Below are 84,864 nucleotides of genomic sequence, written 5' to 3'. Positions count from 1 at the left end.
ATTTCTTTGCGAGAATATGTTTCTTGAACTATTTAGGCGCCAATGGACTCTCATTCCTTTTCACTTAATTATTGCAAATTTAAACATAACGATCACTCATCGTAAATTAACTTGACAAACATAGGAGAACGCAAGGTTTTTTTGTATAAGATTTTTAAAACGCAAGGTTCGCAAAGCTTTGCGGATAAAAACTTTGCGAACTTTGCGTAAACCTTTGTGTTCTTTGCGGTAAAAAAAAACTTGAAACAAAAGAAAACCTGAAACTTGAAACCTTTTAATTACTTTTGCAAAATGAATAAAAAACACCATTCTAACAATATACTTTCAAATTTAGGGATTGAGAGCCTAAACGAAATGCAGGAAACAGCTCAGGACACAATCCTGAACGATAATAATGTTTTATTGCTTTCCCCAACCGGATCTGGAAAAACATTAGCCTTTTTGCTTCCTGTTTTAGAATTATTACAGCCTGAAATTTTATCGGTTCAGTGTTTAATTTTAGTTCCGTCGCGTGAACTTGGGCTGCAGATTGAACAGGTTTGGAAAAAAATGGGAACGCAGTACAAAGTGAATATTTGCTACGGCGGACATTCAATCGATACTGAAATCAAGAATTTAAGCAATCCTCCGGCAGTTTTAATTGGAACGCCGGGAAGAATCGCCGATCATATTGACAGGGATACTTTTAGAACAGATAAAATTCAAACGCTGATTTTAGATGAGTTTGATAAATCGCTTCAACTGGGGTTTCATGAACAAATGTCTTTTATTATTGGAAGACTGCCCAAAGTAAACAAAAGAGTTTTAGTGTCTGCAACGTCTGATATTGAGATTCCAAAATATACGCGAGTTGTAAATCCAAGGGTTTTAGATTTCATTGTGGAAGAGGAGGAAAAATCAAATCTTTCTATGAAAATGATTGTTTCGCCTTCTAAAGATAAATTAGAAAGTTTATTCAATTTAATTTGTTCTTTAAAATCACAGTCGACTATTATTTTTTGTAACCATCGCGATGCTGCAGAACGTATCAGCGATACTTTAAACGAAAAAGGAATTTACGCCACGTATTATCATGGGGGAATGGATCAGGACGAACGTGAGCGCGCTTTAATTCAGTTTAGAAACGGAAGTATAAGTTACCTCATCACGACAGATCTTGCTGCTCGTGGATTGGATATTCCTGAAATGAAACACGTAATTCATTATCATTTACCATTAAAAGAAGATGAATTTACACATCGTAACGGACGTACAGCGCGTATGCAGGCAACCGGAACGGCGTATATTATTGTTCACGAAAGTGAGAAACAACTAGATTATATTGATTATGGCATGTCAGTTTTGGATGTGAAAAATGTAATTTCTCTGCCAAAACCACCAGAATTTCAAACAATTTATATAAGCGGCGGAAAAAAGACAAAGCTGAATAAGTTTGATATAGTAGGTTTCTTTTCTCAAAAAGGAAAACTGGAAAAAGATGATTTAGGGCTTATTGAAGTAAAAGATTTTGTTTCGTTTGCGGCGGTAAGATTTGGAAAGGTAAAAGAGCTTCTGAAAAACATTAAAGACGAAAAAATGAAGGGTAAGAAGTTTAAAATTGAAGTTGCCCGAAATGTTATAAAGAAAGAAGAAGAAAAAAATAAGAAATTTTAGCCTTTTTAGGATTATATAACTGTATTTGCTTTGTTTTATGTTGTTGTATATCAGTTTTTTATCATTAATCGAACAAGATTAACAATTTTGTGTTAAAAAAATAATGAATTGATAGGTGTTTTTTCAATATTTCTGTGTTTTTTTGTTGCAGTAAAATTGTAAACCCCAAATCCACTATGAAAAAGATTATTACCATTGCCATTTTGTTCTTTAGTTTTGTATCATTTGCACAAATCAAAGTTCTTGAGACAGTTCCTGTTGAGAAATTAGGAAAAGTAAATAACAATTACATTCAGAAAATTGGAGACGAATACACAGTTTATTACACAAGTATTCAAAACGAAGATGATGCTTCAAGTTTGAGAAAATTTACTTTTAAAAATGTTGATAACGATTATACAAATCTTTACAACATTATTATGGGAGGTTTTACCGCTTCTCCTTTGTATGATATTAAATTAGAATTACCAAACAACTACATTTGGCTGCACTATACAGGAAATGTTGTACCAGATAAAGCTACAGTTCAGTTTATGGTATCCAGCAAAGACAGAGATGCTGCAACAAACAGTGTATCTGAGCCATTTGTAAAAGATCAAATCAGCAAATTATTTCAAAAATAGTTTGTTGTCAAAAACAATATATTGAAAAAGGCCGTTCAGTTTTTGAACGGCTTTTTTTTGTTTCAGGTTTTTCTTTGTTTCAGGTTTCAGGTTGCTTAACGTTGTCTTGATTTTAACGCAAAGTTCGCTAAGTTTTTTAATTCAAAGCTTTTGTAAAAGTGCAAAGTCCGCAAAGCTTTGTGAATAAAACTTAGCGAACTTTGAGTTAACTTTTGCTTGCTTTACGGTTAGATAAGGGAGTAAAAAAACTTAGAATCTCAGTATCTTAGAACCTTATCACCTTTTAAATTTTCTTTACATATTGCGTAATAATAACAATCTGCTGTCCATCGACTTTTCCTTCGATGTATTCAGCATTTTCGTGGTCTAGACGAATGTTTCTTACGGCGGTTCCTTGTTTGGCAACCATACTTGATCCTTTAACTTTAAGATCTTTAATTAATACAACAGAATCTCCGTGCTGTAAAACAACACCATTACTATCGCGGTGAACCAGTTTATTTTCGTCATCTTCGCCTTCGCCGGTTGCTTGTGCCCACGCCAGCGTATCTTCATCTAAGTACATCATATCAAGTAATTCCTGAGGCCAGCCGGCAGAACGTAAACGGCTTAACATTCTCCAGGCAACAACCTGAACCGGAACGTTTTCATTCCACATGCTGTCGTTAAGACATCTCCAGTGATTTAAATCGACGTTATCTGGATTTTCAATTTGGTCAATACAGGTATTACATGCTAATATTGCTTCGTCAATACCGCCTTTTTGAGTTGGTAATACTTGATATACTTTCAGGTTTTCTTCGGCGCCGCAAAGTTCACATTTAGACCCGCTTCGTTTGCTTAATTCTCTTTCGATACTCATTACTTATTTGTTTATTTTTTTGGCGAAATTACTTATAATCTGCTTCGCTTGCAAGTTTATGGTTTTTTGATAATTCTAAAAAGGTAAATCATCATCTTTTGGAACAGAAACTATAGGAGCTTCATAATTTAGATTGAAATGTTCTCTTATAGTATTAACTAAATTGTTTTTATCGGTTTCTTCAAAAGAGTTATAAAGTGTAAAAAGTTCAAAAAGTGTTTTATAGCTTATTTGAAAATTATGTTTATTATATTTGAAAGGTAAGCCTTTAAAAACATCGACTACACTGATATCTTTTGACCATTTAAAACTTTGTGTCAAAGGCTTTAAATATTCAAGCCATTCTTTGACCATTTCTGAAGAAAATTTTTTGCTAAAAGTTATTCTTTTATTAATTAAAGGAAAGCCTTCATCAAAGTCATAATATGTGTAATGTGTTACATCAGATAGTAAAGTCTGAATTTCATCCTGCAGTTTTATTAAGTTTTCTATGTTTGTTTCTCTTGTCAAACTTGATAAATCAAAAGTTATCTGATTGTCTTTTTCATTGGTTTTACTTTCAAAAAGTTTTGAAATGTTTTTTTCAATTCTATCAATTTTGGTTTCTAATGGCTGTATTATAGTTTGAACTTTATCTTTTTTCGTTAAGGATTCATACATAAAGTTAGCCCATTGTTTTCTTAATGTATCTTTTATATCAGAGAAAGATTCAAATGTATTTATAGCATTTCCTTCTTTGATTTCGTGAATAATATCTAAAAAGTAAAAAACGAATTTATATGAGTCGTAAGGAAAGTGATATTGCTCATCAAAATCTCTTTTTACTTGATTTCTTACATTATCTGTTTCATCATTTGGTATATTGTTTTTTTGGAAATGTTTTAAGATAACTTTATCTAAGGCTCTTTTATAGTTTTTATAATCGTATTCGACATATTTGTTTATAAATATATGTTTATATATTTTGACATCAAGTGCTCTTCTAAATTCTCTAAGAGTTACACTCTCAGGAATATTATCATCTTGTTTATCTTGATGATAAAAACTTCCGTAATTATTTCCTACAACTAAAATAAATAATTGACACTTATTTATTTCTTCGATACAAGAATCTTGGACATGAGATTCATAATTATAAAATATATCATCAAATTCACTCATAACGGCATCATAACCAAAATCTCTTATGAAATTTCGTAATTGAAATCGTATTTCTTGTAAATCATAACAGGTAGAACTAACAAAAAGTCTTGGTGTGGCCATAATAAATTTTTACATTTTGTTTTTAATTAAAAATTATTTTATAACTAGAGAAAGTTTTTTATTCTTTCTATTTCTTTACCCTAACCGCATCCGGAACCAGCATTTCATATTCACCGCCGTTTCGCAATACATCACGAACAATACTAGAACTAATATAAGACGTTTTTGCTGCAGTTAATAAAAATACCGTTTCGATTTTAGAAAGACGTCTGTTCGTGTGTGCAATTGCTTTTTCGAATTCGAAATCGGCTGGGTTGCGCAAGCCTCTTAAAATGAAGTTTGCCTTTTGTTTTTTTGCTAAATCTATTGTCAGCCCTTCATAAGTTATAACCGAAATTTTTGGTTCATCTTTAAAGGTTTCTTCAATAAAACGTTTTCTTTCTTCTAGTGAAAACATGTACTTTTTTTCGGCATTGACACCAATGGCAATTACGATTTCATCAAATAAAGAAACTCCTCTTTTGATAATATCTTCGTGTCCAAGTGTAATAGGGTCAAATGATCCCGGAAATATGGCTTTTCGCATTTTTTTTGTTTGAGGTTCAAAGGTTCAGAGTGACAAAGGTTCAAAGGTTTTTCTTTTTGGACAGGACTTCGACTTCGCTCAGTCTGACAGTTGTATAAATTAAGGTTCTGAAATCTTAGAATCTCAGAACCTTAATATTTTAGCAACTATGCCAAGGCTAGTTCGATTGCATTTGTAAATAATTCTTCCAGAGAAATTCCGGCTGCTTTTGCTTGCTGCGGAATCAAACTTTCGGTTGTTAAACCCGGAATAGTGTTCATTTCCAGCATATACGGTTCGTTATCTACAATGATGAATTCGCTTCTAGAGAATCCTTTCATTTTTAAAACTTCGTAAGCACGTTTTGCAGTTTCTCCTACTTTTTTTGTCAGCTCATCAGAGATTCTGGCTGGCGTGATTTCTTGTGATTTTCCTTCGTATTTGGCTTCGTAATCAAAGAAATCATTGTCAGATACAATTTCGGTAATTGGTAAAACTATAACTTCTCCTTTGTAATTAATTACGCCCACAGAAACTTCGGTTCCGTCCAAGAAACTTTCAATGATAATTTCGTTGTCTTCTTTATAAGCAACTTCAATTGCGATTGGAAGTTCGGCTTCGGTTTTTACTTTTGAGATTCCGAAACTAGAACCGGCTTTGTTTGGTTTTACGAAACATGGTAAACCTACTTTTTTAACGATTTCCTGAGTATTTATTTCGTCGCCTTTGTTTAAGTAATAGGAAATTGCTGTTTTGATTCCGTATGGTTTTAAAACAGATAATAAATCTCTTTTATTGAAAGTCAATGCCGATTGGTAGTAATCGCAAGAAGATTGCGGTAATCCAATTAATTCAAAATATGCCTGCATTAGTCCATCTTCGCCCGGAGTTCCGTGAATGGCATTGAAAACACAGTCAAATATAATTTTTTCCCCATTTACCGTTACAGAAAAATCGTTTCTGTCAATTGGGAATTCGGTATCATTTGCGTCTACATAAACCCATTTTTCTTTAAAAATATGAATTCGGAATCCGTTGTATTTTGTTTTGTCAAGATATTGGTACACAACGTTTCCGCTGATAAGCGAAATTTTGTATTCGCTTGAATATCCGCCCATGATGATGGCAATGTTTTTCATTTATATGTTTTGTTTTATATTTTGTTTCAGGTTTTCTTTGTTTCAGGTTTCAGGTTTTCTGCCACGAATTTTACGAATTTTCACGAATTATTTTTTGAAATCTGTTTAGATCTGCAAAATCTGTGTGCCATTAATATCCAGTGTTCGCTAGGCTTACATGCTTAAGGGAAGACTTTCTTGTTTTAAACAAAATTATCATTTTTTTTGAAATGAAATACTTTATCTTTGCGACAACTAAAAATAAATTTATGAGTTTACGTAAGTATTTAACTAGCCGGGTATTTTTTTTACAAGTGTTAAGTGCGGCTGCTATTATTGCAGTTTTGGGTTATTTGTTTATGCATTGGCTGACTTTTACAACTGATCACGGACACGAAATTGCGGTTCCTAATTTAGCCAGACTGACTGAAGAACAAGTTGAAGAAAAACTAGACGAGCTGGATTTAGATTATGTGCTTTTGGATAGCGTTGATTACCGAAGTGAATATCCGAAATATAGTGTTGTTGAGCAGGATCCGCTGCCGGGAACTAAAGTGAAAGTAGGAAGAAAAATATATATTAAAATTAATTCATCGGGATTTTCGTCTGTTAAAATTCCGGATTTAATTGAAAAAACATATCGTGAAGCGGTGCCAACTTTAAAAGCTTTAGGACTTGAACCGGGAACAATTACTTATATTCCAAATCTTGGAAAAGATATGGTTTTGGAAATGCGTTATAAAGGCAGAAATTTAAAAGTAGGAGACCGTGTTTTGAAAGCATCTAAAATTGATTTGGTTTTAGGTGACGGAAAAGCGAGTTATGTAGATGACAGTCAGGCTGCAGATAGTTTAGCAGTGCCTGCAGAAACCCCAAAAGATGAACAATAATATTGAAGAAAATTTAGATCTGGAAGACGAATTATTCGAGCATTACAGATTTGAAGTCCCAAAGGGTCAGGCGTTTTTGCGTATTGACAAATATTTGCTGAATTTGATTCAGAATGCTACGCGTAACAAAATCCAAAACGCAGCAAGTGACGGAAATATTTTTGTAAATGATGTTCAGGTAAAATCAAACTATAAAGTAAAACCTTTTGATGTGATTACAGTTATGTTATCGCATCCTCCATATGAAAACCATATACTGCCGGAAGATCTTCCGATTAATATTGTGTATGAAGATGATGCATTTTTATTAATCAATAAAGAGCCGGGAATGGTGGTGCATCCGGGTCACGGAAATTATACCGGAACTCTTGTAAATGCTCTGGCACATCATTTTGATAACCTGCCAATGAACAGCAGCGAGCGTCCCGGCCTTGTTCATAGAATTGATAAAGATACGTCTGGACTTTTGGTTGTTGCCAAAACGGAAGCAGCAATGACGCATTTGGCGAAACAATTTGAAGCTAAAACTACAGAACGTGAATATATTGCCCTTGTGTGGGGAAATGTTGTAAATGATGAAGGAACTATTGAAGGAAACCTTGCCAGACATTTAAAAGACCGCATGCAGATGGCTGTTTTTGCTGATCCTGAAATAGGTAAACCGGCAATTACACATTATAAAGTTTTAGAACGTTTTGGTTACGTTACTTTGATTTCATGTAAATTGGAAACCGGAAGAACGCACCAGATTCGTGCGCACATGAAACATATCGGGCATCCGTTATTTAATGACGAACGTTACGGCGGACATTTGATCTTGAAAGGAACAACGTTTACAAAATACAAACAGTTTATAGAGAATTGTTTTAAAGCTTTGCCGCGTCAGGCGCTGCATGCTAAAACGCTTGGATTCGTTCACCCAAATACGGGAGAAATGATGCGTTTTGATACAGAGTTACCACAGGATTTTCAGGATTGTATTGAAAAATGGCGTACTTACGTGAAGTCACATAATACTGAAGACGAAGAGAATTAATTAGATAATTTGTCAATTAGATAATTTCTTAAACACAAATTTCACTAATTTACACAGATTAATTTTCGTGTAAATTAGTGGAATTCGTGTTTTAATTTAATTCCGAATGATACTTTATTTTACCAATCGATCCCGTTGGATTTGGTAAAAGTTCGAAAACAGAAGTAGGAGCGAGGCCTTGTTCTATTCTATGTGAAACGTATAGAATCGTAACGTTTGTTTCTTGTTTTATCGTGTTGATAAGCTGAATTACCAAATCTACATTTTCGTCGTCCAGACCTTCTACGGGTTCGTCTAAAATTAATAATGGCGGATGTTTTAAAACGGCACGCACAATTAATGCAACTCTTTGCTGACCGATAGAAAGATCAATAAAACGTTTTTTTCTTAAGTGTGTCATTTCAATAACTTCAAGCCACTGTGAAACAATTTGTTTTTGATGCGTTGTGGGCTCGATATAAAGTCCGATTGAATCAAAAAAACCGGAAAGGATCATTTCTTCTAAAGTGTGGCCTTTTTGAAATAAATCGGTCATTGAAGTTGCAAAAATTCCGATTTGTTTTTTGATGTCCCAAACGCTTTCTCCGCTTCCTTTTTTTCTTCCAAATAAATATAAATCCTGACCAAACCCTTTTGGATTATCCCCCGTAATTAAGGATAAAATAGTACTTTTTCCGGAACCGTTTGGCCCAATTAACTGCCAGAATTCACCCTGTTTAATTGTCCATGAAATGTTGTCAAGAATTTTTCTTTCATCATAACTAACCGAAACATTTTCCAGTTTTATTAATACACTTTCGTGGAAGGAATGCAGCTCAATTGCTTTTGGGATTGATGCCGTATTTAAGGTTTTAAAATGATTTTCGGTTTTTAAAATTGGGTGTAATTCAAATGTATTGTCGTTAATCTGCGCTTTATTTGGAACAAATTCCAGAACGTCCACAACACGATTTAAGAGCTGAACAATAGCAATTTCATTAGTCAGATCGTTTAAAGAATCTGCCAGAGTTACTCTCGAAGCCTGATCTAAATGGTCAAACGGATTGTCAAAAATGATAAAATCCGGTTTTTGATTAATGCAGTATTTTAAAAATTCTTTTTTACGCTCACCGGATGAAAATGTACGTAATTGCCTGTGTGATTCAGGAGATGCTTCTACGCTGTCGTATTGGTATTCTTTTTCAATGAATTTTTCGATAGCAATATCAGAAAATAAAATACCTTTTTGATTATTAAAAACGGCTAATTCTCCTTTTGCTTCTCCATTAAGTAAACTGTCTATGAATGCTTTTTTATTTACCTGATTAGATAAAAGTATATCCCAATGCTGCATTTTTTATTTTCTATTTTTAAACTGTTGTCTGCATTTTTAACACATAGTAACATAGTTTTTTTGAAACTTAAATAAAGGCGTTTCACTTGCATTAATAAACATAGTATGCTATGTGTTAGAAGCGTGCTTCTTTTTATACTCTTTTAAACACAATAAAAATCTATGTTTCTATGTGTTTAAAAAAGAGATTATTTTGTTTCTTTAGCTGCCATTTCGCGGTCATTTCTTGACCATTCACTCCAGGAACCTACATAAAGTTTTGGAATTTCAATTCCGGCATAATCCAACGCTAATAAAGTATGGCAGGCCGTAACGCCGGAACCGCAATGTACAATTACATTTTCTGACGTTTTATTATTTAAAATTTCAGCATATTTTTCAGCTAAAACTTCAGGAGATTTGAAAAGGCCGTTTTCGTCCAGATTTTCACTAAACGGAAAATTTACAGCACCCGGAATATGTCCGGCAATTAAATCTAAAGGTTCTGTAAGACCATCAAAACGATTTTTATCCCTTACGTCAATTACAATATTTTCGCTGTTATTTCGGGCTTTTTCGACCTCTTCAATATCAGCAGTTTTTAAATTCCATTCAGTAATCGGATAATTTCCTGTTTTTTCAAAATTTTCTATTTCTGAATTTACAGGAAAACCCGCTTTGACTGCTTCTTGCAAACCTCCGTTTAAAACCTGAACTTTTTCATGTTTCACAGCTTTTAGCATCCACCAAAATCTTGCAGCAGCATTTGAACCGTTTTTATCATCATAAATTACAACATGAGATGAAGGTGAAATTCCGAGTTTTGAAAGCACTTCCGAAAACTTTGAAAAAGAGGGAAGAGGATGCCTTCCGCCATTTTTTGGATTGCAGTCGACTGTTGCTAAATCTTTGTTCAAATCGACATAACGAGCCCCTTTTAAATGTTCTGCTTTAAAATTTTCCTCGGCATTAATTCCTGCTCTGGCGTCGATTAAAATAATTTCCGAAGAGTTATTCAGCTTTAATAACTCTTCAGCGTTTGTGATGGGAGAAAGTTTACTAGACATTTTTAATGAATTTATTTTTTAGAAGTCCCCAGCCAAAGCATGCATCAAGAATGAATTTGCTTTGTATTTTATTTTCAAATGTATACGAAAGTGTTTTGTTAATCCCTCCTTCGTAATCAATATTATTGTGTCCCATATTGACATACTGTATTTTGTATTTTTTGTTTGTCCAAACTAAAGGACAATAACCTTTATGCACAAAACTTATATGCGCCTGATCGTTTTTTGCTGTGTAAAAAGCAATTACTTTAAACTTTGTTTTTTCTTTTTTATGCTGAGAAAAACCTGAAAAACTAATAAAAAAAGCAGCAGTAAAATATCTTTTTTGGTTAGTGAATAAATTGGATTAAATTTTGCTAAATTAATCAGGGATTTTTTCAATTAAAATTTCATTTTCTGCGCTGTCAAAATAAGTACAGGTCATTTCGATAATGTCAACTCTCCATTTTGCAATTCCGCATTGACCGGCATGGCGGCAAAAAGTAAGATAGTCTGTTTCTCCATGCTGGTGTTTTACTAAAAACTCTATAAAAAGTTCTTTGTTAACCGTTACAGCTACTAAAATAGGATTGTATTTTTCATCAGAAGTTACAGTGTAATTGTTTACACCGTAATATTCAACGTGTCCGTCATTCACAAATGTATCATAACCTTTTACACCCAGAATAATTAAGTCTTGTATATAATTTGGAAAATCGGCACCGCTTTTAACTTTAGCATGTGCTTCTTTGATTTGATCGATTGTAAACATATTATTTAGTTTTAAGTTAAGGTTTGCCACGAATTACACTGATTTTTATTTACGTAATGCTGAAAAATTCATTCCTGAAAATTCGTGGCAAACAAAAAAAATATTGTTTCAAAAATACGATTAATGGTTTTATAGATTGATCGAAAGATTAAATTTACCGCAATACATTTTGAAAAACTAAAGTTATACTCATAAAATTATCAGAAAAAAGAAGCTGCGTCTGTTTTAAACTACTTTTTAAGCGTTACAACTCTTTGCGGATAAGGAATGTCAATTTCAGCTTCGTCAAAACGTTTCTTGATACTTTGTAATAAATCGCAATACATTACAAAACCGTCTGTAGAGTTTTTTGCCCATGCCCATGCTTTTAATGTTACGCTGGAATCTGCGAGAGCCACAACTCTTGCCACGACCAAAGGTGTTTTTTGTTTTTTATTTTCGGCGGTTCTTGTATCAATAAAAAGCGGATGTTTTGCGATTTCATCCTGCATTATTTCTAATGCTTTTTCGACATTAGATTCATAACCAATTCCTATTTCAACTATTTTACAGCATTTGGTATCGTGCATATTGGTATTAACAATAATCTGATTGCTGATTACGGAGTTGGGAATTATGATTCTGTTGTTTTCGGCATCTTTTAAAACAACTTGCCTCAAATTGATATCCTCAACTGTGCCAACAAAATTATTGATCGTGATTTTGTCATTGATTCTGAAAGGTTTAAAAATCACCAGAAATATTCCGCTGACAATATTGCTCAAAGCCTGCTGTGAAGCTAAACCTGCGACTATCGAAATGACACCTGCGCCGGCTAAAAAGGAATGTCCTATTATTTTAAATTCGGGAATTTGAATTAAGGCAAAAGCAATCCCCAGAATATAAATTACGGTTATAATTAAATGTTTTAGAAACTTAAATCCGGTTGCATCGTATTCTTTATCACTCAATTTTCGATATAAAAAATAGCGGAGTATTTTGTCTGTTACAGCACCCAATATTATTGTGGTAATTAATATTATGGCGACAAAAAATCCAATTCTAAAGTCTTTTATGTAATCGATCATAGCTTTGAGATTTTTTAAATTAATGTGATATAACAGATTCTATCGGCCAATTTTTATTTACTTTTTTCAGATTTATATCCTGATTTTGTATTACGATTATTTTGGCAATAGAGTCTGTTATGTTTTTTGTTTTACAGTCCAACAAAATCATCACTTTTTGGGAAAATGCTTAATGCCTGAATTGCAATTTCGGGTGTTGGAGAAGCCAGTTTTCTAAGTTTAGTGTCCATCCAGGCTCCGTCGACCGTAATGGTTGCGCAAAGTGTATCATCTTCACGTCTAAATTCGTGAATGATGGACCAGCGCGAAGCATCGGCTTTCATTTTTGATGTTTTGGTATGAATAAATATTTTGTCTGAAAGTTTTAATTCTTTTCTAAAAACACATTCTTCCCTAAATAAAACGGGACCAAAACCCTGCGTTTGCATTACTCTTAAAGTCAAGCCGAGTTCTTCGAGAATTTCTATACGATGCTGCGCACCAAAATCGTAATAAGCACTATGACGAACGTGAAAATTTGGGTCAAGATCTGACCAGCGAAAAGAGATTTCCTTAATAAATGAAGCCATTTTTGTATTTGTATTTTAATAATATTTTAAAGCTGTTCTAATATTGTTTTTTGAACATACATTTTTAAAAAATCTAAATTACAAATAAAAAGTGAATGGGACTGACAAAGTAAAATTGAGATTAAACTATATTTTGAGCATATCGATGTTTTGTTTGATGATGTTTTTATCAGAAACGGAACTGGCAAGCTGCAAAGCTTTTTCAAAATGTTCAAGCGCTTTTTTATTGTCAATATCTGTATATAAGTTTCCTAATAAAGAATAATAAAAATGATTTTCGCTTAGGTTTAGTTTTTCAGCTTCGGTAATGGCGGTTTGTTTTCCGTTTGTTTTGGCTAAAGCAAATGTGCGGTTGAGTGCTGCAATGGGCGAATATTCGAGAATTAATAATTGGTTGTAAAGCTGTAATATATTTTCCCATTTCTCTTTAGAATCTTCTTTTTGAGTATGCCAATAGGCGATTCCGGCTTCGAGATGGTATTTCGTAAGTGTGTTTCCGGTTGAAGCTTTACCCAGAAAATAAGTGCCTTTTTCGATAAGTTCCTGGTTCCAGAGTGTTTCATCCTGGTTTTGATATAATATCGTTTCTCCATCACTGTTTGTTCTTGCATCAAATCTTGAAGAATGAAAACACATTAATGAAAGCAATGCATTTACGGGCGGCAGGTTTGTTGCGGGATTTTCGATTAATAAGAAAGTCAATCGCATGGCTTCGGCACAAACGTCTTTTCGTAAAATAGTGTTTTGAGAAGTTGAATAATAACCTTCTGAAAACAGTAAATAAAGCGTTGTTAAGACATTTTCGAGCCTGTTATTTATTTCTGAACTGCTGGGCTGTTCAATTTTTACATTGGCTTCTTTCAGTTTTTCTTTAGCGCGGTTAATTCTTTTGTAAATGACTTCTTTATTGGTTAAAAATCCGTCTGCAATTTCCTGAATTCCAAATCCGCATAATAGATTTAGTGCCAATGCAATTTGCGCTTCGGCAGAATTTACAGGATTACAAACTGTAAAAATCATGGCAAGCTGGCTGTCGAAAATGTTTTTATTGGATAAGTCAATTTCAATTTCTTCAGCTTTACTGGCATTGTGTTTTACTTCGACAGCGATTTTTTGTTCGAAGAGTGTATCTCGTTTTAAGTAATTTTTTGTTTTGTTTTTTGCAACGGTATATAGCCATGCAGTTGGATTTTCCGGAATTCCTTTTACGCTCCATAATTCGGTTGCAGCGAGAAATGTATCGCTGGTAATATCTTCGGCGATTTCGATATTTTCAATCCCAAATAAATAACAGAGTACCGAAACTATTTTTCGGTACTCTGTTCTAAATAAATTGGGTAAAAGCTGACTTTCTTCCATTTTATAAAATTCCTTTTTAAAAGAATAAGAAGTTATTTTTTAAGATTATTATATTCCGGTAACGGCCATTCTAATTTCAACATTTCCGCCCAATTCTAAAATCGGACATCCATTTGCAATACTCACGGCTTCGTCATAATCTGCAGCTTTTATCATAATCAAACCGCCAATTGCTTCTTTAATTTCGGCATACGGGCCATTGATTACGCTTTTGTTAGATTTTACAATTTTGCCTTCGCCATCCCAGCGCTGTAATGGTTTTGCCAGTTTATCCTGAGCGGCAATTCCGCCCAGCCAATCCTGCCAGAGTTTAAGTGAATCCTGTAATTCCTGCGGAGAAGGCTGTGTTTCTTTAGTAACATAATCTCTTCGAAATATTAATACAAACTCGTTCATGTTATTGTTTTTTTAATGTCATCAATTCTATGTGATAATTATTTTTATTAACCAAATTGCCCCACTTTGTAAGTTCCCGGTTCGTTAGGGAAAGCAAGGTTAATTCTGTTGTACATATTAATTGTTGTAACAGCTAAAGTTAAATCAATTAATTCCTGCTCTGAAAATTCGCTTACGGCTTCTTTGTAAACTGAATCAGGAACATCACATTTAGTTACGGCTTCGGCCCAGGCAAAGGCAGCTCTTTCGCGATTTGTGTAATAAGGAGCTTCACGCCATGCACTTAGCCCGTATAAACGCTGTTCAGTTTCACCTTTATGACGTGCATCTTTATAATGCATATCCAGGCAATAAGCGCAGCTGTTTATTTGTGAAACTCTAAAGTAAACTAATTCTAAAAGAGCTAATTCTACAGCTGATTTTTTTAAATAGCCGCCAATTCCGTAAAGTGTTTTTAAAGCGTCTTGTCCTTTTGCGTGAATGTTAATTCTTGTTTCCATTTTGTATAAAGTTTTAATGTTATACTCTAATAACAATCGAACTTTCGGAATTGGACAAAATATTTTATTTTTTTTGAAATAATTTTTGAAATAATTATAAAATCCTAGTGTTTGTTGGGCTTTACAGATATGTTTTTTTAAATAAAAATTATAAATGAGATTCTTCTGCAACAGAAATTGTTATGTCATCTTCATTTAAAGACTTTAAAAAATCATTTGCATCAAAAATTTCCCCGATAACAGTAACACCAGTTTTTGCTATTTTGCCAGATAATATTCTGTTTACTGTTTCTACAACTAAAGGAGAAGTCACGGCATAAATATCTTGTCCTTGTGCTGTAATTGTTCTTTTGAGATTATCTTTTAAAGCGACAACTTCTAAAGAGAAATGCTGCGAGGATCTGTTCTTTTCGTCAGTAGGTTCCGGTTCCGGGGTATCTTTATTTCGAAGATCGTTTAAAGAGTTTAGACTTAGATAAGTATTGATTGTGTTTACATTTAAATGGCGTGAAATGGTAATAATTTCAGAAAGAGGCAGGCTTACAACTTCTTTAATTCCAATTGGGTTTTTAAAATTCCATTCTATTGGAGAACTTGGTTCCAGCTCTTGTAAGCGATTGTTTTTTAATGTTAATCTGGTATAATGATTTCTGTCGCCAGTTAATCTGGTTCCTTTTGTGGGATGCCATGAATCAAGACCAATATAAATGTTTATTTCGTCAATTTTGTCCCAATCGTGAGTTATTGCCGTGCTTAATAAATCGCCTAATCCGCCATAGAATGCAACGGCAGGAATTATTAAAATTTTGCCTTTGGCTTTTTCAGAAAAATTTTCAAATACATCTAAAACTGCTTTTTGTTCGGCACTCAAATCAATATAATGAATGCCTAATCTTAGAGCTGATTGAATTATAGGTTCTGCAGTATCTAAAAATGGACCGGCACAGTTTATAATTATATCTGCTCCGGAAAAAGCATTATCTAATGTTTTTTCGTCATTAATATTGGCAGTTTTTATTGTTGATTCAGGGTATTTTTGTTTTAAAGACAGTAATTTTTCTTCATCTCTTCCGGAAAGAACCAATGTATAACCTTGCTGGTAAAGTTCGGCTGTGATGAATTTTCCAGTGTGTCCGTAAGCGCCGTAAATTGCAATACTTTTTTTCATTAGCAGTTTTATGTTAAAGTTAATGAAGCTAATGTAAGTAAAATAGTATTGTATTTTTAAGCGGTATTTTATTTTTGTTTTAAATTTTAATTTACGTTATGTTCTTTTTCACTATTAGTATTTAATTTTTTAACGATCCACGGAAGCGTAAGTCCCTGCCCAATAAGAGTAAAAAGTACAACGGCTACAGAAATAAAAATGACAGTATTTCTTTCAGGAAACGGGCTGCCGTCTTCAAGGAATTTTGGAAGTCCAATCGCAATCGCAAGAGATACAATACCACGCATTCCTGACCAGCCTAAAATAATACTATTGTTAAAATCTAAAAGGGCATCTTCACTGACTTTTCTTTTTCCTCCTCGATTTTTTTTAAAGGCTTTTTGAAGATTTATTTTTTGAAGAAATATTCTAACCATTCTAATTAGTAAAGCCACAATTGTAATGATAAAAGCATAACCGATATAAGGCAAAATCATGTGGTTATCAATATCTTTTAAGATATATCTAAAATTAAGACCAATTAAAATAAAAATTAATCCGTTTAATAGAAAGATGATAATATCCCAAAGGCTTCGGGAGCTGTTTTTTAAGTTTTCGGGGAATATTTTTTTACTGAAACGGGCAATTGCCAGTCCAGAAACTACTACTGCAATTACTCCTGAAACATGAAATTGTTCTGCCACTAAGTAGGCTACAAAAGGCATCAAAAGCATAAAACTAATGGTGACATTGGTATTTTTATGTACTTTACTCAATATAAAGGCTAAAATTTTTGCAATAACTATCCCTACAAGAAAACCGCCTCCCAATAAAAAAATAAATTGCAGTGCTGCTTTCCAGATAATGAAGGCAGATCCCATTACGGCAGCAACGGCAAAACGATAGGCAACAAGTGCCGAAGCATCGTTTATTAGACTTTCGCCTTCAAGAATCGTAATGGTTTTATGAGATATTCCGAGACCTTTGGTAATGCTTACAGCAGCAACGGCATCGGTTGCAGAAAGTATGGCGCCAAGTACAAATGCCAGCGGCCAGGTTATATTCGGGATCATATAATGAGCCACTACGGCAATCCAAAAGGTAGTAAGAAAAACCAGGGTTATTGCCAGCGTGCTGATTGTGTTTAGATTGGTTTTGAAATCCTTTGGAGAAATATTAAACGAAGCATCATATAATAAGGGCGGCAGAAAAATTAAAAAGATAATTTCGGGATTAATCTGGATTTCGGTCATGGTTGGTATAAAACCAATCGCAATTCCAACAATTACAAGCAGAATAGGGTAGGGAAGTTTTGCTTTATCAGCAAAGGCAGATAATCCTATAACAATGGCAAGTATAAATATAATGATGCTGTAATTTTCCATTTTTTGGATTTAGAATAACGCTAATGTACTTAATTCAATATTTAATTGAAAATTATTCTGATTTTGGAAATATAAAAACATCTTTTAGGAAACAGATGCCGCTGCTATTGGGAATAAGTTCCTAAAAATGACATGTAAAATAGTGTTATGCCATGTATGTCAGTCTTGAAAAATGTCATGTTGTCAGATGATTATTGTCGTGCCAATATTAAAACTGACAATTTACTTTGGTTTTTTATCTTGGCACAAAGATTGACTTATGCCACGTGAGTTATGAAAATTAAATCAAAATTAAATATATAAAAAATGGGTAAAATAATCGGAATTGACTTAGGTACGACGAACTCTTGTGTTTCTGTAATGGAAGGTAACGAAGCAGTTGTTATCCCTAATGCAGAAGGAAAAAGAACAACTCCATCTATCATCGCTTTTGTTGAAGGTGGCGAAATTAAAGTGGGTGATCCTGCAAAAAGACAAGCAGTAACGAATCCTACAAAAACGATTGCTTCTATTAAACGTTTTATGGGACATACTTTTGCTGAGACTACAGGCGAAGCAAAAAGAGTTTCTTATTCAGTTGTAAAAGGTGACAACAATACACCGCGTGTGGATATTGATGGTCGTTTATATACTGCTCAGGAATTGTCAGCAATGACACTTCAAAAAATGAAAAAAACTGCTGAAGACTATTTAGGTCAAACTGTAACTGAAGCAGTTATTACTGTTCCTGCTTACTTTAACGATGCACAACGTCAGGCTACTAAAGAAGCTGGTGAAATTGCTGGTCTTAAAGTTATGCGTATCATCAATGAGCCAACTGCTGCTGCACTTGCTTACGGATTAGATAAAAAAGGAACTGATCAAAAAATTGCTGTTTACGATTTAGGTGGAGGTACTTTTGATATCTCTGTTCTTGAATTAGGAGACGGTGTATTTGAAGTATTATCTACAAATGGTGATACTCACTTAGGTGGTGATGATTTTGACCACGAAATTATTGACTGGTTAGCTAATGAATTTTTAGCTGAAGAAGGTATTGACTTACGTCTTGACCCAATGTCATTGCAGCGTTTGAAAGAAGCTGCAGAGAAAGCAAAAATTGAATTGTCTTCTTCTTCAGAAACTGAAATCAACTTACCATATGTAACGGCTACTGCTTCAGGACCAAAACACTTAGTAAAAAAATTATCTAGAGCTAAATTTGAGCAATTAACTGATTCATTAGTTAAACGTTCTATGGAGCCAGTTGCTAAAGCATTAAAAGATGCAGGTTTATCTACATCTGATATCGACGAAGTAATCCTTGTAGGAGGTTCTACCCGTATGCCAAGAATCGCTGACGAAGTTGAAAAATTCTTCGGTAAAAAAGCTTCTAAAGGTGTTAACCCTGATGAGGTTGTTGCTATTGGAGCTGCTATTCAAGGTGGAGTTTTATCTGGAGATGTAAAAGATGTATTGTTACTTGACGTAACGCCTCTTTCTTTAGGTATCGAAACTATGGGTGGTGTATTGACTAAATTAATCGAGTCTAACACAACTATTCCAACTAAAAAATCTCAAGTATTCTCTACTGCTGCTGATTCTCAACCATCTGTTGAAATCCACGTATTACAAGGAGAAAGAGCTATGGCAGTTGATAACAAAACTATTGGTCGTTTCCACTTAGATGGTATCCCGCCAGCACCAAGAGGAGTTCCTCAAATCGAAGTAACTTTCGATATCGATGCTAATGGTATCATCAAAGTTTCTGCAACTGATAAAGGAACTGGAAAATCTCACGATATCCGTATCGAAGCTTCTTCTGGATTAACAGCTGAAGAAATCGAAAAAATGAAAAAAGATGCTGAAGCTAACGCTGATGCAGACAGAATTGCAAGAGAAAGAGCTGAGAAATTGAACGAAGCTGATAGTACTATTTTCCAAACTGAAAGTCAATTGAAAGAATTGGGAGATAAACTTACAGATGAGCACAAAACAGCTATCGAATATGCTTTAACTGAATTGAGAATGGCTCACCAATCTCAAGATCTTGATGCAATCCAAAAAGGATTAGACAATGTAAATGCAGCTTGGAAAACAGCTACAGAAGCAATGTACGCTCAAGGTGGTGACCAAGGTCAGCAAGCTGCTCCACAACAAGAGCAGTCTGGAGACAATGTTGAAGATGTTGAATTCGAAGAAGTAAAATAATTTACTACGTAAAGACGCACTGCGGTGCGTCTCTACAATTGAATATGAAAACCGGGTCAGAAATGACTCGGTTTTTTTTATGTCTGTTATTTAATGTAGAGACGCACTGCAGTGCGTCTATTTACAAGGTTTTTTACAAAATGATAATTGTCATTTCCCATTCAGATTCTTTTTCGTAATATTACTATTGTAAATTTTTTTGAATGAGAAAGATCAAATACAAAAAGGGACGTAAATTACAACATACTAGTTTAGAGTACACAGGCTCTCATAAAGATCATAAATCAGAAATGCAGCTTTTTGTATATGACGATGCTGATATTGTTGAATATGAAAAGTTTACTGTTCTGGCATTAAATTCTTGTTTTAATTACAACAAAAATAATTGGCTCAACATTCACGGATTAAACGATATTAATCTTATTAAAACTATTGGTGCACATTTTAAATTGGATGATTTTCTGCTGGCGGATATATTAAATACGACTAAAAGGACCAAATTAGAAGAGCAGCAGGATATTTTATTTTTTAGTATAAAATCACTTTTGCCTTCGGGATATTCAGATAATATTAGTGTTGAACAGCTTAGTTTTATTTTGAAAGATGGGGTTTTGATTTCATTTCAGGAAAAGAGAAGTGATTTTTTTACACATATCCGTGAACGTCTGCGTACACATACAGGGATTATACGAAATAAAAAAGTAGATTATCTGCTCTATTTATTGTTAGATTCTGTAATCGAAAATTTCTACATTACGATCGAAGATGAAGAGGAAAAGATAGAAGAGCTGATTAATTTAACCAAAAAAGGAGCTGATCCTGTTATTCTGGAAAAAATTGAAAACCACAGAGATAACTTTAATTTTTTAAAACGTTCTATAATACCGCTTCGGGATTCTTTGTACTATTTTAAAACGATTAAAGATGACGAAACAAATAGTTTAATTCAAAAAGATACATTTAACTTTTTCATTCGACTGCATCAAAAAAGTTTAGAACTTTTAGAGCAAATCGAATCTGATATGAGTTCATTAGAAAGTGCTTCAAACTTTTATTTTTCAGAGCAAAGCCGAAAAATGAATGAGATTATGAAAACGCTGACCATTATTTCGGCCATATTTATTCCGCTTACTTTTATAGTTGGGGTTTATGGAATGAATTTTGAAAATATGCCCGAGCTTAAATTTAAATATGGTTATCACAGCGTTATGATGGCAATGTTTTTCTTAGTTGTTGCTCTAATTGTCTATTTCAAAAAAAGACGTTGGTTTTAGCAGTATTAAAATATAATTCAAATACAGATGTTTAGTTTCAAAATATAAATTATGAGTAAAGCGGTATATATAGCCACAAGTGATCAAAACAGCGGGAAGTCGATAATTACACTCGGCTTAATGAGCATTTTGATTGGTAAAACGGCTAAAGTGGGTTATTTCAGGCCTATAATCGAAGATTTTATAGATGGAGAGGTTGATAATCATATCGAAACAGTTTTGTCTTATTTTAACCTTGATATTCATTTTGAAGATGCATATGCCATTACAAAAAGCAAACTTATTAAAAAGAAAAACAAAGGAAAAATAGGAGAGGTTCTGGATTTAATTATCGAGAAATATAAAAAACTTGAAGAACGTTTTGATTTTGTTTTAGTTGAAGGAACGAGTTTTACGGGTGAAGGGACCTCTATCGAATTAGATTTGAATGTTTTAATTGCAAAAAACCTCGGAATTCCAACCATAATTATTGGTTCAGGGATTGGAAAAACGCTGGAAGAGCTGGTTGATAGTTTGTATTTAGTTTATGATTCTTTCAAAGTAAAAGAGGTTGAAGTTTTATCTGTTTTTGCCAATAAAGTACAACCCGAAAATATTGAATTAGTTACAAAAAGCCTTCAAAAAAGTCTTCCTTCAAATGTTTTAGTAAATACAATTCCGCTAGTTTCAAGTTTGAACAATCCAACAATGCAGGAAATTGTAAACGAACTTGATGCAAAAGTTTTGTTTGGAGAAAATTATCTTAATAATGAGATTGGGCATTTTAGCGTGGGAGCCATGCAATTGCATAACTATTTGGTTCACTTACACAATAACGCACTTGTAATTACACCCGGAGATCGATCTGATATTATTCTGGGCGCATTACAGGCAAATGAATCAATAAATTATCCAACCATTTCAGGAATAATTCTAACGGGAAATATAGTTCCGGAGGAAAGTATTTTAAAGCTGATTGAAGGACTTTCTGCCATTGTTCCAATTATTGCAGTTGACGGTGGAACTTATCACATTACAAACAGAATTGGGTCTATTAAATCTAAAATCTACGCTAACAATACGCACAAGATTGAAACTTCAATAACTACATTTGAGAAATACGTTGATAACGACGCTTTATCTGAAAGATTAATCACTTTTGAAGCAGAAGGCATGACGCCAAAAATGTTTCAATACAACATGGTTAAAAGAGCCAGACAGCACCGTAAACATATCGTTCTGCCTGAAGGAAATGATGATAGAATTATTATTGCAGCTTCAAGGCTTTTAGCGATGGATGTAGTCGATATTTCAATTATCGGAGACAAAAAACAAATTGAAAGTAAAGTGTTAGAACTTGGAATTGCATTTGATTTTTCGAAGATAAATATCATTAATCCAAAAGAATCTGAACTTTATGAAGATTATGCCAATACGTATTACGAACTTAGAAAAGCTAAAAATGTAAGCATTACAATGGCAAGGGATTTAATGGAAGACGTTTCGTATTTTGGAACTATGATGGTGTACAAAGGTCATGCTGACGGAATGGTTTCGGGTGCGGCGCATACAACGCAGCATACTATTTTACCAGCACTTCAATTCATTAAAACTAAACCAAATTCATCGGTTGTTTCATCTGTATTTTTTATGTGTTTAGAAGACAGGGTTTCTGTTTTTGGTGATTGTGCCATTAATCCAAACCCAACGGCAGAGCAATTGGCAGAAATTGCAATTTCATCTGCAGAATCAAGTTCTGCCTTCGGAATTGAGCCAAAAATTGCCATGCTTTCTTACTCTTCCGGTGCTTCTGGAAAAGGAGATGAGGTTGATAAAGTAAGAACGGCAACCGAAATCGTAAAACAAAAACGTCCTGACTTAAAAATTGAAGGACCAATTCAATACGATGCTGCTGTTGACCGCGAAGTTGGAAAAAGCAAAATGCCGGATTCTGAAGTAGCAGGGCAGGCGAGCGTACTTATTTTCCCTGATTTAAATACCGGAAATAATACCTATAAAGCAGTTCAAAGAGAAACAGGGGCTTTAGCAATTGGTCCAATGTTACAAGGTTTAAACAAACCTGTAAACGATTTAAGCCGAGGCTGTACAGTCGATGATATTATCAATACGGTTGTAATTACGGCAATACAGGCACAGGGATTATAAATCAATTAAAAATTAAAAAATAGAACGCGGATTAGACTGATTCGCTACCGCGAAAACGCAGATTTACACGGATTTTATTTTTGATAGAATAAAAACCCGTTTTAATCCGTGTCTTTACGAAGTAAATCCGCGTCATCCGCGTGCCAATCTCGGCAAAAAAAATGTCTTCGAGATTAAAATAAACTTAGTGACTTAGCGCCTTTGTGGCAAAAACATAAAAAATGAAAATACTAATTATAAACTCAGGAAGTTCATCCATAAAATACCAATTGATGGTTATGCCGGAAAATGAAGTAATTTGTACGGGTATGATCGATAGAATTGGTTTAGAAACATCAAATATTACTTTTAAAACAGCTTCAAATTCCTATGAAGAAATACTGCCTGTTCATACCCATAAAATTGGTTTGCAAAAGGTTGCCGATATGCTTTTAGATGCTGAAAAAGGAGTTATAAAAACAACTTCAGAAATTACTGCAGTTGGTCATAGAGTAGTGCATGGCGGAAGTTATTTCTCAAATACAACTATAATTACTGAAGAAGTTAAAGAGAAAATAAAAGAACTTTCAGAACTGGCTCCACTTCATAATCCTGCTCATTTAGTAGGGATAAATGTTGCCGAAGAAATTTTTTCGGGAGCAAAACAAGTAGCAGTTTTTGATACTGCTTTCCACCAGACAATTCCGGTAGAGGCTTATAAGTATGCTATTCCAAATTTCCTTTTAACAGAACATAAAGTTCGTGTATATGGTTTTCATGGAACAAGTCATAAATATGTTTCAGAAAAAGCCATTGGTTATTTAGAAAAAGTTTCGAGAATAATTACAATCCATTTAGGAAACGGCTGCAGTATGACCGCTGTAAAAGATGGAAAAAGTATCGATACAACAATGGGGTTTTCTCCGGCAAATGGTTTGGTTATGGGAACTCGTGCCGGTGATATCGATCAATCGGTTATTTTTTATATGGTTAAAAATTTAGGCTATACACCAGATGAAGTAAATTCTATTTTGCTGAAACAAAGTGGAATGCTTGGTTTAACAGGTTATAGTGATCTTCGCGATATCGAAGCAAAAGCCGAAGAAGGAAATAAAGATTGTCAATTAGCCTTATTAATAAATGCCTACAGAATTAGAAAAACTATAGGTTCATATACAGCAGCTTTAAACGGATTAGATGCTATCATTTTTACCGCAGGGATTGGTGAAAATTCTTCGTACATGCGTAAATTAATTTGTACTGATATGGATTATTTTGGAATTGAAATTGATCAGGAAAAAAATCAAATTCGGTCAAAAGAAATAAGAGAAATTAGTACAGTAGATTCAAAAACTAAAGTTCTGGTTGTGCCAACTGATGAAGAATATGAAATTGCAAATCAGGTTTTTCAGTTGCTAAATAATTAAGATTTAAGATGGAGAATAAACTATTTGAGCTTGAAAAACAACTGGAAGATTATTCTGAATATTCTCAATTAGACATAAAAATCCGTTTGTTGTTTCCTGAAAATTTTAGAGAAATTTATACATATAAAATTTTTGGAGATAATCTACTTTCTATCCCAGCAAATTTAATTATCGATGGTGACGATGATGAATTTGAAAAGCCATTTAGTTTTTTAAACTCATCAGAAGAATTAGATGTTTTTGAAAAAGAGTTTAGATCTGAAATTTCAGATCATTTTCTTCAAGTAGGTCATTTATACAATTTTACGGAAATTGTACTATTAAATAAGATAAAAAATACAGTGCATGTTTTTCATGTTTCTGATATTGCAGATAAAGACTGGTTGAATTATAAATTAGAAAATGGGATTTGTAATTTTGATGAGTTTGTAAATAGTATTCGACCACAGACAGTTTCTTGTTTAATTAATCCAAAAGATTATTCTGAATGGGATATGTTTGAAATTAGAAATGAAACTGAATTAAAAACTGAAACTGAATTGATGGAATTTAAAGATAGAAAAACTCTCAATGAAGAATATTTAGAACAAGTGAAAAAATCTTTAGAAAAAGGATTTATTATTAATTACTCCCCTAAATCGGTGTTATTCAGGTTGAAAAAATAATTTTATCGAAAATACAAAAAAAAAGCTTCTCAATCCAGAAGCTTTTTTTTGCATTTAAAAAATGAATATTTGTCAGTATCTTTGAATATAAAACCGAATATCTTGAAATCGATACTTTTAAAATCAATTTTCTTGTTTTTCGCTGCTTTTCAAATTCAAGCACAAGAACTACTTCCTTTCGTAGAAAATTATAATAAATCAGACTATCAGGGCGATAACCAAATCTGGAATGTGGCTCAGGGTATAGATAAAGCTATGTATTTTGCCAATAACCATTATTTATTGCGTTATGACGGCGTTATCTGGGAAAAATATTCTCTGCCAAATAAAACTATCATTCGTTCTATTTTAATTGAGGGAGATCGAATTTATTCCGGTTCTTATAAAGAATTTGGATATTGGTATAGAGAAAATGGTAAAATGCGCTACGTTTCAATTACCAAAAATCTTCGCTTATTTGATGAAAAAGACAATGAAGAAATCTGGAAAATTTTCAGGTTTAATGGCTCATTATATTTTCAGTCTTTCAATGACGTTTTTATTTACGATGGAAAACGCATTCAAAAAATTAAATTTCCTTTTTTAATATCCTACTGTTTTGTAGTTGATAATAATTTGTATGTCGCTTCGGTTGATAAAGGCCTTTTTAAAATGAAAGGTTCCAAAATTGCAACCCCAAAAAACTGGGATGTTTTAAAAAACACTGTTGTTCATGCGATCGAAACATACAAGGGCAGGACTTATATTTTTACACAAAAAAAAGGGATTTTTATTGCTGAAAATAATGGTTTAAAACCTTGGAATAATCCATTAAATGAAACATTAAAATCAAATGGAATTAATGTAGCCAAGTTTATTAAAAACAACAAATTAGTTGTCGGAACCGGAAATAAAGGGGTTTTTATATATGATTTTAATACCAATACTTTTAAAAATATCGACCGGAATAATGTTTTAATGAACAATTCGGTTTTAAGTATTGGTTTTGATAAAGAAGAAGATTTATGGCTGGGCCTGGATAACGGACTTGCTCATGTTGAGGTCAATTCTCCTATTTCATTCTTTTATGATAATTCCGGAATTCTGGGATCAGTATATTCGGTTGCTACTATTGATAAAGGTTATCTAATTGCTTCAAATCACGGAATTTTTGAATTTGATTCGGGTAATTTTAAAATGCTTCCCAATACACAAGGACAGGGCTGGAATATTACTAAAATTGGCAATAAATATGTTATAGGTCATAACGACGGAACTTTTTGCTATGAAAATGGAGCTTTAGAAAAAATAAATAATGTGAGCGGAGGATGGAATTTATCAAAAAGTACTATTAACGATACCTACTTTCAGTCTACATACAGCGGAGTTTTAGTTTATGATAATGCATCAAAACTAACACAGAATCTGAGGATAAATGATCTTTCGAAACCCATTAAATATGTAGCCCAAAACAAAAAAAATGAAATTTGGGCAGCTGACAATTATCGCGGATTATATCGGGTTTTTCTCGATGATAATTTTAAAACTGTAAAAGTTGAAAATATCACCCAGCAAAGCAAAATCAAAAATGATTTTGGTGTCAAGATTTTTGAATTTAGAAATGAAATCCTTTTTCTGATTAATAATGTTTGGTACACATTTAATTCTATTTCAAATAAATTAGAAGAAAATGAATTATTCAACACCAATTTCAAAAACATCTCTGACGTTGTAGCAATCGATAAGGATCATTTTATGGTTCTTCAGGATGGAATTCTATACCATATATATTCGCACGATAATAAGTTTGTCTGGAACATCATTCAGGAGAAATATTATAAAGGAAAGCTGATTAACGAAAACCTGAGAATTTTTAGAAGCCAGAATCATTATTTACTGAATCTTGATGATGGATTTATTTCGCTTCAGTTAGGATATGAAAACAAACAAAACAAAGGCGTTAAAGTTGAAGCTTACAATGATAATGAACTGCTTGATAACGACGGAAAAATAAAACACAATACAGAACTTCGAATAAATGTTATTTCCGGAATTTATGGTGCAAGCAAACCAAATTTGTTTTATCAAATTAATAAAGGCAAAAATTATATCCCAATTTCAAATGGAGCAATAGTTTTAAATAATTTAAGCAGCGGTTCGCATTCAATTGCAATTTTTAAACATGACGGAGCCAATTACGATAAAGTTTCCAGTTTTGATTTTAGAGTGGCACAGCCGTGGTATTTCTCCTTTTGGATGATATTACTTTACCTGTTAATAATAGCAGCGGTTTTATTTTTCTATTATAAATGGAATAAACTTCGTTACACTCAAAAATTAAAATTACAGGCCGAAGAATTAAAGCACCAGCGTGAAATTCTTGAAATGGAATTAAAAAAGGAAAACGAATTAAATATTCAGGAATATGAAAAACATATTTTAGAACTGGAACTGCTGACAAAATCTTCTGAGGTTGCCGGAAAATCTTTATCAATTGCTAAGCAAAGCGAAATGATTGACAATATCCAAAGCATTTTAGATTCTGAAAAAGATTTTAACAAACTTAAAAGCGAGATAAAAAAAGCAATCAAGATAAATGAAGTAAATAAGCACGAATGGGAAATATTCGAGACAAACTTGAATCAAATTCATAATGAGTTTATCATAAATCTGTCTAAAAAATATCCGCACTTAACCCCAAAAGATATAAAACTGTGTGTTTATCTTAAAATGAACCTTTCTTCTAAGGAAATTGCACCTATGATGAACATCTCTTTTAGAGGTGTAGAACTGCACAGATATCGTCTAAGAAAGAAATTAAATCTGACTCAGGACGAAAACCTGTCAAAGTTTTTATTAACTCTGTAAGATTTGAGTTTGTTTTTTATAGAATTTATATTTTTTCACATCAAAATTTACATAATTCCAATACATCATTACTACATCATAAGGTTATGTTAATGAAATTAATTTAACATTTATGATACTGATAATCATTAGGATACGCTTGTGTTTTAACACAATGATGTGGCTATGCTGTAGTGGTTTTTGATGTACTACAACGTTGTAATTGCTTAATTTGGCTCTACTAACTTAAACGATTACAAACTGTATGAAAAATTTTATTTTTAGCTTTTTAGCGCTCTTATTACTGCCAGCGTATATGTCTGGGCAGGTACAAGCAATTAAAGGAAAAGTAGTTGACAGCAGCGGAATGGGAATTCCCGGAGCGGTAATTGCTTCATCTGATGCCAGAGCAACTGCTGATGCAGATTTCGACGGAAACTTTACCATCAATGCAAAACCCGGAGACATTTTAAAAGTCTCTATGTTAGGTTTTGACTCAGTTTCTGTACCGGCAGCTGCCACACCAATGACAATCACTTTAAAAGAAGCAGCTGATACTGCCTTAAAAGAAGTTGTTGTAATTGGGTACGGTACCAGAAAAAAGATTGACAATACTACAGCAATTTCTTCACTAAAAGGAGAAGATGTAGCAAAAACAAAAGTTCTAAATGCATCTCAGGCTATTCAGGGTAAAGCGGCAGGTGTACAAGTAACTTCTTCTGATGTACCAGGAAGTACTCCTTCTGTAGTAATTAGAGGTTTAGGTACAGCTTTAGGAGGAAGAACACCTTTGTATATTGTAGATGGTATGGCAACAGAAAATATCAACAATATCAATACAAATGATATTACTTCATATGACATTTTAAAAGATGCTTCTGCCTTAGCTATTTATGGTACAAGAGCTGCAAATGGAGTAATCATTATTACTACTAAAAAAGGTAAAGGAGATAAAGTCTCTGTTGAAATTGAAAGCTTTGGTGGTGTAAGAACTCCGCTTAAAAAAGTAAAAATGGCGGGTAGTAATAAATATGCATACTATACCAATTCGGCTTTACAATCTACTACATATTCTCAGGACCAGCCTGTTAATACAGATTGGTTTGACGAGATTACAAGAACAGGAAGTTATACTCAAAATAACATATCTGTTTCTGGAGCTACAGAAAACATTAAATACTTTTTCAGTTTAGGAAATTATGAAGAAAAAGGGATATTAAACGGTTTAGATTATGGCCGTACTACTTTTAGAAATAATAATGAATATAAAATTTCTAAGAAACTAACTTTAACTCAAAATTTTAGTTTAACATCAACTAAATCAGCTCCACAGCCATTATCAGCTTTTACAAATGCTTACAAACAATCACCTGTAGTTCCTGTATATTTTGCAGATGGCAAATATGGAGTGGCTCGTGTTGGAGATGATGGTTTTGCAAGTGAAACTGGAAACTCAATTAATAATGTTGGAAATCCGGTTGCTCAACTTGATTTCTTTGATGAACAACAACGAAGTATTACTTTACAAGGAGGTTTAAAATTAGATTATGAAATTTTTAAATCTTTAAAATTTACTTCACAATTTAATGGTGAATATTATACTTGGAAACAATATAATTATGATGATACAGAAAACATTTGGTTAGCTGCAAATCCTAATAAAACGTCAACGGATTATAGAACAGAGTTTCCAACTGCTAATATCAATTTATTAACAAAAGGAAGAGAACAATACTATAACTGGAGTTTATCTAACTACTTAACATATAATAAAGTATTTAACGAAATCCACGATGTCGAAGTGACTGCTGGTATTGAAACCTATGTTAAAGGATCAAGAGAAAAATTGACCATTAAAAGAAAGAATGTAAATGCTGATGCTAATTATTGGTCTTTAAAAGATGTTGAATATGCGACAAATGTAACAAGTTATAAAGATGAGGTTTTTAACGAAACTAAATTAGCATCTTACTTAGGTCGTTTCCAGTACAAATTGATGGATAGATATTTATTGACAGGAACAGTTAGACGTGATGGATCTTCAAATTTTGCTAAAGATTATCGTTGGGGAACATTCCCGGCTTTTGGAGCAGGATGGATCATTACCAAAGAAAATTTCATGGCTGATGTTAAAGGACTTAACTTATTAAAATTAAGAGGAAGCTGGGGTAAATTAGGAAATCAAAATGTACCGCTTAACAGTCAGGGTTATACTTCAGGTCTGAATGCCTATTTAGGAGGTTCTATTTTAAATGAAGGAACTACAATTAACTCACAAATTGACCCAAGTTTGTCTTGGGAAGTTACTGAGGAATCTTCTGCAGGTTTAGATTTTGAGTTTTTAGACAGCAGATTAAAAGGAACTTTTGACGTGTATGATAAAAATACAGACAACGTAATTTTGAATACAAAGCCTTATATGACATCAGGAATTACTTCTGCATCACCGGCACACGTTGGAGAAGTGTCTAACAAAGGTTTTGAAATCTCTTTACGCTGGGATGATAAAATAGGCGAAAATTTCAGCTACTATGTTGGGGGTAACTTCTCTAACAATAAAAATGAGCTTACTGGTTTAAAAAATGTTATTTTATCTCCGGTTATTGGAGGTGGATTAGGAAATGGTCAGGATACCAAATTACTTGATAACACTACTATAGGTCAGCCATTAGGAAGTTTTTATATCTATGAGTACGCTGGTTTTGATTCTGCAACAGGAAAAATGTTATACTACAATGCTGCAGGAGATAAAGTAACTCAGGATGCTTTGAGTGCTACAGCCGACAAAAAATATGTTGGTTCAAGTTTACCAAAATCTAATTACGGAGTTTCTTTAGGATTCAATTACAAAAACTTTGATTTTTCTGTTGATGGTTATGGTACCGCTGGTGCAAAAGTATACAACGGGAAAAAAGCACAGCGTTTTTACGGAGAAAACATCGAAAACTCAATTGCTACTGATTTCTGGACAGCAAATAATGTAACAGCTTCAAATCCTGCACCTTTTAATCAGGTGCCGGTGGCTTCTACTTATTACTTAGAATCAGGGGACTTTTTTAGAATCAACAATATTACACTAGGATACAAATTACCATTGCAGGAAGGTAGTTTCATAAGTGCATGCAGAATTTATTTAAATGCGATTAATCCATTTATTACACAAAAATTCTCAGGGTTCACTCCAGAATTAAACGGAGATGGAAATCCTTATGGAACTCAAGGTGTTGAGCTTGATGCTTACCCAACTTTAAGATCATTTGTACTTGGTGCTAATTTAAAATTTTAATATTATGAAAAAGATATATATAGCAGCGTTTGTATTATCAGCATTCTTTTTTACAGCATGTGCAGACGATTATTTAGATGTAGATCAAACAGAATCTATTTCTACAAGCGATGTAGAGTTATTTAATAACGATGCAGGAGCAGCTCAGTTCGTGACAGCAATTTATAATAAGTTTCTAAATTGGGATATGACTTCATTCGGCTGGATCGGGTTATCAAGTATTACATCTGATGATGCTGATAAAGGATCTTCTGCCGGAGATACAGGAACAGATAAAGATGTATTGGATGCTTTGACTTATAATGCTTCTAATCCTTCTGCAGAAAGTACTTTTATAGCCAATTATGATGGAATAAACAGATGTAATCAGGCCTTAAATATACTTCCAAAATTAGATAAAGTAGATGCTGCCTTAAGAAACAGATTAGCAGGTGAGGCTAAGTTTTTAAGAGCTTTTATGTATTTTACTTTGGTAAAATGTTATGGTGGAGTACCAATTGTAGATCATTTACCGGTTCCGGGTTCAGACTCAGACAGAATAATGCAGTTAACTCGTAAAACACCTGCAGAAGTATATGCTTTTATCGAAGCAGATTTAAATGATGCAATTGCTGCATTACCTGAAAAAGGAGCTTATGGAGCTAATGAAAAATCAAGAGCTTCAAAGGGTGCTGCTTATGCATTATTAGCAAAAGTAAGTTTATATCAAAAGAAATGGCAGCAAGTAATTGATAATGCTAACAAAGTTACAGGTTACTCAATTGTTAGCGATTATGCGTCAATGTACAGAGCATCAGGAAAATTTGATTCAGAATCTATCTTCGAAATTTATGCACAAGGAGCTGTTCCTGCTAAAGGAATCGAAGGGTATTCTAACACGCAAGGTGCTCGTGGTACTGGCGGCTGGGGCTGGGGGTTTAATACACCATCTCAAAGTTTAGTAAACGCATACGAGGCTGGTGACGTTAGAAAAGCTGCAACTATCATTTTTAGAGGACAAACTTTATATGATGGAAGACTTATTCCAACAACAGTTGAAAATGAAAGATACAACTACAAAGCTTACTCATCATTATACACTAGTGCTTGGGAAACAGATGTTGACATTAAATACCTAAGATATGCCGAAGTTTTATTAATGAAAGCAGAAGCATTAAATGAACTAGGACAAACTTCAGACGCTATTCCATTATTAAACCAAATTAGAAACAGAGCAGGTTTAGGAAATACTCCGGCAGTTTCTCAAGCAGATGTTAGAATTGCAATTTGGAAAGAAAGAAGAGTAGAAATGGCTTTTGAGCACGACAGATTTTTTGATTTAGTACGTACAGGTCAGGCTAAAGCTGCTTTTGCAGTAGATGGAAAAACTTTTACTGAGGGTAAAAACGAATTATTTCCTATCCCGGCGTCATTCATCAAACAGGCAAATGGTTTATCAGCTCAAAATCCTGGTTATTAATTCTTAAAGACATTAAAAATGAAAAAAAATAAATCTATTTTCATGCTTTCTTTTGTTTTGGTTTCAGCATTGTTTGCTGGCTGCGAAGATAGTATTGATAAAGTAAACAGTCCAATTCCGTATGAGTCAATTGGAGGATATGAAAATTCAGATGATATTGCAGCTGCTCACTTAGTATCTAAATTTAGTTTTGATGGTAATATTGCAGATTCAAAAAATAGTATAACAGACGGATCAGCAACAAATGTAACCTATGAAACCGGTATAAAAGGAGAAGCTTATAAAGGATCTCCTAGTTCTTTTATTTCATATAATACAGTTGCAAATTCAGTAGTAAACGTAAAAAGCATAACAGTTTCAATGTGGATTAAAACAGATCCACATACTGGCGGTGCACAATCATTATTTATGCTTCCTAAAAAAACAGATTTTTGGGGAAATATTTTTACACTTATTGAAGGAACAGGACCAGCAACAACAATGCTGCTTAAAAACCATATTCAAAAAGATGTTACACCAAGTATTCCCTGGGCAGGGCAATTTATTGAGCATGGCGGAGCAAATGTTTTAATAAATATGTTTGGAACATGGAAACATTTAGTATGGACATACAATGGTACAAGTTCTACTTATAGCATTTACATTGATGGACAAAAGCTGAATATCCCTGCATCTATTGCAAAAAGATATGCGAGCGATCCTACAACGGGAGGGGCTCCTTATGGAGAATTAGCAAATTCTGAAGTTTCTAAATTTATCATTGGAGGTTATCAGCAGCATTTAGGTGCTCCTTGGGGCAATGCAGATGGGTGGATGCTTCATTATACAGGCTTAATGGACGAATTCAGAATTTATGATGCAGCTCTTACTGACAATGAAGTCGTAGCTCTTTATAAATTAGAAAAAGACAAAAGATAAGCATTTTTTACACACCTGGAGGTTTATCCTCCAGGTGTATTTTAATTAGTTAATACATTATTTATCGACATGAAAATTTCAATATACATAGTCTCTCTTTTTAGTTTTTTTAACTCATGTTCATCGTCTGGACCAGACGGAACCTCTGGCGGAACCCCATTACCAACAACTCCAACCACACCAACAAAGCCTTTAACAGATGCTGAAGCTATGGATCAGGTGCAGAAAGATGCAATAAAATATTTTTGGGAATATGCAGATTCTAATTCAAAACTTGCAAGAGAAAGATATCTTACTGATGATCCTAATTTTGAAGCAAATATTATAACAACAGGAGGCTCAGCTTTTGGTTTAATGAGCATAATTGTAGGTGTAGAAAGAGGTTTTTTACCTAGGGCAGAAGCTGTTTCTAGACTTACAACAGCATTAACTTTTCTGGAAAAAGCAGAACGTTTTCACGGAGCATGGCCGCACTGGATGGATAATAAATCAGGAAAAGTAATTCCGTTTGGTACAAAAGATAATGGAGGAGATTTAGTAGAAACTTCTTTTGTCTGCCAGGCATTAATTACTATCAGAGAATATTTTAAAAACGGAAGCACAGCTGAAAAAGAATTAGCCACAAAAGCTGATGAACTTTGGAAAGGCGTAGAATGGGATTGGTACACACAAGGACAAGATGCACTATACTGGCATTGGTCTCCAAATTATGGTTGGGAAATGAACTTTAAACTAGAAGGATATAACGAATGTTTAATTACGTATGTAATGGCAGCTTCTTCGCCAACACATCCAATTTCTGCAGAAGCTTATCATAAAGCTTGGGCAAGAAATGGGGCTATAGCAGATGGCAGATCTCAATACGGTATTCCGGTAGTTTTAAACTACAATGGGGCTTCTGGAAATGTTGGACCAATGTTCTGGTCGCATTATTCTTATTTAGGTTTAGATCCAAATAACTTAAAAGATAAATATGCAGATTACTGGCAATTGACTCAAAACCATGCTAAAATTATGGTTCAGTACAGTATCGCCAACCCAAAAGGCTTTAAAGATTATTCAGATAAATGCTGGGGATTAACAGCAAGCTATACCAGAAACCCTGATGGTACAACGGGTTATACAGCACACCAGCCTAATAATGACAATGGTGTAATTTCGCCAACTGCTGCATTATCATCGTTTCCTTATACGCCGGTAGAATCTATGAAGTTTCTGCATTATTTATATGATGAAAACAAAGCAAAATATGTTGGAATAGCAGGGCCTTATGATGCTTTTTCGCCGCAATACAATTGGGTAACACCTCGATATTTAGCGATCGATCAGGGAACAATAGCGCCAATGATAGAAAACTACAGAACTGGTTTATTATGGAAGTTATTTATGAATGCATCTGATACTAAACAAGGTTTAAAAAAGCTTGGCTTTACATCAGGAAAATACGGTTTTTAAGATATAATCTATTATGAAATATAAACTGGGTTTAGTATTGCTTTTTATTTCCGTATTGGGTTTTGCTCAAAGTGAAACAACAGGAAAGTTAAAAACAGTTGTAGTAACCAATTATGAATTAGGTTATGTACTACACAAACCAGCAAATACGAAAGATAAAAAGCCGCTAATAGTTTTTATTTCAGGAGATGGAGAAAAAGGGACAGATATTGAAAAAATAAAAGTTCACGGCCCTTTAAAATATTTAAAAACAAATACATTAGACGCTTATGTTTTGGCGCCGCAATGCAAAGAACAGGAGAATTGGGATACAGAATCAATTTACGAACTGATTTTAAAAATTCAGAAAGAGAACAAAATTGATTCAGAAAGAATATATGTTACTGGTTTAAGCTCAGGAGGCTGGGCATCATGGAATTTGGCTTTTGCACATCCGGATCTATTTGCCGCAAACGTACCTGTCGCTGGCTTTGTAGATTTAATTCAGTTAGAGAAAACTTGTGAAATAGCCAATATTCCAACCAGAATTTTCCACGGATTATTAGATGATGTGGTAAAAGTAGATTATGCCATAAGCGTTTATAAAGAGCTAAAAAAGTGTAATGCAAAAGATGTTCAGTTAACTATTTTTGATGATGCAGGGCATGACAGCTGGACAAGAGTTTATGACAATCCCGAAATTTATGACTGGATGTTGAAACAGAAAAAATTGAATATGAACAAATAAATATTATAGAATGAAATCGCTATGATTCCAAATTACAAATAGAATGAAGAAAAGCGATTCCATTTCCATTAAAAAACAAATATTAAATACACATGAAAAACAAATTAGTCTTACTTTTTTTAGGATGTGCTGTTTTGGGTTACGCTCAAAAAAAGAGCACAAAAAGTACAGTGAAAATTAAACCTAAGTCAGAGTTTGTAGCAGAGTTAATGTCAAAAATGACATTAGAGGAAAAATTAGGACAGTTAAATTTACCAACATCTGGTGATATTACAACAGGGCAGGCAAACAGCTCAAATGTTGCAAAAAATATCGCAGAAGGAAAAGTGGGCGGTTTGTTCAATATAAAATCAGTGCAAAAAATTAAAGAAGTACAAAAAATAGCTGTAGAACAAAGCCGTTTAAAAATTCCATTGCTTTTTGGTATGGATGTTATTCACGGTTACGAAACAACATTCCCAATTCCGTTAGGATTATCTTGTACTTGGGATATGGCTTTAATTGAAAGAAGCGCACAGATTGCTGCAAAAGAGGCAAGCGCAGACGGAATCAACTGGACATTTTCACCAATGGTAGATATTTCCCGTGATCCGCGCTGGGGAAGAGTTTCTGAGGGTTCAGGAGAAGATCCGTATTTAGGAAGCCAGATTGCAAAAGCGATGGTAAACGGATACCAACAGCACGATCTTTCAAAAAACAACTCCATTTTAGCGTGTGTAAAACACTTTGCATTGTACGGAGCGCCAGAAGGTGGTCGTGATTACAATACAGTTGATATGAGCCATATCAGAATGTTTAATGATTATTTCCCGCCTTACAAAGCAGCTGTTGACGCTGGAGTAGGTTCAGTTATGGCTTCTTTCAATGAAATTGACGGAATTCCTGCAACTGGAAACAAATGGTTAATGACAGATGTTTTAAGAAAACAATGGGGTTTTAAAGGTTTCGTAGTGACAGATTTTACAGGAATTCCTGAAATGATCGAACATGGAATGGGGAACCTTCAAGACGTTTCTGCCTTAGCATTAAATGCTGGTGTAGAAATGGATATGGTTGGAGAAGGTTTCTTAGGAACATTGAAAAAATCATTAGACGAAAAAAGAGTTTCTATCGAGACAATAGATAATGCCGTTAGACTTATTTTAGAAGCAAAATATGATTTAGGATTATTCCAGGATCCATATAAATATTGCGACGAAAAAAGAGCTAAAACTGAAATATTCACAGCAGACAGCAGAAAAGAAGCACGTCAAATCGCTGCACAATCATTGGTTTTATTAAAAAACCAAAATCAATTATTACCTCTTAAAAAATCAGGAACAATTGGTTTAATCGGGCCTTTGGCAGATGCTAAAGAAAACATGCCGGGAACATGGAGTGTAGCTACAAGAATGGAAAATGCTGTTTCATTATTGGCAGGAATTAAGGAAGTTGCAGGACCATCAACAAAAGTTTTATATGCTAAAGGAAGTAATTTAGATTACGACGAAGAATTTGAAACTAAAGCTACAATGTTTGGAAAAACATTACACCGTGACGGTCGTTCAAAAGAAGAATTATTAGCAGAAGCTTTAAAAGTTGCACAGCAATCAGATGTAATTATTGCTGCACTTGGAGAATCTGCTGAAATGAGCGGGGAATCAAGCAGCCGTACGAATTTAGAAATTCCACAAGCACAAAAAGACTTATTAAACGCATTATTAAAAACTGGAAAACCAGTAGTTGTAGTATTATTTGACGGACGTCCGTTAGTGATTACTGACGAAGAAAAAACAGTTCCAGCCATTTTAAATGCTTGGTTTGCGGGTACAGAAGCAGGTTACGCAATTGCTGACGTTTTATTTGGAGATGTAAACCCTTCTGGAAAATTAACAACAACTTTTCCAAGAAGTGTAGGGCAGTTACCAATTTACTACGCGCACAAAAATACTGGAAGACCGCTTTCTAATACAGAAGGAAAATTCGAAAAATTCAGATCAAACTATATTGACGAAAGAAACGAGCCATTATTCCCATTTGGTTTTGGTTTAAGCTACACGACTTTTGATTACTCAAACCTTAAAATTTCTTCTGATAAAATGAACTTCAGCGGAAAACTAAAAGTAACGGTTGACGTAGCAAATACAGGAAATTTTGACGGAAAAGAAACAGTTCAATTATACATTAGAGATTTAGTTGGTTCCGTAACAAGACCAGTTAGAGAATTGAAAGGTTTCCAAAAAATAGCACTTAAAAAAGGTGAAAAACAAACAGTAAGTTTTGATATTACTGTTGAGGATTTAAAATTTTATAATTCTGATTTGCAATTCGCAGCAGAACCTGGACAGTTTGATATTTTCGTTGGAGGAAATTCAACTGCCGACAAGAAAGTTAGTTTTGAGTTAACTAAATAGTTGGTTTATTGATTAGTAAGGGCCCTTCGTTTGGTTGACGGAGGGCTTTTTTATAAAAGAACATTTTTTATAAATCATAATTTTTAAAATAATGAAAACTATTAAAGCACTCAAAATACCACTTTTTTTAGCAGTAACAATTGTTTTTCAATCGTGCTGCGTAAAAGAGAATGCAATAGTGGCACACCGTGGTGCATGGAAAAAAAATAATCTTCCCGAAAATTCTATCGCATCTTTAAGACATGCCATTGACTTAAAATTGCCCGGTTCAGAATTTGACGTTTGGAGAACCGCAGATGATTCGCTCGTAATCAACCACGATGCGCATTATAACAAATTGCTTATCGAACAAACCAATTATGCTGACTTAATAAAGTTTAAACTTTCTAATGGAGAAAAACTTCCAACATTACACGAATATATTTCAGAAGGAAAAAAGAACAACAAACACACTCTTTTAGTCTGCGAAATAAAACCTTCGGAAATTAATAAAGAAAGAGGAAAACAAACTGCCATAAAAGCAGTTGAAACCATCAAAAAACTAAAAGCAGATAAAAATACCTGTTACATAAGTTTTGACTATGAAATTCTAAAACAAATTAGACAAGTTGACCAGAAAACGGTTTTGCAGTATTTAGAAGGAAATAAATCTCCGAAAGAAGTAAAAATAGATAATATTAACGGTGTTGATTATCATTATTCAGTCTTTAAAAAACATCCTGAATGGATTAAAGAAGCAAAAGACAATAATATAATTCTAAATGCCTGGACAGTTAACGAAGCGGCTGATATGGATTGGATTATAGAAAATAAATTCAATTACATTACCACAAACGAACCTGAACTTTTAAGCGAAAGATTAAAAGAAAAAAAATAGATTTTCATCATCATTTTACTAAGAGATTGAATTCTATAAACTTAAAAAGAATACAAATGAAAAAGATATTCCTATTGCTTTTGGCTGCCTGTACAACAAGTATTTGGCCGCAAAAAGCTAATATTCCCGGGAAAACAGATTGGTTTGACCCAAATAAACCTGCAACAACTTATTGTAATCCAATTAATATTGGATACAATTTTACTACTCACAATCATAATGGAATTCCTGAATCGCGCCGTTCCAGTGCCGATCCGGTAATTATTACCTATAAAGGCGAATACTATTTATTTGCTACGAATCAGGCAGGTTTCTTCTGGAGTAAAGATATGTCAGACTGGAATTTTGTTTATGGAAGTTTTCAAAGAAAACCTGGTGACGACGATCAATGCGCCCCTGCGGCGTGGGTTGTAAACGATACTTTATTTTATGTGGGTTCAACATGGAATAGAGATCATCCAATTTGGAAAACTGCCGATCCAAAATCAGGAAGATGGACACGTCACGTAGACAAAGCCATGCTGCCAACTTGGGATCCTGCGATTTTTCAGGATGATGACAAGAAAGTATATATGTATTACGGTTCAAGCGGAAAGCTGCCGCTTGTAGGAACAGAGGTTGATTATAATACATGGCTTCCAAAAGGAAATCAGGCCGATTATGCACAATTATACAAAGCAACAGAAGTAGAAGATATTCAGCGTCCGTATGGGCAGATCAAAGAAGTTGCTGTTTTAGACCCTGCAGCGCACGGCTGGGAACGTTTTGGCCCAAACAATGATATGGAACCAGCACCTTGGGGAAATTTCATTGAAGGAGCGTGGATGACCAAACACAACGGAAAATATTATATGCAATATGGCGCACCTGCAACTGAATTTAAAGGTTATGCAAACGGAGTTCATGTTGGAGATAATCCGTTAGGGCCATTTACCTATCAAAAACACAATCCAATGTCATATAAACCAGGCGGATTTGTGATTGGAGCTGGACACGGAAATACTTTTGCAGATAACTACGGAAATTATTGGAACACAGGAACATGTAAGATTTCTATAAAAGACCGTTTTGAGCGTCGTATCGATATGTTTCCGGCAGGTTTTGATAAAGATGATGTTATGTATTCGATAACTTCTTATGGAGATTTTCCAATTGTTCTTCCAACGGGTAATCGTGATCAGACAAAAGGAGCTTCATCTGGATGGATGTTACTTTCGTATAAAAAGCCTGTAACTGTTTCTTCTTCTGAGGAATGTTTAGAAGTTGAAACACACAGAATGGATAACGGCGGAAAAAAAGTTTACGAGAAATTTTGTTATGGCCCTGAAAATTTAACCGATGAAAATATCCAAACCTATTGGTCTGCTAAAACAGGAAATCCGGACGAATGGCTTCAAATGGATTTAGGCCGTCAAATGGAAATTAAGGCCTTGCAGATCAATTATGCAGACCATAAAGCAACGCAGTATAACAAGGCGATGGATATTTATTATCAGTATAAAATTTTTATGTCTGATGATGCACAAAACTGGACTTTGGTGGTTGACAAATCTAAAAATGATAAAGATGCACCACATGATTATGTTGAATTAACAAAATCGTTTAAAGCACGTTACATAAAAATGGTTAACATTCACAATGCATCTGGATTGTTTGCTATTTCAGATTTCAGAGTTTTTGGAAATGGATTATCAGAGAAACCAAAAGCGGTTACGTCGTTTAAAGTGGACAGAAATAAACTGGATTCAAGAAACGCTATGATTTCATGGAAAAAACAAAATGATGCCGTTGGATATAATATTTATTATGGAATTGCTCCGGATAAATTATACAACAGTATTATGGTTTATGGAGATAACACGTACGATTTTAGAGGTTTAGACAAAGGAACAAAGTATTATTTTACTATAGAAGCCTTTAATGAAAACGGTATTGGCATAAAAAATAAGATTATCGAAGTAAAGTAACATTATTTTAAAGAAAACAAGAAAAACTCTAATTATGAACAAAAAAGGTTTATAATTAGAGTTTTTTTTGAGAAAAGGCTGCGAAAAATACCTGACAGTTCTATAGAATTTTGTTTCTTTGTAAGAGAAGCCAAAAAAGCAACATAACCCCAAAATGTTATTAAAATTATGAAAAAAACGATTCTTTTAACTGCTTTAGTTTTAAATGGATTGACCGCATCTTTTGCTCAGTCAAATGATGAAAAAAACATTAAATTATTTTATAAAAAAGCTTTAACCGAAGCTAAATGTTATTCTTGGTTAGAATATCTTTCAAATGATATCGGAAGCCGTTTATCTGGATCAAAAGGTGCTGCAGAAGCTGTTGAGTATACAAAAAGACAATTAGAAGGTCTGGGGCTTGACAAAGTTTATCTTCAGGAAGTTATGGTTCCTCACTGGGTTCGAGGCGAAAAAGAAACTGCTTTTATTTTAGATGGAAAAGTAAAAACTGCGGTGCCAATCTGCGCACTTGGAGGTTCAGTTGCAACTCCAAAAACAGGAATTACTGCTGAGGTAATCGAAGTACAAAGCATTGACGAATTGAAAGGTCTTGGAGATAAAGTAAAAGGTAAAATTGTATTTTTTAACAGACCAATGAATCCTGAAAATATCGCAGCATTTGAATCTTATTCAGGTGCAGGAGATCAAAGAAGAAGTGGTGCAAAAGAAGCTGCAAAACTTGGGGCAGTGGGTGCAATTGTGCGTTCATTAAATTTTCGTTTAGACGATTTTCCTCATACAGGAGCTCAAAGCTACGATGATTTACCTAAAAATCAATATATTCCGGCAGCGGCAATCAGCACAAATGGAGCTGAATTATTGAGTAAATTATTAAAAGCAAATCCGGCTTTAAAATTCTATTTCAAACAATCTTGTGAAACATTGCCGGATGCATTATCCTATAATGTTATTGGAGAATTAACAGGAACTGTAACTCCGGAGAACATTATTGTTGTTGGCGGGCATTTAGATTCTTGGGATTTAGCCGATGGTTCTCATGACGATGGAGCAGGAGTAGTACAAAGTATGGAAGTTGTCCGTATTTTGAAAAACCTAAACTATAAACCAAAAAATACTATTCGCGTTGTTTTGTTTATGAATGAAGAAAATGGAGGAAAAGGCGGTGCTAAATATGAGGAAGTTTCAAAACAAAAGAACGAGAACCATATTTTTGCTTTAGAAAGTGATTCAGGCGGATTTACTCCAAGAGGTTTTTCTATCGAAGCTGACGATGCTAATTTTAAAAAGATTCAAGGATTTAAAGATTTCTTCGAGCCATATTTTATTAATAGTTTTATCAAAGGACATGCAGGTTCAGATATTGAGCATTTAACTTCAAAAACAATTGTAAAAGCAGGTTTAATGCCAGATTCACAGCGTTATTTTGATTATCACCACGCAGCAAACGATAAATTTGATGCCATTAACAAAAGAGAATTAGAGCTTGGGGCAGCAACGATGACTTCGTTAATCTATTTAATAGACCAAACGGGAATTGTTCTTCCATCAGCAAATTAAGACTTTTTAATCAGCATATTTGAAAGCTGCGAGTATAAACTCGCAGCTTTTTTTATTTGATAAAATTCTAAGTTTAATTTTTCATTACTAAATAATAAAAAAATGTAATTGGAATATTAGAAAACAGAATTAAAATTTTAACCGCAATATCTCTCCTTTGCTCAGGAAGATGAATAAATCTTTCTGTTAAATAAAAAAGCATTATCGTATTTAATACTATTGCAGAAAGTACAAATGGCCACGCAATGATTAAGATATTTGAACTTTCATTTGACACAATATAAAGTATAAACAGCAGTGTAATGATTATAAAGGTTCCAATTGCTAATTCAGTAGATTGTTTTTCTTCAAAAGATTTATGGTTGATGGTTTTCATAAGGTTTAAATTTTAAATGTTTGCTGAATAGATACTATGGGCATTAAAAGCATTTTTGAAAAATCCAGATAATAGAATGAATGCGCTCGTTTTCCCCTGATAAATTGTCGAACGAAGTATTTTATCTGTTTTGGATAAAATAATGTTCCTGATAAAATTACCATGAACAAATACAAACTTCTTTTTCCATTGCCAAGAAGATAATACTGCATCCCGATTTCTTCATAAACAGAAATTCCGGTATTAGTTAAAACATGAATAATATCATGATCTTCCAGTTTTTCCTGAATATCAAAATGATGTTTATAGAGAAAATTTCCTAAACCATATCCCAAACTATCTTTCGGGAAATTCATTAATTCGGCTTTATTAATTTCCCATGGCTCATTCTTCTTAAAATATTTTTGATAAGGCTTTTTTGTGTATTCATATAATCTTTCAATTAAATAATCTCTCATATTTTGGGTAGTTAAAAGTTCTTTGAATTTCAAAGTGAATAGTGAAATAAAAAAGCTAATTGGTTTTAGCATTAGCTTTTATTGAATTTTAATAATTATCAATTATAGCTGTAAGCAAATTTGAATTGGCTAGGTCAGAAGGGGCAGTTACTTTTTCTTCTAACGGAATTTCATTACCATATCTTTCCTTTAATATTTTTTGAACCCTTGGATCTTCTAGATTAAAACTCTTCAATTCTCTTAGTTTTGAAAGTTCGATTCCGGCGGCGTTTTTATAAATCTTCCAAACTAATTCAGAACAATAAATCTTTGTATCAGTCCATTCAAAATAGGCATCATATTCTTTTCCATCAAACTGCTGGCTGTAATCTTTCATTTTTTGAAGAACGGGCGGGGTTAAAACTTTATCAGCATTTTTTAATCGTTTTACCACATATTTATTGTCTTTTCCGTGCTGAATCCATTCATCAAGCGGTGTAAGTTTCACAGGCTGAACTGCCTCAAAAACAAACCAATTTCCGTTTATATTATAAATGATACCGCAATGAGAAAATTTAGAATTGGTTGCAATTCTCACCGCTTCACATTGAGGAGATTGTGAAGTTTGGAATATAATATCTCCATCCTGAATTTTATCTAAAACTATATTCGTTTCAGATTTTGCTTTAGAAAATGGATTATTTGGAAAAACTTTCATCGCCACAAATAATGCACAGCCAAAACTCAGCAGAAATGTAATGATTAGAAAAATATATTTTTGTTTTTTCATAGCTTATCAAAAAGTATTTAAAGTACTTTGAGTTGCAAAGTAAATAATAAAAAAAATAGTTACCAAATAAATGATAACTATTTTTAGAATATATTTTTGAAGAAGTATTAGATTCTAAAAATACCGCCAACAGCAATAATTCTTTGAAAGAAATAAAAGTGTTGTGATGCTTTATCCTCATTACTTACAGTAGTTTTGATATCGTGCATATCAATATAACCGCCCTTTAGCTCACCCTGAAGATAGAAGTGTTTAAAGAAAGTAAAGTTAATACCTGCTTTTGCTGATAAACCATAACCTGAAACATGAAAATCATCGTGACGTTCTTTTCCTAAAAGAGTTGTATTTGTTTTAGGATATAAAATTCCTCCGCCAATACCTTCAGTTAAATTAATTTGAACTTTATCAATATTTGGTAAACCAAACCATTTTGAAATGTCATCATGTCTGGCAACTTCAGTATTGATGTAGTTTAAACCATCTGTATGCTCGTACATTAAAAATGCAGGACCATTTGGATTAGTAACACCCATGTCATAACCACCTTCTATAGCACCATTTAAAGACATATCTACAGGTCTATTGATGTAATCTCCATTGTAGAGAGCAGCAGCAGGATCATTCGCAGGTAAATTAATATAACCATTAACTTTGGCCGTTTGATTCTGAGTCATTACATATTTCATGTGGTCAACACCAATGGCAACGCTGTAATGATCGCTGATAAAATAACCAAATTTCAGGTTAGTCTGCGGAATTGTCATATTAGCAGGGTTGATATAATCAACATGCCATCCTTTAGGTTTGTCGTGAGCAGCCATGTTTTCTACTCTAAACTTGTAATCTTTTCCGGTAAATGTCACATCAGATTTTGAGTAACTTTCTCTATTACCACCCCAAGAAACAAAGAACTTTCCTTTATTGTGTGCTGTGTATTTGTCTTGTATTGCAATTTCTTCCTGAGCAAATGTGTTGACAGCAAAACACATTAAAAAGAAAGGCAAAAATAAAAATTTTGTTTTCAAAGAAATATTAGATAAAAAATTAAAAGGCGTTTACAGTTTTTCTAATAGCAACCAACTTATTCATTAAACCTTCAAAATAGTCTAAATGAAGCATGTTAGCGCCATCGCTTTTTGCGTTTGCAGGATCAAAGTGTGTTTCGATAAAAATTCCGTCAACACCCACTGCAATACCAGCTTTAGCTACAGTTTCGATCATATCAGGTCTTCCTCCTGTTACTCCGGCAGTTTGGTTTGGCTGCTGTAAAGAATGCGTAACATCTAATACCGTTGTTGCATATTGCTGCATAGTAGGAATTCCTCTAAAATCAACAATCATGTCCTGATAACCAAACATAGTACCGCGATCTGTAACCATAACATTTTCATTATTACAGTCTAATACTTTTTGTACAGCATGCTTCATACTTTCCGGACTCATAAATTGCCCTTTTTTCAGGTTTACTGTTTTGCCGGTATTAGCTGCTGCAACAACTAAATCAGTCTGACGGACTAAAAATGCAGGAATTTGTAGAACATCAACATATTGTGCTGCCATATCGGCATCTTCGTTAGTATGAATGTCTGTAACTGTTGGAATGTGAAAAGTTTCTGAAACTTTTCTTAAAATTTTTAAAGCTTTTTCATCTCCAATTCCAGAAAAACTATCAATTCTGGAACGATTTGCTTTTTTAAAAGACCCTTTAAAAACATAAGGAATCTGAAGTTTGTCGGTAATACCAACTAATTTTTCAGCAATTCTAAGAGCCATTTCCTCTCCTTCAATAGCGCAAGGCCCCGCCAATAAAAAGAAATTCCCGCTGTCAGTATGCTTAATTTGTGGAATATGCTGTAAGTTCATAAAATTATTTTTTTTGCAATGCAAAGGTAGTTATGATTTATGAATAGCAGATGAAGATTTAAGATTATTTTAAGACCAATAATTGTTAATAATGTAATATTTTTCTTTAATTGTGTTTTTTCTTGCTTTTTAGAATGATTTTGTACCGAAACTTCTGGATTCTTTTATAAAAGTCAAAAAAATGGCTTTCTCAAAAAAGAATTTTTGCTTCGAAAACAAGTATAATAAAACATTACAATTTAGTTTTACGATCTAGTAATCTTTTTACAAAATATTGAATAATAATAACGATCAGAAGAACTAAAGAAGAAAATATAATAGATGAAGCGAGACCGATAAGCGGCATTCCGCATCTTGTAGAAGTAGGATTTTGTTCAAAATACTTTGAAAAATTATATGAGCCGATATAAAATGAAACAATTGAGAGAACAATTTGAAGAACTATATTTGTAATTAATACAGCTTTAAACCTTAAGAAAATAGGTTTTAAAATTGCAATTGTGCCAAATATTAATTGAAATAATAAAGGTAAAACGATTAAAATTAAAGGAGTTGTCCCAAACATTTCGGCTTATATTTTTGTCAATTATAATTTACTCTTTCTTCAAAGACAATCCCATCGGAACCATTAAAATTCCTTTTTCATAAATATTCAAATACAGTGTTACAGACTTTTTTTGTCCTTCCCAGGTTAGTTCATATACATTTAAAAATCCGGCGCCCATGTTGCTTCTTTTAGTTGGAAAAGGGCAGCAGGTTTCTAAACGTTTATAAGTGATTTTTTCACCATTAGGGCCGGCTAAAGCATTCAAAAAACGAACCTCATTTGTCGCTTCATCCTGCGTATTTCTAAAAAATATATTTACAGGATAATCAGGATCATAGCCGTATTTTTTGTCTTTGCTAAATTGTGTAATAACAAACGTATTATTCTTATTTAAAATTAAATCAGGAGCATTATCGTCTACATTTTTCAAAGTAGATTTTGTACTGATACAAGAAGTTACTGAAATTAATAGAATAATAAAAAGACTTATTTTTTTCATGGTTGAGGTTTATTTTGGTCACACAAATGTAAAAGGTTTTTGTCACAGATTATAAATTCAAAAAGAAAATAGAATAAAAACTCCGTGATAATTTGTTTAATCTGTGTTATCTGCGTGCTATTATACTTCCTTTTTTAAATTCAGTTTTAATATACCTTTTACAATCAGATATTGTGCCACAAGATAAGTAAGCATAATAATGAACGAACTTTTTTGAATTGGCATATGAAACTTGTTGATTGCCAATATGCTATCAGAAACTACAAAAAACAGCGCCCCCAAAAAAACATATTGATTCGCAGGTTTTTTCCAAATTAAAAGTCCGTTGTAAGCAAACAAAAGCATAACAGAAATTACGCTGGCATAAATGATAACCGGAATTTTTAAATCGCCTAAAGCAGGTAGTAAAACCGATAACATTCCGATTAAATAACAAGCAATAATGAGGCTTCCGAAAATAAAAATTATAGCATCCTTTTTTACTTTCTCTTTAATCTGTCTATTAAAAAGGATACAATACATAATGTGAGCGATTAGAAAAGAAACCAGCCCCAGAATAAAATAGATTTCGGCAATGTCTGCAAAAAGCAAAATTACGTCGCCAATCCAGGAAAATACCAACGCTGTTATAAGGATATTTTGCGTTGGGAATTTTTTAGAAAAATAAACTCCTACAATTAACAAAGGAATTAGAGCAGGTTTTAAATAACAGTCTAAACTTTCATACCCAAGATATAAAAGCAGTAAATAAGTAAAGCTGAAAGCAATATAAATTTTAAAAAATACGGTGTTTTTCATTATGTGGTTTGAGATTTTATGGTTTGGTTTTGGTTAGTTCTAAAATTGATGGTTACAAAGTAAATCGTTATCAAAAATGATAAACTTAAATACCCTAAAATTATATAATTACTTAAAGAGAAAACTGAATTTAAACCAAACCAATCGCCGTAAAATGCTATAATACCAATAGCAATTGATAACCGAAAACCTTCCCAAAAAACAGCAAATCGGCTTTTGTCCATTAATTCAGAATTACTGTAAATAGTAACGAGAATAAAAAAGCCGTAAACAAAGATATCTGGAAGGCCAATTTTGGCAATATTATCAAAAAGAAAACTCACAAACAAAAGCGTAATTAGAATTTGTGTAACCGACCAATAAATTAGTTTTTGCGAATTCTGTGTTCCGTATTTATCAAAATTAAAAACATCTTCAATTTTGTTTACCGGATATTTTTCTTCGAAATTTTCAGGTCTCCATCCGGTTGGTTTAAACCAGATTGTAAGTTTATCTTTCCAGTTTTCAGCACGCCAGGCATCTTTTATTAATAACGTCAAATGTTGAAAATTTATTTTTACAGGGTTCCAGGTATTGGCAGGTCTTGTGATTCCGTAAACAGGAGGAACATCATCTAATTCTTCCTGAAAAGTACCAAAAAGTTTGTCCCAGAAAATAAATATCTGCGAATGGTTTTTATCTAAATATTCAGGGTTTATAGCATGATGAACACGATGATGCGAAGGCGTTACTATAATGTGCTCTGCAAATCCCATTTTTTTAATGTGTTTGGTATGATACCAAAATTGTAAAAACAAATGGAGTGGAAGTGTAATAGCAATTACAGAAGCCGGAACGCCTAATAAAGCTGCAGGAATTAGGAGAAAAGTAAACAAATTAACAAGACTCGCAATGGGCTGACGAAGCGCACAGGCAAGATTAAACTCTTCACTGCTGTGGTGAATGGCATGTTTGTTCCAAAGGAAATTAATTTGATGCGCCAGTCGATGGCTCCAGTAGCCGTAAAAATCGATGACAAAAAAGGCAATAATATAGGAGAGAACGTTAGCTTCCTGATGGAAAATAGCAATTTTTGAAACCATCCATTCATAGGAAAGAAAAGTGACGCTTAGTCCCAAAACATCTTTTACAGAATTGGTAATTCCAGAGCTGATGCTGGAAACACTGTCAATTAATGGAGCAGTATCGTTTTTTTTGTAAATGCCATATAGTTTTTCAATTACAATTAAGACTAAAAAAATCGGCATTGCGATAATTAATATTTTTCCATATTCTTCCATAAAAAAACATTCTATTTTATCCCAAATATAGAATAAAATAGAATGTTTTTTAAATTATTGGTAAATTAAACAATTTCGGCGCTAAGTCCAGCTTCCAAAAGTTGTGTACATTGAGGTTTTAATTTATCCATTGGTCCTGTTTTTACAGTGCATTTTCCGTTGTAATGTACAATTAAGGAACATTGTTCTGCTTGTTCAGATGTGTGATTACACACTCGCATTAAGGTATCAATTACGTGGTCAAAAGTGTTCACATCGTCGTTATACACAATGATTTCGTTATTGAATCCGGTCGCCTCTTTTTCGCGAACTCTTTCTCTTACTTTTTCTTTAGTACTCATTTCTTTTTAGTTTTTTGTACTGCTGTAATTACTATTAACTAATTTACGTATTTTAATGAAACCCAGTTGTTTCTTTGAATTTTTTTAACATATGTTAGCCCTTTTTCAGTGCAGGAAGCATCAATAAAAGGAATGTCTTCTTCATAAAAACCGCTAAATAATATAATTCCATTTTTGTTTAAACAATCTACATAACTCTGCATATCGTTTAATAAAATATTTCTATTGATGTTAGCAATAATCAAATCGTAACTTTTCCCGGCTAATAAAGCAGCATCGCCTTCGTAAACGCTGATATGTCTGCAATTATTGCGTTCGGCATTTTCGATAGAATTTAAATAACACCAATTGTCAATATCAATGGCATCGATTGGTTCTGCACCTTTCATTTCTGCCAAAATAGCCAAAATAGCAGTTCCGCAGCCCATGTCTAAAGTTTTAAGGCCTTTAATATCCATTTCTAATAAATGCTGAATCATCATGTGGGTTGTTTCGTGGTGCCCGGTTCCAAAACTCATTTTTGGTTCGATTACGATATCAAATTCAGCATCTGTTTTTGGGTGAAAAGGAGCGCGGACATGGCATTTTCCGTCAACATCAATAGGTTCGAAATTCTTTTCCCACTCTTCGTTCCAGTTTACCTGATCGATTTCTTCAATTGTATATTCAATTTTAAACTCTTCTGATTGTAAAATGTAAATATCATCCAGAATATTCTCATCCCATAAATCTTTTTTCACGAAAGCCGAAATTCCGTTTTCTGTTTCTGTAAAACTTTCAAACGCTTTTTCGCCTAATTCAGCAACTAAAATTTCTGAACCAAGTTCCTTTGGCTCTATCGTAAAATGATATCCTAAATATATATTTGACATAAATAATTTTTTTGCAAAGGTAAGAATCCAAAGCAGAAGTTGTTCAAAAATCTAAGTGAACATTCTTAATTTAAGAATTATTTAAAATATAAAAAAAGCGACACTTTTTGAGTATCGCTTATATTTTGTTTTTGCCACAGATTAAAAAGATTAAAAAGATTAAAAGGATTAAAAGGATTTTTTTTGCTACGAATTCACGAATTTTTTGAATTTGAATTCGTGAATTTGTTGCGAAAAAACACAGAAAATAAAATTTGTGTAAATCATTTTAATCTGTGGCTAAAAAATAAATTTAGATAGCCGTTACAATTGCTAAGAAATCATCTGCTTTTAAAGCAGCACCTCCAATTAAACCACCATCAACGTCTGGTTTAGAGAAGATTTCCTTAGCATTTTCTGGTTTTACAGAACCACCGTATAAAATAGAAACTTCATCAGCGATTTCAGCCCCAAAAGCTTTACGGATAGTTTGTCTGATAAATTCGTGCATTTCCTGTGCTTGTTCTGGCGAAGCAGTTTCTCCAGTTCCAATTGCCCAAACAGGCTCATAAGCTAAAACAACTTTTGTCCAGGATTCTTTTGCAATGTGGAATAACCCATCACGTAATTGATTTTCAACAATATTGAAATGATTCCCTGACTGACGATCTTTTAATTCTTCTCCAAAACAGAAAATTACAGTTAAATCATGTTTTAAAGCAGTATCAACTTTATTTGCGATTAATGCATCAGTTTCGTGAAAAATAGCTCTACGCTCAGAGTGCCCCAGAATTACGGTATTAACACCAATACTTGTTAACATATCTGCAGAAATTTCTCCTGTAAAAGCGCCGCCTTCAGCCTGGTGAACGTTTTGAGCAGCAACACCTATAGTTGTGTTTTTTACTTTTGCCACAGCAGCTTGCAAGTTTACAAATGTTGGAGCAACGATTACTTGCGCAGTAGTTTGTGCTGGTATTTTAGTAATTAATTCGCTTAACAATTCTTCAGTCTGTGCTGCGTTTTTATGCATTTTCCAGTTTCCTGCAACAATCTTTTTTCTCATTTTGGTAGTTTTTGTTATTTTTTTAATTTTTTGTTTTTAATGAAGTAAAGTCAAAAATTGAAATTGATTTTTGACATTTATATTGATTTTAGACTTGCTAAAGTTTCATTGATTTTGTCGAAATCAGTTTCGATAGCACGGTATAAAACAATTTTTCCAGTTTTGTCTACGATAATATATCTCGGAATCCAGTCTAAGTCAATAGCTTTTCCAAAAACACCTTTCATTCCATCGTTCATCATAAAATGATCGCCTTTTAATTCGTGTTTTTCGATTCCAATTTTCCATTTTTCAGCAGTTTTATCTGCAGAAAGGAATAGATATGAAACATTAGGATTATTAGCCTGCAGCTCTTTAACTTTTGGCATAGCTTTTACACAGTCGCCGCACCATGAAGCCCAAACTTCAATGACTAAAGTTTTTCCTTTATATTTTTTTAAAATGTTTTTGAAAGAAGCCTGGCCTCCATCAAGGGTTAATAATTTTTCAGACAAAGCTTCTTTCGAAAAACTTGTTTTCTGAGCCTGTGTGCATGAGAAAGTTATAAATGAAATAATGATTAGCGCTAATTGTTTCATACAATAAATGATTTTTAACAAAGTTAAACAAACAATTGGAAAGCCAAATACAGATTAACAAAATTTGAAGAGTCGTTTATTTTGTAACAAAAAGTTAATTTTCGGTTAGAAAAAGCTGAATGAAATCGTAATAGTTGAGGTTAAAATCCTGGATTTTTTTGACCGGTATTTTTTTAAATACAAAAAATGAATGATTTTTTTATTTTGAGACTAATTTTAAAGGCAAAAAAACGTCAGGTTTCAATAAAAAAAGCTGCAATACAAATTGCAGCTTTTTTGAATGATATGATTTTTTAAATGCCATAAGCGACATCAGATAGTTTTAAATCATCAACATCATTATAGTGTACTTTTTGAACAATAGTTCCGTTGTGTAATACTACAATACTTGGATTTGCTCTTTCAATAGTTTTTAAAGCTGTTGCATCGCAGAAATAAAAATCGACATCTAAATTATATTGTTTTTTTGCTTTTGCAATTTCCTCCGCTCCAGAAGCCGTCATTGCAATTACTTTATAACCTTTTGCTTTAGCTTCTGCAGTAACTTTGGCTAGTTTTTTCATCCCGGCCGGTTCAGATTTAGTTAAATCGTAAGTTACAAAAATCAATAATTTTGGTTCTTTTAGTAATTCTGCTTTGTAATCAGAATCGTCCTTAGTCATTGTAAAATCGTGAATTGGCGGTACATATCCTTCTGTAATCACTTTATCTTTTCTGTCAACAAATGTTGCACCTTCAGGAATATTCATTAAATCTTTCTCTGTAAATTCTTTATCAACGCCATTTACTTTATAAATAAACACCATTTCGACTACTGATTTTGGAGCACCTTCAGGAATTTCCATTCCTTTTTCGATGTTAGTTCCAACTTTGTAAGGACGGAAATCTTTTATCGGATTATGGTTTAAAACCCAAACAGCTATAAAAGCACATAAAACTACGCTTACATAAACTGCAAAATTGGTTTTTGGAGTTGAAAATAATGGTTTTATTAATCTTTGATTGATGAACAAAACCAAAATAAAAAATAATAAAACAACATCTTTTGTAAATGACTGCCAAGGTGTTAAATGCAGCGCATCGCCAAAGCAGCCGCAATCTTTTACCACATCAAAATAAGCAGAGTAGAAGGTAAGGAATGTAAAGAAAACGATTAATAGCAATAAAGCCCAGATTGTTGTTCTTGTTTTGTATCCAACCAATAACATAACTCCTAGTACTACTTCAAAAATCACTAAGAAAATGGCTAATCCTAATGTTAATGGCTCTAAAAATGGCATATTGAAAACCGGCTCACTAAAATATTCAGTTAATTTATAAGAGAAACCAACGGGGTCATTTAGTTTTATTAATCCGGAAATGATAAATAATACACCGACAAATAATCGGGAGAATTGAGTAATGATGTTTTTCATGGAGTAAATATTAAAGTTGAAATTCCGAATTTTTAAATCCCAAATTCCAAAATCTTGTTGGAAAATTGGAATTTGGTCCCGAAACTTCGGGATTATTTTTTTGGAATTTTATTTGTTTATCGGATTGAGAATTAAAGCAAAAACGGAATAATTAATCATATCCTGATAATTAGCATCGATACCTTCAGAGACTAAAGTCAGCCCTTTATTGTCCTCAATTTGTTTTACGCGAAGTAACTTTTGTAAAATTAAATCTGTTAAAGAACTTACACGCATGTCACGCCAGGCTTCGCCGTAATCGTGATTTTTGGCTTCCATTAATTCTTTGGTTAATTTTACTTTAGCATCGTATAATTCGGTTGCTTTTTCAACATCAAGATCCGGCTGATCAACAACACCCAATTCTAACTGAATCAAAGCCATGATAGAATAATTGATGATTCCGATAAATTCTCCTTTTTCATCTTCATCAACTTTACGGATATCATTTTCTTGTAAACTTCTGATTCGTTGTGCTTTTATGAAAATTTGATCGGTCAATGATGGAAGTCTCAAAATTCTCCATGCACTGCCGTAATCTTTCATTTTATTGATAAATAAGGTTCGGCAAACCGTAATTACATTATCAAATTCAAGGGAAGTATTCTTCATTTATTGCTGTATATTTGCTAAAATTTCTCCAAAAATAAGGATTAAATTAAAGAGTTTCAAGTTTAAGGTTTTCTTTGTTTCAAGTTTTTTCTAAACAAAGTGTTAATGCCGATAACTTGAAACTAAGAAATAATAAAAGTTTCAAGTTTCAGGTTTCAAGTTCTCGAACTGACGTAATCTGCATCAACTTGAAACTTGAAACCAATAAAACTTGAAACAAAATGTTGATTAACTGTAAAGGTGAGCTTATAGATTTATCGATTCCTAAAATAATGGGAATTTTGAATATCACGCCCAATTCTTTCTTTGATGGAGGAAAATATAAAAACGAAGATGAAATCATTTCTCAGGTTGATAAAATGCTTTCTGAAGGGGCGGCATTTATTGATATTGGCGCCTATTCAAGTAAACCCAGTGCCGAATTTGTTTCGGAACAAGAAGAAATTGACCGAATTATTCCTGTCATAGAATTGATTTTAAAGCATTTTCCGAAAGCTTTATTATCAATCGATACTTTTAGGGCCGAAGTTGCAAAAGCGAGCATAGAAATCGGTGCAGCGATTATAAATGATATTGCAGCGGGTGAATTAGACGATAAAATGTTTGAAGTTATTGCAAAATACAACGTTCCGTACATTATGATGCACATGCGCGGTAATCCGCAGACAATGCAGAGTTTGACGCAATATGATGATATTGTAAAAGAAATACTGTTCTATTTTTCTGAAAAAGTAAAAAAAGCCAGAAGTTTAGGAATTAACGATTTGATTCTTGATCCCGGTTTCGGTTTCGCAAAAACAACAGATCAGAATTATGAAGTCATGCAAAAAATGGAACTTTTTAATTTATTAGAATTACCTGTTTTAGCAGGTGTTTCAAGAAAATCGATGATTTATAAAGCACTTAATATTACGGCGCAGGAAGCTTTAAACGGAACAACTTTTTTGAATACAATTGCGTTGACAAAAGGAGTGAAAATCCTTCGTGTTCACGATGTAAAAGAAGCGGCGGAATGTGTGGCTTTGTTTAATAAATTAAGTTTATGATATAAATAATCGCTTGGTTTGTCATTCCGAGGAACGAGGAATCGTACTCGAAACTCGACAAAGATTGACGACTTTCTTTGAGGAAGTACTAGTGCGATTCCTCGTTCCTCGGAATGACATACTTTGTACTAAAATAAAAATGAATATGAAATACGTTGCTCTAATTATTGCTTTTCTTCTTTTCTCCTGCGGAAAAAAACAAGATGTTTTACTTCCAAAATCAAACATAACAATTGTAAAAGACGTACAAGATCTTTCGCCAATTTATATCTTTTTTGAAACCGAAGGAAAAGATACAATCGCAGATGTAAACCGTAAAAGTGCGATAATTTCAACCAACTGGATTTTCAATATTGACAAACGTCTGCCTTTAAAATTGGTAATTCCGGAAGTAATGAAATTACAGGAAAAAAAGCGAGCTGACAGCGCCCATAAAAACGAAAATGCAGAAAATTATTATTCTTATGCAGATTCTATCGGGAAAAATCTAGCCTTTGTGCCTTTTACGAAAGTGTATTATAAAACGGAAAAGCCAAGTAGAGAAAATTTGGTAGTTTATTTTAGAAAAGGAAAAAAACAGGTTTTCATGGCAAATAAGGAAATAAAAATTTCAGAAATATTACAACATTTTTACAGTATAAAATTTGAAAGAGTGCCAGATTTGGTATTTTTCTTCGATAAAAACATGAGTTATGAAGAATATATTCAGTATAAAATTCTACTGCAAAAACATGTAACTTATAATCTTGATAAACTTCCGGTAGAATTCATTAACTAAAACTTGAAACCTGAAATAAAGAAAACCTGAAACAAAAAAACAAAAAACTCTATTGATGATGATAAGGTTCGTTCCTTAAAATTGTAAACCCACGATATAATTGTTCGATAAAAAATAAGCGAACCATTTGGTGTGAAAATGTCATCAGCGAAAGCGAAACTTTTCCCTGCGCTTTACTGTAAACCGTTTCAGAGAATCCGTATGGGCCTCCAATTACGAAAACCAAAGTTTTGATTCCCGAATTCATTTTCTTTTGCAGTTCTTCAGAAAAACTAACACTGGAGAAGTTTTTTCCGTTTTCATCCAATAAAATCAACTGATCGGCTGGTGAAAGTTTAGACAGAATCAATTCGCCTTCTTTTTCTTTTTGCTGACTTTCAGATAAGTTTTTTACGTTTTTGATATCGGGAATAATCTCCAAATCAAATTTGATGTAAAACGACAAACGTTTGGTATAATCGTCAATCAAGGTTTGAAGTGATTTATTATCAGTTTTGCCAATGGCGATGAGTTTGATATTCATTGTTCTTTTATTTTGCCACGAATTGCTCGAATTAGCATGAATTTATTTTTTTTGCCACAGATTGTTTAAAGGAAAATAAAAAATCCTTTTTAATCCTTTTAATCTGTGGCTAAGATTATTTTTTATTCTCAAAAACCGTTTCGAAATGTTCTACAATAGGAAACGGCTCATAATAATGATGTAAAATCTTTTTCCATTCTAGATATGCTTCAGAAGTTCTAAAACCTACAGTATGATCTTCAAGTGTATTCCAATCAACCAATAAAAGATATTTGTTTTCAACTTCAAGACATTTCTCTAAGCGATGTCCTAAATAACCATCAATTGATGAGATGTATTGGCTTGCTTTTGCAAAATCAGCTTCAAATTGAGGTGCTAATTCAGGTTTTACAAAAAGATATGCGGCTTCTAGAATCATATTTATAAATATTTTTTTTACGCAGATTTTGCAGATTTAAACAGATTTTATTTTTTAATATTTTGACATAAAAAAAATCTGCGTTCATCAGCTTAAATCTGTTTAAAATCTGCGTGCAATTTTTACACAAATTAACAGTTTTAGTTTTTAGAAAACTTCGCTTCAAAAATTTTAAATCTATTATCAAGATCTTTTATTAATTGTTTTTTAACCGATTCATCCTGAATAAAACTGTAATTGATGCTGTTGTAAACGTATTTCTTTATTACTTCGTAATTAACATCAGGATATCTTTTTGCTAATAAAACATATTGTTCGGTCATATTACTTCTTAAAATTCCTGCATCGTCTGTACTGATTACAATTGGAACATTAAATTCTTTGTAAAGCGTAAACGGATGTCTGTTTTCTTTTACTTTTAAAATGAACTCATTACTTGCTAAATTGATCTCAATAGGAATATTATTTTTAGACATATATTTTAATAAATCATACGAATTTGCTTCGTAAGCGATATCAACTCCGTGACCAATCCTATTTGCACCGGCAACATATATGGCGTCGTTAATATGCCATGTTAGATCTTCTGGCTGCACCAAACCTAAAGTCAATTCACCAGCGTGAAGAGTATATTTTACATCTGGAAATTTAGAGTGGCAGTATTTAAACATTACCATATGTAACCAGTAATCTTTCATTGAATTTTCTCCATGTTCAGGAGAAACTATGTTTACGCCGGCAGTTAATTTGCTTTCGTTTGAAGAAATGAAAGCGATAATCAGATTTTTAAATAAATCAACCGGTTCCATAAAACGCAGCACAAAATTTTGGTAACGCATGGCAAAACGCTCATCGTCAATTTTTAAATCTTTATGCAGTTTTGCTATGAAATTGTTATTGAAATCTTCGGCATATTTTTTAGCATCTTTTTTCTCAATCGATTTGTACAATTCGTCTAAAAGTTTTAATACTGCTTTTTCATCTTTTTGACTGGCTGCCTGACGAAGTTTTGTATTAAAATCAGTTAAATCAGAAATATTCATATCGCAGGGAATTGTTGATAGTTGTGTTTCTATATAACTTACATTTTCACTAATGGCGCGTTTTTTTAATTCAAGCATTCCTTCTGCAAAATGACCTGCAATAGTGGGTTCAAATTTCATAAAAGAATCAAAAAATAAATCATCAGAAGGAACAGAGCCATTATAATCTTTAGCCGACCAGGTTTGCATTACCTGTTGTTCGTATTGAGCTAATTTTCCGTTGTTTTTAAGAGAAGAAAAAGTCTGCCAGTTTCCTTTTTCAGGTTTGGTTTTAGAAACTTCCATGGTTTCTAAATTCAAATAAAAGTCTTCTGCAATGGCTCTTTCTAAAAGTGGTTCTGCATAAACCGATCCTGAAAAATGGTGGTGTAAATCGCCTCCTTTTGGCATTTGTTGAAAAAAAGCTGTTAAGAGAGCTTCATTATTTCTGATTTTTTCTAAATAACTTTCAGCTGTTTGAGAAAAGCCGATTTGCGCTATAAAAATACAGAAAAGCGTAATTATCCTTGTCATACTCTAAGTTTAAATTACATGCAAATGTAAGAGTTTTGGAGGAGATTAAAAAATTGATTTTCGTTGTGTTGGTTTTTTACCGCAAAGCTCGCTAAGGTTTTTCGCAAAGAACGCTAAGTCTTTTTTAGATTACCTAAGTTCATAAAATGCGAAAGACGCACTGCAGTGCGTCTCTACGAAAAAACCTTTGAGCCTTTGTTCCTTTGCCACTTTGAACCTTAAGAAAACAATACATCATGAATTGCCTCAACCCTGTCAAAAACGCTTTTTGCAAAAGGGCAAAGCGGAATAATTTTCAGGTTATTAGCTCTCGCATATTCTACGGCAGCCATAACTAATTTTTTGCCAACACCTTTTCCGTTAAATTCTTCGTTAACTTCTGTGTGGTCGATTATAAATTTGCTGTCACCAGCCCAGGTGTAAGTCATTTTTCCGGCTTGTTTTCCATCTTCTACGGCTTCAAAATATCCTCTTCTTGTATCGTTAATTTGTTGAATTTCCATGATAAATTATATTAATGTGGTTTTAATTTCTATTGAATGTGTAAGTGTTTTATGTATTGGGCAGCTATTGGCAATAGTTTCTAATCGTTGCCTTTGTGTATCGTCAACTTCGCCAATTACTTCAATTTTTCTTGTGAATAATGATACATTTCGATCAGAATTTCTTTCGAAATCAATTTTGACATTAATTTCTGAAACGTTCCATTGTTTACGATTAATGTACATTCGTAAAGTAATTACTGTGCAGGAAGCCAATGATGCCGCCAAAAGTTCTGTTGGATTCAGGCCTAAATTCTTTCCTCCAATTTCCTGAGGTTCATCAGAAATTAAAATGTTTCCGCTGGCTGATGCTATTTCTGTTCGATACAAACGCGTATCTATTTTTGCTGATATAGTATTCATATTTATTTGATTCTCGGTTCAGGTAATGGAACAAATTCTGTTTCGCCTGGAACTTTTGGGAAAGTTTGGTTTGTCCAGTCAGTTTTTGCTTTTTCGATGAGGTTTTTGTCTGAAGAAACAAAATTCCAAAAGATAAAATGTTCTTCAGGAAACGGAGTTCCTCCAAAGATATAAACCCTAGAGTTTTCGGAAATTTCAAACTCGCAGAGTGTACTGTCGGTTGTAATTAAAATTTGTTTCGGCTCATAAACGTGTTCACCGCTTTTAATTGTTCCTTCTAAAATATACAAACCGCTTTCGCCGAATAAATCCTTGCCAATGTTTATTTTTTTAGCATCGGTACTTTTGATTTCAATAAAATAAAGCGGACTGTAAACAGGAACCGGGGATTTTTTGCCAAAAGCTTCACCGGCAATTAATTTATATGAAACTCCGTCTTCTTCCCAAGCTGGAATACCATCAGCTTCAACATGTGTAAAATTCGGATCCATTTGCTCTAATTCTTTAGGAAGCGCTACCCAAATCTGCAATCCGTGAAGCATTTTGTCTGAATGTCTTAAATATTCTGGTGTTCTTTCAGAATGCACGATTCCTTTTCCGGCAGTCATCCAGTTTACAGCACCTGGTTTTATTTCTAATTCTGTTCCTAAACTATCACGGTGCATGATGCTTCCTTCAAACAAAAAGGTCAAAGTCGAAAGTCCGATATGCGGATGCGGCGGAACATCCATATTTTGATGTTGATTTAAATGTGCAGGTCCCATATGATCAATAAACACAAATGGTCCGACAGCTCTTTTTTCACGGAAAGGCAATAAACGACCCACCATAAAATTACCAATATTGGCAGCACGTTCTTCGATGATTAAACTGATATTTGACATGGTATTTTTATTTGATTTGAAAACAAAATTAGAACAACTGGGCGTGTTTGTAACTTAATTTAGATTAAGAAAACTTGTTTTTGAATTATAAAAGTAAGGAAAACCTACGATGTTGTTTTTGTAGTGTAGATTAAATTTAACACATAGAAACATAGATTTAAAATTGTAAAAGGAAGATTATCTAAAAAAAAATCTAGATTTTCACACATAGCTATGTTTGTTAATGCAAGTGAAATGCCTTTTTACAGCACTGAAAACTATGTTTCTATGTGTTTAGAAATTAATCAATCAATTCAAATTCTAAAATTTCACTCTCAGTTCCATTTATAATAATCGACAACTGATGCGCTCCCGTATGAAAAACTCTCGTTGTAATCAATTTAAAAGATTGGTTTCTTTCGATTTTGGTTAATTGATTGGGCTGATAGGTTTTCTCACTGATTTTAAAGACTTTTTTCGCCAAATGCCCTTTTGCTTTTTTATAATGAACAGCATATTCTAAACGAATCGTTTTTGGTTCATTATTTTTATTATTTAAATGAAATTGGAATTGCAGATAATCTCCAATTTTTACAATGGGAGTTATTATTTCAAAAGAAGAAAGCTCAATATTGGAGCTTTCTAAGCCATAATGACTTAAAATTTCAGGATGACCTTGTTTTAATAAAGTTCGGCAGCCGTGTTTTATAATTCCGTCAGTTTCTTTACTGTGTCCTTTCCATTTTGAAGCAATTTCAAGTACAATCTGCGGATTATCTTTTGCAATATCATTTAAGTTATTGGCAACGCTTCTGCGGACATATTCTGATGGATCGTTTTTTAGATTGTCTAAAATTGGAAGAATAGGGGAAGGATCTTTTTTCAAAAACGGAATTGCCATTGCCCACGGTAATCTTGGGCGTGAACCTTCGCTGGCTAATCTTCGAACGTGATGACTTTTATGCAAAGACCATTTTGTCATCTCGTCGATCATTTGCTCTTTATATTTTAAAATAAAAGGACGAACTGCAAATTCGCAGCTTATAAACTGAGTTATAGAAACAAAGGCTTTCACCGAAGTTTTAAAATCGGCTAAACCGTACATTTCGATATAATCGGCAAAGAAAATGAATGCCAGATTACCATCGGTAAAATTATTTTTCTTTAAGTTTTCGATGATTTTATCAATTATAGAAACGGCTTCGGGGAAATTTTGCGGCATAAATTGGTGAAACACAACTGTGGTATGTTTCATTCTTTCTTTCCATTCTTTTTGAGCAAAATCACCTTCGTAAATTACCTCAATAAATTTTTGTTTGTTGAATGGCGGATATACTTCGGCGACAGCCTGACTAAATTTTTCGTAAAAAGAAACCGAGTAAATATCTTTAATTAATCCCATAAATTTTGCTTGATTGAACCTCAAAGATATTTAATGTTCTTTGATTTTTGACAAACAAATTATTTAAGAACAGGGATTTTTATTTAAGATATATCATAAAGGGCAATGCGTTTTTTTAAACGTTTTATAAAATAAATTGAGTTATAGGTAAGTAATAAAATAAAAGCCGAAAAATCAAAACTATGAATATTGATTTTTCGGCTTTTAAATAATTTAGTTTGGTAAACAAGAAAGATCTTTAGCAATTTTTAAGTAAAATTTATTCAACCAGTTTGTTGTAGATTGTTTATTATCTGGTGTAATAATACTAATATGGTCTTGCCCCTGAATAACGGGATGTACATCCCAAACGCCTTTTGGGGCTAATTTTCTATGAATTGTATCTGTTAAAATATAATCATGTCCAATTGGATATTGGCCAGAAGGCACACTTACTAATCCATCGCAAGGTCTCCACTTATTATACCCCAAAGGTAAGTCTAAGGTAGTTTTACCTATGCCAGCTCCATCTGGTTTTAATAGTGGATTCATATTATCCGAAGGTGTCCAGGTTCCATCTGATTGCTCTGTCATATCATTAAATGAATAAGAAGCATAGTATACATTACGAGAACTTTTTGCCCAATAATTTTGCATTTGCGATGCTTTTACGCTTAAATCATAAACGCAATTATCCTGTGACTGCCAAAAACGGGCTGCAGAACCTTCATCTGCCGCTGTTTTGCCAAAAACACGTTCCATGTATGCTTTAGGACTTTCGTTTTCCTGTCTTTGAAGCCCCCATTGTCCCAAATCAAAATTATAAATGGCATTTTCTTCGAGCACAATTCCGCCCATTGCACCCATACCAATCAGCATTTTCTTTATGTTATCACGAAAATCTACAAAATCTGCAGGCAGGGCGCCATCGTGAACACCAGAAACAGTTGTATGACTGGCTGCCCAGTTATTTTTTCCACCTTTAAATAAATCAGAAGTTGGTGCTTCATGAGGGCCGGGAATATAGGCTTTCTCCTGTTCATCACCGTTTTCGAGTAACTCAATTAATAATCTTGGGGTAGGGCCTCCCATACTATGTCCTATAAAATGAACTTTGTTGGCAGCACTCCATTTAGGGTAAAATCCCGGGTAGGATTCTCCGTATCGATTGTGTCCGTGGCGCATAGCATGCACAGCTCCATAATCGACCACACCACCCACTATATTATAATACAATTCAACGGCTCGGTCCCAATTACTGGATAATGGCCCCATTGAAGCGGTATAGGTTGTATAACCCTGTGTGTTTAAATAAGTTTGAATATCACCTTTACCACCCCAATAATAAAAACCATTCATTTCATCTCTTCCCCAGCCGCACATTCCATGTACGAGTACTATAGGATAATTATTTTGACGATGAGCTGGATAGGCGGGTAAATTTGCCGTGGGTTGTTCTCCCGGAATATAAGGCTGAGGAGCAGGATTATCTTCCTTATCGCAAGAAAAGAAAAGTGCAGCAAAAATCAATAAGAGCGTAAATTTGTTCATCTTTATAAAATTTAATTAATAGAATAGGTTTAAATTTTTTGAAACTATTTTGAAATTTTATTCCTGTAAATAGTTCATACTGTTTAAACTGGTTTTGATATTTTTAATAGCTATTCTGATAAAGGTATTTTTAAAATGAACTAACAAGCATCCTTTAAAAGTTTTTAAAATAACATTATAAGTTTTTTTTGCAGGTTTGTAATGGAATCACTTTGTTATCAACATTTAAATAAAAAATTAAGTTTTTTTCAAATGCTCTAAATTTTCAAATCCATAAAATAAGTCCTAATTTAGCATATTATTAAAATTAGAAAAATGATAAGCGAAGCTCAATTTCAAGCAGAATTGCAACTTTTGATAAGCAATGCCATTAGAGAGGATGTTGGTTCAGGCGATTATAGTTCACTTGCCTGTATTCCTGATACTGCTCATGGCCAGGCAAAATTACTGGTAAAAGATCAGGGAATAATTGCCGGTGTTGAAGCAGCCAAAATGATATTTGAACATGTAGATCCAAAACTAAAAGTAAAAACGTTTATTGAAGACGGAACACATGTAGAATACGGCGAAGTTGTTTTTGAGGTTTCAGGAAGCTCACAGTCTATTTTAAAGGCCGAAAGAGTGGTTTTGAATACAATGCAGCGTATGTCTGCCATTGCTACAAAAACAAGTCATTTAATGAAACTTTTAGAAGGAACTAATGCTAAAATATTAGATACACGTAAGACTACGCCAAATTTTAGAGTTGCTGAAAAATGGGCTGTAAAAATAGGCGGAGGTGAAAATCACCGTTTTGCCCTTTATGATATGATTATGCTAAAAGACAATCACATTGATTTTGCCGGCGGAATAACACGTGCGATATCTAAAACTAAAGAGTATTTAAAAGAGCATAATCTGGATTTGAAAATTATTGTGGAGGCCCGTAATCTTGATGAAATTAGAGAAATTTTGCTAAGCGACGGCGTTTACAGAATACTGATTGATAACTTTAATTATGCAGATACAAAAACAGCAGTAAATTTGATTGGTACAAAATGCCAGACTGAATCTTCGGGGAATATAAGTGAAAAAACAGTTCGTGAATATGCTTTATGTGGTGTAAATTATATTTCATCAGGTGCTTTAACGCATTCTGTTTACAATATGGATTTGAGCTTAAAAGCTTTTTAATAAAGTTATGAATTTTGAGTTATAAGTTATAAGTTATAAGTTATAAGTTATGAGTTATGAGTTATGAGTTTGGTTTTGAAAACAATTGATTATAAATAAATCTAAATTCTAAAATCTAAAATCAAAAAAAATATGTCAAAAGAAATAGAAGATCGGATTGAAAAACTGCCTGTAATACGCAATGCAGCCCGATTTTTTAAGAGAATAAAACTACCTTGGTTAGAAGGTTTTTCACTGTATGATTTGCTTGAAATGTACACTTTAGGAATTCTTGAAGGAGCATTTTCGTATCATGCCAGTGCAGTTTCTTTTAGTTTTTTTATGGCTTTATTTCCTTTTGCCTTATTTATTTTAAATTTAATTCCGTTTATCCCTATAGATAATTTTCAGAATGATTTTCTTCAATTTGTGCAGCAAGGCGTTCCTCCAAATACCTATGATGCAATTAGTAAAATCATCAGTGACATCTTAAATAATAGTCATTCAGGTTTATTATCATCAGGTTTTTTGCTTTCTATTTTTTTGATGGCCAATGGTGTTAACGGAATTTTAAGTGGTTTCGAATCATCTAAACACGTATTTGATAAACGTGGTTTTTTCAGGCAATACTTGGTTGCCTTGGCAATTTCACTTCTAATGACTATTATATTGTTTGTGACTGTGGCGACAATTGTTGTTTTTGAGGTTTTTATTCAAAAAACAATCATTCAGGATGTATTGAGTGACCGTATTCCTCTTATCATTTTAGGACGATATTTATTTGTTGTTCTGATGATTTTGATAACATCTTCAATATTATTACGTTATGGTACAAAACAGTACAATAAAGTGCCTTTTATAAGTATTGGATCTGTTTTTACAACGGTACTAATTGTTATATCTTCGTTCTTTTTTGGGATTTGGGTTATAAAATTCTCAAAATACAATGAACTTTACGGTTCAATTGGAACATTATTAATTCTAATGTTTTATATTTGGATAAACTGTATGATTCTGCTTTTAGGGTTCGAATTGAATGCTTCTATCAGAAAATTAAAACAAAAAAAAAATAAATAATATGAAAAATTGGATGTTAATGATTGGTGTGTTTTTCTTTGCATTGAGTATTCAGGCTCAAAATGTTATAGGAAAATGGAAGACAATTGATGATGAAACAGGAGAAGCTAAATCTGTAGTTGAGATTTATGAAAAATCAGGAAAAATTTACGGAAAGATTGTAGAAATACTTCGCGAAAATCATAAAAAAGATGTTTGTATAAAGTGTGAAGGTGCCGAAAAAAACAAACCAATTTTAGGAATGATGATTATTAACGGTCTTAAAAAAGACGGTTCAGAATATAACGGAGGAACAATTTTAGACCCAACCAGCGGTAAAAAATACAAATGTTATATTTCATTAGAATCTGGAGATAAATTAAAACTTCGCGGTTATGTTGGAATTTCTATTATGGGAAGAACGCAGTACTGGACGCGAGTAAAAAACTAATTCAAAATTAAATGCGAAAATTAGCTTCAATAGTTTTATTCTTAGTCATAACCTTAAATAGTTTTGGACAAAAGAAGAATTCGCCATTACCAATAAGTCATCTTACAGGTGACTTTTATGTTTATAAAACATTTCATGATTATAATGGAACGTTGATTTCTGCCAATGCCATGTATCTTGTTACAGATAAAGGCGTTGTATTGTTTGATGCTCCTTGGGACGAAACTCAGTTTCAGCCTTTATTAGATAGTATAAAAGCAAAACATAATAAAGAAGTGATAATGCTTTTTGCAACACATTCTCATGATGATCGTGCAGGAGGATTTGATTTTTACAGAAAAAAAGGAATCAAAACATATTCGATTAAGTTAACAGATGATATTCTTAAAAAAGAGAACAAACCGAGAGCTGAATTTATAATTCCAAATGATAAGTTTTTTACAGTTGGACAGCATACTTTTGAGGTTTACTATCCGGGAAAAGGCCATGCGCCTGACAATATTGTAGTTTGGTTTAATAAAGAAAAAGTACTTTACGGAGCTTGTTTTATAAAAAGTGCCGATGCTCAGGATCTTGGTTATTTAGGAGATTCTGACGTAAAAGAATGGAAAAAATCGATTGGTAGAGTGAAGGTACAATTTAAGAATCCAAAATATATTATTCCAGGTCATGAAGACTGGACTAATACAGAATCTTTAAATCATACTTTGAAATTGGTTGATGAGTATTTAGCTCAAAAATCTTCAGGAAAAAAGTAACAGATAACTATTAAATTCTGATTGTAGTTAAAAAATAGTTTAATTTTGTTTGAATTAATAAGAGGAGATATGACTGTAACGGATAAAAATATATTGGAAACTTACTCAAATTTATTTGAAGGACTTAGTTTTTCAAATAAAATTGAACTTATAGAACGATTAACAAAGTCTATTAAAAGTAATAAGTCAAAAGAAAATAGTTTTTATAAATCTTTTGGAGCTTTTGCATCTGAAAAATCTGCAGAAGAAATTGTTTCTGATATAAAAGCTAATAGAAACTTTAAAAATAAGGAAATTAAGTTTTAATGGGATATTTACTAGATACAAGTATTTGTGTTTTCTTTCTTAGAGGAAAACTTAATCTTGATAAAACGGTGAAACAAGTAGGTTTAGAAAACTGTTATATTTCTGAAATAACAGTTGCTGAACTTCGTTTTGGCGCCGAAAACAGTGATGATCCTGTAAAATCTAATAAAGCTGTTAATATTTTTCTAAAAGGATTAACTATACTTCCAATTTTTGGGTCAATAAAGAGATATGCCATTGAGAAAGTTAGACTTAGAAAAATAGGAAAACCTATTAATGACGAGTTTGATCTTTTAATTGGAGTAACTGCAATCGAGAATCAATTGATTTTGGTTACTGATAATACTAAAGATTTTAAGCTTTTAGACGGAATTCAAATGGAGAACTGGTTTGAAAGAAGCTAAATATTTTTGTTCAAATACATTCTTCAATCTTTATTAAAATATCTGCATGTTTTTTATCGAAGTTATTTTACCGCTTTCCTTAGCAAAAACCTTTACATATCGTATTTCTGAGGCCGAATTCCATTTTATAAAAAAAGGAATGCGTGTGGCGGTGCCTTTTGGTAAAAGTAAAATATATACAGCCCTTGTATTAGATATACATGAAAATGCGCCGACATTATATGAGGCTAAAGAAATTCATCAAATTTTAGATGAAAAACCCATTGCAACCGAAACGCAGATTAAACACTGGCTTTGGGTTGCTAATTATTATATGTGCGGTATTGGTGATGTGTACCGCGGCGCATTCCCAACCGGATTATTATTAGAAAGTGAAACTATTGTTTCGCATAAACCAGAAGTTGTTGTAAACGATTCTGAACTTTCTGATGATGAATTTTTGGTATACGAAGCGCTGCAGCATCAGAATTCGCTTAAAGTTCAGGAAATTGCTTCGATTTTAAATAGAAAAAATATCCTGCCCATTCTTCAAAAATTAATAGCAAGAGATATTATTATTTTAGAAGAGGAAATAAAAGAAAATTACAAACCGAAACTGGTTCGGTATGTAAAATTACATTCACAGTACGAAACAGATCAGGGTTTGAGTGAGTTGTTGAATATTCTGAAAAGTGATAAACAAAAAGAAATTGTTTTGGCTTATTTTCAAATAAGTGCTTCAGAAAAAAAGCCAATAACAGTTAATAAACTGGTTGAAGTTTCAGGCTCAAGTTCAGCAGTTGTGAAAACTTTGATTAAAAATGAAATCTTAGAAGAATATTATTTACAGCAAGATCGTATTTTATTTAACGGAGAAAAAACAGATAAGGAATTACAATTAAGCGAAGCACAGCAAAATGCTTTTATCGCTATAAAAGAAAGTTTTTCTGAAAAAGAAGTCTGCTTGCTTCACGGCGTAACATCAAGCGGAAAAACAGAAATCTATATCAAATTAATTGAAGAATATCTGCAAACGGGAAGACAGGTTTTGTACCTGCTTCCGGAAATTGCACTTACAACACAGTTAGTTTCTCGTTTACGATTGCATTTTGGAGATAAAGTGGCTGTTTTTCATTCTAAATATAGTAATAATGAAAGAGTTGAGGTTTGGAAACAAACACTCGAAAATTCAGAAAAAGCTCAAATTGTAATAGGAGCGAGGTCGGCATTGTTTTTACCTTTCAATGATCTTGGTTTATTGATTGTGGATGAAGAACATGAACAGACTTTTAAACAGGCAGATCCAGCGCCGAGATATCACGCCAGAGATGCGGCAATTGTGCTGGCTAATTTTCATAATGCCAAAGTGCTTTTAGGCTCGGCAACGCCAAGTATTGAAACCTATTTTAATACGCAGAGCGAAAAATACGGCTTGGTTACGCTTACAGAACGTTATAACAATGTTCGAATGCCGGAAGTTGTTTTGGTTGATTTAAAAGACAAGCATTTCAGAAAGAGAATGACGGGGCATTTTAGCGATCTTTTAATTGAAGAAATTGCCGAGGCTTTGTCTCTGGGAGAGCAGGTAATTTTGTTTCAAAACAGACGAGGATATTCTCCTATAATAGAGTGTATCACCTGCGGACACGTACCACATTGTCAGCAGTGCGATGTGAGTTTGACTTTTCATAAATTTAAAAACCAATTACGCTGCCATTACTGCGGTTATGCAATTGCTAAACCAACGCATTGTCACAGCTGTTCCAGCATTGATTTAACGACTAAAGGTTTTGGAACAGAACAAATAGAGCAGGAGTTACTATCACTTTTTCCGAAGGCTAAAACAGCAAGAATGGATCAGGATACAACCCGTGGTAAATTCGGTTTTGAAAAGATTATCGATACCTTTAAAAATCGGGAAATCGATATTTTGGTTGGAACTCAAATGCTGGCCAAAGGTTTAGATTTTGATAATGTAAGCCTGGTTGGAATTATGAACGCTGATAATATGCTGCATCATCCTGATTTCAGGGCTTTTGAGCGCAGTTTTCAAATGATGACACAAGTTGCAGGAAGAGCCGGAAGATCAGAGAAACAGGGTAAAGTTGTTATTCAAACTTATAATCCGAGTCACAATACAATTCAACAGGTTACAAACCATAATTATATAGGTATGTATAAGGAACAATTGTATGACAGGCAGATTTATAAATATCCGCCGTATTTCAGGATTATTAAACTAACGATAAAACATCGCGATTTTGATAAATTGAAAGAAGGTTCAATGTGGCTGTATCAGGTTTTAAGCCAAAACCTGAATATGCCTGTTTTAGGTCCGGAAGAACCGGCTATAAGCAGAATTCGAAATGAATATATAAGAACTATATTAATTAAGATTCCACAAAACCTGCATTTAGGAAATACAAAAAAAACTATTCAGAAAATGTTGAATAGTTTTGAAGCTGTTGCTCAGTACAGAGCTATAAAAGTTGTTGTCAATGTCGACTTCTATTAATTAATTCAAGTTGCTAGTTTAATAATTCAATAAATAAATCGACTCTAAAAAAAATTAATCCCTGCGGGATATTTTTTCTGGCAGATTTTATTATTCTGCTGCCAATATTTAACTCCTAACGGAGTAACAAAAAAAATATCTCTGGATTACATATCGGTAGAAAAGATATTTCCAAGAATTTCAAATGTCCCTACGGGCAATGTCATTAAGTTAAGCTTTTAGAAAATAAAATTATTGCAAATCAAATCCGTGTTTATCAGCGTTTTTACGAAGTAAATCTGTTTTATCTGCGTCACAATTAGACGCTGATTTTACTGATTCGCTAAAGCGAAAACGCTGATAAAAACTGATTTTTCTAATTACTTTCTTAATTAAACTGTTAAGTAATTTTATAGATTTCCTCTTAACTTAATGACATTGCCCGTAGGGACTACACTTTATTAACTAGCAACTTGAATTAATTAGATGTCGACAATGCTTTTACTAAATCTTCTTTCTTGTTTCGGCTAAGCGGAATTTTGGTAATTCCAATTTCAGCAAATTTGCTATTAAAGCGTTCTACCTTATCAATATTAATGATATACGATTTGTGAACACGAATGAATTTGTCTTTTGATAAATCGTTTTCAAAAGATTTCATTGTCGAAAGTACCAGATTACTGTCGTCTTCAGTTACCACCCTTACGTAATCCCCAAAAGCTTCAATCCATTTGATTTTAGCTGTAAATATTTTAAGTTTTTTAAGGTTGCTTTTAATAAAAATATGTTCGCCTTCTTCTTCTTTAACCTCTTTTTTAAGCAAATGCATATCAATTGCTCTTTTTACTGAAGCATTAAAACGGTCTACAGCGATTGGTTTTTGCAGATAATCTGTGGCATCATAATCAAAAGCTTTTAAAGCATATTCAGCTTTAGAAGTGATAAAAATAATTTGTGGTTTAGATTTTAAACCATCAAGAAAATCAAAGCCATTGATGACTGGCATTTCTATATCAAGAAAAATTAAGTCGATATTATTTAGTGAGATACAACTTTTTGCTTCTATTGCATTAGAAAAATCCCCGATTAAGTGCAAACCTGGGTGATTATTAACTAATTTTGCAATAATTGTCCTTTGTATAGAACTATCATCCACAACAACACAGTTTAGTTTCATAACATTTTAATTTAGAATAAATTCAGGATAGCAGTAGTAAATATATAGTTTTTTTGGAAAAAAAACTAAAATGAACGTATATTTTTTGCATTATGACGAATAATAGAAAAATTGTGTTGTATATTTAAAAATAATGGTTACTTTTGCACCCAATTTTAACAAATAAATTTTTTATTTATGAATCATTATGAAACTGTTTTCATTTTAAATCCCGTTTTATCTGAGGTTCAGGTGAAGGAAACAGTAACGAAATTTGAAGAATTTCTTACTAGCAGAGGAGCTGAAATGGTATCAAAAGAGGATTGGGGTCTTAAAAAAATGGCTTACGAAATCCAAAACAAAAAAAGTGGTTTTTATCACTTATTTGAGTTCAAAGTAGCTGGAGAAGTTCTGATTGCTTTTGAAACTGAATTTAGACGTGACGAAAGAGTTATGCGTTTCTTAACTGTAAGTTTAGACAAGCATGCTATTTCATGGGCGGAGAGAAGAAGAGCAAAATTAAAATCTACTAAAGCTTAATTATTATGTCTACAATAGAGCAATCTGCAAAAGGAAAAAAAGACGGAGATATCAGATATTTAACGCCTTTAAACATTGAAACTAACAAAACTAAAAAGTATTGTCGTTTCAAAAAATCAGGAATCAAATACATCGATTATAAAGATGCTGATTTCTTATTGAAATTCGTAAATGAGCAAGGAAAAATTCTTCCTCGTCGTTTAACTGGAACTTCATTAAAATACCAAAGAAAAGTTTCTGTAGCTGTAAAAAGAGCTCGTCACTTAGCTTTAATGCCATACGTGGCCGATTTATTAAAATAATTAAAAACTCTAGTCGCTGGTTTCTGTTCAGGCAGAACCTAACTTCTAAAATATAAGGACAACAACATGGAACTTATTTTAAAACAAGACGTACAAAACTTAGGATTTAAAGATGATGTAGTATCTGTAAAACCTGGTTACGGTCGTAACTTTTTAATTCCTCAGGGTTTTGCTACATTAGCAACTCCTTCTGCTAAAAAAGTTTTAGCTGAAAACCTAAAACAAAGAGCACATAAAGAAGCTAAAATTGTTGCTGATGCAAAAGTATTAGCTGAAACTTTAAAAGCTCTTGAAATTAAACTTACTGCAAAAGCTGGTGGAGAGAAACTTTTTGGTTCTATCACAAACATCGATATTGCTGAAGCTTTAGAGAAATCTGGTAACGCTATCGACAGAAAATTCATCACTAGCGGTATCGTGAAACGTACAGGGAAATATTCTGCGAGCATCCGTTTACACAGAGATGTTATCGTTGAATTACCATACGAGATCATTGCTGAAAAATAACATTTTGTTAACTTCTTGTTAATAAAATATAAAAATCACTCTTAGGAGTGATTTTTTTTTGCCTAATTTTGAGTGAATTAACTCACTCAAAACCAGGAAAATGAAAAAACTATTTGCATTAATGTTATGTGTGCTGGGGCTCACCGCGGCCACAGGACAAACCACTACGTCGAGTATTAAGGGTATAGTAAAAAGTTCAGGTAATGAACTATTGCCGGGAGCTGGTATTTTAGCAGTTCATACTCCAACCGGAACTAAATATTCTGCCGTTTCCAATGAAGATGGAAGGTTTAATATTTTGAATATGAGAATTGGCGGACCTTACAAGATTTTAGTAACCTTTGTTGGATATCAAAGTCAGGAATATAATGACATATATCTGGATTTAGGAAAACCATTTAATATAGATGTACTTCTGGCTGATGAAAGTCAGACGCTTGAGGAAGTTAAAGTTACCTCAAAAGATAAAGTTTTTAAAAGCGGGAAAACCGGTGCTGAAACAACAATTGGAAGGAAAGAGCTAACAGCGCTTCCAACAATTTCAAGATCGGCAGAAGATTTTACCCGTTTAGAGCCAACTGCAAGCGGAGGTTCTTTTGGTGGTAGAAATGATCAATATAACAATTATTCTTTAAACGGAGCGGTTTTTAATAATCCATTCGGACTTGATGCTGCAACTCCAGGAGGGCAGACAGGTGCTCAGCCAATATCGTTAGATGCAATTGAGCAGATTCAGGTTGCTACAGCTCCTTATGACGTAACTTTATCCGGCTTTACAGGAGCTTCTGTAAATGCGGTTACCAAATCAGGAACGAATGAAATTCATGGTACAGCTTATGCATTCTATAGAAATCAGGATTTGACAGGTAGCAAGATTAAAGGAGAGAAAATATTTGTGCCTTCATTAGAGCAGACTCAGGCCGGATTTAGTTTGGGAGCACCGATTATTAAAGATAAATTATTCATTTTTGGGAATTTTGAAATTGATAAGCGAAGTGATTTAGGCTCTAATTTTGTTGCTAATAACAATGATGGGGTTACCGGAATTAATGAATCAAGAGTTCTGGAATCAGATTTAATCGCGGTTTCGAACGCTTTGGCAAATTTAGGTTATAATACCGGTGCCTATCAGGGATTTAAGCATGAATCAAATTCAAGCAAAGGGATTATAAAATTAGATTGGAATATTAATGATAATCATAAATTAGCGGTTATTTATAATTTTCTTGATGCCTCAAAAGATAAACCGGCACACCCAACAGCTCTTGGTTTTAGAGGACCAAATGCTTCTATATTGCAATTTCAAAATTCAGGATATCAAATCAATAATAAATTGAGTTCCTTTTTAGTGGAGCTGAATTCTAAATTCAGCGAATCGGTATCAAACAAACTGCAGGCAGGTTATACTCATTTTGATGATTACAGAGAACCGTTTTCTGTTCCTGCGCCTGTTATAAATATTCAGGACGGTGCAGGATCAAATTATATTATTGCAGGTCATGAACCTTTTTCTATAAATAATACATTAGATCAAAAAGTAATTCAAATTACTGATAATTTGACTTATACTGTAGGGAAACATGCTTTTACTTTTGGAACTTCTTTTGAGAAATTTGAATTTAAAAATTCTTTCAATTTAGCAGGGTATGATAATTTTGGAAACCCAAATGGTTATGCGGGAACATTTTTTACACCTTATTTTACAGTACAGGATTTCTTAAACGATGCTGCGCAGCCATATGCTACAAGTATTATTGCACAAAATCTTCAATATGCTCAAGATACATATAATACAAAAAGTCAATATGCTGTAGGCAGTGATGGCGGTTGGAAGCTGGCAGAGCTAAATGTAGGTCAATGGGCTTTTTATGCTCAGGATGATATTAGTTTAAGTGATGATTTTAAATTAGCCGTAGGTTTAAGAATTGATAAGCCTTTGTATTTTAATACTGCAGACTTAATTCAGAAATATATTGACACTGATAACGGCGGGGCAGGTAGAAATAATGATATTGATTATTATGATCCTCAAACGGGAGAAGCTGTTAAATTGATTTCGACGGATTTACCTAGTGACAGGATTTTGTGGTCACCACGTATAGGTTTTAACTGGGATGTAAAAGGCAATGCGACTTCGCAGCTTAGAGGAGGGTCTGGAATCTTTACAGGAAGAATTCCGTTTGTTTGGTTAGGAAATCAGGTAAGCGGCGCAGATGACAGCTTTTTGCAAATTATGGATCCGGATTATAAATGGCCGCAAGTATGGAGAACAAGTTTAGGTTACGATCATAGATTTGAAAGTAATTATATCGTAACGCTTGATTTGTCATATAATAAAGATATTAATGCGGTACATGTACAAAACTGGGGTTTAAAACCTCCAACAGGAGTATTGGCGGGTGTGGATAACAGACCAATTTATGTGGCGGCAGATCATGGCGAGAATAACGCTTATGTAATGACAAATTCTTGCAAAGGAAGTGCTTTTAATGCTTCTGCTAAAGTGCAGAAAACATTTGTAAATGGATTGTATGCAAGTATTGCTTATAATTATATGAAATCAAAAGATGTTAACTCTATTGAAGCAGAGATTACCGGAGATGCTTTTTCTTTTAATCCTGCTTTAGGAAATGTAAATAATGATGTGCTTTCGAATTCAAAATATGGTGATAATCATCGTTTTATTGGAGTAGCTTCAAAAAAATGGAAATACGGAAAAGATAAGTGGGCAACTACAGTTTCTGCGTTTTTTGAATATGCTCAGGGAGGACGTTTTAATTATACATATGGAGGAGATATTAACGGAGATGGTTCTACAGTAAATGATTTGATTTATATTCCAACAACTGCAGAAATTGCCCAAATGACTTTTAGCGGTGCTGGCCAGGGAGAAGCTTTTGATAAATTTATTTCGCAGGATAAATATATGAAAGACAGAAGAGGGCAGTATGCAGAACGTTATGGTGCAATATCGCCTTGGAGGGGACGATGTGATATTAAATTATTACAGGATTATAATTTTAAGTATTCATCGGCATCTGAAAAAACAAACACGATTCAGTTTAGTATCGATATTTTAAATTTTGGAAATTTATTAAATTCTGATTGGGGTGTTGTTCAGGTACCAACTAGTGTTCAGCCTATTGGGGTAACTGTTGTTGGAAATACGCCAACTTATACGTTTAATAATACCCAAACCAAAACATTTAGTTATGATGCCAGTTTAACGTCGAGATGGCAGGCTCAATTTGGTATTAGATACATTTTTTAGTAATAATAAAAAAGTTATAAATTTGCCCTCGCATTTGCGAGGGCTTTTTTTTTATTATTAAAAGTTCTTTTAAGGCGTTTAAACAATAAAAAAATAATGAAGTACGCAAGATTAACAAAAGAGCAGTTTGATGAATTACATGCAGAATTTGCAAGTTTTTTAGCAACTCAGGCAATAGATAAAGCAGAATGGGATTCTCTTAAAGTAAATAAACCGGAAGTTGCCGAGCAGGAACTGGATGTTTTTTCAGATTTAATCTGGGAAGGTGTTTTAGGCAGAGCAGAATTTTTAGAACATTTTTCAAAGAATCATATTTTTTTATTTCAATGTTTTGATACTTACGTACAATCGATAGTATTGAAATCATTACTTCCGGAAACTGATTTTTTGACGAAAGAAGGTTTGCAGTGGCTTAGTGATAATATGTTTACTGAAAATATCGAAATGAAAGTTGGAAAAAAGGTCTTTACTGAGGATAGAAATTCTTCAATTTTTGAATTGATTAAGCAGGGGGCTTTTCTAAGTGAAGGACAATTATTTAAGCAAATTAATACAATTTTAGAATCTTAGTTTGTAATAATTTCATTTTCAAAATTTTAAAAAAGGATAAGCAATCATGTTAATTGTTTATTCTTTTTTTACTTTTTTAACTTTTGTTTAGACTTTTGTGTTTTTTTATACCCGTATTTCTACGTGCTTTTTTGTTAATAATTAAATTTTTGAAATATCATCTAATTTTAACAGATTTTGAATTGTAATGTGTGTCAAAATGTTAAATTTCAATCGTTTTCGATATATTTTATGTAGTATTTAACTTATAAATATTAAATTTAACATAAAAATGTAAGTATTTTTAAGCCTAATAAAACAGGGTGTTTCGTAATAAAAACTCCGTATTTTCTTATATTAACAAAGATTTATTATTTTTTAAATTTTATTTTCTTTAAAAAAATAAGAATTTTACGCTTGTTTTATAATTTTGTTTTTTATAATTTTAGGATACAAAAGTTAAACAAAATGGTTTTCGGCTTTACTTCACTAAATACCAAAAGAAGATTTATCTGTATGACTTTTTAAAATCAAAATGTATACTATGTAATAATTATAATCGAATTGGCTTTGTAATAATAATTTTTAATCGACTGCTTATGGAATTGACATTTACTTTCTTTATTGAGTTTGCATTAGGTCTTCATATTATTTTAGCTTTATTTTTTATTATTCTGAAGAAAAACAAACTTCTACATCCTTTTGATTCTACTTTTTTTGTTACTGACTTTTTTCAAAAGTTTTCAATATTCAATTCTAAATATTTAAAGTGTTGTCTGCATTGTGTTGACGATAATATTGTCTGTTAAATTTTTTAATGGATAAAACCTTTAATGTTTAATTGATTCAATTTCGAATTTGGTTTTAGATGAATCAAAATCATAGAAAGAGTAATCAGCTTTCTATTTGAAATCGATTAAATATTATAGAATTAAAATTCTCCTCCCACACTTTAAATTTTCGTTTATGAAAATTCATTTAAAAACAAATCACTTCATTTGGAAGATTGATTCAGATCAATATTCCCCAAAAGTTTCGAGAATATTTTTATTTGAAGAAAATAAAAAGTTCTCATCTGTATACTTCGGTATATTAGATACAACATAATTTTTTTATAAAAATTTAAACTATAGTCTTTATGTGCTAAGGATTTGTTTTAGAGTTTAACTAATTGATTTTTAATGTTTTTTTTAATTGCCTAAGCATGCGTGCTTATGGCAGCAGGTATTTTATTGTCCATTTTCTAATCTTCCAAATTATGAAAAAAAAATTTACTTTTTGTAGTCTCAATTTTCAGAAGAGATTATTCGGACTATTATTTTTATTCTTATTATGCACAAATGTATTTTCGCAGACTATTTGCAGACCAGTGTCTCAAACAAATAGTCAAGGCGGATTTTTGTGCGTAGGATTAAACATTGATAGTCCTGCCAATGCTTATGACAGCGCTGGCTTAACGACTTTTGCAACCCTGACAAATTCTGTTGGTGTAAGCTGTTTCGTAGAAGAAACAATGACCTTGAACCAGACGGCCAGAGCAGGAGATCAAATTGCAATTTACTTTGGTACAGGAAATGGTTTGCTGGATCTTGGATTGTTATCTAATGTATCTCTTCAAGCCAAAATGTCTGGTACAAATGTAGGTTCAAGTGTGGCTTTAAATGATCCAAATTTGAATTTGAATTTTTTATTAGGAAACACTGTTGCGGTTGCAGAATATACCTTAACAGGCGATGCCAATCAAGTGCAAATTCAGGTTGGAGGGAATTTAAGTCTTTTGCTCAGCTTACGACTTTATGATGTTCGTTTAGAGTTTGCAGAACCAACAGTTACTGGCGGTTTATCACAAACTGTTTGTGCCGGGTCTGCGACAACGCTTACAGCGACTCCGGCCGCAGGAACTACGCTTGCATGGTATAGTTCTGAAACGTCGACTGTACCATTAGCAACAGGAAATACTTATACAACCCCTGTTTTAAATACTAATACCACTTATTACATTAGTATTTCCCGAACTGCCGGATGTGAAGGCAATGTCCGGGTACCAGTTGTTCTTAATGTTTCTAACCCGGTTGCACCGGCGGTTAATAACGCCGGGACAGCTATTTGTTCTACGGGAGCAACGCAGCAGACCACTTTAACGCTTTTAAATCCTATTCCGGGAACAACATACTCATGGTATTCTGTTTCAAGCGGCGGAACGGCACTGGCGACAGGAGATAATTATTCACCTACAGTACCTTTGGGTACCACAACCTTTTATGTCGAAGGTGCGATAGGCAGTTGTATAAGTCCTACACGAACTGCAGTAAATGTAGTTTCTACAGCAGTTCCTGTAACGCCAACAGTGTTAACGCAAAGTGTTACGATTCAGTCAGGTCAGAATACAACTTTAAATGCAGAAACTTCTGAACCCGGAGCACAATTAAACTGGTACGATGTAGCTGCAGGCGGAACGCCGGTTGCAACAAATACACCAAATTTTACGACACCTATTTTAACTGCAACAACAACATATTATGTTGAAGCTCAAAGTCCAAACGGCAGTTGTGTTAGTGCAGCTAGAGTTCCTGTAACGGTTACGGTACAATCGTCGGTTTTAGGCGGATGCCTTGAAGCCAGCAGTCAGCAGACAGCACAAAATGGTTTGTGTTTATTGTGTAGTTCTACAGATCCAAATAATTCTGTAGATGGAAATACAGCAACTGCAGCGAGACTTACGGTTCCTCTAGGTTTAATTAATGGATGGATTCAGCAGACATTGCAATTTACCAATCCAGGTAAAACGGGTGACATCGTTGATGTTGAATTAGAAATACCAGGCGGATTAACCAATCTTTCATTATTAGGAGAGATTAGTCTGGCAACGTATAATGGAGCTACATATAATAATGACAGAATTTCAATTGACAATCCGTCAATTATTTTGCAAGCATTAAGCGGAGACCGTTTTAGAGCAAGTGTAACTGCCGGAGCAAATTTTGATCGTGTAGAAATTCGATTAGGAGGTTTGGCTGCATTAGTAGCAAATTTAGATATTTATCAGGCTTCATATAGATATAAAGCTCCGGTTATAACAGGCAGCACAACTGTTTGCAGCGGACAAACGACAACATTAACCGCTGCTCTTGCAGTTGGTGAAACTGTTAATTGGTATAGTGCAGCGACTGGCGGGGCCTCATTAGCTTCTACAGCCGCATTTACGACTCCGGCTTTAACAACTGGAACAACTTATTATGTTGAAGTAACAAGAAATGGCTGTGTTAACAGTGAAAGAAATCCGGTTCTTGTTACAGTAAATAATCCAATTGCACCAGCATCAGTTGTTGCTTCACCTGCAAATATATGTAGCGGAGATACAACAACAATAACGGTTCAATCACCAGTTGTAGGCACGACCTATAATTGGTATGATGCGGCTTCAAACGGAAATTTATTGTTTACAGGGACTTCTTATACAACACCAAATTTAACTGCTCCTGTAACTTATTATGTTGAAGCGGTTATTGGAAGTTGTTTAAGTGCTGCACGTACTCCGGTAAATGTAAATATAAATCCACAACCTTCAGTACCTGTTCCTGTCTCTTCAAATGTGATTATTCAGTCAGGTCAGAGTGTGATGTTGGCAGTTACAAGTTCACCTGGAATTGGATATACATGGTATGATGCTCCAACGGGAGGAACTATTTTAGAGCCTACTAGTAGTACATATACTCCAACTCCGGCTTTAACTGCAAATAAAACATTTTATGTGGAGGCTGTAGATTTAGCAACAGATTGTGTCAGTAGTGCAAAAGCTGTAATTAATGTTACAGTAATTAATGCAATTAATAGTTGTTTGCAAGCTGGCTCTCAAATAACAAGTACAGGTGGTTTGTGTGTTTTGTGTACTTCTGCTAATCAAAATAATTCTGTAGATGGTGATATAAGTACATATGCAGAACTTACTGTACCGCTTGGTGTTACAGGTTATATTCAGCAGCTTTTGACTTTTGCTACGCCAGGTCAGACAGGAGATATAATTGATGTTGAATTAGAAATACCAGGCGGATTATCTAATAATTCATTATTAGGAGCGGTTAGCCTGGCAACGTATAATGGAGTAACGTATAATAACGACAGGGTTGCAATTACCAATAATTTATTGAACCTTCAGCCACTGACAGGAAATAGATTTAAAGCAAGTTTTACTGCAGCCGCACCATTTGATCAGGTTGAGGTAAGATTAGGAGGTTTGGCAACAGCATTAGCTAATTTATACATTTATGCAGCTTCTTACAGATTTCCAAATGCAGTAATAACAGGAGCTTCGGTACCAATTTGTTCAGGGCAGACAGCTTCTTTGACAGCTTCTTCTACAGGAACAGAAACCTTTACATGGTATGATGCTCCAACAGGAGGAAACATTGCTGCAGTTAATCCAACTGCCCCTTTAACATCTACTACAACATATTATTTAGAAGGAACTCGAGGAGGAACTTGTATTAATAGTTTACGTCAGGCTGTTACCGTTACAGTACTGCAAATTCCTACAGATGCTGATGTTATAATTACAACTCCGGTTGAGGCTACTTGTGCCGGAGATGCAGTTTTAACCCCAACATCATCAACAATTACAGGAGCTGAGTTTAGATATTATACGGATCAAAATAAAACTCAGGAAATTATAACCGGAACAACTGTAGTAAGTCAGCCGGGAGTAACATTTACTAAAGATGCTATAACAGGAGAACTTACTATTGCAGGTTTAAATGCTGCAGGAACACCTTATAATTATTTTGTCTCAATTTTAAATGGAGGTACTTGTGAAAATGTTAATGGAACATTAAAACAAGTAACTGTTAACTTTCCCTCTACTACTGTTTTAACTGTAAACGCAGCATTGACAGGCTGTGGAAGTGCTAATTTAAGAGATGCAATAACTAATTTTGATTCAACAGGAAATACAACTTATACTTTCTACGATCCATCAAATAATGTAATAACTTCAGATGCTGCTGCTAATATTACAGTAAGCGGTGTTTATTCAATTTTGGCTCAGGGTAATGGAGTTACTTGTCCTTCAGTACTTCAGTCTGTATCAGTAACAATAAATGCCTTGCCAAGCCTGGTAGTAACAAACCCATCAGAATCAGTAAATATAGGCTCAAATGTTACCTTAACAGCGGTTTCAACAGGAACAATTTCATGGTTTGATCCGCAAGGAAATGCTTTAACGGGACCAACTTTTACTACTGGGGTTTTAAATACACCGGGAGTTTATACTTATACCGTTGTTGCCAATGACGGAATCTGTTCTGCAACAGCAGCAAAAGTTATCAATGTAATTGATCTTAGCAGCTGTCAATCTTTAACAGAAAGAGTTTATGCTACTGCACAAACATCAGGAACAATGATTACAGGAACTGTTACTGACGGTGCAAATGCAGTTGACGGAGATCCGCAGACGTTCTCTACAATTACAACAGGTTTAGGACTTTTAGGAGTTGGTACAACCTGGCAAAATTTAACCTGGCCGGCACCTATTGTAAAAGGAACGCCGGTAACTATTAAATTAGGTTCTGAATCCAACGTATTAACGGTTGGTCAAAATTTATCAGTAATAGGAACTATAGGCGGAGTTGATATTGGAACGATGCAGCCCGTATCTGGCCCATTATTGAATTTAATTCCTGGAGATAATACCTTTGAGTTTACTTTTGTTCCTTCAGATGTTTCGGGTCCGCAGAATTATGACGGAATACGTATTCAGTCAGCTTCGCTTTTAACTGTTGTTCAAAACACAAAAGTATTCGATGCTCATTACAACAGATCAGTTTCAAGTGCGGTTTGTACGCCAGGTGATATTCGCGATATTTTTTATGGAGCAACTGATTTGGGAGCTGTAACTGTTACAGGTGCAATAGGAGTGAGCGATGCGTGGAATGTTGCAGACAATGATATTGCAACTTTTGCTACAATGTACAGCGGAGCTGGGGCTTTGGCCGCAGCCGACTTAACAGTCGAATTTAAAACACCATCAGTAGTAAGTGATACACTAAGGATTGTCGTTTCAAGACCAGGTTCAATTTTAAGTGTTAATTTATTAAATGGATTTACTATTCAGCGTTACTTAGGAAGTGTTGCTGTTGGAGCACCAATTGACAATTCAAGCCCATCATTTAGCTCAAACTTATTGCCGGGAAATACAATGGCAATGGTTCTGGTTTCTTCACCAACAGAATCATACGATAGAGTAAGAATTCGTTTAGGGGGAACTGTAGGAGTATTAGATTTATTAAGAATTCACACGGTAGAAAGAGCTGCAAACACAACCGTAATAGGAGCCGATCCGGATAATAAAATAACAGTTTGCCCGGGAGCAGATATAACGCTTCAAATACCCGAAGAAGCCTGTTCAACCTATATTTGGTATGATGCACCAACAGGAGGAACTGCACTTGCTACAGGAATTACTTATACAGTACCGGCAAGTTTACCAGCAGGAATCTATAAATATTATGTTCAGCCAGTACGTTATGGCTGTGAAACTTTTGCAAGAGGAGAAGTAACAGTTGAAATTAAAGCTTCTGCTCCGGTAAATGCTTTAACAAATATTACGTTAAACGGAGGAACGGCAACTTCAATTTGTTCTCCATCAGGAACTGTAACTTTAGCCGCAAGTTTGAGCGGAACACCAGTTTTAACAACTCCAGTTTACTATTGGTACAGTTTTAACGGAACAACAAGTCAGTTAATTACCGGAGAAACAACTTCACAGTTAATCGTTAACGGATTAGCTCCGGGAACTTACACCTATTATGTAGGAGTTAGCGGAGATCAATTTTGTGAAACTGCAGCTGCAGACAGAAAACAAATTACATTTACAATTCTGCCTCCTTCAACTGTAAATGATATTTTAGTTGATGACTTAACAGTTTGTCACAGCGTATCGGCATCATTAACTCCAACTGCACCAACACTAACAAATCCGGTATTTACCTGGTATTTAGATGCAGCTAGGACACAGCCAATAACAAATGGTTCAGTTATAGGAGGAGTTACTTATACAATCAATACAGCGGGTGTTTTAACAGCTGTAGGATTAACAAAAGCAATGAGTCCAATTACTTATTATGCGGCAGCGGCCAGTGATAATACTTGTGAAAATCTTGCAGGAACATTACAAGATGCTGTAATTATCATAAGTGATCCAAATACGCCGACAACTATAGATACCACACAAGATTTCTGTTTAATTGATGCACCAACAATTGCAAGTATTCAGGTAAATGAATCAAATGTAATTTGGTATACTGCTCCAACAGGCGGAACAGCTTTATTATCAACTGCAGCGTTAACAAGCGGTATTTATTATGGAGCTGCTACAGATGTAATTACAGGTTGCGAAAGCAGCGTAAGATTAGCAGTAACAATTTCAGTTACAGATCCAGGAACACCAACTACAGCAGATACGACACAAGATTTCTGTTTAGTTGATGCTCCGACAGCTGCCGATATTCAGGTAAACACACCAGCGGTTGGCACAATAGTTTGGTACACAGCTGCTACTGGCGGAACAGCAGTTCCTTCGACAACAGCATTAGCAACAGGAACTTATTACGCTTCAATTTTAAATCCAGTAACAAACTGCGAAAGCAATATAAGATTAGCAATTACTGTAAGCGTAACCGATCCAGGAACACCAACTACTACAGATGCAGCACAAGACTTCTGTTTAGTTGATGCTCCGACAGTTGCCGATATTCAGGTAAATGCACCAGCTGTTGGCACAATAGTTTGGTACACAGCTGCTACTGGCGGAACAGCAGTTCCTTCGACAACAGCATTAGCAACAGGAACATATTACGCTTCAATTCTAAACCCAGCAACCAACTGCGAAAGCAATATAAGATTAGCAATTGCTGTAAGCGTAACCGATCCTGGAACACCAGCGACTACAGATACTGCACAAGATTTCTGTTTAGTTGATGCGCCAACCGTTGCCGATATTCAGATAAACACACCAGCGGTTGGCACAATAGTTTGGTACACAGCTGCTACTGGCGGAACAGCAGTTCCTTCGACAACAGTATTAGCAACAGGAACATACTACGCTTCAATTTTAAATCCAGCAACCAACTGCGAAAGCAATGTTAGATTAGCAATTGCCGTAAGTGTAACCGATCCTGGAACACCAACTACTACAGATGCCACACAAGATTTCTGTTTAGTTGATGCGCCAACCGTTGCCGATATTCAGGTAAACACACCAGCGGTTGGTACAATAGTTTGGTACACAGCTGCGACAGGCGGAACAGCGATTCCAACTACAACAGCATTAGCAGCAGGAACTTATTATGCTTCAATTTTAAATCCAGCAACCAACTGCGAAAGCAATGTTAGATTAGCAATTGCCGTAAGTGTAACCGATCCTGGAACACCAACTACTACAGATGCCACACAAGACTTCTGTTTAGTTGATGCGCCAACCGTTGCCGATATTCAGATAAACACACCAGCCGTTGGAACAATAGTTTGGTATACTGCCGCAACAGGCGGAACAGTAGTTCCTTCGACAACAGCATTAGCAGCAGGAACATATTATGCTTCAATTCTAAACCCAGCAACAAACTGCGAAAGTAATGTTAGATTAGCAATTGCCGTAAACGTAACCGATCCTGGAACACCAGCGACTACAGATGCAGCACAAGACTTCTGTTTAGTTGATGCTCCGACAGTTGCCGATATTCAGGTAAATGCACCAGCGGTTGGCACAATAGTTTGGTACACAGC

73 protein-coding genes are annotated in these 84,864 nt (G+C 33.7%); 34 read left to right on the top strand and 39 right to left on the bottom strand.

The features are described from left to right. Positions 1-291: 291 nt before the first annotated feature. The gene (locus LUU93_RS16150; protein ID WP_232682209.1) at positions 292-1,653 is read left to right on the top strand and encodes a DEAD/DEAH box helicase; all 1,362 of its coding nucleotides are present in this window, start codon (positions 292-294) and stop codon (positions 1,651-1,653) included. A 176-nt stretch (positions 1,654-1,829) separates the two neighbouring features. Further along, positions 1,830-2,276: a hypothetical protein gene (locus LUU93_RS16145; RefSeq protein WP_232682208.1), complete on the top strand. Its 447-nt coding sequence runs from the start codon at positions 1,830-1,832 to the stop codon at positions 2,274-2,276. A gap of 283 nt (positions 2,277-2,559) precedes the next feature. Here LUU93_RS16145 and LUU93_RS16140 read toward each other — a convergent pair whose 3' ends face one another. From LUU93_RS16140 to LUU93_RS16125, 4 genes are all read right to left on the bottom strand, one after another. Continuing rightward, entirely contained in the window at positions 2,560-3,138 is a 579-nt protein-coding gene (locus LUU93_RS16140; protein ID WP_232682207.1) for a PhnA domain-containing protein, read from the bottom strand. A 75-nt stretch (positions 3,139-3,213) separates the two neighbouring features. Continuing rightward, positions 3,214-4,401 (bottom strand): DUF4062 domain-containing protein, encoded by a 1,188-nt coding sequence (locus LUU93_RS16135; protein WP_232682206.1) that lies wholly within the window; start codon positions 4,399-4,401, stop codon positions 3,214-3,216. A gap of 67 nt (positions 4,402-4,468) precedes the next feature. Next, positions 4,469-4,927, bottom strand: a complete 459-nt coding sequence (gene coaD, locus LUU93_RS16130; RefSeq protein ID WP_232682205.1) for a pantetheine-phosphate adenylyltransferase — start codon at positions 4,925-4,927, stop codon at positions 4,469-4,471. Between the two features lie 146 nt (positions 4,928-5,073). Continuing rightward, positions 5,074-6,045, bottom strand: coding sequence for a D-alanine--D-alanine ligase (locus LUU93_RS16125; RefSeq protein WP_232682204.1), 972 nt, complete (start codon positions 6,043-6,045; stop codon positions 5,074-5,076). 248 nt (positions 6,046-6,293) lie between these two features. Between LUU93_RS16125 and LUU93_RS16120 the strand changes: the two genes are divergently transcribed. After that, positions 6,294-6,914, top strand: a complete 621-nt coding sequence (locus tag LUU93_RS16120) for a PASTA domain-containing protein (protein ID WP_232682203.1) — start codon at positions 6,294-6,296, stop codon at positions 6,912-6,914. Continuing rightward, on the top strand, positions 6,904-7,950 hold the full coding sequence (locus tag LUU93_RS16115; protein ID WP_232682202.1) for an RluA family pseudouridine synthase: 1,047 nt from the start codon (positions 6,904-6,906) through the stop codon (positions 7,948-7,950). The genes LUU93_RS16120 and LUU93_RS16115 overlap by 11 nt, the downstream gene beginning before the upstream one ends. A gap of 91 nt (positions 7,951-8,041) precedes the next feature. Here LUU93_RS16115 and LUU93_RS16110 read toward each other — a convergent pair whose 3' ends face one another. The 11 genes from LUU93_RS16110 to LUU93_RS16060 form a co-directional block, all read right to left on the bottom strand. After that, the gene (locus LUU93_RS16110) at positions 8,042-9,283 is read right to left on the bottom strand and encodes an ATP-binding cassette domain-containing protein (RefSeq protein ID WP_232682201.1); all 1,242 of its coding nucleotides are present in this window, start codon (positions 9,281-9,283) and stop codon (positions 8,042-8,044) included. A gap of 188 nt (positions 9,284-9,471) precedes the next feature. Next, complete coding sequence (locus tag LUU93_RS16105) at positions 9,472-10,329, bottom strand: sulfurtransferase (RefSeq protein WP_232682200.1); 858 nt, start codon at positions 10,327-10,329, stop codon at positions 9,472-9,474. Further along, complete coding sequence (locus LUU93_RS16100) at positions 10,322-10,465, bottom strand: hypothetical protein (RefSeq protein ID WP_232682199.1); 144 nt, start codon at positions 10,463-10,465, stop codon at positions 10,322-10,324. Before LUU93_RS16100 ends, LUU93_RS16105 begins: the two co-directional genes overlap by 8 nt. A 225-nt stretch (positions 10,466-10,690) precedes the next feature. After that, positions 10,691-11,080: a DUF1398 domain-containing protein gene (locus LUU93_RS16095; protein ID WP_232682198.1), complete on the bottom strand. Its 390-nt coding sequence runs from the start codon at positions 11,078-11,080 to the stop codon at positions 10,691-10,693. A gap of 230 nt (positions 11,081-11,310) precedes the next feature. Then, complete coding sequence (locus LUU93_RS16090; RefSeq protein WP_232682197.1) at positions 11,311-12,147, bottom strand: mechanosensitive ion channel family protein; 837 nt, start codon at positions 12,145-12,147, stop codon at positions 11,311-11,313. Between the two features lie 131 nt (positions 12,148-12,278). Beyond that, a complete protein-coding gene (locus tag LUU93_RS16085) occupies positions 12,279-12,716 on the bottom strand; it encodes an acyl-CoA thioesterase (protein ID WP_053473514.1) in 438 nt (145 codons plus the stop codon). Positions 12,717-12,842: 126 nt separating this feature from the next. Further along, entirely contained in the window at positions 12,843-14,075 is a 1,233-nt protein-coding gene (locus LUU93_RS16080; RefSeq protein ID WP_232682196.1) for an RNA polymerase sigma factor, read from the bottom strand. Between the two features lie 48 nt (positions 14,076-14,123). Further along, positions 14,124-14,471 carry a YciI family protein gene (locus tag LUU93_RS16075; protein ID WP_232682195.1) on the bottom strand — a complete coding sequence of 116 codons (348 nt, stop codon included), beginning with the start codon at positions 14,469-14,471 and terminating at the stop codon, positions 14,124-14,126. A 47-nt stretch (positions 14,472-14,518) separates the two neighbouring features. Beyond that, positions 14,519-14,971 (bottom strand): carboxymuconolactone decarboxylase family protein, encoded by a 453-nt coding sequence (locus LUU93_RS16070; RefSeq protein WP_232682194.1) that lies wholly within the window; start codon positions 14,969-14,971, stop codon positions 14,519-14,521. Positions 14,972-15,119: 148 nt separating this feature from the next. Further along, on the bottom strand, positions 15,120-16,139 hold the full coding sequence (locus LUU93_RS16065; protein WP_232682193.1) for a saccharopine dehydrogenase family protein: 1,020 nt from the start codon (positions 16,137-16,139) through the stop codon (positions 15,120-15,122). A gap of 86 nt (positions 16,140-16,225) precedes the next feature. Beyond that, complete coding sequence (locus tag LUU93_RS16060) at positions 16,226-17,503, bottom strand: Na+/H+ antiporter (RefSeq protein WP_232682192.1); 1,278 nt, start codon at positions 17,501-17,503, stop codon at positions 16,226-16,228. 306 nt (positions 17,504-17,809) lie between these two features. On the opposite strand from LUU93_RS16060, the gene dnaK reads away from it, so the two are divergent. The 15 genes from dnaK to LUU93_RS15985 all read left to right on the top strand — a co-directional run bounded on the left by dnaK (position 17,810) and on the right by LUU93_RS15985 (position 42,651). Continuing rightward, positions 17,810-19,693 (top strand): molecular chaperone DnaK, encoded by a 1,884-nt coding sequence (gene dnaK, locus LUU93_RS16055; RefSeq protein WP_232682191.1) that lies wholly within the window; start codon positions 17,810-17,812, stop codon positions 19,691-19,693. Positions 19,694-19,896: 203 nt separating this feature from the next. Then, a complete protein-coding gene (gene corA, locus LUU93_RS16050) occupies positions 19,897-20,967 on the top strand; it encodes a magnesium/cobalt transporter CorA (protein ID WP_232682190.1) in 1,071 nt (356 codons plus the stop codon). Between the two features lie 51 nt (positions 20,968-21,018). Continuing rightward, positions 21,019-23,112 carry a phosphate acetyltransferase gene (pta, locus tag LUU93_RS16045; RefSeq protein WP_232682189.1) on the top strand — a complete coding sequence of 698 codons (2,094 nt, stop codon included), beginning with the start codon at positions 21,019-21,021 and terminating at the stop codon, positions 23,110-23,112. Positions 23,113-23,333: 221 nt separating this feature from the next. Beyond that, positions 23,334-24,518, top strand: coding sequence for an acetate/propionate family kinase (locus LUU93_RS16040; RefSeq protein ID WP_232682188.1), 1,185 nt, complete (start codon positions 23,334-23,336; stop codon positions 24,516-24,518). Between the two features lie 8 nt (positions 24,519-24,526). Further along, complete coding sequence (locus LUU93_RS16035) at positions 24,527-25,183, top strand: hypothetical protein (RefSeq protein ID WP_073482278.1); 657 nt, start codon at positions 24,527-24,529, stop codon at positions 25,181-25,183. A 102-nt stretch (positions 25,184-25,285) separates the two neighbouring features. Further along, positions 25,286-28,030 (top strand): helix-turn-helix and ligand-binding sensor domain-containing protein, encoded by a 2,745-nt coding sequence (locus tag LUU93_RS16030; RefSeq protein ID WP_232682187.1) that lies wholly within the window; start codon positions 25,286-25,288, stop codon positions 28,028-28,030. Positions 28,031-28,274: 244 nt separating this feature from the next. Beyond that, on the top strand, positions 28,275-31,295 hold the full coding sequence (locus LUU93_RS16025; protein WP_232682186.1) for a SusC/RagA family TonB-linked outer membrane protein: 3,021 nt from the start codon (positions 28,275-28,277) through the stop codon (positions 31,293-31,295). A gap of 4 nt (positions 31,296-31,299) precedes the next feature. Beyond that, positions 31,300-32,754, top strand: a complete 1,455-nt coding sequence (locus LUU93_RS16020; RefSeq protein ID WP_232682185.1) for a RagB/SusD family nutrient uptake outer membrane protein — start codon at positions 31,300-31,302, stop codon at positions 32,752-32,754. Between the two features lie 18 nt (positions 32,755-32,772). Continuing rightward, positions 32,773-33,672, top strand: a complete 900-nt coding sequence (locus tag LUU93_RS16015; protein WP_232682184.1) for a LamG domain-containing protein — start codon at positions 32,773-32,775, stop codon at positions 33,670-33,672. Positions 33,673-33,741: 69 nt separating this feature from the next. Further along, positions 33,742-35,127, top strand: coding sequence for a glucoamylase family protein (locus LUU93_RS16010; protein WP_232682183.1), 1,386 nt, complete (start codon positions 33,742-33,744; stop codon positions 35,125-35,127). 13 nt (positions 35,128-35,140) lie between these two features. Beyond that, positions 35,141-35,854, top strand: coding sequence for a carboxylesterase family protein (locus LUU93_RS16005; RefSeq protein WP_232682182.1), 714 nt, complete (start codon positions 35,141-35,143; stop codon positions 35,852-35,854). A gap of 92 nt (positions 35,855-35,946) precedes the next feature. Then, a complete protein-coding gene (bglX, locus tag LUU93_RS16000; RefSeq protein WP_232682181.1) occupies positions 35,947-38,247 on the top strand; it encodes a beta-glucosidase BglX in 2,301 nt (766 codons plus the stop codon). A 91-nt stretch (positions 38,248-38,338) separates the two neighbouring features. After that, positions 38,339-39,124: a glycerophosphodiester phosphodiesterase family protein gene (locus LUU93_RS15995; protein WP_232682180.1), complete on the top strand. Its 786-nt coding sequence runs from the start codon at positions 38,339-38,341 to the stop codon at positions 39,122-39,124. Between the two features lie 56 nt (positions 39,125-39,180). Next, positions 39,181-41,091, top strand: a complete 1,911-nt coding sequence (locus tag LUU93_RS15990; RefSeq protein ID WP_232682179.1) for a discoidin domain-containing protein — start codon at positions 39,181-39,183, stop codon at positions 41,089-41,091. A gap of 168 nt (positions 41,092-41,259) precedes the next feature. Next, a complete protein-coding gene (locus tag LUU93_RS15985) occupies positions 41,260-42,651 on the top strand; it encodes a M20/M25/M40 family metallo-hydrolase (protein WP_232682178.1) in 1,392 nt (463 codons plus the stop codon). A 73-nt stretch (positions 42,652-42,724) separates the two neighbouring features. On the opposite strand, the gene LUU93_RS15980 is transcribed toward LUU93_RS15985, so the two are convergent. The 15 genes from LUU93_RS15980 to LUU93_RS15910 form a co-directional block, all read right to left on the bottom strand. Further along, complete coding sequence (locus tag LUU93_RS15980) at positions 42,725-43,027, bottom strand: hypothetical protein (RefSeq protein ID WP_232682177.1); 303 nt, start codon at positions 43,025-43,027, stop codon at positions 42,725-42,727. 5 nt (positions 43,028-43,032) lie between these two features. Continuing rightward, positions 43,033-43,557: a hypothetical protein gene (locus LUU93_RS15975; RefSeq protein WP_311202635.1), complete on the bottom strand. Its 525-nt coding sequence runs from the start codon at positions 43,555-43,557 to the stop codon at positions 43,033-43,035. 16 nt (positions 43,558-43,573) lie between these two features. Then, a complete protein-coding gene (locus tag LUU93_RS15970) occupies positions 43,574-44,254 on the bottom strand; it encodes a YiiX family permuted papain-like enzyme (protein ID WP_232682176.1) in 681 nt (226 codons plus the stop codon). 107 nt (positions 44,255-44,361) lie between these two features. After that, on the bottom strand, positions 44,362-45,243 hold the full coding sequence (locus LUU93_RS15965; RefSeq protein ID WP_232682210.1) for a hypothetical protein: 882 nt from the start codon (positions 45,241-45,243) through the stop codon (positions 44,362-44,364). Between the two features lie 55 nt (positions 45,244-45,298). After that, complete coding sequence (gene kdsA / locus LUU93_RS15960) at positions 45,299-46,117, bottom strand: 3-deoxy-8-phosphooctulonate synthase (RefSeq protein WP_232682175.1); 819 nt, start codon at positions 46,115-46,117, stop codon at positions 45,299-45,301. Positions 46,118-46,349: 232 nt separating this feature from the next. Next, entirely contained in the window at positions 46,350-46,682 is a 333-nt protein-coding gene (locus tag LUU93_RS15955) for a hypothetical protein (protein WP_232682174.1), read from the bottom strand. Positions 46,683-46,710: 28 nt separating this feature from the next. Beyond that, positions 46,711-47,163, bottom strand: a complete 453-nt coding sequence (locus LUU93_RS15950) for a 2-dehydro-3-deoxyphosphooctonate aldolase (RefSeq protein WP_232682173.1) — start codon at positions 47,161-47,163, stop codon at positions 46,711-46,713. Positions 47,164-47,283: 120 nt separating this feature from the next. Continuing rightward, positions 47,284-47,961, bottom strand: coding sequence for a lysoplasmalogenase (locus tag LUU93_RS15945; protein ID WP_232682172.1), 678 nt, complete (start codon positions 47,959-47,961; stop codon positions 47,284-47,286). Further along, positions 47,961-49,241, bottom strand: a complete 1,281-nt coding sequence (locus tag LUU93_RS15940; protein ID WP_232682171.1) for a sterol desaturase family protein — start codon at positions 49,239-49,241, stop codon at positions 47,961-47,963. Before LUU93_RS15940 ends, LUU93_RS15945 begins: the two co-directional genes overlap by 1 nt. A 65-nt stretch (positions 49,242-49,306) precedes the next feature. Next, the gene (locus LUU93_RS15935; RefSeq protein WP_232682170.1) at positions 49,307-49,582 is read right to left on the bottom strand and encodes an ATP-dependent Clp protease adaptor ClpS; all 276 of its coding nucleotides are present in this window, start codon (positions 49,580-49,582) and stop codon (positions 49,307-49,309) included. 38 nt (positions 49,583-49,620) lie between these two features. After that, on the bottom strand, positions 49,621-50,454 hold the full coding sequence (gene prmA / locus LUU93_RS15930) for a 50S ribosomal protein L11 methyltransferase (protein ID WP_232682169.1): 834 nt from the start codon (positions 50,452-50,454) through the stop codon (positions 49,621-49,623). A 292-nt stretch (positions 50,455-50,746) separates the two neighbouring features. Further along, positions 50,747-51,499 carry a triose-phosphate isomerase gene (gene tpiA / locus LUU93_RS15925; RefSeq protein WP_232682168.1) on the bottom strand — a complete coding sequence of 251 codons (753 nt, stop codon included), beginning with the start codon at positions 51,497-51,499 and terminating at the stop codon, positions 50,747-50,749. Positions 51,500-51,576: 77 nt separating this feature from the next. Continuing rightward, the gene (locus LUU93_RS15920; RefSeq protein WP_232682167.1) at positions 51,577-52,077 is read right to left on the bottom strand and encodes a TlpA family protein disulfide reductase; all 501 of its coding nucleotides are present in this window, start codon (positions 52,075-52,077) and stop codon (positions 51,577-51,579) included. Between the two features lie 293 nt (positions 52,078-52,370). Further along, positions 52,371-53,492 (bottom strand): BT_3928 family protein, encoded by a 1,122-nt coding sequence (locus LUU93_RS15915; RefSeq protein ID WP_232682166.1) that lies wholly within the window; start codon positions 53,490-53,492, stop codon positions 52,371-52,373. 108 nt (positions 53,493-53,600) lie between these two features. Then, positions 53,601-54,143, bottom strand: coding sequence for a DUF1599 domain-containing protein (locus LUU93_RS15910; protein ID WP_232682165.1), 543 nt, complete (start codon positions 54,141-54,143; stop codon positions 53,601-53,603). A gap of 221 nt (positions 54,144-54,364) precedes the next feature. Here LUU93_RS15910 and folP point away from each other — a divergent pair, with 221 nt between their 5' ends. Continuing rightward, entirely contained in the window at positions 54,365-55,189 is an 825-nt protein-coding gene (gene folP, locus LUU93_RS15905) for a dihydropteroate synthase (protein ID WP_232682164.1), read from the top strand. Positions 55,190-55,334: 145 nt separating this feature from the next. After that, positions 55,335-55,967: a hypothetical protein gene (locus tag LUU93_RS15900; protein ID WP_232682163.1), complete on the top strand. Its 633-nt coding sequence runs from the start codon at positions 55,335-55,337 to the stop codon at positions 55,965-55,967. Positions 55,968-56,016: 49 nt separating this feature from the next. Here LUU93_RS15900 and rlmH read toward each other — a convergent pair whose 3' ends face one another. The 8 genes from rlmH to LUU93_RS15860 form a co-directional block, all read right to left on the bottom strand. After that, positions 56,017-56,490, bottom strand: coding sequence for a 23S rRNA (pseudouridine(1915)-N(3))-methyltransferase RlmH (gene rlmH / locus LUU93_RS15895; RefSeq protein WP_232682162.1), 474 nt, complete (start codon positions 56,488-56,490; stop codon positions 56,017-56,019). 115 nt (positions 56,491-56,605) lie between these two features. Then, positions 56,606-56,908, bottom strand: a complete 303-nt coding sequence (locus LUU93_RS15890) for an antibiotic biosynthesis monooxygenase family protein (protein ID WP_232682160.1) — start codon at positions 56,906-56,908, stop codon at positions 56,606-56,608. A gap of 140 nt (positions 56,909-57,048) precedes the next feature. Continuing rightward, positions 57,049-58,464, bottom strand: a complete 1,416-nt coding sequence (locus tag LUU93_RS15885; protein ID WP_232682159.1) for an amidohydrolase family protein — start codon at positions 58,462-58,464, stop codon at positions 57,049-57,051. 218 nt (positions 58,465-58,682) lie between these two features. Continuing rightward, positions 58,683-58,967, bottom strand: a complete 285-nt coding sequence (locus LUU93_RS15880; protein WP_232682158.1) for a GNAT family N-acetyltransferase — start codon at positions 58,965-58,967, stop codon at positions 58,683-58,685. Positions 58,968-58,973: 6 nt separating this feature from the next. Next, positions 58,974-59,369 carry an OsmC family protein gene (locus tag LUU93_RS15875; protein ID WP_232682157.1) on the bottom strand — a complete coding sequence of 132 codons (396 nt, stop codon included), beginning with the start codon at positions 59,367-59,369 and terminating at the stop codon, positions 58,974-58,976. A 2-nt stretch (positions 59,370-59,371) separates the two neighbouring features. After that, the gene (locus tag LUU93_RS15870) at positions 59,372-60,253 is read right to left on the bottom strand and encodes a pirin family protein (RefSeq protein ID WP_232682156.1); all 882 of its coding nucleotides are present in this window, start codon (positions 60,251-60,253) and stop codon (positions 59,372-59,374) included. A gap of 280 nt (positions 60,254-60,533) precedes the next feature. Further along, entirely contained in the window at positions 60,534-61,634 is a 1,101-nt protein-coding gene (locus LUU93_RS15865; protein WP_232682155.1) for a DNA alkylation repair protein, read from the bottom strand. 213 nt (positions 61,635-61,847) lie between these two features. Then, complete coding sequence (locus LUU93_RS15860) at positions 61,848-63,164, bottom strand: esterase/lipase family protein (RefSeq protein ID WP_232682154.1); 1,317 nt, start codon at positions 63,162-63,164, stop codon at positions 61,848-61,850. 315 nt (positions 63,165-63,479) lie between these two features. Between LUU93_RS15860 and nadC the strand changes: the two genes are divergently transcribed. The 7 genes from nadC (at position 63,480) to priA (ending at position 69,785) form a co-directional block, all read left to right on the top strand. Beyond that, entirely contained in the window at positions 63,480-64,337 is an 858-nt protein-coding gene (gene nadC / locus LUU93_RS15855; protein WP_232682153.1) for a carboxylating nicotinate-nucleotide diphosphorylase, read from the top strand. A gap of 132 nt (positions 64,338-64,469) precedes the next feature. Then, the gene (locus LUU93_RS15850; protein WP_232682152.1) at positions 64,470-65,393 is read left to right on the top strand and encodes a YihY/virulence factor BrkB family protein; all 924 of its coding nucleotides are present in this window, start codon (positions 64,470-64,472) and stop codon (positions 65,391-65,393) included. Position 65,394: 1 nt separating this feature from the next. After that, the gene (locus tag LUU93_RS15845; protein ID WP_232682151.1) at positions 65,395-65,823 is read left to right on the top strand and encodes a DUF2147 domain-containing protein; all 429 of its coding nucleotides are present in this window, start codon (positions 65,395-65,397) and stop codon (positions 65,821-65,823) included. Between the two features lie 11 nt (positions 65,824-65,834). Next, positions 65,835-66,581 (top strand): subclass B1 metallo-beta-lactamase, encoded by a 747-nt coding sequence (bla-B1-FLAV, locus tag LUU93_RS15840; protein WP_232682150.1) that lies wholly within the window; start codon positions 65,835-65,837, stop codon positions 66,579-66,581. A 45-nt stretch (positions 66,582-66,626) separates the two neighbouring features. Continuing rightward, entirely contained in the window at positions 66,627-66,887 is a 261-nt protein-coding gene (locus LUU93_RS15835) for a hypothetical protein (RefSeq protein ID WP_232682149.1), read from the top strand. After that, positions 66,887-67,291, top strand: a complete 405-nt coding sequence (locus LUU93_RS15830) for a type II toxin-antitoxin system VapC family toxin (protein WP_232682148.1) — start codon at positions 66,887-66,889, stop codon at positions 67,289-67,291. The genes LUU93_RS15835 and LUU93_RS15830 overlap by 1 nt, the downstream gene beginning before the upstream one ends. A 46-nt stretch (positions 67,292-67,337) precedes the next feature. Beyond that, entirely contained in the window at positions 67,338-69,785 is a 2,448-nt protein-coding gene (priA, locus tag LUU93_RS15825) for a replication restart helicase PriA (protein ID WP_232682146.1), read from the top strand. A gap of 457 nt (positions 69,786-70,242) precedes the next feature. On the opposite strand, the gene LUU93_RS15820 is transcribed toward priA, so the two are convergent. Further along, positions 70,243-70,941 (bottom strand): LytR/AlgR family response regulator transcription factor, encoded by a 699-nt coding sequence (locus LUU93_RS15820; RefSeq protein WP_053473460.1) that lies wholly within the window; start codon positions 70,939-70,941, stop codon positions 70,243-70,245. Positions 70,942-71,118: 177 nt separating this feature from the next. Between LUU93_RS15820 and rpsF the strand changes: the two genes are divergently transcribed. From rpsF to LUU93_RS15790, 6 genes are all read left to right on the top strand, one after another. Then, a complete protein-coding gene (rpsF, locus tag LUU93_RS15815; protein ID WP_007810575.1) occupies positions 71,119-71,460 on the top strand; it encodes a 30S ribosomal protein S6 in 342 nt (113 codons plus the stop codon). 5 nt (positions 71,461-71,465) lie between these two features. Beyond that, entirely contained in the window at positions 71,466-71,762 is a 297-nt protein-coding gene (gene rpsR / locus LUU93_RS15810; RefSeq protein WP_002987043.1) for a 30S ribosomal protein S18, read from the top strand. A 66-nt stretch (positions 71,763-71,828) separates the two neighbouring features. Beyond that, positions 71,829-72,269 carry a 50S ribosomal protein L9 gene (gene rplI / locus LUU93_RS15805; RefSeq protein ID WP_232682145.1) on the top strand — a complete coding sequence of 147 codons (441 nt, stop codon included), beginning with the start codon at positions 71,829-71,831 and terminating at the stop codon, positions 72,267-72,269. Between the two features lie 100 nt (positions 72,270-72,369). Continuing rightward, positions 72,370-75,540 carry a TonB-dependent receptor gene (locus LUU93_RS15800; RefSeq protein ID WP_232682144.1) on the top strand — a complete coding sequence of 1,057 codons (3,171 nt, stop codon included), beginning with the start codon at positions 72,370-72,372 and terminating at the stop codon, positions 75,538-75,540. Between the two features lie 96 nt (positions 75,541-75,636). Further along, on the top strand, positions 75,637-76,110 hold the full coding sequence (locus tag LUU93_RS15795; protein WP_232682143.1) for a DUF6495 family protein: 474 nt from the start codon (positions 75,637-75,639) through the stop codon (positions 76,108-76,110). A gap of 1,237 nt (positions 76,111-77,347) precedes the next feature. After that, positions 77,348-84,864, top strand: a 7,517-nt coding sequence (locus LUU93_RS15790) for an immunoglobulin domain-containing protein (RefSeq protein WP_232682142.1), incomplete at its 3' end; no start/stop codon positions are given.

This window comes from Flavobacterium soyae, from assembly GCF_021245985.1.
Lineage (GTDB): Bacteria > Bacteroidota > Bacteroidia > Flavobacteriales > Flavobacteriaceae > Flavobacterium > Flavobacterium soyae.
Note: the sequence above shows the minus strand (reverse complement) of the source record. Positions and strands in the feature narration are given on the sequence as shown.

What these genes read in the sequence shown, in the direction of transcription:
- LUU93_RS16150 (WP_232682209.1), top strand. Translation starts at nt 292, where the DNA reads ATGAATAAAAAACACCATTCTAACAATATACTTTCAAATTTAGGGATT.
- LUU93_RS16145 (WP_232682208.1), top strand. Translation starts at nt 1,830, where the DNA reads ATGAAAAAGATTATTACCATTGCCATTTTGTTCTTTAGTTTTGTATCA.
- LUU93_RS16140 (WP_232682207.1), bottom strand. Translation starts at nt 3,138, where the DNA reads ATGAGTATCGAAAGAGAATTAAGCAAACGAAGCGGGTCTAAATGTGAA.
- LUU93_RS16135 (WP_232682206.1), bottom strand. Translation starts at nt 4,401, where the DNA reads ATGGCCACACCAAGACTTTTTGTTAGTTCTACCTGTTATGATTTACAA.
- coaD (WP_232682205.1), bottom strand. Translation starts at nt 4,927, where the DNA reads ATGCGAAAAGCCATATTTCCGGGATCATTTGACCCTATTACACTTGGA.
- LUU93_RS16125 (WP_232682204.1), bottom strand. Translation starts at nt 6,045, where the DNA reads ATGAAAAACATTGCCATCATCATGGGCGGATATTCAAGCGAATACAAA.
- LUU93_RS16120 (WP_232682203.1), top strand. Translation starts at nt 6,294, where the DNA reads ATGAGTTTACGTAAGTATTTAACTAGCCGGGTATTTTTTTTACAAGTG.
- LUU93_RS16115 (WP_232682202.1), top strand. Translation starts at nt 6,904, where the DNA reads ATGAACAATAATATTGAAGAAAATTTAGATCTGGAAGACGAATTATTC.
- LUU93_RS16110 (WP_232682201.1), bottom strand. Translation starts at nt 9,283, where the DNA reads ATGCAGCATTGGGATATACTTTTATCTAATCAGGTAAATAAAAAAGCA.
- LUU93_RS16105 (WP_232682200.1), bottom strand. Translation starts at nt 10,329, where the DNA reads ATGTCTAGTAAACTTTCTCCCATCACAAACGCTGAAGAGTTATTAAAG.
- LUU93_RS16100 (WP_232682199.1), bottom strand. Translation starts at nt 10,465, where the DNA reads ATGGGACACAATAATATTGATTACGAAGGAGGGATTAACAAAACACTT.
- LUU93_RS16095 (WP_232682198.1), bottom strand. Translation starts at nt 11,080, where the DNA reads ATGTTTACAATCGATCAAATCAAAGAAGCACATGCTAAAGTTAAAAGC.
- LUU93_RS16090 (WP_232682197.1), bottom strand. Translation starts at nt 12,147, where the DNA reads ATGATCGATTACATAAAAGACTTTAGAATTGGATTTTTTGTCGCCATA.
- LUU93_RS16085 (WP_053473514.1), bottom strand. Translation starts at nt 12,716, where the DNA reads ATGGCTTCATTTATTAAGGAAATCTCTTTTCGCTGGTCAGATCTTGAC.
- LUU93_RS16080 (WP_232682196.1), bottom strand. Translation starts at nt 14,075, where the DNA reads ATGGAAGAAAGTCAGCTTTTACCCAATTTATTTAGAACAGAGTACCGA.
- LUU93_RS16075 (WP_232682195.1), bottom strand. Translation starts at nt 14,471, where the DNA reads ATGAACGAGTTTGTATTAATATTTCGAAGAGATTATGTTACTAAAGAA.
- LUU93_RS16070 (WP_232682194.1), bottom strand. Translation starts at nt 14,971, where the DNA reads ATGGAAACAAGAATTAACATTCACGCAAAAGGACAAGACGCTTTAAAA.
- LUU93_RS16065 (WP_232682193.1), bottom strand. Translation starts at nt 16,139, where the DNA reads ATGAAAAAAAGTATTGCAATTTACGGCGCTTACGGACACACTGGAAAA.
- LUU93_RS16060 (WP_232682192.1), bottom strand. Translation starts at nt 17,503, where the DNA reads ATGGAAAATTACAGCATCATTATATTTATACTTGCCATTGTTATAGGA.
- dnaK (WP_232682191.1), top strand. Translation starts at nt 17,810, where the DNA reads ATGGGTAAAATAATCGGAATTGACTTAGGTACGACGAACTCTTGTGTT.
- corA (WP_232682190.1), top strand. Translation starts at nt 19,897, where the DNA reads ATGAGAAAGATCAAATACAAAAAGGGACGTAAATTACAACATACTAGT.
- pta (WP_232682189.1), top strand. Translation starts at nt 21,019, where the DNA reads ATGAGTAAAGCGGTATATATAGCCACAAGTGATCAAAACAGCGGGAAG.
- LUU93_RS16040 (WP_232682188.1), top strand. Translation starts at nt 23,334, where the DNA reads ATGAAAATACTAATTATAAACTCAGGAAGTTCATCCATAAAATACCAA.
- LUU93_RS16035 (WP_073482278.1), top strand. Translation starts at nt 24,527, where the DNA reads ATGGAGAATAAACTATTTGAGCTTGAAAAACAACTGGAAGATTATTCT.
- LUU93_RS16025 (WP_232682186.1), top strand. Translation starts at nt 28,275, where the DNA reads ATGAAAAATTTTATTTTTAGCTTTTTAGCGCTCTTATTACTGCCAGCG.
- LUU93_RS16020 (WP_232682185.1), top strand. Translation starts at nt 31,300, where the DNA reads ATGAAAAAGATATATATAGCAGCGTTTGTATTATCAGCATTCTTTTTT.
- LUU93_RS16015 (WP_232682184.1), top strand. Translation starts at nt 32,773, where the DNA reads ATGAAAAAAAATAAATCTATTTTCATGCTTTCTTTTGTTTTGGTTTCA.
- LUU93_RS16010 (WP_232682183.1), top strand. Translation starts at nt 33,742, where the DNA reads ATGAAAATTTCAATATACATAGTCTCTCTTTTTAGTTTTTTTAACTCA.
- LUU93_RS16005 (WP_232682182.1), top strand. Translation starts at nt 35,141, where the DNA reads ATGAAATATAAACTGGGTTTAGTATTGCTTTTTATTTCCGTATTGGGT.
- bglX (WP_232682181.1), top strand. Translation starts at nt 35,947, where the DNA reads ATGAAAAACAAATTAGTCTTACTTTTTTTAGGATGTGCTGTTTTGGGT.
- LUU93_RS15995 (WP_232682180.1), top strand. Translation starts at nt 38,339, where the DNA reads ATGAAAACTATTAAAGCACTCAAAATACCACTTTTTTTAGCAGTAACA.
- LUU93_RS15990 (WP_232682179.1), top strand. Translation starts at nt 39,181, where the DNA reads ATGAAAAAGATATTCCTATTGCTTTTGGCTGCCTGTACAACAAGTATT.
- LUU93_RS15985 (WP_232682178.1), top strand. Translation starts at nt 41,260, where the DNA reads ATGAAAAAAACGATTCTTTTAACTGCTTTAGTTTTAAATGGATTGACC.
- LUU93_RS15980 (WP_232682177.1), bottom strand. Translation starts at nt 43,027, where the DNA reads ATGAAAACCATCAACCATAAATCTTTTGAAGAAAAACAATCTACTGAA.
- LUU93_RS15975 (WP_311202635.1), bottom strand. Translation starts at nt 43,557, where the DNA reads ATGCTAAAACCAATTAGCTTTTTTATTTCACTATTCACTTTGAAATTC.
- LUU93_RS15970 (WP_232682176.1), bottom strand. Translation starts at nt 44,254, where the DNA reads ATGAAAAAACAAAAATATATTTTTCTAATCATTACATTTCTGCTGAGT.
- LUU93_RS15965 (WP_232682210.1), bottom strand. Translation starts at nt 45,243, where the DNA reads ATGTGTTTTGCTGTCAACACATTTGCTCAGGAAGAAATTGCAATACAA.
- kdsA (WP_232682175.1), bottom strand. Translation starts at nt 46,117, where the DNA reads ATGAACTTACAGCATATTCCACAAATTAAGCATACTGACAGCGGGAAT.
- LUU93_RS15955 (WP_232682174.1), bottom strand. Translation starts at nt 46,682, where the DNA reads ATGTTTGGGACAACTCCTTTAATTTTAATCGTTTTACCTTTATTATTT.
- LUU93_RS15950 (WP_232682173.1), bottom strand. Translation starts at nt 47,163, where the DNA reads ATGAAAAAAATAAGTCTTTTTATTATTCTATTAATTTCAGTAACTTCT.
- LUU93_RS15945 (WP_232682172.1), bottom strand. Translation starts at nt 47,961, where the DNA reads ATGAAAAACACCGTATTTTTTAAAATTTATATTGCTTTCAGCTTTACT.
- LUU93_RS15940 (WP_232682171.1), bottom strand. Translation starts at nt 49,241, where the DNA reads ATGGAAGAATATGGAAAAATATTAATTATCGCAATGCCGATTTTTTTA.
- LUU93_RS15935 (WP_232682170.1), bottom strand. Translation starts at nt 49,582, where the DNA reads ATGAGTACTAAAGAAAAAGTAAGAGAAAGAGTTCGCGAAAAAGAGGCG.
- prmA (WP_232682169.1), bottom strand. Translation starts at nt 50,454, where the DNA reads ATGTCAAATATATATTTAGGATATCATTTTACGATAGAGCCAAAGGAA.
- tpiA (WP_232682168.1), bottom strand. Translation starts at nt 51,499, where the DNA reads ATGAGAAAAAAGATTGTTGCAGGAAACTGGAAAATGCATAAAAACGCA.
- LUU93_RS15920 (WP_232682167.1), bottom strand. Translation starts at nt 52,077, where the DNA reads ATGAAACAATTAGCGCTAATCATTATTTCATTTATAACTTTCTCATGC.
- LUU93_RS15915 (WP_232682166.1), bottom strand. Translation starts at nt 53,492, where the DNA reads ATGAAAAACATCATTACTCAATTCTCCCGATTATTTGTCGGTGTATTA.
- LUU93_RS15910 (WP_232682165.1), bottom strand. Translation starts at nt 54,143, where the DNA reads ATGAAGAATACTTCCCTTGAATTTGATAATGTAATTACGGTTTGCCGA.
- folP (WP_232682164.1), top strand. Translation starts at nt 54,365, where the DNA reads ATGTTGATTAACTGTAAAGGTGAGCTTATAGATTTATCGATTCCTAAA.
- LUU93_RS15900 (WP_232682163.1), top strand. Translation starts at nt 55,335, where the DNA reads ATGAAATACGTTGCTCTAATTATTGCTTTTCTTCTTTTCTCCTGCGGA.
- rlmH (WP_232682162.1), bottom strand. Translation starts at nt 56,490, where the DNA reads ATGAATATCAAACTCATCGCCATTGGCAAAACTGATAATAAATCACTT.
- LUU93_RS15890 (WP_232682160.1), bottom strand. Translation starts at nt 56,908, where the DNA reads ATGATTCTAGAAGCCGCATATCTTTTTGTAAAACCTGAATTAGCACCT.
- LUU93_RS15885 (WP_232682159.1), bottom strand. Translation starts at nt 58,464, where the DNA reads ATGACAAGGATAATTACGCTTTTCTGTATTTTTATAGCGCAAATCGGC.
- LUU93_RS15880 (WP_232682158.1), bottom strand. Translation starts at nt 58,967, where the DNA reads ATGGAAATTCAACAAATTAACGATACAAGAAGAGGATATTTTGAAGCC.
- LUU93_RS15875 (WP_232682157.1), bottom strand. Translation starts at nt 59,369, where the DNA reads ATGAATACTATATCAGCAAAAATAGATACGCGTTTGTATCGAACAGAA.
- LUU93_RS15870 (WP_232682156.1), bottom strand. Translation starts at nt 60,253, where the DNA reads ATGTCAAATATCAGTTTAATCATCGAAGAACGTGCTGCCAATATTGGT.
- LUU93_RS15865 (WP_232682155.1), bottom strand. Translation starts at nt 61,634, where the DNA reads ATGGGATTAATTAAAGATATTTACTCGGTTTCTTTTTACGAAAAATTT.
- LUU93_RS15860 (WP_232682154.1), bottom strand. Translation starts at nt 63,164, where the DNA reads ATGAACAAATTTACGCTCTTATTGATTTTTGCTGCACTTTTCTTTTCT.
- nadC (WP_232682153.1), top strand. Translation starts at nt 63,480, where the DNA reads ATGATAAGCGAAGCTCAATTTCAAGCAGAATTGCAACTTTTGATAAGC.
- LUU93_RS15850 (WP_232682152.1), top strand. Translation starts at nt 64,470, where the DNA reads ATGTCAAAAGAAATAGAAGATCGGATTGAAAAACTGCCTGTAATACGC.
- LUU93_RS15845 (WP_232682151.1), top strand. Translation starts at nt 65,395, where the DNA reads ATGAAAAATTGGATGTTAATGATTGGTGTGTTTTTCTTTGCATTGAGT.
- bla-B1-FLAV (WP_232682150.1), top strand. Translation starts at nt 65,835, where the DNA reads ATGCGAAAATTAGCTTCAATAGTTTTATTCTTAGTCATAACCTTAAAT.
- LUU93_RS15830 (WP_232682148.1), top strand. Translation starts at nt 66,887, where the DNA reads ATGGGATATTTACTAGATACAAGTATTTGTGTTTTCTTTCTTAGAGGA.
- priA (WP_232682146.1), top strand. Translation starts at nt 67,338, where the DNA reads ATGTTTTTTATCGAAGTTATTTTACCGCTTTCCTTAGCAAAAACCTTT.
- LUU93_RS15820 (WP_053473460.1), bottom strand. Translation starts at nt 70,941, where the DNA reads ATGAAACTAAACTGTGTTGTTGTGGATGATAGTTCTATACAAAGGACA.
- rpsF (WP_007810575.1), top strand. Translation starts at nt 71,119, where the DNA reads ATGAATCATTATGAAACTGTTTTCATTTTAAATCCCGTTTTATCTGAG.
- rpsR (WP_002987043.1), top strand. Translation starts at nt 71,466, where the DNA reads ATGTCTACAATAGAGCAATCTGCAAAAGGAAAAAAAGACGGAGATATC.
- rplI (WP_232682145.1), top strand. Translation starts at nt 71,829, where the DNA reads ATGGAACTTATTTTAAAACAAGACGTACAAAACTTAGGATTTAAAGAT.
- LUU93_RS15800 (WP_232682144.1), top strand. Translation starts at nt 72,370, where the DNA reads ATGAAAAAACTATTTGCATTAATGTTATGTGTGCTGGGGCTCACCGCG.
- LUU93_RS15795 (WP_232682143.1), top strand. Translation starts at nt 75,637, where the DNA reads ATGAAGTACGCAAGATTAACAAAAGAGCAGTTTGATGAATTACATGCA.